Here is a 113,136-nt window from a genome sequence, read left to right as displayed (position 1 = left end):
GCCGTAATGGCCGGTTATCACACTGCTGAAATCAAGTGCCATACAGTTACCTCATCGTACGGTATTACGCGGTGCGGTCGCCCGGTCGCATAGTGGAAAGACCGCCCGGCACCTGCAGCGTCGGGGTAATTTCGATGTTGCCAATGTTGACGGCGACCGGAGCCGATAACGCAAAGGCTACGCAGTCGGCAATATCTTTAGCCTGCGGCAGTTCGAAGCCATCGATAAAGCGGCGACGCGCATCATCGTGATCGCCTGAAACGTTGCCGAAAATATCAGTGGCAACGCGGCCTGGGCAGATTTCGGTGACGCGCACTCGTTTGCCATAGCAGTCCACGCGCAGCTGGCGCGACAGGGCGTGCACCCCGGCTTTGGTGGCGTGATATACCGAGTTGCCGTTGAAGTTGTAGATGGCGGCGATCGAGGTGATGTTGAACACGTGGCCACGATCACGCGCCATCATGCCCGGCACCAGCAAACGGCACAGGTGCAGCACGGCACGCAGATTGACATCCACTTGCGTCTCCACCACGTTTTCGTCAGCTTCGAGGATGGAACCGGGATGTGAGACACCCGCGTTGTTGACCAGAATGTCGATCTCCAGGTCTTTGCACAGCGCAGTCAGTGCATTCACGTCACTGACATCGACCGCATGCGGGATGCAGCCCGTGCGGTCAGCCAGCGCGGCCAACTGCTCTTTGCGACGCGCCACCGCGTGCACGGTGATCCCTTCTTTGCACAGGCGCTCAACAATCGCTTCGCCCATGCCAGCCGATGCGCCGGTCACCAGCGCGGTTTTATAATCTGAAAATGGCATTTGTGTTTCCTCGTCTCGCCAGGTGTGTACCCGGCGTAATGGGTCTTATTTGACTTTATGCAGTTATGCCGCAAGGGCATAAGACATAAAAACTGTGAGGCGATAAGAGCCCCTTATAACCGGATTGCTAATTAATTATCCATCTGAATAGTCAGGAGTTCTTCGTCGTATTCAACCGCTGAGTATGCCTTAACACGCAGTTGCTGTACGCGACCTTTGATGGGACTAAGCACCGGTACATACAGCGGGCCGACCTGCACCAGCGCCAGCAGATCCCGAGGTGCGACCTGCTGGCCGGGCTGAACAAAATCCTGTTGGCTGTGCGGATGACGGCGCAGCAGCGTACCGGGCAGCGGCGCGCCGATAACCTGTGTGATGGGCGGGGTTTCCTCCGTCGGCATGACGGGTAAAGCGGGCGCAGGCGCAAACGTCAGACGAACCGACCACTGTTTGCCCTCTAACGCCAGGCTATTGAGGCCAGAACGTTGCATCTTGCGCGCCAACGCGCGCAGCGTCGGCAGCGGTATCGCGGTTTTTTCCATGGGATTCCCGTCAAAGCGAAGCACGCCCGCCGGAGCGGGCAACAGACCAGATTAATCTAGCGCGTTCGTTAGACGGGCAGTAAGAGGGTTTCGCTTTGCGGTGATAAGCGGGTCTTATCCCACCAGAGTCAGTGGGTGGTTCTCCACGTTGCGGCGCGACATCAGCGACAGCAAAATGGATTTCACCGCTTCGGCAGGCTGGGAAAGTGGCAGATGATCCGACATGCAGAATGACAGCGAGGCCTGCACATCTGGCTCGATGATCTTCGCCATCCAGGTATCCCCGTTTTTCAGCATCGCGCGTGCAGCGGATTCCGGCATGATGGTGGTGCCCAGACCGGCACTCAATGCCGCGTTCAGAGTGGTTTGTGATTCGATCTCGCACTTCACGCGGTACTGCAGATTGTTCTGCACGAAGGCGTCATCCAGCACTTTGCGCATGATGTTGTAGATGCGTGGCAGGAACAGATCATATTGCGCGACCTGTGACAGCGGGATTTCTTTGACCGGTTTGGCCAGGCTGAACGGGCAAACGAAGCACAGATCTTCTTTCATCAGTGGCATGAAGCGCAGGCCATGGATGGTGCGATGATCGTAAATCACCGCCATATCCATACGTCCGTTCATGATCAGCTCGCTCAGGGTGGTGCCAAAGTTCTCGTTAAAATAGAGCACAATGCCAGGATGCTGCTGCTGCACTTCCATCATCAGCGGGAGCGCCAGGTTTTGCGCCGCTGTGCCCGGTGCCAGCCCGACGGAAACGCTGCCACTCAGCGCAGCGCCGACCAGATCAATCGCACTTTGCGCCTGTTCGCACTGGCGCAAAATGGACTGTGCATGGGAATAGAGTGTTTTCCCGGCTTCGGTAGGTGTGACACCGCGTTTGGTGCGAATCAACAGCTGTTGATTCACTTCACCTTCCAGCGTAGCCAGCTGTTGGCTCAACGCGGGTTGGGCAATATGCAGGATATCGGCAGCTTGCGTCAGGCTTCCGACGTCAACAATTTTAACAAAGTACTTCAGGCGACGAAGATTCATGGACACTTCCCTCAAACAGAACGCATATCCTCATCAAGCAAAGTTGATGCCAGGATAAGCTTTCGTTATTGAACTCAGACAGGAGGGTACGGCCACCGGGCCTCCTGAGGCTGGTGCTGAGCTAGTGAGCCGCCGGCATGGCGGGTGTTGAAAATTGCAGCGCTGCACCGAATGAGTGCAGTTGACCCATCAGCATTGCCAATGACGGGCAAGGAAAATCGTGGGTTCGGGATATAACTCGGGAAAGAAAGTAACACTTTATTAACATTCAGTCAGGCGCGCGGGCGTGACCTGTCACGCAATTCTGAGTCAATCTGCCGCCTTTATGGCAGAAGTGTGCAGTCGGTCCAGTCATCGCTTTGTGTTATATCACCACAACAAAGCACTATTATCCGTGGCTTCGGCCCTAATCCTATGCTCAGGGAAAACTGACATCCCCCGAACCCAGGATTGACCATGCCCGAGATAGCCGATCGTTTAAAGAATGTGACCGTTTCCGCCTCCGTTGCCATGACCCAAAAAGCGCGCGACCTCGCTGCGCAGGGCGTTGATGTGGTGGCACTTTCTACCGGCGAACCTGACTTCCCTACACCGGAACATGCGATTGACGCCGCGTATGCCGCTGCACGCGCGGGCGACACGCGCTACCCACCTACCGACGGTACGCCTGCACTGCGCAAAGCTATCCAGCTGAAATTCAAACGGGATAACCAGCTGGAGTATGACGTCAGCCAGATTCTGACGGCCGGTGGTGCGAAGCAGATCATCTTTAACGCCATCATGGCGACCATCAATCCGGGCGATGAAGTGGTGATCCCAACGCCATCGTGGATTAGCTATGCCGATATCGTGAAATTTGCCGGTGGCGTTCCGGTGCCGCTGCCGTGTGCGCAGGAGAATGGCTTCAAACCGCTGCCAGCGGATCTGGATGCGGCGATCACTGACAAGACCAAATGGCTGCTGCTGAACTATCCGAGCAACCCAACCGGTTCGGTGGCCAGCAAAGCCGAGCTGCAGGCGCTGGGTGACGTGCTATTGCGCCATCCGCAGGTGTGGATCATGACGGATGATATCTATGAACATCTGATCTATGACGACGTGCGTTTTTATACCCTCGCGCAGGTTGAACCGCGCCTGTATGACCGTGTGCTGACGGTGAACGGTGTGTCGAAAGCCTATTCAATGACAGGCTGGCGTCTGGGCTTTTGCGGTGGCCCTGTGCCATTAATTAAAGCCATGAGCAATGTGAACACGCAGAACAGCGGCGGCGTCTGTACCTTGACGCAGGCGGCAGCGGTGGCGGTGCTGGAAGGCCCGCAGGATCTATTGCAAGAGCGAGCACGCATTTACCGTGAACGCCGTGATTACGTGCTGGAGCGTCTGACCTCGATTGATGGCCTGCGCTGCCATAAGCCAGAGGGCGCGTTCTATCTGTTTGTGAACATTGAAGGGTTGATCGGCAAGACCAGCGCCGGTGGCCGTTTCATCAGCAACGATGCCGATTTTGTGCTGGCGCTGATTGAAGAGCAGCACGTGGTGACGGTGCAGGGTGCTGCGTATGGCATGAGCCCGTACTTCCGCTTGTCCTACGCCACCAGCATGGAGCGTTTGCAGACGGGCTGCGATCGTATCGCGGCATTCTGCGCTGGTTGTCGTTAAACGGAAGGCGCAAAAAAATGGCTGCCGATGGGCAGCCATTTTTATTTGGGTGATTTAAAGAGGTTACTGAGCAAGCACCTCGGCCGCCGGCGCTACCTGATGGCCGCTGGCTTCAATTTCACTGCGTACAATGGTGGCGAGAGCCAGTGATCCCGGCGTGTCGCTGTGCACCAGGATTGACCGGGCACGCACGGCAATCACTTCCCCTTCGAAGGTGGTGACGGTGCCATGCTGCAGGAACTGACGCACGCGGGCACGCAGCGCCGCTTCTTCTTTGATGACTGAACCAGCAATGCCGCGCGGGACTAAACGGCCCTGCGCATCGTAGGCGCGGTCGGCGAGGAACAGCGTCAGGGTTTTCAGGCCCGCTGCCTGTGCTGCTCGCTCAATGATGGTATCGGGTTGTGCGAACACGATCAGATCCGCATTGATACGGGCGACGAGCGTCATGACCTGCTGCGCTAATACCTCGTCGCGATTGACGATGTTGCCCATCGCAGCGTGGAAGCTAAAGTGCGACACCTTCGTGCCTTCTGCCTGAGCAATCGCTGTCAGCGCGCCGAGTTGATAAGCGACCTGCTGGCATATCTCTTCGGCACTGAACGGCAGCTCGCGACGACCAAAGCCCTGTCGATCGGGCAAGCCTGGATGCGCACCAATGCCGACACCATTCTCTTTCGCCAGCCGCACCATTCGGGTCATGATCGCCGGATCGCCGGCGTGGAATCCGCAGGCGATATTGGCTGAGGAGACCACTTTCATCAGCGCGGCGTCATCGCACAGTTGATAAACGCCGAAGCCTTCGCCCATATCGGAGTTCAGATCAATCTTCATAATTGGTTTCCTTAGGAAAATTATGCGGTTAACGCTTTACGCAGCGGTGGGCAGCTCACACGTAAACGGCTTAGCCAGCCTGCGACCTGTTGCTCGATGGCGATGGCCTCACGCGTATCACTCTGGATCAGCTGGATCGATTGGCCGGGTAATACTTGCCCTAAACGCCACAGATCCTGCTCGATCACGCCGGCGATCTTGGGATAACCGCCCGCGGTGTTGGCATCGCTGAGCTGAATGATTGGCTCGCCGCCAGGCGGCACCTGCACAATGCCGGGGATCAGCCCGTAGGAGCGCATCTCAATGGTTTGTGACGGGAAAATCGGATCGCCCGCCAGTCGATATCCGGTGCGGTTGCTTTGATTGGAGACCTGCCATGACTGTTGCCAGAAGCGACCTGCATCGGCAGCAAACAAGGGATACTCGCCGGATGGAATGGCGCGCAGCTGAATTTCCCCTGCGCTGTTGCGCGGAAAATGGGCGCGCAGGGCACTGTCGGGCGGCTCAATGCCAATACCGCAGGTGGGCAGCGGTGAAGCATGCGTTTCACCCAGTGCCAGGCGGTCGCCACGCTGCAGCGGACGGCCTTCAAGGCCTCCAAAGCCACCACGCAGTGCCGTGCTGCGCGAACCCAGCACCATGGGCACATCAACACCGCCGGCGATGCACACGTAACCACGAGCACCGCTGCGTGGATACCGCAATTCCAGCACCTGCCCGGCACGCACGCCGCAGCCCCACCAGGGCGGCAACGGTGTACCGTCTAAGGTGGCGCGGCAGTCAGCACCCGTCACGGCGATGCTGCTGTCCTGCAAAAAACGCACACGGAACGGGAACAGCTGAACTTCAATGGCGGCGGCATTCTCCTCGTTGCCCAGCAGCAGATTACCAGCGCGCAGTGCCAGCGGATCCATCACACCACTCACCGAGACGCCCATATGGCGGAAGTGGAAACGCCCCAGATCCTGAACCGTGTTCAGGGCGCCGCTCTGTTCAATTTCGATCACAGTTCAATCCTCTGCGGCAGAAAACGGATGCGGTCGCCGGGTGCCATTAACGCAGGTGATTCTGCCATTGGATCAAATACTTCCAGCTCGGCAAAACCGATGGCGTTCCAGCCGTTGGGGCCGGTCAGCGCTGAAACACCGGCCTGTGCCCCACCAATGGTGACCGTGCCTTTGAGCATACTGAGCGAGGGGACTTTCTTGCGTGGCGTGGCTAACTGCGGATCGAGCCCATGCAGGTAACCAAAGCCCGGTGCGCTGCCGAGGGCAAACACGGTGTATTCGCTTTGATGGTGACGGCGCACCACTTCGCGTGCGCTGAATCCGGTGTGACAACAAACGGCATCCAGATCGGTGGCGTGCTCGCCGCCGTAATACACCGGAATTTCAATCAGTTTGCCCTGTGGGCTAATCGCCTGCGCCTGATCCCAGGCGGCATGCAGCGAAGCTCGAACGGCGGCTTCGTCCTCGGGAATGTGTCGGAACAGCACCAGCAGATTAGTGACGCCGGGGATCAGGGCTTCAACCGCCTCATCCGCCTGCAGCAAACGCGCTAATGACCAGATGCGGCGCTGGGCGGAAAGATCAAATCCACCCGGTGCTTCCACCAGCCACGCACGGGCGCCAATGGTGGAAAGGGCGATCGCAGAGGAACAAGCCAGCGCGGGTGCGCTGGCGGGCTGGATATCAGAGTGCGACATCACGGGCATGATTATTCCAGTGGTTCAAATTTCAGGCTGGAGAGCGGTTGTACGCGCTCTTCACGCACCATTTTGTATTCAGTTTTCGGCCCAATCCAGGTATCCCAGATTTTGTCGATGGTGCCTTCATCGTCCATCGCTTTCAGACCACTGTTGACGCTGGCCAGCAGTGCCGGCTCATCTTTCTTCATGCCAATACCAATCGGTTCCAGCGCCATCGGCTCTTTCACCATCGCCAGCTCAATACCGTCTTTTTTCGCCTGGGCGATGGTTTTGATACCGGTCATGGTGTTGGTCACGAAGCCCACAGATTTGTTCTGCTCCAGTGCCAGGAAAGCGGATGCCGTATCCTGGAAGGTCACCGCTTTGCCGCCTTTGATGTGGATCGACTGCTCAGACGTGGTGCCCTTGGTGGCGCTGATGCGTTTGCCTTTGAAGAAGTCCAGCGACTTATCCGCCAGAGGCGCCTTCACCACCAGCATCTCTTTAGCCACGTAGTAGGGATCGCTGAACTGGATCTGGTTACCGCGCGTTTTGGTGTAGGCGAGGTTAGCGATCAACACATCGGCGCGGCCAGTGGCGATCACTGCAATACGGGCTTCAACAGAGGTGGGAACCAGCGTGAGTTTGACGTTCATCTGTTTCGCCAGTGCGGTGCACAGATCAATATCCATGCCCACCAGCTGACGCGTCTTGGGATCCGGTGAAGAGAAGGGCGGCACGTCAGAATAGACTGCGCACTTAAGCTCACCGCTGGATTTGATATTCGCCATCATGTCTGCCTGCGCCGCCGAAACAGCCAGCAACGGCAGCAGTGCCAACCCAATGGTGGTAAGTCTTTTCATGGTCATGTGCATTCCCTCAATGGTGGATACTGCCTCGGAGCGCAAAATCTCGCTTTTCTGGACTATATCGGCTTTGTTTTGCGGCGAAAAAGAGGGAAAGCGTGTTATGCAATAGGGAAATGATATGACCTCTGTCGATAAGTTATTTCTATTCAGGCAGAGCGAAAAAGTGTTATCCAGCGCACATTTTTCTCCCTAGTGTGAAGCGCGTTGTCCTCTCGGCAATCCTGCCGATTGCGCGTGGTAGAGAGAGAAGAGTGAGAGCATGAATCCCCGATTAGGCGTGTTATTGAAGATCTTCGCTGCACTGTGCGCCACGCTGATGCTGGCCTGCGTCAAAGGTCTGAACGGTGCCGTCCCCACCGGTGAAGTGATTTTTTTCCGCAGCTTTATTGCGCTATTTCCCCTGTTAATCTGGCTGAAAGTGCAGGGTAACGTACTGGAGAATCTCAAGACGCGTAATCTGTTTGGCCATTTCATTCGCGGTTTCTCCGGCACTGGCGGCATGTATTTTAACTATCTGGCGCTGGTGTATATCTCGCTGGCTGATGCCACGGCACTGAGTTATGCCGCACCGTTGTTTACTGTGATGATGGCAGCGATGCTGCTCAAAGAACGCGTTCGCGTCTCGCGCTGGGTCGCCGTCGTGGTGGGATTGTCGGGCATCCTGATTATGCTCTCCTCCAGCCTTGCGGCCAGTGGGGGTGTTCTGGCAGGCAGTGCCAGCAGTGCCACGGCCAGCCTTGGTGTTGCCTTTGCATTGATCGCCGCACTCTGTACGGCAACCTCGAATGTGCAGATCCGTTTTCTGAATGGCATCGAAAAACCCGGCGCGATCGTGTTCTATTTCTCGGTGATGACAACGTTGATCGGTCTGGCAACGGCATTTTTCGGTTGGGTAAAACCCACCGGCTTGCAGTTGCTGCTGCTGGTGGGCTGCGGTTTGTTTGGCGGCCTGGCACAGATTCTGGTGACACTCAGCCTGCGCTATGCCGATGCCTCGTTGCTGGCACCGTTTGATTACACCACGCTGGTGTGGTCGATGCTGATTGGCTATCTGTTCCTTAACAGCCTGCCGGGTTCGACCACGATATTTGGCGCGTCGATTGTGGCGCTCGCCGGGATCTTTGCAGTGTGGCGGGAAAACCGGCAGCGTAAGTTGGCGATGGTGAGCAGTACACCGTGATGCGGTATGCTATCCGCTGCGCGGTGTGCCAAAACCAGGTCGCCATAGATGGCGACCTGGATAACACCGTGCTTATGCACTTACCGATAAACATCATCGATAATTTCTACCTGCTTGTTTTGCAGCGCTTCTGCCAGCCAACCGCGTTCCAGTGAACCGGTTTTCGCCAGCTCGAAGTTATGCTCATCAACGATTAAGTAAGCTTGCGCCGCTTCAAGAATTCGCGCGGCATCCTGGCGTGGTATCACAATCACGCCATCGGCATCGCCCAATACGATATCACCCGGTGAAACGTGGATTTTACCGCAGGCAATCGGCACGTTGATTTCGCCTGGACCATCTTTAAAAGGGCCGCCTGGCGTGTGCCCGGCGGCATAAATAGGGAAATCCATGCGTGATAAGCCCTCAATATCACGCACCGGACCATCCAGCACGATGCCTTCCATACCGCGCTGTCTGGCATAAGTAGCCATCACTTCGCCCATCAACGATTGGCTACGATCGCCCTCATTCGACAAGATGATCACATCGTTGGGGCCAGCCATATCCAATGCTTTGTGCAGCATCAGGTTATCACCAGAGCGCGCTTTCACCGTCACCGCCAGGCCACACATGATGGGGGCTTTGGGCGCCGTTTTCAGGCTGATCTCTGCCGATAGCGCCGGCAAGCGACTCATGCAGTCGGCCACTACCGCTGCGGGTAAACGTCGGAACGCTTCCAGTAACGGCTCGGCATCGGAGGGGCGGCGTAGATAAATACGATTTCCTGCGGTCATTTTATTTCTCCTGTCAGGATTTGCTGGGATTTATAGGGGTAAGAGAAGGATTGGCGCGTTCTTCACGGGTAAATGCACCGGAAAGTGGCGTGCCATCAACGGTGTCGTAATGACGTATGGCATGTGGTTTCAACCAACGCTGAACGCGTGAAGGCATATCAAACCCAATCAGCAACATCACCACGAATGTCAGACCAAAGGAGAGCCCGCCCAGTGCACCGCCAAGCGATGCGTGTTGGGCAATCAGTGCACCAAGAACCGGCGCCAATGCGCCTCCCAGTGAACCGATGTTGTAGATAAAGCTGAGATTGGCGGCACGCTGCTCGGTATCAAAATAGCCGCTGATCATTTTCGCCAGCAGGCCACCCACACCCTGGCTAAACAGCTGCTGCAGGAAGATCAGCAGGCATAGCAGCCAGATGTTTGAGCCGTTGAGCATAAATACTGGGATGATCAGCACCTGGGCGACCAGCAGGCTGAGTACATAGGTTTTACGCGTGCCGATGCGATCGGCCGCAATCCCCGCCACGCAGCACCCGAGGCCCATACCGAAGCGGCTGAAGGAAAACACCAGTGCCACCACTTCCGGTGAGTAATGCAGGTCGGTTTTCAAATAGGTTGGTAAAAGAGCGTGAATCGGCCAGCCATACAAAAATACGCAGACGATGGTGACGGTGAGCATCAAGCTGGTTGGCCAGCGATCCCCCCCGCTTTGCACCAGAAAACGGATAAATATGCCGGCGGTGATCAACGCTAATGCTGCGATGACAAGTCCTGAGCTTTGATGATCGAAACAGAGGTAAAGTGCCGCCGCCGCGAGCAATCCCAGCAAGATATTGAGTATGTTGCTTTTACGGTTGGGGCCACGAAAAAGGGTATCTACCATGGTGATGGTGGGTGTGGTCGCCCTGGCTTTTGCCGCTGCCCACTCTTCAGCTTCCGGGATGGCGCGGCGTAGCCACAAAGCAAAAAACACCGGGATGATGCCGAGATAAAAGAGAGCACGCCAGCCCCACAGCGGCACGATCCAGCTGTAGGCTAACACCGACAAGATCGCGCCTGCCGAAAATCCCGAGTTAAGGAATGCACTGGCTTTATTGCGCATATCTTTTGGCCAGGTTTCGATGGCATAAGCCGAACTAGTGCCATATTCTCCCGCCATGCCAATACCGACTAAAATACGTGCAACAAACATCCATGTGTAATTCGGTGCAATACCGCAGGCAAAGGTGCCACCAGCAAATAATATAATACTGGTGATCATGGCACTTTTACGCCCGTATTTATCGCCCATGGCACCGAGCGCTAAACCGCCGAACCAACGCAGGATAAAGGCTGCCGAAATTAATGCAGCAGCCTCTGCGGTGCTGACCTGAAATTCCGCCATTATTTCGGTAAGCACTAATGTGATAATGACGAAGTCAAATCCGTCCAGCATATAGCCCATCCAGGCCGCCCAAAAGGCTTTCCATTGCTGGCGATTAAGCCGCTTATACCAGGGCAAAGCCATTGTCTCTTCAGCCATGACAAACTCCGGGTGTAATTAACAGAGTAGGGGAATCCAGACCGTAAATTACAGTCTGTGATTAGAGGTTATTGTTCTGTTTGAGCAAGAATACGGGAATTTATCGTGTTACGGAGTTTGTGTTACGGCTAACGAAGTGAGGATCACGAAATATTATCTGGCTGACTTTTAACTTGCTGATAATTAATTTTATTGGGTTTTGTTATGGTGGCATATATTAATAATATGGACTGGGGAGTTGCTTTTAAATTTCCGCCGATTTTTAACTCCGGCGGAAAAATCAATTAGGGTTTCAAATCACCGTGCCAATAAGATGCCGTCACGCCGCCATCCATCAGAAAATCACTGCCGCTGATATAGCCGCCTTCTGGTCCCATTATGAGGGCCGCCAGCGCTGCAACTTCGTCGGCGGTGCCGCCGCGACCGACGGGTGATTTTGCCAGCATATTGCGATAGCCCACGCCGCGTGGGCCATTCAGCTCATCATTCGCTAAGGGTGTAAAGATGATGCCGGGGCTGATGCTGTTCACGCGGGCACCACGCTGGCCCCACTTCGGCGCTTCTGCCATTACACGCAGTGCATTGCCGCGCTTGGCATATTGATAGGCCAACAGAGGATCGGTGAAAGCGGTGTTTTGCAAAAATGGCAGGTTGAGCAAATCCTCTGTTGGCGTGATGGCTAACGCTTCGTTTTGTTCAACCGTAAGCGCAGGCAGCCGATGCCCGGATTGCGAGGCAATCACGATTCCGCAACCGCCTGACGCCATGTGCGGACCGAACTCTTCCAGCACCACAGCCGTGCCGTAAAGGTCGACCTGTAAAATGGTGGCAGGGCTGGCTTGGGAGGGCGATACACCTGCCGAGTGAATCACACCTTTGATAGCACCCAGCGCAGTGGCCTGCTGCACCAGATGTTGAATCGATTGGCGCGAACTGACATCGACCTGGCTGGTTTCTACCGTAAAGCCTGCATCACGTAAGGTTTGTGCGGCAGCCGCGCAGTTTTCGGGGTTCAGATCCGCCAGCAGTACGGTTTTACCCTGACTCACTCGACGCGCAATCGCCTGACCAATCGCACCTGCACCGATAACCACCATAATCTCTTTCATTATGTCTCCCGCCATGAGGAATGACTGATGCGGCAAGCATAGCGGGGAAGGCCACTGATGACTGTAGGGGCAATTGGCATGAGCTTATGAATGCTGCTCATGGGTTCTAAGCTATAGGGGCGGTACCTATGACTAACTGCACTTTGCAGGCTGTTTGCAGTTTTATTCGCGATGTATCTCAGTTCATCATTATTTCAAACTCACTTAAGCGTTCTGGTATTGAAAACGGATATGTTTCAAATATAACTTCTGGTTTATACCGACGAATAGGAGGTCAATACCGTATGCCTAAACTTGAAGAACTCATTGCACAGCGATCTCATGAGTCACAGAAGAAAATTGAGGTTAAAGTTGCGGGAATAACTATTGGTGTTCAGTTGCGTCACTTACGTGAAGAACTGGGGCGTCCGCAAGTACAGCTAGCTGAGAAAATGGGCGTTTCACCGTCAGCCATAGCGGCAATGGAAGCCCGAGGCGATGAGATAAAACTCTCCAGCCTGAAAAAGTATGTTGAGGCATTAGGCGGGAAGCTGAGCTTGAACGTTAAACTACCAACGGGCGATGGGCTCACTTTTCTGCTTTAAGCAATGTGGCCATTTGAGCTGAGCGGCGAGAGGTAAGTGATTCAAATATTCTGCGAAATGTCCTCTATTTGGGACTTAACGCGCTGTTTGATGGATTAAGTCCTCAGGATGGGACATAACATTTTGTGTCAGTCTGGAGTGTTAGTGAGCAATGACTGAAACGACAAACGCAGAAAAGCAAAAACCCAGCCATAAGCTGGGTTTTCAGAATGTTGGTGCCCGGACGCGGAATCGAACCACGGACACGGGGATTTTCAATCCCCTGCTCTACCGACTGAGCTATCCGGGCAACGGGGCGCATTAAACCTTAATGGCTTTCACCCGTCAACGGCTTTCGTCAAAAAAGCGTAGCAATCGTGACTGATTGCTTGCTTTTCAGGCAGAGCGTGCAAAATGTCAACGAGCCCGCTGGTGGTAAAGCGGTATTCAGGATTGCATGACCTGCATGACCTGCATGACCTGCATGACCTGCATGACCTGCATGACCTGCATGACCTGCATGACCTGCATGACCTGCATGATGCACGAGCCTAAGGGGCGTCCGTGACAGTTTAGGCCAGTGCCCCGTTCTGCCGGCACAGCGCAATACCCAGTACATCCTCTGCCAGACGACGCGCGGTAGCGACATCCTGCACGTTGCGTTTCACCAGTAATTTGCTCAGGCACCCTTCAAGAATCAGCTCCATCTGATCGGCCACCATCGTCGGGTTATCCAGCGCCAAATCCACCAGAATCTCATGGGTGAACTGCCATGAGCTGCGTTTCTGCTGCTCGGCTAACTGATGCACGGGTTGGTCAGGCTGCGGATAGAAGCTGCAGGCGGCGATAAACAGGCAGCCGGGAAAGCGTCCTTTGTTCACGTGCTCGCTTAACACGTCGTAACGCGCCAGCAATTTTTGTTGGGCAGTGAGATGTTCATTGAGCTGTATCTGGCGGCGCCAGCTGTCAATCTGCTGGCCGTGATAACGCAGGGCGTCATACAACAGGGCGTCGCGGTCGGGCCAGTAACGCTCAAGATGTTCTGGGTCTAATCCGGTTTCCCCTGCTAACTGCTGCAGGGAAGTGGTGGCGGCCAAGCCGCTCTGCTCAAGCACATTCAGCGCATGCTCAAGAATCTGTTCACGTTGCAAGTGACTCTCCTCTGGAGTGCGGGCCCGCTCGCATACGAACGGGCAGTGTCCTGGAACCAGTGTCGTTTAACGAGATAGATTGTGCAAATGCGCGCGGAAGTCAGCCGCACTCAGGAATCCGGTAACGCGTGAGTCGGGAATCTCTTTGCCTTGCGCATCAAAGAATAGAATGGTCGGCAAGCCTAATACCTGTAAATGCTGCAACAGGGCGTTATCCTGGGCGTTATTCGCGGTGACGTTGGCTTGCAGTAACTGTACCTGACTTAAATCGGCACGCACGCCTTCATCGCTGAAGGTGTACTTCTCGAACTCTTTGCACGCAACACACCAATCCGCATAGAGATCGACCATGGTGATGCGGCCCTGTGCCTGCTGTAATGCGCTATCAAGCTGTTCGCTGCTGGCAATGGTTTTGAACGGCAGATGTGCCACTGACTGCACGCTGGCGCTGTTGCCAAAAGCCCAATCCTGTAGCGGACGAGCGGCCACCAGCGCAGCAGCGAGCATGATGATTTGTAGAATGCGCCATTTGCCATTAGCACGCAGGCTGAGGCTGAACGCCCAGGCAAAGAACGCAACGCCGAGCAGGCTCCACAGTCTTAATCCCCAGACATCTCCCACTACGCGCTCCAGCAAGAAGACCGGCAGCGCCAGAATCACAAAGCCGAAGCCCTCTTTGACGCTCTGCATCCATGGGCCACTTTTTGGCAGCAGCTTGTTGCCGAACATCGTCACGGCAATCAGCGGCAGGCCCATCCCGAAGGCATAGAGCCACAGCGTGCCCGCGCCTGCCCAGAGATTGCCGCTCTGTGCGATATACAGCAGGATGGCGCTCAGCGGTGCGGTAGTGCAGGGCGAGCAGATCAATCCCGCCAATGCGCCCATCATAAATACGCCCGGCAGCGAACCACCTTGCTGGCGATTACTCCACAGCGTCAGGCGCGTTTGCAGGCCGGATGGCAGTTGCAGCGAGAACAGGCCAAACATCGACAGCGCCAGCACGATGAACAGCGCTGACAGGCCAATCAACACGTAAGGATGTTGCAGCGCCGCCTGGAAACGTAAACCTGCGGCGGCCACCACCATGCCGAGCACGGTGTAGGTCAGCGCCATGCCTTGCACATATACCATCGCCAGCGCGAACAGGCGACCAGCAGAGTACCGGCGTTGACCACCGAGAATGATGCTGGAGATCAGCGGATACATCGGCAATACGCATGGCGTGAAGGCAACGCCGATGCCAATCAGCAGCGCCCACAACGGTGAAAACGGCAGTGGCGTGCGCTGCTGTGCAGGCTGCGCGTTAACGGCGGGAGCATCGTAATTCTCGGCAACCGGGTTGAGCGGCACCGAACGGGTCTCAGGCGGATAGCAGAATCCGGCGGCGGCACAGCCCTGATAGGTCACGGTAAGCGTGGCACCTGACTCAGCCTGATGCAGAGTGATCGGCACCTGTAAATCCTGCGGGTAGATCTCGCTCTTACCGTAGAACTCATCCTCGTGCGGCTGTCCTGGCGGCAGAGCCAGTGGCGCCATCTGCGCTTTCTGCGGCGTCACATGGATTTGCTGGCGATACAGGTAGTAGCCATCTTTCACCTTCCAGCTCAGCGTCAGTTGGTTGCCCTGCTGACTGAAATCAAAGCCAAAGGCCTGATCTACCGGCACAAAGCGGCTGTTATTGTTTGGTGAGAAGATATTGGCCTGTGCTGAAAAGCAAAACAGCAGTGCGAGGCAAAAGCCCATCAGGCGAGAAAGTCGTGCAGCCATGAGGATGTAATCAGCTCCGGTGGCGAATGAGCCGCGATGATAGCACGGCCGTCTCGCCACGAGGTTTACAGGATGTAACGGCGCTACAGAATCAGGCTGCCAAACAGGAAGCCAAACGCCACCGAGAAGGCAATCGCCAACACGCCGGGAATGATAAAGGAGTGATTAAACACAAACTTGCCGATTCGGGTCGAACCGGTGTCATCCATTTCGACTGCCGCTAATAAGGTGGGGTAGGTTGGCAACACAAACAGGGCCGAAACGGCGGCAAAGGAAGCGACTGCGGCCAGCGGAGAAACACCGAGCATCAGTGCGGCCGGCATCAGTGCCTTGGTGGTCGCCGCCTGCGAATAGAGCAGGGTGGCGGCGAAGAATAGCACTAGTGCCAGCATCCACGGGTAACTCTGCAGCATTTCACCCGCAGCGGTTTGAATCTCACTCAAATGCGCTTTGACAAAGGTGTCACCGAGCCACGCCACACCCATCACGCAGATACAGGCGCTCATGCCGGATTTGAAAGTACTGGCACTGAGGATTTCACCGGTATCGACTTTGCAAGTCAAACAAATCAGTGTGGCGACGGTGAGCATAAACACCACAATGGCTTCGTTGCGCGGCAATACCGGATTGCTGATGAGCCCGACGCTGTCGCTGATCGCCGTGGCATAGAGCACTACCGCCGCAATGCCGATCAGGAATAGCCCGACCGCGCGTTTTGCGCCAGGCTTGATGTCATAAACGCGTTCACCGCGCAGCGTCACTTCGCCTTTGGCTAAGCGCGCCTGATAAACCTCATCATCCTTTAGCTCTTTACCGAGAAAACTGGTGATCACCGCGGCACAGAAGATGGCGGCCATGGTGGAGGGGATCGATACTGCCAGCAGCGCCAGATAGCTGACACCGCGCGGTTCCAGAATCGATGCGAAGAACACCACCGCAGCAGAAAGCGGTGAAGCGGTAATGGCAATTTGCGAGGCGACGACGGCGATGGACAATGGGCGCGAGGGGCGGACGCCTTGCTCTTTGGCGACTTCAGCAATCACCGGCAGCGTGGAGAAAGCGGTATGGCCGGTGCCTGCCAGCAGTGTCATCACATAGGTGACGAGTGGCGCGAGAAAAGTGACATAACGTGGATGACGGCGCAGCAGGCGTTCGGCCAGACCCACCATGTAATCGAGTCCGCCTGCAATCTGCATAGCGGCAATCGCGGCAATCACCGCCATGATAATTTCGATCACATCGAAAGGAATGGCACCGGGTTTCATGCCACAGAACAGTGTCAGCACCAGTACGCCCAATCCGCCCGCAAAACCAATTCCGATGCCGCCTAAGCGCGCACCGAGCCAGATTGCCAGCAGGACAATCAGTAATTCCACTAACACCATTCGTTCCGCTCCTGAGCCGGGGGGAAATCTCGACTCTTAAAGTTGTAGCCGCCAATAAGAAAAAAGCACGCCGTATTGTATACAGGCGTGCTTTTGGCAACTTGATCCGGAACGGATTACTGTTCGTTTTCGTCGGTGTAGCGTTTAGCTTTGTAAGTCGGATGCATCAGGTTCTGGATGGAGAAGATGTCATCCAGTTCCGCTTCGGTCAGCAGACCGCGCTCCAGCACCACTTCACGTACGCTCTTACCGGTTTCCGCACAAATCTTGCCGACGATATCGCCATTGTGGTGGCCGATATACGGGTTGAGGTAGGTGACAATACCGATGGAGTTAAACACGTAAGCTTCACATACCGCTTTGTTGGCGGTGATGCCATTCACGCATTTCTCCAGCAGGTTGAAGCAAGCGTTGGTCAGGATGCTGATCGACTCAAACAGCGCCTGGCCAATCACCGGTTCCATCACGTTCAGCTGCAGCTGACCCGCTTCTGATGCCATGGTCACGGTGATGTCATTACCGATAACTTTAAAGCACACCTGATTCACCACTTCTGGCACCACCGGGTTCACTTTGGCTGGCATGATCGATGAACCGGCCTGCAGTTCTGGCAGGTTGATTTCGTTCAGGCCAGAACGAGGGCCGGAAGAGAGCAGGCGGAGGTCGTTACAGATCTTCGACAGCTTGACCGCCAGACGTTTCAGCGCAGAGTGCACCATCACGTAGGCGCCGCAGTCGGAGGTTGCTTCGATCAGGTCTTCCGCCGGGACGACTGGCAGATTACTGACTTCCGCCAGACGCTGAACGGCGAGTTGCTGATAACCATCCGGGGTGTTGAGGCGAGTCCCGATTGCCGTGGCGCCGAGGTTCACTTCCAGCAGCAGTTCAGCAGTACGCAGAATGCTACGGGTCTCTTCGTTCAGCAGCACGTTAAACGCGTGGAACTCCTGGCCCAGCGTCATCGGTACTGCATCCTGCAACTGGGTGCGCCCCATCTTGAGGATGTTTTCGAACTCGACCGCTTTACGCTGGAAGCCTTCGCTCAGTTGGCTAATGCCGTCCAGCAGTTTCAGGATAGAAGCGTAAACCGCGATACGGAAACCGGTTGGATAAGCATCGTTGGTGGACTGACACTTATTCACGTGATCGTTGGGGTTGAGATACTGGTACTCACCTTTCTGGTGGCCCATCAGCTCCAGACCGATGTTTGCCAGTACTTCGTTGGTGTTCATGTTGACCGAGGTACCCGCGCCGCCCTGATAGACGTCAACCGGGAACTGATCCATGCATTTACCGTTATTCAGCACTTCATCACAGGCTTGAATAATGGTGTTTGCGATGTTGCGAGGGATTGTTTGCAGCTCTTTGTTGGCGAGCGCGGCTGCTTTTTTCACCATCACCATACCGCGGACAAACTCCGGTATGTCACTGATTTTATTGTTACTAATGTAGAAGTTCTCAATCGCACGCAGAGTATGAACACCGTAGTAAGCGTCTGCCGGAACTTCGCGCATGCCTAACAGGTCTTCTTCGATACGAATGTTGTTCGCCATGATTACCTTCTTATTATTTCTGCGGTGTCACTGCCGGGCGACCGGGATGGTCGGGCGGCAATCACTGTGCAGGTGAAGCAATTATATTGTCGTGGAATACCAGCGCCGACATATTATCCATCTTCAGGCTGGCGGGCACGATCATATTCTGTTGTTACAGAATTGTTTGTGCACAGATCACTTTACGGGCATTTACTGGCCCAGCGGTAATAACGATATGTGATGTAGTTCGCAATTTTAAGTCAGTCGGAAAAATTTGGCAGGATCGGTTGAAATCGCGGGTTGAGATGCCCATCTCTATCAATACGGTCTGACAGACCATCCCTTTCTGCTGCCTGGCAAGAAGCGAGGCAGCCCTACTCACAGGAGATATCGGTGCGCTGGATACCGTTCGTGATTTTTTTTGTTCTGGCCTGGATTGAGATCTCAATTTTCATTCAGGTCGCGCATGCCCTCGGCGTGCTGCTGACCATGCTGCTGGTGATCTTCACCTCCTGCATCGGGGTGTCGCTGGTGAAAAACCAGGGGATGAAGAATTTCCGCCTGATGCAGGAGAAGCTGGCGCGCAATGAAAGCCCTGCGGCGGAGATGACCAAAAGCGTTTCGCTGATCATTTCTGGATTCTTGTTGCTGCTGCCAGGCTTCTTTACTGACTTTCTCGGTTTGTTACTGCTGCTGCCACCAGTGCAGAAGCATCTGACGCTGAAATTAATGCCTCACTTGCGCGTGTGGCGCGGGCCGGGTGCAGGTCCTGACAGCGGCTTCACCATGGATGGCGAATACGAGCGTAAAGACCAGGATCAAATCGGGCACGACAAAGATCGTTAAGTTAAGAAGGGCGGCGAGAGTCGCCCTTTTTGCTGCCTTTTTCGCCATCTGTTACACAAACGAAAGTTTTTTATTTTTTTGCCCTTGAAAGCCCATTAATTGACCCTATCTCTCTCTCCACGAGGCCGGAAGCCATGCAGTCCGGTTCAACCCAAAAAACTGAATGATTGGACTTCTCAAAGGAGAGCTACCAAATGAAAATTCGTCCGTTGCACGATCGCGTTATCGTTAAGCGTAAAGAAGTTGAAGCTAAATCTGCTGGCGGTATCGTTCTGACCGCCTCTGCAGCTGGCAAATCAACTCGCGGTGAAGTTCTGGCTGTTGGCAATGGCCGCATCCTGGAAAACGGCGATGTTAAGCCGCTGGACGTGAAAGTTGGCGATCTGGTTATCTTTAGCGAAGGCTACGGTGCCAAAACTGAAAAGATCGATAACGAAGAAGTGCTGATCATCTCTGAAAGCGACATCCTGGCGGTTGTCGAAGCGTAATTACGCGTAATTCACTGAACGAAACGAATTTAAGGGATATTTGAAATGGCAGCTAAAGACGTAAAATTCGGTAATGACGCACGCGTAAAAATGCTGCGTGGCGTTAACATCCTGGCAGATGCAGTAAAAGTTACCCTGGGCCCGAAAGGCCGTAACGTGGTTCTGGATAAATCTTTTGGTGCACCGACCATCACTAAAGATGGTGTTTCTGTAGCACGTGAAATCGAACTGGAAGACAAGTTCGAGAACATGGGTGCTCAGATGGTGAAAGAAGTGGCCTCTAAAGCGAACGACGCTGCAGGCGACGGCACCACTACTGCAACCGTACTGGCACAGGCTATCGTGAACGAAGGCCTGAAAGCTGTGGCTGCGGGCATGAACCCAATGGACCTGAAGCGCGGTATCGACAAAGCAGTGATCGCTGCTGTTGAAGAGCTGAAAGCGCTGTCTGTTCCTTGCCAGGATACCAAAGCGATTGCTCAGGTGGGTACCATCTCTGCTAACTCCGACGAAACTGTTGGCGCTCTGATCGCTGACGCGATGGAGAAAGTAGGCAAAGAAGGCGTTATCACCGTTGAAGAAGGCACCGGCCTGCAAGACGAGCTGGACGTGGTTGAAGGTATGCAGTTCGACCGTGGCTACCTGTCTCCGTACTTCATCAACAAGCCAGAGACTGGCGCTATCGAACTGGATGCGCCTTTCATCCTGTTAGCCGATAAGAAAATCTCTAACATCCGTGAACTGCTGCCAGTACTGGAAGCGGTTGCGAAAGCCGGTAAACCACTGCTGATCATCGCTGAAGATGTTGAAGGCGAAGCGCTGGCAACTCTGGTGGTTAACACCATGCGCGGTATCGTGAAAGTCGCTGCTGTTAAAGCACCTGGCTTCGGCGACCGTCGTAAAGCGATGCTGCAGGATATCGCTATCCTGACCGGCGGTACCGTTATCTCTGAAGAGATCGGTCTGGACCTGGAGAAAGCCACCCTGGAAGATCTGGGTCAGGCTAAGCGCGTTGTGATCAACAAAGATACCTCTACCATCATCGATGGCGTGGGCGATCAGGGCGCAATTCAGGGCCGCGTAACGCAGATCCGTCAGCAGATCGAAGAAGCGACCTCTGATTACGACAAAGAAAAACTGCAGGAGCGCGTAGCGAAACTGGCAGGCGGCGTAGCCGTTCTGAAAGTGGGCGCAGCGACTGAAGTTGAAATGAAAGAGAAGAAAGCCCGCGTTGAAGATGCCCTGCACGCAACCCGTGCTGCGGTAGAAGAAGGCGTAGTTGCTGGTGGTGGTGTTGCACTGGTACGCGTTGCAGCGAAAATTGCTGCTTCAGGCCTGAAAGGTCAGAACGAAGACCAGAACGTCGGTATCAAAGTTGCGCTGCGCGCAATGGAAGCACCACTGCGTCAGATCGTATCTAACGCCGGTGAAGAGCCTTCTGTTGTCACCAATAACGTGAAAGCAGGCGACGGTAACTACGGTTACAACGCACAGACTGAAGAATACGGCAACATGATCGACTTCGGTATCCTGGACCCAACCAAAGTAACCCGTTCTGCTCTGCAGTACGCGTCTTCTGTTGCGGGCCTGATGATCACCACCGAAGCGATGGTGACCGACCTGCCAAAAGGCGATGCACCTGATTTAGGTGGCGCTGGCGGCATGGGTGGCATGGGCGGAATGGGCGGCATGATGTAATTTGCCCCTGACTGCTTAAGTCATTTGAAAAACCCTCGATCGGAAACGGTCGGGGGTTTTTCTTTTGGCGGCGAACAAGGTATAAGTAAGAGCGCAATACTTCGGCTTTGCGGGTTTAGGGCAATGAATGTTCAGAAAAAAAGTGCGCTTTTCTGCTACGCTGCCGCCCGATACTGATGATAATAAATGGGGATTACAATGCGGATTAACCTCTTGCTCGGACTGGCGGTAGGGACTTTACTGCTGGCGGGCTGCAGCAGCTCCAATCAACTGAGTTCCGGTGGACAGCGTGTGACTTTCGTTGACCAACAGCCTGGAAGCCAATGTCAGCTGCTGGGCAATGTCACCGGCTCACAGAGCAACTGGTTGAGCGGATCAGGCGGTGAAGGCAGTTCGCTGCGTGGCGCAGCCAACGACCTGCGTAACCGTGCGGCAGACATGGGCGGCAACGTGATTTACGGTGCAACCAGCCCAACGCAGAACCTGCTCTCTGCATTCGCACCACTCGACAGCAAAATGTCGGGTCAGGTGTATAAGTGCCCGTAATGGCATGAACGAGTTGTAAAAGAAGCCGCTGATGCGGCTTTTTTTATTCCTGGCGGAGCTGCAAATCCAACGGCGTTTTGCTTGGCTCTCCGCCAATCTCGCGCGCCAGTTTTGGCACCATATAACCGGAAACCATCGCCAGCAATTGGCGTACCAGCGCACGTGCTTCGTCATCCGAGACAAAGAAATGCGCCGCGCCTTGCACTTTATCCAGTACGTGCAGGTAATACGGCAGAATACCGGCATCGAACAACGCGTTGCTCAGGTTGGCCAGCGCTTGTGCATTATCATTGATGCCGCGCAGCAGCACGCTCTGATTGAGTAAGGTGACGCCCGCACGTTTCAGCATCTGCATGCCGTAGCGCAGCTCATCGTCAATTTCTTGCGCGTGGTTGATGTGGCTCACCATCAGCACTTGCAGCCGCGTCTCAGCCAGAATCTGACACAATCCTTCCGTGATACGAGCCGGTATCACCACGGGTAAACGGCTATGAATACGCAGACGCCTGAGATGGGGGATTTTCTCCAGTGCGCCCACCAGCCACGCCAGCTCATGGTCTTTCGCCATCAGCGGATCGCCACCCGAGAAGATAATCTCATCCAGCTCCGGATGCTCAGCGATGTAATCGATCGCGGCCTGCCAGTTACGCTTATTGCCCTGATTATCCTGATAGGGGAAATGACGACGGAAGCAGTAGCGGCAGTTGACGGCACAGCCGCCTTTCACCAGCAGCAACGCACGGTTTCTGTACTTATGCAGTAAACCGGGCACCACGCTGCTTTGTTCATCCAGCGGGTCGGTACTGTAACCTGGCGCATCGACAAACTCCTGACGGCTGGTCACCACCTGCAGCAAAAGTGGGTCGTTTGCATCGCCTGGCGTCATGCGCTGAATAAAGGCACGGGGCACACGCAGCGCAAAAAGCTTGCGCGCATCGTTGCCTGCGGCCAGATCCGCATGCTGTTCGAGAGATAAAAGTTGCAGTAATTCAGTAGGATCGGTGACAACATCAGCAAGTTGCTGCAACCAATCTTCTCTGATGGGGGGATTTAGGGTTACAATGTTTGCCATTTTTTTGGCTATTACCAGTTCAATATTTACAGAGGGCCTTTATGGCGACTTATCTTAGCAACGATTTCCGTCCCGGTCTTAAAATCATGTTCGAAGGCGAACCATACGCCATCGAAGCCAGTGAGTTCGTCAAACCGGGTAAAGGCCAGGCATTTGCACGCGTGAAAATGCGTCGTCTGCTGACCGGTTCTCGCGTTGAGAAGACCTTCAAATCTACCGACTCTGCCGAAGGCGCAGACGTTCGTGATATGACGCTGCAGTACTCTTACAACGACGGAGATTTCTTCTACTTCATGCACCCAGAGTCTTTCGAGCAGTATCAGATCGAATCTAAAGTGCTGGACGACGTGACCAAATGGCTGCAGGACAATGCGGATTGTATCGTTACCCTGTGGAACGATAAAGCTATCGCTGTTCAGCCACCGAACTTCATCGAAGCCGAAGTCATCGAAACTGACCCAGGTCTGAAGGGTGACACTGCCGGTACCGGCGGCAAGCCAGCAACCCTGTCTACTGGCGCAGTGATCAAAGTTCCACTGTTCGTGCAGATTGGCGAAGTGGTTAAAGTTGACACCCGCTCTGGCGAATACGTTTCTCGCGTAAAATAATTGCCAAATCAGGCGCATCAATCGATGCGCTTTTTTTTGAGTTCAGAATAATGAAAAAGATAGCGAAACTGGCTGTTTTTGCGTTGCTCGTCTCTTCTGCTTTAAGTGCCTGCAACACCTTTCACGGCTTTGGTGAAGACGTCTCCCATTTGGGCGGTGCTATTTCACGTGCAGCCGACAAATAAATTGCGACGACATCGCCTTTTCTCAGCGGCTTAGCCAGCAGGGCTGTATAGAAGGTCTATGCTTGAAAGGCTGTACTTTTACTGCAACCAACAAGGATATGGCTATGTTAAAGAAAAGTATTGTCGCGATTCTTTCTGTTCTGGTGCTTTCCTCTGTGTTGACCGCCTGCAATACCACCCGTGGTGTTGGCGAGGACGTTCAGGCCGGTGGCAAAGCGATTCAGCGCAGCGCACAGTAATCAAAACCGGTGCGAAACCTGGTTTCGTACCGGATTTTCTCTTATCCCACTTCTTTGTCTGAAAAGACAGCGCGAGCGTCCTCGATCCCGACGCGCCGTTGTCTGGCGTAGCCAATACGGGTAGACTTCTCCCCCTTATCTGTATACGGAGTCACCAACATGAGCGAAACGGCAAGCTGGCAGCCGAGCGCACCCATTGCCAATTTGTTGAAACGCGCCGCCATTTTGGCGGAGATTCGTCGTTTCTTTGCCGATCGCGGCGTGCTGGAGGTGGATACCCCGGCGATGAGCCAGGCGACCATCACTGACATCCATCTGGTGCCGTTCCAGACGCGTTTTGTCGGCCCCGGAGCCGCGGAAGGACGCGATCTGTGGCTGATGACCAGCCCGGAATATCACATGAAGCGCCTGCTGGCGGCGGGCAGTGGCCCGATCTATCAGATGGGACGTTGCTTCCGTAATGAAGAAGCGGGCCGTCACCATAATCCAGAGTTCACCATGCTGGAGTGGTACCGCCCTCACTACGATATGTATCGCCTGATGAACGAAGTCGACGATCTGATGCAGCAGGTGCTGGAGTGCGATAGCGCCGAATCCCTGTCGTATCAGCAGGCGTTTATTCGTCATCTGGAACTCGATCCTTTGTCGGCGGATAAAACGCAGTTGCGTGAAGCAGCGGCTAAATTGGGTGAAAGCGAACTGGCGAACCGTGAAGAAGACCGCGATACGCTACTGCAGCTGCTGTTTATGCTGGGCGTTGAGCCGAAGATTGGTAACGATAAGCCGTGCTTCGTGTATCACTTCCCGGCCAGTCAGGCGGCATTGGCGGAGATCAGCACTGAGGATCATCGCGTCGCGGAACGGTTTGAGGTGTATTACAAAGGTGTGGAGCTGGCTAACGGCTTCCGTGAGTTAACCGATAGCCGCGAGCAGCGTCAGCGCTTTGAGCAGGATAACCGCCGCCGTGCCGCCCGTGGTCTCCCGCAGCATCCGATTGATACCAACCTGCTGGATGCGCTGGCACATGGCATGCCTGCTTGCTCAGGTGTGGCGTTGGGTGTGGATCGTTTAATTATGCTGGCGTTGAAAGCCAATGCCTTGAGCGATGTGATTGCCTTCCCGGTGGATCGCAGCTGATCATTCTTGCTCGGGCAGGGTGTTTCAGACAACAACGGCGCATGTATTGCGCCGTTGTTCATTTAAGGGTTACTGCTGCGTCGTGGGAGCGGTTGGTGCTTCGGGGAATTCCTGAATGGTGACGGGCAGCATCATCTTCTGCTCATTACGCAGAACCTGCACCTGAATTACCGATCCTGGGCGAATCTCCGCCACCTGATCCATGGTTTCCTGCGCGGACAGCGCCGGTTTGCCGTTCACCTGCAATAGCACATCATTGGCCTGAATCCCGGCATGATCGGCTGGCCCACCTGGCGTGACCTCACTAACGATAATGCCCTGTGCCCGATCCAGACTGCTGCCCTGGCCGTGCAAAGGTGGCAATTCACGTCCGGTGATGCCGATATAGCCGCGAATCACCCGACCATCGCGAATCAGCTTATCCATGATCTTGGTTGCTAACGCGGTCGGAATCGCAAAGCCAATCCCTTCCGGCGTTTCGCCATCATTGCTTTTATCAAACGTCAGCGTATTGATGCCCATCAGTTCGCCTAGCGAGTTAATCAACGCGCCGCCTGAGTTGCCCTGATTGATGGAAGCATCGGTCTGCAGGAAGTTTTGACGCCCAGATGAGCTTAAGCCCACGCGCCCGGTGGCACTGATAATGCCTTGAGTGACGGTCTGGCCGAGGTTATAAGGGTTGCCAATCGCCATCACCACATCGCCGATATGGGCGATACGTTTGGCGTTGATGGGAATCACTGGCAGGTTGGTGGCGCTGATTTTCAGCACCGCCAAATCGGTCATGGCATCTGAACCGACTAAGGTGGCTTCGAAGAAGCGGCCATCCTGCAACGCAACGATGATCTGATCGGCGTTATTAATCACATGCTTGTTGGTTAGGATGTAGCCTTTCACGTTCATGATCACGCCTGAACCCAGCGTGGTGATACCGCGATTGTTGTTGCCATGGGCACTGCGGTTATAGACGTTGACCACCGCAGGCACAGCGCGGCGCACCCCCTGATTGAAGCTCACGGGGGATTCATCATCACTGTTGTCATGATCAAAGGTGACGTTGCTGCTCATACGCAGCGCAGGAATCGCAACAAGCAGTAAGCCCGCCACGATCAAGCCCATCACCACAGAACGCAAAAGTTTAGGAAACATGGTGTTATTTCAGGAAAGGTGGGATCGCTGGGCAGAATAACATGAGAAAGGCGGACAAACACCTGCTTGTCCGCCTGTTGCGAGGATTATCGCATAAGTAAGTAAATGCTCTCGTCGCCGCGCACCACGTTCAATGCCAGGATCGCGGGTTTACTTTCCAGCGCTTTACGCATTTCCGCCAGTGAGGTGACACGATCGCGGTTAACACCGACAATCACATCATCTTTCTGCAAGCCAGCCTGCTCAGCCGGCGTGCCTTTTTCGATGGCATCCACTTTTACGCCTTTATCGCCGCTCTTGGCTGCGCCATCGCTCAGAGTTGCACCTTGTAAAGCAGGTGACATCAGCTGGGCGCTGGCGGTACTTTGCGCGCTCTGCTCCAGCGTCACAGTCACCGTCACAGGCTTACCTTCACGCAGCAGACCAATTTTCACCTGCTGGCCCGGCGGGGTAGTACCCACTTTCACGCGTAGCTCAGCAAAGCTGGTGATGTCTTTATCGTTGATGGAGGTGATGATATCGCCTGCTTTGATGCCTGCTTTTTGTGCGGCGGAGTTCGGCAGCACTTCTGAGACAAAGGCGCCGCGCTGCGCATCAACGTTAAAGGCTTTGGCGATGTCAGGCGTCATTTCGGTGCCTTTGATACCCAACTGACCACGTTTCACTTCACCAGACTGAATCAGCTGCTGCGCCAGATTCATCGCCATGTTGCTTGGAATCGCGAAGCCGATACCGATGTTGCCGCCGCTGGAGGCCAGAATCGCGGTGTTGATACCAATCAACTCGCCATTTAGATTGACCAGCGCACCGCCGGAGTTACCCCGGTTAATTGCTGCATCGGTCTGGATGAAGTTTTCCAGCCCTTCAAGGTTCAATCCGCTACGCCCCAATGCCGAAATGATACCGGAGGTCGCGGTTTGGCCGAGGCCGAAGGGGTTACCGATAGCCACGGCAAAGTCGCCCACTTTCAGTGAGTCTGAGTCGGCGATTTTCACCTGCGTCAGATTTTTAGCGCCTTCGACCTGAATCAGCGCGATGTCGGTTTGCTCATCATGGCCAATCAGTTTGGCATCATATTCATTGCCATCGCTGAGCTGGACGCTGATTTTATCGGCACCGTTCACCACGTGATTGTTGGTGAGGATGTAGCCCTTCGCCGCATCAATGATCACGCCTGAACCAAGACCTTCAAACGGCTGTGGCTGGGATTGTCCCGGCGCCTGACCAAAGAAGCGCTTCAGCGGTTCAGGAATGTCCTGTGCCTGCTGACCACTGTCGGTGCCTTCAACATGCACGCTGACGACCGCGGGCAGAACTTTTTCCAGCATCGGTGCCAGGCTCGGCAGTGCCTGGCCCTGCACCTGAGCGGGCAGCGTCGCCATCGCGCCAGGCGTTGCCGCCAGACTCATCCCAATACTCAAGGCTAATGCGCTTAACAGTCGTGCTTGTTTTTTCATTGCTACAACGCTCTCGCTGCGAAAGAAGAAAGGGGGATAGAAAGTGTGACAGTAGTTTGGCGTAAGTGTTCGGAAAACAAAAAGGGCACAGCTAAGCTGTGCCCCAAAAGGATTATTTACGCGGTGTACGGTCGCTACCGCGCAGCAAACCGGATGCGCCATCAGAGTAATCACGCGGCATTTGCACCGGTGCCTGATCGTTATCCGCTTCGGCTTCCGTCAGCTGGTAGGCAAACGGATTTTTTTCGCCTGGCAGATTTGGCAGCAGGTCATTCGAACCTTTTGCCATATGCTGATACAGCTGGCGATAGTCATGTGCCATGTTGTCCAGCAATTCTGCGCTACGCGCAAAGTGGTTGGTGAGCTCTTCGCGATAATCTGCCAGCTCAGCCTTCGATTTTTCCAGCTCGTACTGCATGCTACGCTGCTCACGCAGCTTCTTGTTGCCAAAACGCATAACGACTGCGCCGACAATAATGCCAATCACTAAACCAATCAGCCCGTATTCCCAGGTCATAATGACTCCCGTGTAATTTCCGTTGCTTCGTAGGGCATTGCTTCTGTTTCCACTTCAATAGCAGCCACTATAACCAATAATCTTATGGAAGTGGAACTATCGGGCTGCATCGCTTAGTGTAGTGCGGCCTAATTTTCGCCAACCGACCCGTGAATCGGACTTTTTCAGGGATTCTGAGAGAACCATGCAAACCTCATCTCCGCTTGCCCGCTATGAGCAGGCGCTATCACAGGGCGAGTTTCGTCCGGATGATGTACAACGCGAGGCTATTACCCGCCTGGATGCGATCCAGCAAGGATTGATTGCCCGTAAGCCCGCGCCTGAACCTGCCGCTAAAGGGCTATTTGGCCGCTTATCGAAGCTGATGACCAAAGAGAAAAACAGCAGCGAAGCGCCGGTGCGGGGTCTCTATATGTGGGGCGGTGTCGGTCGCGGTAAAACCTGGGTAATGGATTTATTTTTTCAGTCTATTCCTGGCGATCGTAAACTCCGCCTGCATTTTCATCGCTTTATGCTGCGCGTCCATGAAGAACTCACGCAGTTGCAGGGGCACAGCGATCCGCTGCTGATTGTGGCAGACCGCTTTAAAGCTGAGACCGATATTCTCTGCTTCGACGAATTTTTTGTGTCAGACATTACCGATGCCATGCTGTTGGGTACGCTGATGGAAGCACTGTTCGATCGCGGCATTGCGCTGGTGGCGACCTCAAACATTCCGCCTGACGATCTGTATCGCAACGGCCTGCAGCGCCCGCGTTTCCTGCCCGCTATTGAGCAGATTAAGCGTCATTGTGATGTGATGAACGTGGATGCGGGCATTGATTATCGCCTGCGTACGTTGACCTCCGCGCATCTGTGGAATTTCCCGCTTAACGACGCCACGCATGCTGAGATGGAGCGTATGTTCCGTGCACTTTCCGGCAAACCGCGTGAAGAGGCGCCGGTGCTGGAGATTAACCATCGTCAAATGCCGACGCTGGGCGTCAACGAAGGCGTATTAGCCATTGATTTCCTGTCGCTGTGTGGCACAGGGCGCAGCCAGCACGACTATATTGAATTATCACGCCGCTTCCATAGCGTGTTGCTGTACGATGTGCCGGTGATGATTTATAAGACCGAAGATCAGGCACGCCGTTTCCTGGCGTTAGTGGATGAGTTCTACGAACGCCACGTTAAACTTGTGGTCGCGGCCGAAACCTCACTGTTTGAAATTTATCAGGGCACGCGCCTGAAGTTTGAGTATCAACGCTGCTTGTCGCGTTTGCAGGAGATGCAGAGCGAAGAGTATTTGCGTCTGCCGCATCTGCCCTGATGACGTGGGCAAAAAACGCAGGATTTCGATGCAAAAAGGTTCGATCTTTGAGTTCGACTTCTCTATAATCTTGCGACCCCACGTTACAGCATCGGTTTTCTTTCCCAAGAACTCGATGTGATCCGGTAACTCACTTGAAGGGGTGGCTTGCTGGGCAAAATGGTCGTGTGAGCCTCAATCGTTTACTTAGCGTTTGGGATTTCACCAACGTGTAACTTTTTATTTGGGTAAGCTTTTCAATGAAAACTTTTACAGCTAAACCAGAAACCGTACAGCGTGACTGGTATGTTGTTGACGCAACTGGCAAAACCTTGGGTCGCCTCGCGACTGAACTGGCGCGCCGTCTGCGTGGTAAGCACAAAGCGGAATACACTCCGCACGTTGATACCGGTGATTACATCATCGTTCTGAACGCTGAGAAAGTTGCTGTAACCGGCAACAAGCGTACTGACAAGATTTATTATCACCACACTGGCCACATCGGTGGTATCAAGCAAGCGACCTTTGCAGAGATGATCGAGCGCCGTCCTGAGCGTGTGATTGAAATCGCGGTTAAAGGCATGCTGCCGAAAGGCCCGCTGGGTCGTGCTATGTACCGTAAACTGAAAGTTTACGCAGGCAACGAGCACACTCACGCGGCGCAGCAACCGCAAGTTCTTGACATTTAATCGGGATTATAGGCAATGGCTGAAACTCAAAACTACGGCACTGGTCGCCGCAAAAGCTCTGCCGCTCGCGTCTTCATCAAGCCGGGTAGCGGTAACATCGTAATTAACCAGCGCTCACTGGAGCAATACTTCGGTCGCGAGACTGCACGCATGGTCGTGCGTCAGCCGCTGGAGCTGGTTGATATGGTTGGTAAATTTGACCTGTACATCACTGTTAAAGGTGGTGGTATTTCTGGTCAGGCTGGTGCGATCCGTCACGGTATCACACGCGCTCTGATGGAATACGACGAGTCTCTGCGTCCTGAACTGCGTAAAGCGGGCTTCGTTACCCGTGACGCACGTGAAGTTGAACGTAAGAAAGTCGGCCTGCGTAAAGCACGTCGTCGTCCGCAGTTCTCTAAGCGTTAATTGTTGCTGCTTCGGCAGACACAATTTGCTCAAAAAACCCGCTTCGGCGGGTTTTTTATTGCTGCCATTCACGATTTTTCACGCTAAAAACGCGAGCTTTACCCGCATTTTGCCCGCAATTCATCATCCCCGCCCCACAAGCTGCTTAAAATCTGGTAAACTCACTGACACTTTGCGCCCGCAAGCCGGAGCGTTGTGCGTGTTATTCCTGTCGGGACGACGGGAAAGCGCCGCTGACGTTGGCTGTGTGCGAATCTGATGAGCAGGTGAGTCGCCGCGTGGTTGGCTATTCGCAGTATCTTTTTGTGAACAAACTTGGAGGTTTTCATGGCTGTCGCTGCCAACAAACGTTCGGTAATGACGCTGTTTTCCGGTCCGACTGACATCTTTAGCCACCAGGTACGTATCGTGCTGGCAGAAAAAGGCGTCAGCGTGGAGATCGAGCAGGTTGAAACGGATAACCTGCCGCAGGATCTGATTGACCTCAACCCGTATCGCACTGTACCAACGCTGGTTGACCGTGAACTGACGTTGTATGAATCACGCATCATCATGGAATATCTGGATGAGCGTTTTCCACATCCACCGCTGATGCCTGTTTACCCGGTTGCCCGTGGTGAGAGCCGCCTGATGATGCATCGCATCGAGCAGGACTGGTACACCCTGATGCGCGCTATCGAAACTGGTAACAACGCTGAAGCTGATGCCGCGCGCAAACAACTGCGTGAAGAGCTGCTGGCAATCGCGCCACTGTTCGCACGCACGCCGTTCTTTATGAGCGAAGAGTTTAGCCTGGTAGATTGCTACCTGGCACCGCTGCTGTGGCGTCTGCCGCAGATGGGCGTAGAACTGGTTGGCGCGGGTTCTAAAGAGCTGAAAGGCTACATGACACGCGTATTTGAACGTGACTCTTTCCTCGCTTCATTAACGGAAGCAGAACGTGAAATGCGCCTGCAAGCCCGGGGCTAATGTATGGAAATGTCGCAACTAACGGCTCGTCGTCCGTATCTGCTGCGCGCGTTCTATGACTGGTTGCTCGACAACCAGTTGACGCCGCATCTGGTGGTCGACATCAATCTGCCTGGTGTGCAGGTGCCGCTGGAGTATGCGCGTGATGGCCAGATCGTTCTGAACATTGCGCCACGCGCTGTCGGTAACCTCGACCTCGCCAACGACGAAGTGAGCTTCAATGCACGCTTCGGCGGCGTACCGCGCCAGGTTTCTGTGCCAATGGCGGCTGTTCTGGCCATTTACGCACGTGAAAACGGTGCAGGTACCATGTTCGAACCGGAACCGGCTTACGAGCTGGAAACCAACGAGCAGGAAGGTCAGGAAGAGACGATGATGTCTGTGATTGATGGCGATCGTCCCGACGATGCGGCTGATAACGATCACTCGCCTGATGATGAACCGCCACCGCGTGGTGGACGTCCTTCATTGCGCGTAGTGAAGTAAATCGCATGAAATAAAAAACGGGCCAATTGGCCCGTTTTTTTATGTCTGCAATGCTTAGTAGACGTCACGCAGGTAGCGTTTATCTTTCTTCAGCTGATCGATGTAAGCTGCCGCACGTTCGCTGGAAAGGCCACCGAACTGGCGCACTACTTCATACAGCGCAGCATCGACATCTTTCGCCATGCGCGAAGCATCGCCACACACGTAGAAATACGCGCCATCCTGCAGCCAGGCGTACAGCTCAGCGCCTTTTTCCAGCATACGGTTCTGCACGTAAATCTTCTCTTCCTGATCGCGTGAGAACGCCAGGTCGAGATGCGTTAACAGACCGCTTTGCTGCCAGCCGCTCATCTCATCTTCATAGATGTAGTCGTGTTCCTGATGCTGATCACCAAAGAACAACCAGTTTTTGCCTTCAGCACCGGTTGACTGACGCTCCTGCAGGAAAGCGCGGAACGGTGCAATACCGGTGCCAGGGCCAACCATGATCAGCGGCGCATTAGTGTTCGCCGGTACGCGGAACGCTTTGTTCGGCGAGATAAAGATTGCCGGCTTCTCACCACGACGCACGCGCTCAGCCAGATAGGTTGAACACACGCCTTTACGCTCACGGCCACCACTGTGGTAACGCACGGAAGCGATAGTCAGGTGCACCTGATTTGGATGCGCTTTCGAGCTGGAAGAGATGGAGTACGCACGGTGCTGCAACGGACGCAGCATCGCCACCAGTTCTGGCACAGACAGGTGGCGCTTCAGCTCCAGCTGCAGCAGGTCCAGCGTATCTTTGCCCCACAGCCAGTTGGCCAGGGTATCTTTGTCGTCATGCTGCAACACGTGCAGCAGTTCCTGATTACTGGTGTTCTGTCCAACCCACTCAATCAGTTTGCGCGATGGCTCAGAGATTTCGAACTGATAGGTCAGCAGGTCGCCGAGATTACGATCAAAGCCAGGAACCGGCGTTTCATAGTCGGCTTTCAGCTCGCTCAACAGCAGGCTAACCAGTTCAGCATCATTCACTGGAATCACGCCCAGGGCATCACCGGCTTCATATTTCAGGCCGCTGTCGGTGAGATCGAATTCAAAGTGGCGAATATCTTTCGCTGATGATTCGCCAGACAGACGCTTGTTGGTCGCCAAAGCAGCCGCGTAAGGGTTCTGTTTATTGCTACCTGGAATGACTGGTGCTTCTGGCGCGCTCTCTAATACCGTGCCGCTGCTGCCCGCACTGGCGGCAAACTGTGGCATTGCATCGCCAATCCATGCACTCGACGGCTCTTCGAAGTCGATGTCGCAGTCGATGCGGTCAAAGACGCGTTTAGCACCCAGTTGTTCCAGGCGCATATCGAAGAATTTACCAGCCTGGCAGAAGCCATCGTAGCCGGTATCGCCAATCGCCAGGATGGCAAAGTGCATCTGCTCAAGACGCGGCGCGGTGCTGGCAGAGAGTGCCTGCCAGAACAGCTGGGCGTTGTCCGGCATTTCGCCTTCGCCATAGGTTGAGGTGACAATCAACACGTGGCGCATGGTGGCGAACACGTCCAAATCCACTTCGCCCAATGCCTGAACCACCGGCACCAGGCCTTTGGCTCGAGCGGCTTTCGCGGCAGTTTGTGCCAGCGCTTCCGCATTGCCGGTTTGTGAACCGAACAGAATGTGCAACTGCGTGTTGGTGGCGCCACCGGCCGCAGGTGCCGTCTGCTTATCTTCTAATACCAACAGACGCGAGTGGAGACCGGCGAGAAAACCCGCCAGCCAGTATTTCTGTTCGCCGTTAAACGGCGCATCTTCAGGAATGTAAGGAATCTTCATGGATATCTGTACTCAAACCCGTCTCGTGATGTTCAGTCAATATACACACATTCATTGGTGCTGCTATCAGGAAAGTTTCCCGACAGCAGCGGCGATTTCTGGCAGCGCAGCGCGTGCAAACAGCTCTTCAAAATCAGGCAGATGACCCAGCACATCGCGGTTACGCGCATCCTGATAAATGATCCACCCGTAGGTTGCCAGGCTGTCCATGGAGCGAATGTTACGTTGCGTCAGCGCCGCTTTGTAATCGGACATACGTTTGGCCGCAATCAGACTCGCCAGTTCGTCATCGCTGTAGCTCTCAATCGCTGAGCGCGCATGGCGTTGCAGTTTGCTCACCAGCGCAAAATCTTCGGTCATCAGCAGGTTACGAACCGCTTTCTCGACCGCCGCATCTTCCACTGGCGTGCCTTTCGGCAGTTTGCCCAGCGCCAACTGCTGCGCGAAGCTCAGTACGGTGTAGTTGTTAAGCAATACGAACATCTCTGCCGTATCGGTCGCACCGTAAGCCGGTACTGCGCCATCCGCAATGGTTTTGCCTGTACGCCATGCCGCTTTGAACTTGGCAACCTGATGCGCAGCCAGTGACGTTGACAGCTCTTCCAGCAGATCCTTGCGCGATTTCGCTTTCAGGATCTCGCCGCCGTCTTGATACAGCAGCAGCGAACGCGGCATCACATAGACAAAGTGGTGGCACTCGGTTTCCCAATTTTCCAGCAGCCAGGCTGCACGAGGAGATTGCGTCGCGTCCAGATGCCAGTTAAGCATGGTCAGTACCGCTTGCTTGTGAACCTGCGCCAGTTCGTCTTCGTCAGCGATGGAACCGAACAGTACGGAGTCACCTGCCGCGTGTCCCGCTAATGCGCCGTACGGATCGTACTGGTAAGCAAAGCCACCGCTCATGCCGTTACCGAAGCCTTTACCAAAGGTGCCGAGGTTCAAAATCGCACCGTTGGTCATGTATTCGCAGCAGAAATCACCGACGCCTTCGACGACTGCGGTTGCACCAGAGTTACGTACCGCAAAACGGTCGCCCGCCTGGCCTTGTACGAACAAGCGGCCACCGGTCGCGCCGAACAGCGCGAAGTTACCGATCAGCACGTTGCCATCGCTGTCTTGCGCGCCGCCGCCTGGAGACATCACCACCAGCTCGCCACCGCACTGACCTTTACCCACGCCGTCATTACAGGTGCCGTAGTGCTTCATTTGCATACCATCGTTGCAGAAGGCACCAAATGACTGGCCGGCAGATCCGCTGGTGTGGATGTTCACGGTGCGCGGTGCCAGGTAGTGACGGCCACGATCGTCTTTGAACACCGCTGGCAGTGCAGCACGTTGTTCAGCAGACAGTTCATGATTCAGCATGCGCTCGATGTCGATGGCCAACTGGCCGCCAACACTCTTGTTACGGTTATTCAGGGTGATGCCTGCGCCGAGCGCGATATCGCGGCTCGCCTGGCCAATCAGCTGAGTTTTCAACTCTTCAACCCAGCCATCATCCAGCTCAAAATCTTTTTCCAGATAGACCGGCTTAGCGATCTTCTGCTCTGGCACCACGGTCAACATGGCACGCAGATCCAGTTTGCCCACTTCCAGCGGATGATCCATCAGGTGCAGCAGGTCAGAACGACCGCGCGCTTCGCGCAGTGAACGCAAGCCGAGGCGGGCGAGGAACTCACGCACTTCCTGCGCCACGTTAACGAAGTACTGCGCCAGCTGACGCGGATCGCCATCAAAAGCTTCGGCGTTGGTGGTTAAACCGGCCGGGCATTTGACGTTACAGTTTTTCGCCATCACGCATTTCAGCATCATCAGCGCGGTGGTGCCGAACTCGAAGCTATCGCCGCCGAGCAGGGCCGATTTGATCACATCGCTACCGGTTTGTTGTGCTCCGGAGCAACGCAATTGAACTTTGTCACGCAGGCCATTCGCGCACAGCGCCTGATGCACTTCTGCGATACCGATTTCAGCGACGCGGCCGGTATATTTCAGGCTGGTGACCGAGGCCGCACCGGTACCACCGGTATTACCTGCCACGTTAATCACGTCTGCGCCCGCTTTCGCCACGCCGACCGCGATGGTGCCGATACCTTCTGAAGACACCAGTTTGACGATGACGCGCACGCGCGCCGCTTTACAGTCGTGGATCAGCTGCGCCAAATCTTCGATGGAATAGGTGTCGTGGTGCGGCGGTGGTGAAACCAGCTCAACACCTGGCGTACCGCCACGCGCTGCAGCGATCTCCACGGTGACTTTCGGTGCTGGCAGCTGGCCGCCTTCACCCGGCTTCGCGCCCTGACCGATTTTGATCTCAAGCTCTTCCAGCATTGGGTCGGCCAGATAAGCCGCCCAGACGCCGAAACGACCTGACGCCAATTGCTTAATGCGTGACGCGCGGATGGTGCCGTGACGGGAATAGTGCTCGCCACCTTCACCACAGTTACTCATGCCGCCGACCATGTTGGTGCCGTGCGCCACGGCTTCGTGCGCAGGCGCGACCAATGCACCGTGGCTCATCGCGCCTGAGGCGAAGGTACGGGTGATTTCGTGTGCCGGTTGGATCTCTGCCAGCGGCAGCGAAGGCAGCGCGGTAAAGATCAGTGACAGGTAATCTGCCGCTTTACCGTAAGCGGTGATGTGCAATACACCGTCGGCTACGCTGCTGCTTTCGATGTCATCGTTGAAACGCGTTTTCAGGGCACGTGCCAGCGCTTCCAGACGTTCATTTTCTGGCTTCAATCCTGCGATAGAATCAATCAGGCGCAGTTCGAACTGATTCAGGCTGCCGTCCACTGCTTCACACTTCAGTCCACGCGTGGCAAAACCATTGTTGACCAGTGAGTAGCGACCCAGTTTGCGACCAAACTCCGCTTCGCTGTCGACATGGGTCAAATCGCACGGCAGCGCGAGGATGTCACGTAGTGCTGCTGGACGACGTTTGCGTTCCGCATGCATCAAGCTGGAGAATTGACGGTAATCCGGCGTGATCGCCAGTGAGTCAATCACCTCGTTCGGGATGCGCTCGAAGCTGCTGTCTTTGAAGGCCTCAGCTTTGATGTTGAAGGCATTATCCAGTTTGGCCAGCGTCATCAGGCGGATGAAGTTATCTTCTTCACGCGCTTTGTCAGCGAAGCGAATCGGCTGTTCCGTCATATCAATAAAGGTACGTACGGCGATGGTGCCGTAAGAGTGACCTGCGCCTTCCGCACGCTCTTTGAACAAGCCGAGCAGTGGCACTTCCGCCTCGCCCTGAATTTTCAGCGAGCTCTGATGCCAGTCTGCTGCCATCTGAGCGATAGCCGGGAAGCCTGCGCCGCCCACTGGGGTTTTGATATTCGGGAAGTACTTCTTCAATACCGGATCATCGGTATTCAGGAAGTTAGGTTCAAAGAACTCACCACAGCTGTAGCTCTCAACGGTACAGAGACCCACTTTACCCATGGTTTTCATCAAGGCTTTTTCGGCTGCTTTGGCATAGCGTTTGAAGGCTTTGTTACCTTCTTCACCTTCGCCATATTTCTCTTCAGCACGCATCTGCACGCCGAGCGGATAAACCGCGGACGCACCAAAGCCTAAAGTGGCTGCGATGTGGTGAGAGGAGATACTCTGTCCGCTTTCTACCACCAGAGAAACATCCAGACGCAGACCTTCCTGCACCAGACGCTGGTTAATGGCAGAAACCATCAGCAGCATTGGAATCGCCGCGTGAGTCGAAGAGATGTGGCGGTCAGTGATGACTGCGATGCCGCCTTGCTGGCGTGCGAAATCTACGACCTGCTGTGCCAGGTTATCGATGGCGTTTTCCAGCGCATTGGCGTTGGCCGCACGGCTGACGATATCTTTGCCCACGACTGGCTCATACAGCATTTCAAAGCGTGCATAAGGTGCGACGGTTTGCTCGCGCAGACGCAGCATGTCGAGGTGCGTCAGGATCGGCGTAGGCACGATAACCTGCTGACCTTTGCTACGGCCGAGATGCGGTTTCGCACCCAGCGCCACGCGCAGCGTCATACCGTCCGCTTCACGGATGGAGTCCAGTGGCGGGTTGGTAACCTGAGCAAAACGTTGTGAGAAGTAGTGCGCCATGCCGCCTTCGTGGTCGGACAGGCCATTGATGGCGTTGCCGTAACCCATCGCCGAGATCTTCTCAGCGCCGGTTTGCAGCATCGGGTCCATCATGAATTTGAAGCTTTCCTGGTTGTAGTAGTAAGCCACGAAACGTTGATAGGTTTGCAGATCACCACGATAACGCAGCGGAGAACCTAACTGTTCCGCCTGAATTTCAGGCAGATCGTGCAGGTCTACGCGTGCTGCGCTCAACAGTGAAAGGTAATCTTTCTCTGCGGCCAGTTTTTCCAGCGCTTCCACCGTGGTGTAAGAGCGTTTTTCTTTGTGATCGTAATAAAGCATGCCGCCTGCTTCGATGCGACCGCGGCGCAGTACGCTTTCCGGTGGGAAGGCGATCTGGCCGGCTTCTGACATCGCACCGATGTACTCAGCGGTTTCGACTGAACGCAATGGACGCAGGCCGAGGCGGTCAAGGCGCGCCCCGATCACTTCGCCATTACCGAAGATCAGTGCAGCCGGGCCATCATTCTTCTCTTCATAAAGGGAGAAGTACTCCAGCATCGCGCGCACTTCATTCGACAGCGAGGTATCGTTCTCCCATGCTGGCGGCATCATCGACACTACGGCATTAATCAGGTCGAGATTATCTTCCATCAAACGGCTATGGATGCTCTGGTCAAGACGCGAGCTATCGGACTGACCTTTTGGACGCACAATTTTCTTACCGCGCGCCAGCATCAGGGCAGCTTCTGCAATGCGGTTTTTACGGTCGGTGTTCAGCTCACCGTTGTGCGCCATCAGGCGGAACGGCTGCGCCATGGTGGTGTGCGGATCGGTGTTGGTCGAGAAGCGGGTATGGAAGAACAGCCCGCGCACCTGATGATCGGCATCGGTCAAATCTTTGAAGTACGGAATCACTTCATTGGAGTTCAGGCGTGCTTTAAACACCTGGGTGCGTGAAGAGAGCGACAGCGGATAGAGGCCGCCGAATTCGCTTTCAGTAAAGGCACGCGCTTCGATGTCCAGCAGCGCACGATAGATGTGGCGCTCGAACTCGAGTTGCTCTGTGACTTCCTGCGGTGCCGCAAAGATCCACTGCACAATCGGCAGCTGGAATTGCAGAGCGGCAGGGCGCGTCACGCTGCCGTCCAGCGGCATATCGCGCTTCATCAGCACAGGGAAGTTATGGGCAGCGAGGGTTTCTTCCACCAGACGCTCTGCGTTCGCACGCAGCTCGGCATCTTTCGGCACGAAGAAGTTACCGACGCCAAAGCGACCCGCTTCCAGCGGTTGGCCGGTGACTTTGCGGAAGAAGTTCAAAGAAAGGTCGACGTTGACACCTGCGCCATCGCCCACGCCCTCAGCAGACATCCCGCCACGGTGCGGTACCGTGCACAGTGCGCTATGCGCCATCTGCAGGATCTCATGGGTCTGCTCGCCGTCCTTACGGGTAATAAACCCGACACCACAGCTATCGCTTCCTGCTGATGGATCATACAAACCATATGGATGAGGTTTTTGAGTGGACATTGAGGGTCTCCTTAAACTGCTTTTGACATTACCTGCATTATTTCAAGCACAGAGCACTGCTGCGTGCTGTATCAAATTCGTTTTCGCCGCTTAAACGCGGACGTCGCAATACCGAGCAAAGGCTCTCAAGAGATTATGTTGTCGTCCTTGATGAGCTGCTCTTACTTCCGGTCTCTTACGGGAGATAACTTGCATCCAGAGGGAATTTCTTGCTGCATAGATATGCCGAGACACAGTCCCGACTGGAAAGCATCCAGCGGAATTCCAACTTATCGGGAAAGCGAACTCAGGTCAAATAGCCAGCTTTGATGCGGGTAATAGCCTTTTTAACGATTTAACTTAATGATTATGAACAATTTATTACGTAAATAAGTGTCAATCTGACGATTCTGATTCCCCTATGAAGTGTGAGCCGTCTCACTGTGAGGTGCGCCTCATATATATAAACAATGCTGAATAACTGCATGGCATCAGCATAAAATTCTGTTGGGGCGGTTTGACGCACAGGATGTATCTGTTTTTCTTATGGCGTCATATTTGAATCAAAATAGGTCTGTCATTAGTAAAATTAATCAGGGTGGGTGTGAGTAAAACAGCGCTAAAGTTGAATGAATATGCAATAACAAGACGCAACCATCAGATGGAATGGCTGCCGGGGGGCTGAATAGCACGGGATGTAACAAAAGGGTCGCAAAAGCGCGGCCCTCCAGATTATTCAGTTGGCAGATTTAGTCAAGCAATTTACGCATAACGACGCGAACATCGGCGAAATGGCGCTGCGATGCACCATAATGAGGCAAAATCAGCAGGCAATGACACGCTGAGTCGGCGCAGTGCCGAGATAATTACGCTATCATGAGCCAGATTTCGTTCAGGGAGCTCGTGATGAAACAGATTCGTCTTTTAGCGCAGTACTACGTTGATTTGATGGTCAAGCTGGGGCTGGTGCGTTTCTCGCTGCTGCTAGCCTCGGCATTGGTGGTGCTGGCGATGGTGGTGCAGATGGCGGTCACCATGGTGCTGCGTGGTCATGTCGAAAGCATCGACGTGGTGCGATCGGTGTTCTTTGGTCTGTTGATTACGCCCTGGGCCGTTTATTTTCTTTCGGTGGTGGTGGATCAGTTGGAAGAGTCGCGCCAGCGCCTGACGAAGTTGGTCGACAAGCTGGAAGAGATGCGCACGCGCGATCTGGAACTCAATCAGCAAATGAAAGAGACCATCGCTCAGCTGAATCAGGAAATTAACGACCGTATTAAAGCGGAGCAGGCGCGCGAGCAGGTGATGGATAAACTGCGCGAAGAGATGGCGCGTCGCGAACAGGCGCAGATCGAGCTGGAGCAGCAATCTTCTTTCTTACGTTCCTTCCTCGATGCCTCGCCGGATTTAGTGTTCTACCGCAATATCGACAAGCAGTTCTCCGGCTGTAACCGCGCGATGGAGTTACTGACCGGCATGAGCGAGAAGCAGCTGATTGGCCTGACGCCACGCGATATCTACGATGAAGATGCCGCCACCAAGGTGCTGGAGACCGATGAGAAGGTATTCCGCCATAATGTCTCCCTGACGTACGAACAGTGGCTGCAATACCCCGACGGGCGCAAAGCCTGCTTCGAAATCCGTAAAGTGCCGTATTACGACCGCGTGGGTAAACGCAGTGGCCTGATGGGCTTTGGTCGCGATATTACCGAGCGTAAGCGCTATCAGGACGCGCTGGAGAACGCCAGCCGTGAGAAGACCACCTTTATTTCTACTATCAGCCACGAGCTGCGTACGCCGCTGAATGGCATTGTCGGCCTGAGCCGCATTTTGCTGGATACCGATCTTAACCAGGAACAGCTGAAGTACCTTAAAACCATTCATGTCTCGGCCATCACCCTTGGCAACATCTTTAATGACGTGATTGAAGTGGACAAAATCGAGCGCCGCAAAGTGCAGCTGGATAATCAGCCGCTCGACTTCACCGGCTTCCTTGCCGATCTGGAAAACCTCTCCGGGTTACTGGCGCAACCAAAAGGGCTGAAGTTCGTGATGGCCCCAGAGCTACCGCTGCCGCATATCATCTCTGCTGACGGCACGCGCCTGCGTCAGATTTTGTGGAACCTGATCGGTAACGCGGTGAAATTCACCCAGCAGGGCGAAATTGTGGTGCGCGTTGCCTATCGCCAGGACGAAACATTGCGCTTTGAAGTGCAGGATTCTGGCATGGGGATTCCGCAGGAAGAGCAGGACAAGATCTTCGCGATGTATTACCAGGTGAAAGATCAGCACGGCGGCAAACCGGCTACCGGTACCGGTATTGGCCTGGCAGTTTCACGCCGCCTGGCACAGGCGATGGGCGGTGACATCAGCGTGAGCAGCGCGCCGGGGCAGGGCTCATGCTTTGTGGTTGAGATTAAAGCACCACGTGTGGCCGATGAAGTGGAAGACGAAGATCTCGACGACAGCATGCCGCTGCCGGCGCTGCACGTCTTGCTGGTCGAAGATATTGAACTCAACGTTATTGTTGCCAGTTCGGTTCTGGAGAAGCTCGGCTGCAGCGTGGAAGTGGCGATGACCGGCACTGAAGCACTGGCAATGTTCGATCCGCAGGAATTTGATCTGGTGCTGCTGGATATCCAATTGCCGGATATGACCGGACTGGATGTGTCGCGCGCCATTCATCAGCGCCATGCGGGCGTGGCACTACCGCCGCTGGTGGCACTGACCGCCAACGTGCTGAAGGATAAGAAAGAGTATCTCGATGCCGGTATGGATGATGTGCTGAGCAAGCCGCTGGCGGTGCCGGCACTAACCGCGATGATCAAAAAGTTCTGGGATTACCAGGGTGAACCGGTAGAGGAGGTTCAGGCCTCCTCAGACGAACACTCGCGCATGCTGCTCGATGTAGAGATGCTGGAACAGTATATCGAATTGGTCGGCCCAGGATTGATTACACAAAGCCTGACGATGTTTGAGCAGATGATGCCGGGCTATCTCGACGTACTGGATTCCAACATGATGGCGCGTGATCAAAAGGGTATCGCGGAAGAGGGGCATAAAATTAAAGGTGCGGCGGGCTCGGTGGGGCTGCTGCATCTGCAGAAACTGTCGAAACAGATCCAGTCGCCGGAATTGCCAGCATGGTGGGACAACGTGCAAGAGTGGATCGACGAACTAAAACATGAGTGGCGGCATGATGTTGATGTGTTGCGCGAGTGGGTAGCAGAGCGGGAAAAATCTTCGGATGCCAGAAAAAAATGACCCCAGTCGAAACTGGGGTGCGCGAATACTGCGCCAACACCAGGGAAATGGGTACTGCTGCTATCGTTAGAAGTCGAATAGATCAGCAACAGTTTGGTATTGGTTAACGCTTCGAAATCACCTTAACAAATTCGCCAACGCTTGTGACAAGATTCATTAAATTGTGTGATGTTGAGCAGCGATTAAATACAGAAAACATTAATTTGCTGACACAGTCAAGTAAGGAATTAATTTCTTTGCCGTATTGCACTATTTTTGACCAAATGTTCTGCTTTTTGCCTGAATTTCCTTCAGCAATCAGCAGGAAAAGCCTGACAGCAGCATTGAAATTCCTAATCAGCCGAAAAATCGGATTTAAGTGAGCTTAACGTACTGATATTAGTTAACAAATAAGGTGGTTGTGGTGGGTTATCCAAAACGTTTTGGAAACCCTCTGCAGAAAGTTCCAGTTTAAGGTTTAGCGGTGTAATGTAAACCAAACGGAAGGCTAAATCCTTTACCAGCGTCGGGGTTAATCATGGCGATGTTGACGCGATTTCAGCCGTGTTTTTCGGAATGGTCTCGCTTATCAGTGAGCTTATTCAAATGCTTTGAAAGTTTATTGTTAAGTATTGTGAAAGTTTGAATGTGATCTTCATCACTTCTCATGAAGTATCCGTTTGTAAGGGTTTTGCTGGCTTTTTCACCATGGAACCGATTCCCTCATGATGGAAGTGCTTGATGTGATTGGCTCTAATAAAGGAACGATGATGACGCAGGTTATAGCTTTACCTCTAACTGTCACGCGATAAGCGATAAAGTTTTGTCCAGGATTGCAGGTAATTAAAATTGTGACCTGAGTGATTGATTAATGCAGGGAACAGGTAAGAGAAAATTGCATGAGTAAGAGTAAAGGGAAAATGGTGCGACGCATTAAAGTGCTGATCGCTAAAGTGCTGCTGACATGGCTGGGAGTTTGGCTGGCCGGGATTGTGATATTTGCGTTTTTACCGGTACCGTTTTCTGCGGTGATGGTGGAGCGTCAGCTGGGTGCCTGGTTCAGCGGCCGGTTCGATTACGTGGCGCACTCCGATTGGGTAAGCATGGATGAGATTTCTCCGTGGATGGCGCTGGCCGTCATTGCCTCTGAGGATCAAAAATTTCCTGAGCACTGGGGTTTTGATGTCGATGCGATTCAAAAAGTGCTGGATAACGATGGCTCTGAACAGATGCGTGGCGCTTCTACGCTGTCGCAGCAGACCGCAAAAAATCTGTTCTTGTGGGATGGTCGCAGCTGGGTACGCAAAGGGCTGGAAGCGGGTTTAACCGTGGGGATCGAAACGGTGTGGACGAAGCGTCGTATCCTGACGGTGTATTTGAATATTGCGGAGTTTGGTAACGGTGTGTTTGGTGTAGAAGAAGCCTCACAGCGATACTTCCACAAGCCGGCCAGTCGGCTGACAATTTCAGAAGCGGCATTGCTGGCGGCGGTATTGCCAAACCCTATTCGCTTCCGTGCAGATGCGCCTTCCGGGTATGTACGGATGCGCCAGCAGTGGATAATGCGCCAGATGCGTCAGCTAGGCGGCGAAGGCTTCCTCGCACGCTATAAACTGCACTAACGGCACTTAGTCTTCGTCAAAGCCGGCTTCAAACAACTCAATCACCGCCGCTAGCGCCTGCACTTCCTGTGGGCCGCTGGCTTCAATCTCAATATGACCGCCTTTCGCGGAGTCGAGCATCAGCAGCGCAATCACGCTGCTGGCTTCGGCTTCTGTACCGGCTTCATTACGCAGCAGCACCTCTGCGTCAAAACTCTGCACCAACTCGAACAGCTTCATCGCCGGGCGCGCATGCATGCCCAGCTTATTACGAATCTCAACGACTTGCTTCACGGTCATGATTTGCGTTTTTCCAGGGTGCGATGACGAGACTGCACATTTTTGCCGCGTGAGCGGAAGTAATCTGCCAGCTGTTCGGCGATATAAACCGAGCGGTGTTTACCACCGGTACAACCAATCGCGACGGTCAGATAGCTACGATTATTGGTTTCCAGCATCGGCAGCCACAGTTCCAGATAGCTGCGCGTCTGATAAATGAAGTTATGCACTTCGGTGTGACGATCGAGGAATGCGGCAACAGGACGATCAAGCCCGGTCATCGGACGCAGCTTAGGATCCCAGTGCGGGTTTGGCAGGAAACGCACATCGAAGACGTAATCGGCATCAATCGGGATGCCGTGTTTGAAGCCGAAAGACTCAAATACCATCGTCAGTTCACGCTCGCGTTTGCCCAACAGGCGCGTGCGCAGCATTTCAGCTAACTCATGAACAGACATTTCGGACGTATCGATGATCAGGTCAGCCCGCGAACGCAAAGGCTCAAGCAGATCGCTCTCTTCATCAATCGCGCTTTCCAGTGACAGGTTCTTGCTGGAGAGCGGATGCAGACGGCGCGTATCACTGTAACGGCGAATCAGCGTGTTGCGATCGGCATCCAGAAACAGTAACTGCGGCGAAAACGAATCGGGCAAATTATTAAGCGCCGTTTCAAACACTTCTGGCGATTCAGGCATATTGCGCACATCAATGCTGACGGCCGCCGAGATATTGCGTTCCGTTAAGGTGTTCGCCAATTCAGGCAAGAGCACCACGGGCAGGTTATCGACACAGTAAAAACCCATGTCTTCCAGGGCACGCAGTGCAACCGATTTTCCTGAGCCTGACCGACCGCTAACGATCATCAGCACCATCACATTTCTCCCGTTTTAAACCGGCGAACACGCCGGTAAATGTGTCTGTCGCTTAAGAGTGTTCTTCCTGAGCTTCTGTGATAATGGCATAGAGCTCTTCATCACTCTGTGCCGCGCGCAAACGGCGGCAGACGGTTTTGTCCGCCAGGCGTTTAGCGACCAGCGACAGCGTATGCAAATGGGTTTTGCACTGGTCTGCGGGCACCAGCAGAGCAAACAGCAGGTCAACCGGTTGGTTGTCCACGGCATCAAAGGCGATCGGCTGGTCGAGGCTGATAAACACGCCGACGGCGCGCAGCGTGTCCTCCTCCAGCTTGCCATGAGGAATGGCAATACCGTTGCCAATGCCAGTACTGCCCATACGTTCACGGGTCAGGATGGCTTCAAAAAGTGTCTGGTGCGGCAGATTGAGCTGCTTCGCTGCCAGCTCGCTGATAATTTCCAGCGCGCGTTTTTTACTCTGGCAGTGTACGCCGCTACGGGTACAGTCCAGTGAGAGGACCGAGCTCAATTCCAGTGTTAGATCGTTGTTCATCATCGTTTCACTTGCGAGTTCACATAGCCGCAAGGTTAACGCCATTCATACTACGATGGCGAGTCTCCCGTTGGCGCTTGCGCAGATGACAAAACGGGGCGGTTTACCCGCCCCATTTGCGCTCTGAGTGCCGAACCGGTCAGCACTCTGCAAGCATGAAGGTTAGTGTTTTTTCAGTTTGTCTTTGTGTTTGGTCAGCTGACGGGAAAGCTTGTCAATTAATCCGTCGATGGCCGCGTACATGTCTTCCGCTTCCCCTGTGGCGTGCAGCTCTCCGCCGTTGACGTGCAGTGTTGCCTCTGCAATCTGCGTCACCTTCTCCACTTTCAGAACAATATAAACCTGATTGATACGATCAAAGTAGTGTTCCAGTTTGGCAAACTTGCTATTTACAAATTCGCGCAGCGGTTCAGTGATTTCAACATTAAGTCCGGTCAGGTTTAGTTGCATAGGTCTTCCTTCTTCGTTCGGTCAAACCAGCTGCTTGCGCTGGTTTGATGGCGGTATCGATAAAGACTCGCGATATTTAGCAACCGTACGTCGCGCCACCATGATGCCCTGATCGGATAACATGGAGGTGAGTTTGCTGTCGCTCAAGGGTTTTGCGGGGTTTTCCGCGGAGATCAATTTCTTCACCAGGGCACGGATCGCCGTGGAAGAGGCTTCACCACCGCCTTCGGTATTCACATGGCTGGAGAAAAAATATTTTAATTCAAAGATGCCACGCGGGCTGTGAAGATACTTTTGCGTGGTCACGCGGGAAATGGTGGATTCATGCATGTCCACGGCCTGAGCGATATCCGCCAGTACCATCGGCCGCATGTACTCCTCGCCCTGTTCGAAGAACGCCTGCTGCTGCTCGACAATACAACGCGTCACTTTGAGCAGTGTGTCGTTGCGGCTCTCGAGGCTTTTAATCAGCCATTTGGCTTCCTGCAAGTTACTGCGAATGAATTGGCTGTCGCTGTCATTACGCGCGGAACCGCCCATTGCGGCATATTGTTGATTGATTTTCAGGCGAGGCAAGCTGTCTGAATTCAGTTCAACGGTCCAGCGCTTACTGGTTTGACGTACCAGCACATCAGGAATCACATACTCAGGTTCACTGGTATTGATCGATTGGCCAGGGCGGGGATCGAGTGACTGAATCAGCAGCATCGCTTCTTTCAGCACGTCTTCCTTTAGGCGAGTGACACGCATCAGGCTACGGAAATCGTGGTTGGCCAGCAGATCCAGATGTTCACTGACGATCAAACGCGCTTCCGTCAGCATTGGTGCATCAGCGGCGTATTGTGAAAGCTGCACCAGCAGGCAATCACGCAAGTCACGTGCGCCGACACCTACGGGATCAAAGCGCTGAACACGCTTCAGCACCGCTTCCACCTCTTCCAGCGTCAACTCTTCATCACCGATGCTGTCGCAGATATCCTGCACGGAGACGGTGAGATATCCCGTGTCGTCAATGGCATCGACAATCGAAGTGGCGATCGCGCGGTCGGTATCGGTGAAAGGGGTGAGTTCCACTTGCCACATCAGGTAATCCTGCAGCGACTGCGTGGTTTCGCCCTGATAGACCGGCAGTTCATCATCCTGGTAATCAGTACCGGTGCCTGAAGGCGTGCCCGCGGTGTAGATTTCATCCCAGGTGGCGTCCAGCGGAAGCTCTTCCGGCATATCTTTTTGTTCGAGTGCTTCTCGTGTATCTAAAGAGTCACTTTCCTGTTGTTCACGTGCGTCGATTTCTTCGTGCAGATCGGTTTGTTCAAGCAGCGGATTGCTTTCCAGCGCCAGTTGCAGTTCTTGCTGGAGTTCAAGCGTAGAGAGTTGCAGCAGACGAATGGCCTGCTGCAACTGTGGGGTCATCGCCAGCTGTTGGCTGAGCCTGAGTTGCAAACCTTGCTTCATAATTCTGCTTGAATTTCCTAAGCAAATGTCGTGGATAACGACACCTTATCAGAGTCTGAACTCTTCGCCCAAATAAACCCGCTTAACCTGCTCATCTGCAAGAATTTCCTCAGGCGTACCATGCGCGATCAGATGTCCCTGGCTCACGATGTAAGCACGTTCGCATACCGCAAGCGTTTCGCGCACGTTGTGATCGGTGATCAGCACGCCAAGACCGCTGTCGCGCAGGTGTTCGATGATCTTTTTGATATCGATCACTGAGATCGGGTCAACACCGGCAAAAGGTTCATCCAGCAGGATAAATTTGGGGTTAGCTGCCAGAGCGCGGGCGATTTCAACACGACGGCGCTCACCACCGGATAGTGCCTGGCCCATGCTGTCACGCAGATGCTCAATGTGGAACTCTTCCATCAACTCATTGGCACGATCCTGACGCTGCTCTTCCGTCAAATCATCGCGGATTTGCAACACCGCCATCAGATTGTCGAACACGCTCAGGCGGCGGAAGATCGACGCTTCCTGCGGCAGATAGCCAATTCCACGGCGCGCTCGCGCGTGCAGCGGCAGAATACTGATGTCTTCATCATCAATCACGATGCGGCCTGCATCGCGCGGCACAATCCCGACAACCATGTAAAACGTGGTGGTCTTGCCGGCACCGTTTGGACCCAGCAGGCCGACAATCTCGCCAGATTTTACCTGCAGGCTGACATCTTCCACCACGCGGCGGCCTTTATAGGCTTTCGCCAGGTTTTCAGCGACTAATGTGGCCATAGCGATCAGTTACTCTTTTTAGGGCTCGTGGACGAGCCGTTTTTGTCCTGCAACTGCGACGGCACCAGCACGGTGGTGACGCGCTTGCTTTCGCCCTGGCTAAACGCCTGCATTTTCTGCTCTTTCACCAGGTAAGTGATGCGATCGCCTTTGATGTTGCTGTCCAGCTGCTGAATGAAGGCATTGCCTGTCAGTTCAACGAAATCGTTCGCCAGTTCGTAATGCAGTTTCGAGGCGTGGCCCTGCACGGGTTTGCCGTTATCCTGCATCTGATAGAAAGTGGCGGGAGCGCCGTAGGCATCGACGATGGTTTTTTTGCTGTCGCCACCCGGACGTGTGACCACCACTTTGTCAGCGGTGATTTTGATTGAACCCTGAGTCACGATGACATTACCGGTAAAGGTCGCCACGTTGCCTTGCAGATCCAACGCCTGATTCACCGAGTCAATGTTTACGGGTTTGTCAGAATCTCCCGTAAGCGCCAGTGCGGGCAGGCTGGTCGCCAGTAAGGTGCTCACCAGCAACAACTTAAGGCTGTTTTTTTTCATTTTGGATTTCATAAGAAGTTTTGACCTTTTCAAGAAGCTGGGCATTTTTGGTTCGTAAATTGCCGCGCATCTTCATGCCAGTGGAATTAAAACTGCGGCCAAATAGGGTGACCTGATCGTCAGATGTCACATCCTGGGTGACCAGATTAACCTGAGCAGTATCGGTAATAATGCGCTCAAGTTGAGAGTCCTGAGTCAGGGTATTCACTTCAACGTGACCATAAAGATACAGCATACGATCTTTGGTCAGCTTTGCCTTATCGGCGCGTATTGTCCAGGTGGGCACTTTGTTTTCATCATACGTGGTCGCAACCGGATTATCGAACCAGCTCACCTCATCTGCCGCAAAGTAAGTCACTTTATCCGAGATCAACTTGTACGCCAGCGCGCCCGTGGGGTTGTACACCACAGAATGGGATTTTTCGCTGGTGTAGGTTGGTTCCTGGGAATTGGTCGCCACCGGCGTTTTGTTGTCATCCTGGTTGGTGAGATTCCAGCCGATCAGCACTACTGCGATCAAGGCCAGAATCAGCGTTATCCAACGCCTGCTCTTACTCATACTGATTGCCCTTTGGCATCCTCAAATTTGTTCTGCGCCATTAAAATCAGATCGCAGAGTTCACGCACCGCACCACGACCACCGGCAATACGAGTCACATAGTGCGCGCGCGGCAGTAATACCGGATGCGCATCGGCAACGGCCACACTCAAGCCTGCTTGCGCCATGACCGGCCAATCGATCAGATCGTCGCCAATATAAGCAACTTGCTCGGCAGATAATGACAGTTTATCCAGGAGTTCACGCCACGCCAAAAGCTTATCTGATTGTCCCTGGTAAAGATGCGTAATACCGAGCGTCTGGCAACGATCTTCCAGCAGCTTGGCTTTACGGCCGGTAATGATAGCCACTTCGATATCAGAGGTGAGTAGGCAGCGAATGCCATAACCATCGCGGACGTTAAAGGCTTTCAGTTCTTCGCCATTGTTGCCCATGTAAATCACGCCGTCAGACATCACACCGTCGACGTCGCAAATTAGCAGGCGAATCTGTGCCGCCCGCGCCATTACATCGGCGCTGACCGGGCCATAGCAGGTATCGATCATTGAGGTTTCAACACTCATTATTAGTTCCTGTTCAAACTACGCCAGCGCGCAGCATGTCATGCATATGTACCACACCGAGCAGACGATCGTCATCGGCGACCAGCACCGCAGTGATGTTTTTGTTTTGCATCAGATTCAGTGCGTCGACGGCCAGCATGTTTGGGCGCACGCGAATTCCGCCGCGCGTCATCACATCCTGAATGCTGGCTGACTGGAAATCGATACCCATATCGAAGATGCGGCGCAAGTCACCATCGGTGAAGATGCCTTCGATTTTCATCAGGTCGTCAACAATCACCGTCAAGCCGAGGTTTTTGCGCGTAATTTCCAGCAGCGCATCACGCAGCGACGCATCGCGACTGACGTGCGGGATCTCATCACCACTGTGCATAATATCGCTGACGTGCAGCAACAGCTTGCGACCCAGTGCGCCACCGGGATGCGAGAGTGCGAAGTCTTCCTGGGTAAAGCCGCGCGCTTCCAGCAGGGCGACAGCCAGCGCATCGCCCATTACCAGCGTGGCGGTGGTGCTGGAAGTCGGAGCCAGACCGAGCGGGCACGCTTCCTGCGGCACCTTCACACATATATGCACGTCAGCGGCACGCCCCATGGCACTCTCCGGACGGCTGGTGAGGCAAATTAACGGCACTTTCTGTCGCTTAAGAACCGGCACCAACGCCAGGATTTCGTTCGATTCGCCGCTATTAGAGATGGCGATCACCACGTCGTTAGGCGTCACCATACCCAGGTCACCATGGCTGGCTTCGCCGGGATGGACAAAGAATGAAGAAGTCCCGGTACTGGCGAACGTCGCCGCCATTTTTGCCCCAATATGACCGGATTTTCCCATGCCCATCACAACCACTTTTCCACGGCAGGCAATGATCATTTCGCAGGCGCGGCTAAAGTCGGCATTAATATACTGATCGAGCTGCTCCAGCCCTTCGCGTTCGATGCGCAGTACCGCTTTACCTGCCTGTTGATAATCAAAATCCGGTTGCTGATGTGACATGGTCAGTCCGTCCTTAATAACTTGTGATGAGCGAAGGGCTGAGCCACAGCCACAGAACCCACGCGATAAATCCCGTTAACAAAAGAGTGCCGGCTACGCGGCCAATCCGGCGTTTGCGTAACAAACAAAGTAGGGCGAACAGCACGCTGACACCCAGCATCACCCAGTAATCTCGTGCGAAAGCGTGTGCATCAATGCTGCCGGGGTGCACCAGCGCGGGCAGGCCCAGCACAATGGCCAGGTTAAAGATATTAGCGCCAATCAGGTTACCGATAGCGATATCGTCTTCACCTTTCAATGCTCCCGCCACTACGGTAGCCAGTTCTGGCAAGCTGGTGCCGACGGCAATTAACGTCAGGCCCATCACCAGTTCGCTAACACCAAAATAGTCGGCAAACACGGTGGCGTTATCGATCACCATTCGCGTCGACATCGGCAGAATAATCAGCGCCACCGCCAGCCACAAAAAGGCCACGGTGTTACCTGTTTCATCGCGTGGTAGTTCAGCCAATTGTTCGCGCGTTAACGTGTCGTTGTTATCCCGCTCCGCACGACGGGCGATGCGGATGACGATCAGCAGGTAGCCGAGGGCAATCAGCAGCAGCGCGATGCCATCAAGTCGACTAAGGTGATTATCAAACAGCATGATGCCGCTCAGCAGTGAGACCAGCAGCATCAGGGGGAGTTCGCGCCGAATCAGATTGGAGTGTACCGTTAATGGGTGCAATAGTGCGGCACCGCCAAGAATAAGCAGAATATTGGTGATGTTTGAGCCAAGCGCGGTGCCGACGGCTAAATCCATTTGCCCATGCTGTGCGGCAGAGAAAGAAACGATTAGTTCGGGTAACGATGTGCCTATGCTGACCACTGTCATGCCGATGATCAGCGGAGGAATGCCGAAGGATCGACACAGGATCGCGGCACTGAAAACCAGACGGTCAGCACCGTAAACCAGTAAAATCAATCCGATAAACAGCAGGGCAGTGGCTACGAACATGAAAAATCCTTGATGGATAGGTGTGTCGGCGAACCTTGTCCGACAGGTAAAAACATTGCGCGCGCGGAAACAGGCGCTGATTTTGACTGTCTGAGAGGCAAAAGTAAATTTTAAGGCCGTTTTCGCCACACCTGACGGGTAAGTTTCTGTAAAACTATCGTGCATTATGGTCTACCAGGCTACCATCCACGACTTTGATTACGCCCGATCCGCATAAAGAGGTAACGATGATCCAGCAAAAAACGAATCTGGTTGAGGTTCGTGGCGTCAGCTTCACTCGCGGAGATCGCGTCATCTTTGATGACATTTCGCTCACCGTGCCAGCGGGTAAAGTGACCGCTATTATGGGGCCATCCGGGATTGGGAAAACCACGCTGTTGCGCCTGATTGGTGGGCAGTTGCAGCCGGATAAAGGTGAAATCTGGTTTCATGACCAGAATATCCCGGCGCTTTCTCGCACTAAATTGTATGAAGTGCGAAAAAAAATGAGCATGTTGTTCCAGTCGGGTGCACTTTTTACCGATCTCAACGTCTTTGATAACGTCGCCTGGCCGCTGCGTGAGCACACGCAATTACCGCCGGAATTACTGCACAGCACGGTGATGATGAAGCTGGAAGCGGTGGGTCTGCGCGGTGCAGCCAAACTGATGCCGGCAGAACTTTCTGGCGGCATGGCGCGCCGTGCGGCGCTGGCGCGCGCTATTGCGCTGGAGCCAGATCTGATCATGTTCGATGAGCCGTTTGTCGGCCAGGATCCGATTACCATGGGCGTGCTGGTGAAATTGATCGACGAACTGAATCACTCGTTAGGCGTGACCTGTATTGTGGTTTCACACGATGTGCCAGAGGTCTTGAGCATTGCTGACCATGCCTATATTGTTGCCGGTCAAAAGATTATTGCTCAGGGCAGTGCGCCGGAGTTGCGGGAAAATCCCGATCCGCGCGTGCGCCAGTTTATTGAGGGTCATGCGGACGGCCCGGTGCCGTTCCGCTTCGCTGCCGGGGATTACCTCAGCGATCTGACTCGTGCAGGGAGAACGTAAACTGATGTTGCTAAAGGCGCTGGCGTCACTTGGACGTCAGGGAATTAATACCTGTGCGGCGTTTGGCCGTGCAGGCTTGATGCTGTTTCATGCGCTGGTGGGTAAACCCGCGTTCCGCCGACACGCCCCCCTGTTGATAAAACAGCTGTACAGCGTGGGCGTGCTGTCGCTGCTGATCATTGTGGTTTCTGGCTTGTTCATCGGTATGGTGCTCGGCCTGCAGGGTTATCTGGTGTTGACCACCTATAGCGCTGAAACCAGTCTTGGTATGTTGGTGGCATTATCGCTGTTGCGTGAACTGGGGCCAGTGGTCACTGCACTGTTGTTTGCAGGACGCGCAGGTTCAGCGCTGACGGCAGAAATTGGTCTGATGAAAGCCACTGAACAGCTTTCCAGCATGGAAATGATGGCGGTCGATCCGTTGCGTCGCGTGGTGTCGCCGCGCTTCTGGGCGGGCTTTATCAGCATGCCGCTGCTCACGTTGATATTTACTGCAGTGGGCATTGCTGGCGGTGCGTTGGTGGGCGTGAGCTGGAAAGGCATTGACCCGGGCTTCTTCTGGTCAGCCATGCAAAATGCCGTGGATTTCCGCACCGATGTCATCAATTGCATGATTAAAAGCGCAGTCTTTGCCGTGACGGTAACCTGGATTGCGCTGTTCAATGGCTATGATGCCATCCCGACCTCGGAAGGGATTAGTCGGGCGACAACGCGTACCGTAGTGCATGCTTCACTGGCGGTACTCGGTTTGGACTTTGTGCTGACAGCACTGATGTTTGGGAATTGATGCAATGCAAAGCAAGAAAAACGAAATCTGGGTAGGCGTCTTTATGCTGGCAGCGCTGTTGGCGCTGTTATTCCTCAGCCTGCGCGTGGCCGATCTCAAGTCACTCGGCACCGAACCGACATGGAAGCTGTATGCCACCTTCGATAATATCGGCGGCCTGAAAGTCAGCTCACCGGTAAAAATTGGTGGTGTGGTGATTGGTCGTGTCACGGATATTTCGCTGGATGATAAAACGCTTTCGCCGCGTGTCACCATGGACATCAGCGATCAGTACACCGACAAAATTCCGGACACCAGCTCGCTGGCGATCCGCACGCAAGGCTTGCTCGGTGAGCAGTTTCTCGCGCTAAATTTAGGCTTCGACGATCCAGAGTTAGGATCATCAATGCTAAAGGATGGCGGTACGCTGCGTGACACCAAATCGGCGATGGTGCTGGAAGATTTGATCGGCCAGTTCCTCTACAAGAGCGGCGACAATAAAAACGATAATCAAAAGCAGGGTGGGGAGAGTGCGCCCGCCCCTGCGGCACCAGCTACAACGGAATAGAGAGGTAAAACACGATGTTTAAGCGTTTCCTGATGATAGCCATGCTGGCGATTGTACCTTTGGCCGCTAACGCCGCGGATCAAAGCGACCCCTATAAACAAATGAACGAAGCGGCGGCAAAAACCTTTACCCGCCTGAAAAACGAGCAACCAAAAATTAAGCAGGATCCGAATTATCTGCGCGAAGTCGTGCGTCAGGAACTGCTGCCGTATGTGCAGATTAAATATGCCGGCGCACTGGTGCTGGGCCGCTATTATCGTGAGGCCACTCCGGCACAGCGTGACGCTTACTTTAGCGCGTTTGGTGATTATCTGGCGCAGGCCTATGGTCAGGCGCTGGCGCTCTACCACGGTCAGACTTATCAGATTCAGCAGCCGCAGCCGATTGGTGACTCGAATATTGTTGCGATTCGCGTAACCATTGTTGATCCAAATGGCCGCCCGCCAGTGCGCCTCGATTTCCAGTGGCGTAAGAACAGCCAGACCGGCAACTGGCAGGCCTATGACATGGTGGCTGAAGGCATCAGTATGATCACCACCAAACAAAATGAGTGGAGCGACTTGCTGCGTACGAAAGGCATTGATGGTCTGACCGCGCAGTTGAAAACGTACGCAGCACAGCCTATCACTCTGGATAAATAGTAAGAATGAGCGAACCGTTACGCTGGCAGCGCAATGCCAGCACGCTATCTTTAAGCGGCATGCTGGATCGAGACACATTGCTGGCATTGTGGCATGAGCGGGAAACCGCGATGTTGGATGTTGCCACCATTGATGTCGGGGCGCTGGATCGCGTGGATTCAGCGGGTCTGGCATTGTTGGTTCATCTGCGTGAGATTGCGCGGGCACAAGGTAGCACGCCGGTTTTCACCGGTATCAACGACAAACTTCAGTCATTAATTACGCTGTATAACCTGCAGCAGATTATTGTTTCTGCGGAAAAAATCGCCTGATTAAGTGTTGATCGATAAAAGCCCCTGATTTTTTCAGGGGCTTTTGCGTATTTAAGAGTCAGACGCTTTCCTCTAAGATATCCGCCTTATTATTATTAAGTGAAGCAAAGAGCGATGGAAAATAGTGAAGTTCAGGCCGTGCTGATGCAGGCGTTACCCTTAGATGAAGTACATGTTCTCAGCAACGACGGCAGCCATTTTCAGGTGATCGCTGTCGGTGAGATGTTTGGTGAGCTGAGCCGTGTGAAAAAACAGCAGGCTGTGTATGCGCCGCTGATGGAATACATCGCGGATAACCGTATTCATGCGGTTTCCATCAAAACTTATACCCCAACCGAGTGGGCGCGCGACCGTAAACTCAACGGTTTCTAAGCGCCTCACAGGTTGTTTTGTTGATAGATAATTGAGAGCCGTTAATGGACAAATTTCGTGTGCAAGGCCCCACCCGTTTAAGTGGTGAAGTGACCATTTCCGGAGCGAAAAATGCTGCGCTGCCAATTCTGTTTGCTGCGCTGCTGGCAGAAGAGCCGGTAGAGATTCAGAACGTGCCGAAGCTGCGTGATATCGATACCACCATGAAGTTGCTGAATTTGCTGGGCGCGCGCGTTGAGCGTAATGGTTCGGTTCACGTTGATGCTCGCGAAGTTAACGTCTTCAGCGCGCCTTATGATCTGGTGAAAACCATGCGTGCTTCGATTTGGGCGCTGGGTCCACTGGTGGCGCGTTTTGGTCAGGGTCAGGTTTCATTGCCAGGCGGCTGCGCCATTGGTGCGCGTCCGGTTGATCTGCACATCACCGGCCTTGAGCAGTTGGGTGCGGAAATTAAACTGGAAGAAGGTTACGTTAAAGCTTCCGTTAATGGCCGTCTGAAAGGCGCGCACATCGTTATGGACAAAGTCAGCGTTGGCGCGACCGTGACCATCATGAGTGCCGCAACGCTTGCTACCGGCACCACCATTATTGAAAACGCCGCGCGTGAGCCGGAAATTGTCGACACGGCAAACTTCCTCAACACGCTGGGCGCAAAAATCAGCGGTGCAGGTACAGATAAAATCACCATCGAAGGCGTTGAACGTCTGGGTGGCGGTGTGTATCGCGTCCTGCCGGACCGTATCGAAACCGGCACCTTCCTGGTCGCTGCTGCGATTTCTCGCGGTAAAGTGGTGTGCCATAAGGCTCAGCCGGATACGCTGGATGCGGTGTTGGCGAAACTGCGTGATGCGGGTGCCGAGATTGAAACCGGTGAAGACTGGATCAGCCTCGACATGCACGGCAAACGCCCTAAAGCCGTGAATATCCGCACTGCGCCACACCCGGGATTCCCAACCGACATGCAGGCACAGTTCACTTTGTTGAACATGGTGGCGGAAGGAACGGGCGTGATCACCGAAACCATCTTTGAAAACCGTTTCATGCACATTCCTGAGCTGATTCGTATGGGCGGGCATGCCGAGATCGAAAGTAACACCGCGATTTGCCACGGTGTTGAGACGCTCTCAGGTGCGCAAGTGATGGCGACCGACCTGCGTGCTTCAGCGAGTCTGGTGTTGGCCGGTTGCATCGCGGAAGGCACCACCATTGTGGATCGTATTTATCATATCGACCGTGGCTACGAGCACATCGAAGATAAACTGAAGGCCATGGGTGCGAATATCGAGCGCGTCAGCGGCGAATAACGCAGACATAACGCTCAATGGAAACCAGTCACGGCAGCGTGGCTGGTTTTTTTTATGTCAAAGATCTGAGATCTCCTGACGATCCTTCGGCGATCGAATGCGCTTTTTGCGATCCAGTAAACGCGCGGTGACAGGATCATAATAGCGAGTTGGCCAGATCTCGGCGGGATGAACGCCGATCGCGTTGGCGATCAACCACTCTCCTTTGGGCCAGGGGCGGGAAAGTGCATTTGATAATGTGGACGAATTCAGCCCCGAATTGCGTGATAACTCAGCCATTGATGTGCCTTTTTTACGCAGTGCTGCAATCACATCTGCGGGATGCCAATCCTGTTTCCTTGCTTTCATAACGTCCTGCTCCTTGTCCATGTTATTGCGTTATCTCTGTCGCAACGTGCGTATCCAATACAGAGATAATAGGAAAAAACAAAAACTTTATAGCAAATAGTTTCCATAAGCTTCCAGTAATTGTTTTGGCGTCGCGTGAAACTGAGCTCTCTTTCGCAAAAGCGCTGCAAGGAATGTAATTGGCAGTCAGGAGAAGGGCAGGGAAGTGAAGCAGGAGAGAAAACGGGTGATGCAGAAGAGTAAACGGGGCTTGATCGCCCCGTTATCGCAATCAGAACTCGCGTTGTACAGACATGTGCGCCAGCGCTTCGAGCGCGCTGCGCCATGGTGATTCGGGTATTTCCTGCAAGGCAGCAATGGCTTTATCCGCCTCTTCTTCGGCGCGTTTGCGCGTCCATTCCAGCGAGCCGGTTTGCTGCATGGCGTCCAGCACCGGTTCCAGCAGATGGCGACCGTTACCTTCTTCAATCGCTTTGCGGATCATCTGAGCTTGCTCTGGCGTGCCGTTATGCATGGCATGCAACAACGGCAGCGTCGGCTTGCCTTCACTGAGATCGTCACCGGTATTCTTACCCAGCGTTTCGCCATCCGCACTGTAATCCAGCAAATCATCAATTAACTGGAAAGCGGTGCCCAGATAGCGACCATAATCCTGCATCGCCTTTTCCTGCGCCGGGGTGGCTTCAGCCAGAATCGCAGAGGCTTGGGAGGCCGCTTCAAACAGGCGCGCGGTTTTGCTGTAGATGACGCGCATGTAGCTTTCTTCAGTGATATCGGGATCGTTGCAGTTCATCAGCTGCAGCACTTCACCTTCCGCAATCACGTTCACCGCTTCCGACATCAGCGCGAGGATCTTTAAGGATCCCATACTGGTCATCATCTGAAACGCGCGAGTGTAGATAAAATCGCCCACCAGCACACTGGCAGCATTACCGAACGCGGCATTGGCAGTGGCTTTGCCACGGCGCATATCGGATTCATCCACCACATCATCGTGCAGCAGTGTCGCCGTATGGATAAATTCGATCAGCGCCGCATTGGTGACATGTAGCGATCCTTGATAATTGAGTGCGCGTGCAGACAGCACCGCGATCATTGGCCGGATACGTTTGCCCCCGCCGCTGATGATGTAATAACCCAACTGATTGATCAGTGAGACCTCTGAATTCAGCTGGTCGAGGATGGTCTGGTTGACGGCCGCCATGTCCTGCGCGGTTAATTCATTAATCTGTTCTAAGTTCATTCGTCTGTTCAGCTTTGACTCGTATTTTGCATGGTAAGCGCTTTTACCCAGCGTGAGTTCAGGTAATCTGTTACTGATTGTACTTGAAAAATCGGGCTGAGAAACGTTTGCATTCGTCCTGCGCTTTTTTTCTGCAAGAGAGTGCAAAGTGCACTTGTCTTCTGCTGGAGATTTGCGTAGAATTCGCGCCCTATTGTGAATATTTATCGCGCCGCCTGATGAATAGAAAGGCATGCGCAGAAGCGGAGTTTTATATGTACGCGGTTTTCCAAAGTGGTGGTAAACAACACCGAGTAAGCGAAGGTCAGACCGTTCGCTTGGAAAAGCTGGACATCGCAACCGGCGAAACCATTGAGTTCGACCAGGTTCTGATGATTGCAAATGGCGAAGACGTGCAAATCGGCGCGCCACTGGTATCAGGCGGTGTGATCAAGGCAGAAGTTGTTGCTCACGGTCGTGGCGAGAAAGTTAAGATTGTTAAGTTTCGTCGTCGTAAACACTACCGTAAGCAAGCTGGTCACCGTCAGTGGTTCACTGATGTGAAAATCACTGTGATCGGCGCGTAAGAGGAGATCTGACAAATGGCACATAAAAAGGCTGGTGGCTCGACTCGTAACGGTCGCGACTCCAATGCAAAACGTCTGGGTGTTAAGCGTTTCGGTGGTGAATCTGTTCTGGCAGGTAGCATCATCGTTCGTCAGCGTGGCACCAAATTCCACGCAGGTACCAACGTAGGTTGTGGTCGTGACCATACCCTGTTTGCTACCGCAGACGGCAAAGTACAATTCGAAGTTAAAGGTCCTAACAACCGTAAGTACATCAGCATCGTTGCTGAGTAAGGTTGCTGTGACGCAGACGGTCAACGTCTGAACACACGAATTGAAGGCCCCGCAGCTTTGCGGGGCTTTTTACATTCTGCCGCAGGTTGCGGGCTCCCCTCTGACCAAAATGCGCAGTTTGCTGTACAATTTATGTACACCTGGCTTTGCCAATCCTGTATTATCCGCCGCCGGTCAGCGCAGAAGACCCTGGCGGACCCGTTTGCTGTGCTTTAGTCGCCGCGAACGATAGCGTGACGGAGAAATAAAATGAAGTTTGTAGATGAAGCGACGATCCTTGCGGTCGCAGGCGATGGCGGTAATGGTTGCGTTAGCTTCCGCCGCGAAAAATATATTCCACGTGGCGGCCCGGATGGTGGCGACGGCGGCGACGGCGGCGACGTTTATCTGATCGCTGACGAAAACCTGAATACCTTGATCGATTATCGCTTCGAGAAATCTTTCCGTGCTGAGCGTGGCCAGAATGGTCAAAGCCGTGATTGCACCGGCAAGCGCGGTAAAGACATCGTAGTAAAAGTCCCGGTCGGTACGCGTGTGATTGACCAGGGCACTGGCGAGACGCTCGGTGATATGACGCGCCATGAGCAGAAACTGATGGTGTCCAAAGGCGGTTGGCACGGCCTGGGCAACACTCGTTTTAAATCTTCGGTTAACCGTTCTCCACGTCAGAAGACCATGGGTACGCCGGGTGAGAAACGCGACCTGCAGCTGGAGCTGATGCTGCTGGCTGATGTCGGTATGCTCGGCTTACCGAATGCCGGTAAATCGACCTTTATTCGTTCCGTGTCTGCGGCTAAACCAAAAGTGGCGGATTATCCGTTTACCACCCTGGTACCAAGCCTTGGCGTGGTGCGCATGGACAACGAAAAGAGCTTTGTCGTCGCGGATATCCCAGGTCTGATTGAAGGCGCAGCGGATGGTGCCGGTTTGGGGATTCGCTTCCTGAAGCACCTTGAGCGTTGCCGCGTGCTGTTGCACCTGATCGACCTTGCGCCGATCGATGAATCCGATCCGGTAGAGAACGCCCGCATCATACTGGGTGAGCTGGAAAAATACAGCGAAAAGCTGTTCCAGAAGCCACGCTGGTTGGTGTTTAACAAATGTGACTTACTGAGCCGTGAAGAAGCAGAAAGCCGCGCTAAAGCGGTTGTGGAAGCATTGGGCTGGGAAGAGAAGCACTACCTGATTTCTGCGGCAAGCCATGATGGCGTGAAAGACCTTTGCTGGGACGTGATGAGCTTTATTATCGCGAACCCTAAAGAGGCTGAAGAAGAAGCGAAAGAGCCGGAGAAAGTGGCCTTTATGTGGGATGACTACCACCGCGAAGCTTTGGAAACCGCGCAGGAAGTGGAAGAAGACGACGATTGGGATGACGACTGGGATGAAGAAGACGACGAAGGCGTCGAGATCATTTACCAGCGTTAATCGCAAAAGAGAAAGCGGCCAATTGGCCGCTTTTTTTATGGCTGCTGATTGCCCATTTTCACTTCCTGGTGAAAGGGCATTATGTTCAGCAATCGGGCTTGATCACTCCTCCCGCTGTAACACGGGGAGGGGGCAGTTGCTGGAAATTACCCCAGCACCGCTACGGTCAATCGTGATGTGCAACACAGCTGGTTGCGTCCATTGCGAATCTCGATCTCCCAGCTCTGGTTGCGTGCGCCAAGATGCAGAGGCCGGCAGATGCCGCGCACTTCGCCGCTGCTTACTGCGCGATGATGGCTCGCGCTCACCTCAATACCGACGACGCTTTTTCCTTCTTCCACGCTCAGATAGCCGGCAATCGATCCCATCGATTCCGCCAGCACCACCGACGCGCCGCCGTGCAGCAGGCCAAAGGGCTGCTGCGTGCGCGCATCCACCGGCATGGTCGCCTCAAGGTAATCGTCGCCGATCACCGTGAACACGATGCCGACGTGCGACACCAGCGAGTTGTCACCGAGGGAATTTAAGGTTGCAAGATCAACCGATCGTTTCCAGATTGCCATGTCAGGATCCCAGCGTTGCGCCACCGTCGACCACAATATCCTGCAGCACCACGTGGCTGGCAAGATCCGAGGCGAGGAACAGGACGTTGTTCACGATCTCTTGCGGTTTAGCGATCTTACGCAGTGGGATCCCCAACTTGTACTGATCCGGGAAGCCGTTGATCATCTCCTGCTCCGCTTCCGGTGTATGCCATAAGCTGCGTTGCATATCGGTATCGGTTGAGCCTGGTGAGACGATGTTGCAGCGCACGCCCAGCGGCGCCATTTCCAGGCCGACGGTCAGACATAGGCTGCGCAGTGCGGCTTTGGAAGCACCATAAGCAGACATGCCGAGACGTGGCGCGTGTGCCGCGTTAGAAGCGATAGTCACAATCGCGCCAGCACGCTGCTGGCGGAATACCGGCAGCGTTTGCTGGAACATATTGAATGCGCCACCGGCGTTCACTGCCAGACACGCCTGCCAGTCTTCAAACGAGAGTGCTTCAGTGCTGCCGACGCGCAAAATCCCGGCGCCGTTGACCAGCACATCCAGACGCGGCTGCTCTGTCAGCAGACGCTGACACACTGCTTTTACTTCCGCTGCGTTGGCAACATCCAGAACCTGAGTGGCAAACGGGTAGTCGGCCTGATCAAAACGCAGATCGAAGCCGATCACCTGTGCGCCGGCCTGATGGAATGCCAGTGCTGTGTGATAACCAATGCCTTTACCTGCGCCGGTTACCCAGACGATTTTTCCGCTAAAGTCGAAAGAAGCACTCATTTGGCAGGCGTCCGTGACAGCAGTGCCCACCAGCCATCAATGCTAGGATTTTTTGCCAGGCTAACGAAATCGATATCGTTGTGCACCTGACGCCAGCGTGCGGCCAGGGCCATTACGCGCACGGAATCCAAACCGTAGTCGATTAGGTTTTCATCATCTTCCGGCACATCATCATCTTCCAGCAGCGGCAGAATCAGCGCACGCAGATCGTCTTTGCTCAGCGGCAGCGGCATCAGATCGGCGGTCATCACTACTTTGCCGCTGCGGCCAGCAGTGTAGGTCAGTGCCATCATGTGCTCTTCACGGCTGAAGTCGGCCAGCGCATCCGCCACCATAAACGGCTGGATATTACGCATAAAAGCGTCAGTGGCGGTGGTCAGGCAGCCGATATGAGCATAAACGCCGGTGATAATCAGCTGATCGCGGCCCATCTCTTGCAGGATCGATTCCAGCGGTGAGCGGACAAAGGCGCTGTAACGCCATTTGGTTAACACCTGATCGTCCTGATCCGGCGCCAGTGCATCTACGATCTTCTGTTGATCCGGATGCTTATTCAGGCCCGGTCCCCACATGTCGTTGAGCAGTGCGCGATCGGCATCGCTCTGCTCGTTAGGCTGTGCGGTGTAAAACACCGGAATGCCCTGTGCTTTGCAGTAGGCGCGCAGGCGGGCAATGTTCTCCACAACCTGATCAATCAGCGGACTGTTCTCGCCCCAGAAATTCAGGAAATAAGCCTGCATATCATGGATCAGCAGGGCAGCACGCTGTGGCTCTACGGTCCATTTGACCTTGTTGGTCGGCAGTTCAGTGGCGGCAGGCAGCGCGTAAGAATTCAGTTTTGGAATAGCCATTACAATCTCCGGAACAGGTTCAGGCTTGCGTTTGTTGGTCAGCAAGCTGTTGGCGTAAACGTTTTTTGTCCACCTTGCCAACCGGGGTCAGCGGCAGGGCGTCTACGCAGGTAATACGATCGGGTAATTTAAACTCGGCAACACCGAGATCGCGCAGATGGCGACGCAGAGCCACCGCTTTGATCGGCTGGCTGGCGACAATAAAGGCGCAGCTCTTCTCACCCATCAGTTCGTCATTCATCGACACCAGCGCGGCATGAATCACATCCGGGTGGCGTTGCAACAGGTTCTCGATCTCTTCTGCGGCGATCTTCTCGCCGCCACGGTTGATCTGATCCTTCTCGCGGCCCTGCACGGTGATGTAACCCTGCGGGTTGATCTCAATCAGATCGCCGGAGCAGTAGAAGCCGTTGGCATCAAAGCTGGCAGCATTGTGTTCCGGGCTTTTGTAGTAGCCACGGAAGGTGTAAGGGCCGCGTGTCATGAGGCGACCCACCGTGCCGTGCGGCAGCGCATTGCCGTGTTCATCTGCCACCCAGACTTCGTCATCGTCAGAAATCGGTCGGCCTTGTGTGGTCAGAACGATTTTCTCGTCATCACCGAAGCGGGTGTAGTTCACCAGACCTTCGGCCATGCCAAACACCTGCTGCAGCTGGCAGCCAATTTCGCTCTGGATGCGTGCAGCCAGCGTTTCGCCTAGCTTAGCGCCACCGACCTGAATACGCAGCAGTGAAGCCAGTTGCTTGTTGCTGCCCCATTCCTGAATCGCTTGCAGCCACAGGCTCACCGCGGGCGGCACCAGACCGGTATCGGTAACCTGATGCTTCTCGATCAGCGGGAAGCAGAGCGTAGCGCTGGGATCGGCAGCGAGAATCACCTGGCCACCGGCATAAAACACGCCGAGTGAACCCGGTGAGCTCATGGCGAAGTTATGCGGTGCGGGCAGGGCGATCAGATAACGCGTGTCAGCAGTGACTTCACAGATCTCATCGCTGGCGCGAATACTGTAGTAGTAATCGTTGTGCGTGCGCGGAATCAGCTTTGGCGTCCCGGTGCTGCCACCAGAGAGCTGGAAAAACGCCACTTCATCAGCGGCGGTCGGCGTGGGCTGATAATCGCCTGACGCTTCCGCCATCAGGGCTTCGAGGGTGTTTTCTTTATCACCGTCATTGCGCAGGATGATCTGCTGTAGTGACGGTTGAGCGGCACAGAGGGCGCCGATAAAGGTGTCATCGGCAAACAGCGCGTGATGGCGATCTGCAATCAGCAGCTTAGGCTCAATCTGCACGGCATAGGCGGTCAGCTCCGTGCGCTGATGGCTATACAGCGCGAAGACGGACGCCACGCCCAGTTTAAACAGCGCGAACACCGTAACGTAAAACTCCGCCACGTTGCCAAGCTGTACTAGCGCGGTATCGCCCTGTTGCAGGCCACGGCGCTGCAAGGCCGCCGCGAGATTGTCGGTTAACCGATCCAACTCGCGATAGCTGATGTGGCGATCGCCGTCGATGACTGCAATCGCCTCATTCTCTTTATGGCGCGCCAGGATATCGGTCATTGGCACATCGAGCCAATAGCCTTTTTCACGGTAGCGCGCGGCCAAATCTTCTGGCCAACGTGTGTAGGGAATGCTCATGTTCTTTCCTTTATTGCAGTCCAAAAGCGCGCAACATGGTATCCAGCTTCACGCCGGTTTCGCGCCATTCTGATTCAGGTTGGGAGTCGGCCACAATGCCTGCACCCGCAAACAGTCGCACGCGTGAGCCTTGTACGGTGCCGCAACGAATCGTCACCACCCATTCGCCGTTGCCTTCACTGTCACACCAGCCAACAATACCGCCAAATAATTGACGATCAAAAGGCTCTAACTGCTGAATCAGCTGCTGAGCACGCTGGTGCGGGAAGCCACTTAATGCCGGGGTAGGATGCAGCAGGCAAGCCAGCGACAAGGCGTTCTCGCGATCATCCTGTACTTCACCATCGATTTGCGTCGCGAGGTGCCATAAGGTCGCCGTGGTGATCAACGAGGGTACGGTCGGTACCGACAGCAGGCGACTGCGCGGTTGCAGTGTTTCGCGCATCGCATCCGTGACCAGCTGGTGTTCATGACGATCTTTGCTGGAATCCATCAGCGTATTGCCCGCCGCCTGGTCCTGCTGGCTGTCGTGGTGATCACGACGCGCTGAGCCCGCCAGGGGGCATGAACTAAAGTCGCGCCCCTGTTTACGCAGCATCAATTCCGGGCTGGCACCCACCAGTGCGCCGCCTTGTGGCAGCGGCAGATGGAAGTGATAGCTATTCGGGTTCTGCGCAATCACGCGTTGCATCAGCGCGGCAGTATCTACAGGCTGCTCGGTGACGATGTCCATCAGGCGCGACAGCACCACTTTATCGAGGTCACCACGCTGCGTAGCCGCCACTGCATCGGCCACCATTTGGGTAAAGACGTCGTGATCCGGCACAGCCATGCGACGACGTACCTGCGGCAGTTCGCTTGAAGCTGCGGGCAGCGCATTTTGTAGATCGGCACGATGAAAAGTTTGATAAGTTTCAGGGATAAACAGGGCCGCAGGCTGACTAACGTCGAAGGGAATCGCACCGACCAGGATCGGATTCTCAATGCCTTGTTGTTTTGCCGCCGCGAAATGTTGACGCAGTTGAAGTTGAAAATCACCCTGCAACGATGCAGCGTCTGCCACAGAGGTGGTTATCGTGGTATAGCAGCCCTGAGTCGCGAGGCTACGCCACGGCGAGGTAAAGAGGAAACCACGGCATAACGCAGAAAAATCCTCTAATAAGGCATTTTCAAACATGGATGATTCCACCATAATTTTCACCTATAAATGATAAGATTATTAAGAATGATTATCATTTTTATTATGGGGCAGTAACCTACGTCGATTGAATAAGAGAGTCAATCCATTCGCGGGATTTCCCGCATGATTAGGCGTAATCGGAAGGTGACGCCAGGCCGTGCAATAAGCTAAAAGGTGGACCAGAACTTATGAATAAATGCGGTTTATTGGGTCTGACAGCCCTGTTGTTTATTTTCCAGACTTTCACAGGGCTCGCACAGGCAGAACAGGGTTGGCCGCGCACGGTACAAGGGGCAAATGGTTCAATTACCTTAAACAAAGCCCCGCAGCGCATTGTCTCGACCAGCGTAACCTTAACCGGATCGCTGCTGGCGATTGATGCACCGGTTGTGGCATCGGGCGCGACAGCACCGAACAGTCGCCTGGCCGACGATCAAGGGTTCTTCCGTCAGTGGGGCGATGTCGCAAAACAGCGTCAGCTTAAACGTCTTTATATTGGCGAGCCGAGTGCAGAAGCGGTGGCGGCAGAAGCGCCGGATTTGATTTTGGTGAGCGCCACGGGGAATGACTCAGCTATCAAACTGGCCAGCCAGCTTTCCGCCATTGCGCCAACGCTGGTGGTCAATTACGACGACAAAAGCTGGCAGGATGTAGTGACGTTGCTCGGCCAGGCAACCGGCCACGAAGCGCAGGCGGCACAGCGTGTGAAAGCTTTTGACGATCGTGAAGCGGCGTTGAAGAAAGCCATCACTCTGCCGCCGCAGCCGGTTTCAGCGATGGTGTGGAACGGTGATGGGCGTGCCGTCAACGTGTGGACCACGGAGTCAGCGCAGGGAAAATTGCTGGAGCAGCTTGGCTTTACGCTCGCCACGCCGCCTGCCAGCGTGCAGCAGGGCCACAGCATGGGACAGCGTAAGGACATTATTCAGCTGTCGGGTGAGAACGTTGCGAGCGGTTTAACCGGTAAAACCTTCCTGCTGTTTGCGGCTGACGATAAAACTACGCACTCGGTGATCGGCAATCCGTTCCTCGCGCAAAACGCGGCGGTCAAGGATAAGCAGGTGTTCCCGCTTGGCGTTGATTCGTTCCGTCTGGATTACTACAGCGCCAGCAATCTGCTGGCGCGTCTGGAAAAGCTGTTCGTTAAATCATGATGCCTGCTCCGCCAGCTCAGGGGCTGGCGGCGCATAACGACGTAAACGGCCCATCACGCACCACATCACCATGCCCAACAGCGCTGCCGCAAAACCAAACGCGGCGGCGGCCTGTGGCGGCAATAACCACGATCCCATGGCACCAATCATCGCCGCACCAATCGCATCCCCGGTGACATTTTGCGCGGTCCACAAGCCGTTGATGCGGCCTAGCAGATGGTCAGGCGTCAGCAGTTGAATCATCGCGTACTGCACGAGACTGTTAATGGCGCTGAAATAGCCAAATGCCACCAGACACAGCAGCGCCAGCGGCAGGTTGGGCATCAGACTGAATAATCCCAGCGCGATAAAGGCGGCCACCGCACTGCCCAGCACCAGCTGTCCCGGTCGGGCTGCATGCTTCAGTTTACCGCTGGTAAACGCACCTATTGCGGCACCGAGCGGCACAGCTGCGTAAAGCATACCAAGCTGGTTAGCACTCACTGACCAATGTGGTGCGAGAGCGGGATAGAGCACGCGAATCGCGCTGGCTAAAGTGACCAGCGCGCCTATCAGTGCCACCATACCGACAATCGGGCTGGCAAACAGGAACTGCACTCCGGCGGCCAGCGACTTCAGCGGATGTTCACGCGGCTGAGGCGGTGGCGGCAGTTGCGGTAATTTCAGCAGCGTCAGCACGGTAATCAGCGTGCCAAACGCGGTTAGACCGTAGTTCCACACCACGCTACCGTGCGCAATCACCAGTCCTGCGATGGCCGGCGAGAGGATGGAACCAAAGCGCACCGTCAGCATGGTGATCGCCCCAGCCTGCATAATGTTTTCGCGACCGACCAGCGCTGGCGTTGCGGCAAGCAGCGCGGTGACGCCAATCGCGCCAAAGAAGCCATCCCAGAATCCCAGCAGATACACCGCGATGAGCGAGGGATGTGGCAGCGCGGCATTGATTGCCAGCGCAATAAAGCCCAATCCACAGGTCGAGCGGGCAATCAGAATCAGTTTTTTGCGTTCGTAGCGATCGGCTAGCACGCCGCCGGTCAGCAGACCGATAAACATACCTGATGCGGCAAGGGTGACCGCCAATCCCACCAGCAGCGGGGATTGTGTCATCTGCTGAATCTGCACCGGCACCGCCACGGCCAGCATACCGAGCGCGACAATCGAGATGAAACGGGCAATAAATACCGCGCGGAACGCCGCATGGGTTTTCAGCAGTGAGAGATCGATAAAGTGGGAAGATTTGTTCATTTGTTCGCCTTTTTGCACCAATTTTCCTCATCGTCCGCGAGGCGAGTCATGGTAACATAGGCAAACGCGAGTAATAACGATAACCATTATCAAATTGCGTTGCGCATGCGACGACGTTGAACAGTGAAGGTTTAGAACGATGCGCCAGATCCGTGCATTAGCAGGCTCAGGGATTCTGCTCTTGCTCCTCATCGCGCTCAGCTTAATGCTGGGGGCAAAATCGATACCCTTTCCCGATGTTTATCATTCTCTTACCTCAAGCTGTAATAGCGCTGAGTGCGTGATTGTGCGTGATGCACGCCTGCCGCGCACCCTGGCCGGATTGCTTGCCGGTGTGGCCCTTGGGTTAGCGGGCGCGCTGATGCAGAGCCTGACGCGCAATCCACTGGCCGATCCGGGTATTCTCGGCGTCAATGCGGGCGCCGGGTTTGCGGTGGTGATCGGCATCGCTTTGTTTGGTGCGGATTCTCCCCTCGACTGGCTCGGTTTCGCGTTTGCCGGTGCACTGCTGGCGTCATTACTGGTGGCGATGACGGGCGCGATTGGCGGCGGGCGAGTCAATCCGGTGCGCCTGACGTTAGCCGGCGTGGCGCTGGGCGCGGTGCTGGATGGGCTGACTTCCGGCCTGTCGCTGCTCAATCCCGATATCTATGACCACCTGCGTTTCTGGCACAGTGGCTCGCTGGATATCCGCAATTTCACCGTGTTGCGCACGTTGTTCCCTGCCGTGCTGATCGGTAGCGTCGTTGCACTCTATTTGTCGCAGGCGTTGAACAGTTTGAGCATGGGCGGCGATATGGCGACCGCGCTGGGCACGCGGGTGGCGCGCACGCAACTGCTGGGTTTAGTGGCGATTGCGTTGCTGTGTGGTGCGGCAACGGCTGCGGTAGGCCCCATCGCTTTTATCGGGCTGATGACGCCGCATTTTGCACGCTGGATGGTCGGCAACGATCACCGCTGGATGCTGCCCGCCACGGCGATCATTACCCCGATTTTGCTGCTGGCGGCGGATATTCTCGGGCGTCTGCTGGTGGCGGGTGAGCTGCGCGTCTCCATCGTCACGGCGATGTTAGGTGCGCCGGTGCTGATTGTGCTGGTGCGCCGTAAACTCGGGCGAGGTGCGCTATGACGCGTCGGGTTGCATTACATACGACATGGCTGTTGATCGGCTGCGCGCTGCTGGCGTATCTGGCGATGACGCGAGGGGCATTGCCGATTGGGGCTGAGCAATTCTGGCAGGTGCTGGCCGGGCAGGGTGCCAGCAATGTCAAACTCATCGTTTTAGAGTGGCGGTTGCCACGCGTGCTGATGGCGCTGCTGATTGGCGCGGCGCTGGGCGTCAGCGGCGCGATTTTCCAGTCACTGCTGCGCAACCCGCTCGGCAGCCCGGATATTCTTGGTTTCAACACCGGTGCCTATAGCGGCGTGCTGGTGGCACTGGTGCTGTTCAATCAGGGCATCGCTGCTATGACGGGGGCAGCGTTGGTCGGCGGTATCGGCACCGCAGCGCTGGTGTATCTGTTTGCCTGGCGTAACGGCGTCGAAACCTTCCGCCTGATTATTGTCGGCATCAGCGTGCGCGCCTTGCTGATGGCGCTGAATGCCTGGCTGATTATCAGTGCTTCGCTGGAATCCGCGCTCAGCGCCGGATTGTGGAGTGCCGGATCGCTTAACGGTATCACCTGGGCGAAAACGCCACCGGTGATTGGCGTATTGCTGCTGTCGCTGTTGCTGATGGCGTTGCTGACCCGCCGCATGCGTTTGCTGGAGATGGGCGATGATACCGCCAGTGCGCTCGGCGTGCCGGTGGAGCGCAGTCGGCTGCTGCTGATGCTGATTGGTGTGGTGTTGACGGCGGCATCTACCGCTCTGGTGGGGCCGATCTCCTTTGTGGCGTTGCTGGCACCGCAGATCGCGCGTCGACTCGGCGGCGGCGAGAAAGGTGCGCTGTTACTGGCGGCGCTGTGTGGCGCGCTGTTATTGATTGCGGCTGATTTTGCCGCGCAACATCTGTTCCTGCCTTATCAATTACCGGTTGGCGTGATTACCGTCAGCCTCGGTGGACTTTATCTGATTGCGTTACTGGTGCGGGAGGCGCGACGCCAATGATCGATATCCCTTCACGGCTGTATGGCGAAGGCCTGACGCTCGGCTACGACAAGAAAGTGGTGGCAGAAAACCTGTCGGTGGCCATCCCCGAAGGGGAGCTGACGGTGATTATCGGCCCAAACGCCTGCGGTAAATCCACTTTGCTGCGTACCCTGAGTCGTCTTAATACTCCGCTGAAAGGCGAGGTGTATCTGGATGGTGAAGCGATTGCGCGTTACCCGACCAAAGAGGTGGCGCGTCGACTTGGACTGCTGCCGCAGAGTTCCAACGCACCAGCGGGCATCAGCGTCACCGAGCTGGTGGCGCGTGGGCGTTATCCGCATCAAGCGCTGTTTGGACGTTGGCGCAGCGAAGATGAAGAGGCGGTGCAAAGCGCGATGCGGGCAACCGGCGTGGCGGATTTGGCACAGCAACCGGTGGATACCTTATCCGGCGGACAGCGTCAGCGCGTATGGATTGCCATGGTGCTGGCGCAACAAACCCCGCTGTTGTTGCTGGATGAGCCGACCACCTGGCTGGATATCACCCATCAGATTGAACTGCTGGAACTGATGCAGGAGTTGAATCAGCAGCATGGCCGCACGCTGGTGGTGGTGCTGCACGATCTCAACCACGCGTGCCGTTATGCCACCCATCTGATCGCTATGCGCCACGGCAAGATTGTTGCTGAAGGTAAGCCCGCAGAGATCGTGACGCCCGAATTGATAGAACAGGTGTACGGTTTACGCTGCGTGATTGTGGAAGATCCGGTGGCGCATACGCCAATGATCGTGCCGCTGGGGCGGGGAAGGTAATCAGGGCGGCATAAATGCCGCCCCTACAATGCAGGTACGCATCAATGCGTACCTGGTGCTGCTTAGCCTAATATCCGCTGCAACAACGGTCCTATCTGCTCAAACATCTGCGGAGAAATAATCTCCACGTGCGCACAATCCATCGGCCATACCTCTAATTCACCGACATACGGTGCCCAGGCGCGACGCGCATCCTGACCGGGTTGCTGCGTCTGCTCAGCAAGGAACAGCGTGGCGCGACCGTTGAAACGGGCACTGCGCGCGGTGGCCAACAGACGCACCGAACTGGCGTAGTTGGCTTCGATGGTATCGAACATCGCGCGCATCTCTTCGCCCGCCTGGTGGCGCTGGGCGGCGATAAACTGTTCACGCTCGCGATTCACCTCTTCCAGCACCGCCGGATCCAGCACATTCTCACCGCGCTTCTCATCCCAGTTCTGCGTTTCCGGCGGCCAGGTATCAAGCAGGCCGAGGAAGGCCACCTCTTCACCTGCTGCTTCCAGCCGCGCCGCAATGCCTTGCGCCAGCGTGCCGCCCAGCGAATAGCCGAGGAAGAAGTACGGTCCGTGTGGCTGCACTTCACGTAACGTTTGCAGATGCGCATCACATACTTCGTCGAGATGCGCGCTTTGATTCAGTGGGCTCTGGGTATCGGGCGACTGAATCCCCACCAGTGACCAGCGCTGATCGAGATAGCGCTGCAGAATGCTGAACTGCCAGGCAAAACCCGACGCCGGATGGAAGCAGAACAGCGTGGGGCCGTTGCCCTGACGCAGCGGCAGTACGGCTTCAAAACCTGCCTGCTGATGCGATTGTGTATCGCTCAATAACCGGGCGAGTTTTTCCACCGTTGAAGCCACCATAATCTGCCCCACCGAAACCGGCTGTTGCAGTTCGCGGCGCAGCTGGGCAGCTAAGCGCATCGCCAGCAACGAGTGGCCACCGAGCGCGAAGAAATCATCCTGGGCGCTGATGGTGTCGCGTGCTAAAAGCTGGCAGAAGGCTTGCGCCAACTGCGTTTCCAGACCGGGTTGCGGTTCGCGACCCACGCTATCAGCTGCGTTTTGCGGCAGCGGTAAGGCTTTACGATCCAATTTACCGTTGCTGCTCAACGGGAAGGCATCCAGTTGCACAATCGCCACCGGCACCATGTGCGCAGGCAGGCGTTGCGCCAACGCATCACGCAGTGCGTCACCATCGACGGCGTGCTCTGCGATGACGTAACCCACCAGCTGACGCGCATCACCACCCTGTGCGGCGGCACCGCCGAGTACCACAGCATGTGTTACCGCCTGCTCAATGCCAGGCTGTGCGCTCATCACATGATCGATTTCGTTAAGTTCGATACGCTGGCCACGGATCTTCAGCTGATCGTCGCTGCGTCCAAGGTATTCCACTGCGCCGTTATCCAGCCAGCGCGCCACGTCTCCGGTCACATACATGCGCTCGCCTGCGGCAAAAGGATCAGCGATAAAGCGGCTGGCGGTCAGATCCGGGCGGCCGAGATAGCCGTGCGCCAGCTGTACGCCGGTTAAATAGAGATCGCCCGCCACGCCCGGCGGTACTGGCTGCATACGCGCATCAAGAATGCGTAATCCGGTATTCCACACCGGGAAACCAATCGGCACGCTGGCCCCATCTACCGCTGCCAGGGCCTCGCCAAACGCCGGATACCAGCTGACATCGACTGCCGCTTCGGTTGGGCCATACAGGTTGTGCAGCGGCACCCGCGTCAGTTTCTCCCACTCACGCGACAGATCGGTCGGCAGCGCTTCACCACTACAGAAGACATTGCGCAGGCTGTTACAACAGGCAATCGACTGTTCATTGTCCAGCGCCGCGACAAAGGCCGCCAGCATAGAAGGGACGAAATGCGTGGTGGTCACTTTGTAACGCGCAAACAGTTGCTGAAGTGCTTCCGGATCGCGGTGCGCTTCTGGCGGTGCCATCACCAGTTGCGCGCCCACCAGCAGCGGCCAGAAGAATTCCCACACGGACACATCGAAGCTGCTCGGGGTTTTCTGCAATACCACATCGTCGGCTTGCAGCGGATAGCGATCCTGCATCCACAACAGGCGGTTAACGATCGCCTCATGACCGACCAATACGCCTTTCGGACGCCCGGTAGATCCTGATGTGTAGATGATGTAAGCGCCATCCTGCGGTGTTGGCGCGCTGGCGGGTTGTGGCGCGTCTGGCGCGGTGTAAAGCGCATCAAAATGCAGCTGCTTTACAGGGTCGATAGCACTGAAACGGTCACTGAGTGCCGCTGAGGTGATCAACGTTTTGGGTGCGGCATCTTCCAGCATCAGCTGTAAACGTTCGTCGGGATAACCGGTGTCCAGCGGCAGATAGGCCGCGCCGAGCGACACGATCGCTTGCAATGCCAGTGACAGCTGCACCGAGCGTGGCAATGCCACTGCGACGATATCACCGCGCTGTACGCCTGCTGTACTGAGATCGGCTGCCAGGGCATACAGCTGCTGCTGCATTTCGCGGTAGCTGAGTTGATGCGTGGCATCAGCCAGCGCGGGGGCGTAAGGCGTGCGCTCAACCTGCTGCGACAGCAACGACGCCAGCGTTTCAACCGGCACGGGATGTGCAGTCTGATTGATACCCGCGATCTGCGCATGTTCTGCCGTGGTCAGCAGATCCAGTTCACCCAACGCACGCTGCGGTTGCTCTGCGAGTTGATTTAGCAGCAGGGCAAAACGGCTGGCATGGCGCATCAGCGTGGATTCGCTATAGCGCTCGGCATTCGCCAGCAACTCCAGCGTCAACTCACCCTGTTCACTGATGTAAATTGCGATTTCCAGATCGCGCACCGGGCCAGATGCCAGCTGATGTGTAATGCCATCAACACCGGCAAAATCCAATTGATAATCAAACATCTTCAGATTGATTACCGGGCCGTACAGCGGATCCCCATCCCCGAGTCGGCCAAGATCGCGCTGTACCTGTTCCGCGTCATAACGCTGGTGGCGGCGCATTTTCTTTACTTCACCTGCCAGCTGGGCAGCAAGCGCGCTCAGCGGCTGGGTGGGATCATAATGCACGGCCATCGGTAACACGTTGATCACCGGACCGGTGGCGCACAGCGCGGCAGATCCGATGCGGCGCATAAAGATAAATCCGGCGGCGAAATCGTTCTGTCCACTGAGTCGCGCAAGCCACAAGGCGACCAGCGCAAAGGCCAGATCGGCGGCGCTGGATTGAGGATGCTGGCTGACCAGCGTCTGGAAAGTGTGGTGGTCGAGCGTCACGCTGTGGCGCAGCAGATCGGTCGAAGCACTTTGTCCGGCCAGCGGCAGCGGTGACAGCGAAGCGGGCGAGGGCAGTGCCGTGCCTTTTTCGCGCCAGAATTCGCGATCGCGGGTGAACGAAGAGGATTCCTGGTAGCGCTGGTACTCTTCGACCACTTCGCTAAACGGGATAAAGGGCGTCGGCTCGGCATCCTGCTGCTGCACGGCTGCCGTGTAGAGATTGGCGATGCGGCGAGTAATGGCGGTAAAGCTGAAGCCATCCACCACCAAATGGTGATAGCGCTGATACCAAAACCAATGCTGATCGCCAATGCGATACAGCGTGTGATGCCATAATGGGGCACCGCTCAGTACGCGCAAATCCCCGTTCATGTCTTCACGCATTAACGCGCGAGCTTTGGCCGCTGCATCTGCCTCATCGCGCAAATCCACGATTTCAGGCGTGCTAAACGCCTGCGGTTGCAGCCACTGCAGCGCTTCACCCTCGACTTCGGCAAAAGCCATATTCAGCGTATCGGCTTCCTGCATGCCGGCCACGATCGCCTGCGCCAGCAGGTCAGTGTCGATGGCGCCTGACAATTCGACAAAGTGCGCCACCGCATAAGCATTGTGGTGCTGGGTCAGTTGGTCGGCAATCCAGATGCCGGGCTGAGCTGCCACTAAGGGCAAGGTATGTTGTTCTGTCATGGTTTTGTTCATCAGAGATTCAGACATCTGTGCTCCGGTTTGCGTCCTGCGTGATGAAGTTAAGTCGGATTGCGCCACAGGGCTTGCAGACCGTCGAGCAGACCACCGCGCCAGCATAACGCGTCATGGCCGCCCTCCACCGGCAGGTAATTTACCTGATAGCCGGCAGCGGTAAGTTTTTGTTCTAATTGTTGATTGGCTTGCAGAATCAGGCCTTCACGTTTACCTGCTTCCAGCCAGAAACGCAGCGGCTGCTTCGGTGCCAAACCGCTATCCAGCGCCTGTAACAGCCAGCCGTATGGATTGCCGCGTTCGGGCCACCAGAATGATCCGGAAAGGCTCAGCGCATTGCCAAACGTCTCCGGGAAATGCAGAGCGGCAAACACCGATGCCAGTCCGCCAAAACTTTGCCCGGCCACCAGCGTGCTGGCTGCCTGCTGGCGATAAGGTGCACATTGCGCCACCTGCGGCAGTAACTCCTGCTGCACGGCTTGCCAGAACTGCGGGTTACAGGGCAGTTCACGACTGCGGTGCTCACGATCGATGATGTCGATAAACAGATAAACGGCGGGCGGGAGTGTTCCGGCGTCAGTGAGTTGTTGCAACGGCCCGGCAATCGGCATTTGATTCGCCCAAAACTGTCCATCCAGCAGAATGGCCAGTGGACGTTGCGCGTTATTGGACTCGCCAGTGGCATAAATCCACACTTTGCGACTATTGCCTAACAGCTCGCTATCCCATTGATATTGCTGCAAAGCGATGTCAGCTGCACTGCCATCATCAATGGATTGCCAGATTTGCTGGTCAGGTGCCTGCGGAAGATGCAGTGGCGAGACACCCATACCTCGCCCACCGGCCCAGCCGCGCAGCGTATTCAATGGATCGGCCTTCGCCGTGGGGAATTTGTCACGCCACCAGTTACGCAATGCGTACATGTCCGCTTCGCCGCTAAAGTCGGTTGCCTGCTCATCGGGCATCAGGCAGTAGCTGCCACGCCAGTTGGACGGCAGCGCGGTTTGCCAGTACCAAACATTGGTACCTGTTACGCGCACCAGTGATTGGGGTGGACGCTTCTGGTGGTGATCGGTGACGCCAGTAATGTTGATCCACACACGTTGAATCGTTGAAGTTTTTTCACTGCCTTGTGGATCGCGCCAGAAGAAGGTCACCAGGCAGGTGCCATCCTGCTGAGGGTCAATTCGCGGGATACCCTGAGATTGTTGCTCCTGCCACCAGGCTTCGCTACCGGTTACATCATTTCGCCAGGTCATAGGGGCTGCCAGTCACTGTGTAGGGAAAGATTTACATAAGATTAATAATTAATACTATTGATAACTATTTGCATTTGCAATAGGGTGTTTCCGCTCAAAAGAGCACGCTCGTTCCGCCTGACTCTTTCCTTCCTGGAAGGTTACGCAACGGATGGCACTGCCAGGTCTGGAACTGGGCGCGATAAGGACAGGGATATTCTCACCGGCTCGCCAGTTAAGAATCCAACGGCATTTTTACTGGCCATCCAGGAATGAAAAACAATGACGCGTTACTCACGATTATCATTAGCTATTTTGATTGAACTGGGGCTCAGCGCCTCACTGCTCTCCGGCAGCGCCTGGGCAGCAGACACTTCCAGCAAGACGACCAGCAGCCAATCCACTACCGACGCCGAATCAATGAATGGCGGCACGTTAATGGTGACCGCACAGCAGCAGAACCTGCAGGCACCCGGCGTTTCAACCATCACCGCAGATGAAATTAAAAAGCATCCCCCTGCGCGTGATGTGTCGGAAATCATTCGTACCATGCCAGGCGTCAACCTGACCGGTAACTCCACCAGCGGCCAGCGCGGTAACAATCGTCAGATTGATATTCGCGGCATGGGGCCAGAAAACACCCTGATCATGGTGGATGGTATGCCGATCACCAGCCGCAACTCAGTACGTCTGGGCTGGCGTGGCGAGCGTGATACGCGCGGTGATACCAACTGGGTGCCGCCAGAAATGATCGATCGCATTGATGTGATTCGTGGCCCGGCCGCGGTGCGTTACGGTAACGGCGCAGCAGGCGGCGTAGTGAACATCATCACTAAGAAATACACCGATCAGCAGTGGCATGGTTCGTGGAACACCTACCTCAATGCGCCGGAACACAAATCGGAAGGTTCCACCAAACGCACTAACTTCAGCCTTGAAGGGCCGCTGGGCGATGACTTCAACTTCCGCTTGTACGGTGGATTAGCCAAAACCCAGGCCGATGCCTATGACATTAACGAAGGCCATGCGGCAGCGCGTACCGGTACTTATGCGGGCAGCTATCCTTCGGGTCGTGAAGGTTCGGTGAATAAAGATATCAATGCCTTGCTGAGCTGGACGTTTGCCCCGATGCAAACCCTGGAACTGCAGGCCGGTTATAGCCGTCAGGGCAACCTGTACGCAGGCGATACTCAGAATACCAACACCAGCGCGCTGGTGAAGAGCCTGTACGGCGATGAAACTAATCGTCTATATCGTCAAAACATCTCGCTGAAATGGACGGGCGCCTGGGATAACGGTGTGAGCACCAATACCTACGCGCGTTACGAGAAAACCCGTAACAGCCGTATCAACGAAGGTCTGGCAGGTGGTACGGAAGGTATCTTCTCCAATGATGGTTTTAATACCATTCAGTTAGACGATATTTTGCTGCACAGCGAAGTCAGCATTCCGTTTGAGTGGCTGATTAATCAGACGGCAACGCTGGGTACCGAATGGAACCAGCAGAGCATGAAGGATCCGTCTTCAACCACCCAGGCTGCGAGTTACGGTTCCGTGCCTGGCGTATCGAATACCGGTCGTAGCCCGTATTCACAGGCGGAAATCTTCTCACTGTTCGCTGAAGACAACATGGAGCTGACCGACAGCACCATGCTGACGCCAAGCCTGCGTTTCGATCATCACTCGATTGTGGGCAATAACTGGAGCCCATCGCTGAACCTGTCGCAAGGTTTGGGTGATGACTTCACGCTGAAGATGGGCGCTGGCCTCGCTTACAAAGCCCCAAGCCTGTATCAGACCAACCCGAACTACCTGCTGTACAGCAACGGTCAGGGCTGTGCTGCCAGCACCGGCGCTTGTTATCTGCAGGGTAATCCAGACCTGAAAGCCGAGAACAGTTTCAACAAAGAGATTGGACTGGAGTGGAAACACGAAGGTTATCAGGCGGGTCTGACCTGGTTCCGTAACGATTACCGTAACAAGATTGAAGCGGGTTACGCAGCGGTCGGTAAAGCCTCAAATGGCACCACGGATATCTATAAGTGGGAAAACGTACCGAAGGCGGTGGTGGAAGGGCTTGAAGGTACGGTGAATGTGCCGTTCTCGGATAGCGTGAGCTGGAACAACAACTTCACCTACATGCTGCAGAGTAAGAACAAGGAAACCGGCGATCGTCTGTCGATCATCCCGGAATACACCCTGAACTCAACGCTGAGCTGGCAGGCAACGCAGGATCTGTCGCTGCAGACCACGCTGACCTGGTACGGCACGCAAACACCGAAAAAGTATGACTACAAAGGTCAGCCTGTGACGGGAAGCGCGGCCGATAAAGTCAGTCCTTACTCCATCATTGGCCTGAGCGGGACTTATGATGTGAATAAGTACGCCAGCGTCACTTTGGGTATCGACAACCTGTTTGATAAGCGTCACTTCCGCGAAGGTAATGCGCAAACCACCGGTAACGCCACCACGGGCGCCTATCTCTACGGTGCGGGTGCCAATACCTACAACGAATCAGGCCGTACTTACTACATGAGCCTCAATACCCACTTCTAAAGCAGTTGATGCGGTAAATAGCAGCGGGCAATCAGCCCGCTGCTGTCTTCACGGTTAACCAATTCCAGCCTGCCACGGTGCATCTGCACAATGCGCAGCACAATATTCAGACCCAATCCGCTGCCACCGTAACGCTGATCGCGACGACGGAAGGCTTGCGTCAGTTCTTCTGCCGCATCGGCCTCAATGCCTGGCCCCTGATCCCACACTTCGATGATGACCTGCTGTTTGTCCTGCTGCATTCTCACCTTCACTTCACTGCCTTCCGGGCTGTAACGAGAGGCATTTTCCAGCAGATTACGCAGCATCAGGCGCAGCAACACGGCTTCACCCTGTTGCGGAATATCTTTGCCGTGCGGCCAGTGCAGTGTTTGCTGGCGCTGCTCATACAGTTCGGCCATTTCTGGCTGCAGCGGCTGCATGATGTCCTGTTGCCACAGCAACTGCTGATAATGGCCTCCTGCCAACGCCTGACCGGCTCGCGACAGCATCAATAGCTGCTCAACGGTGTGCATCAGCTGATCAATACGCTCGATCAGCATCTCACTTTGCGGCACCTGCTGCTGGTGCAATAACTCGAGATGCAGGCGTAAACCTGCCAGTGGCGTGCGCAACTCATGCGCAGCATCGGCGGTGAAGAGGCGTTCCTGCTGTAGCGTGTGATCGAGCCGCGAAAATAGCTGATTGATGGAGGAGGTTACGGCAACGATTTCATCCATCTCGGAATAAACCGGCAGCGGGGTGAGATTATCGGCAGAACGATGCGCCAGGCTGTCCTGCAGGGAACGCAATGGACGAATGATCCAGTTGATCGCCCAGAATGACAGCAGCAGCGTTAAGGCGATCATCACCAGTGAAGGCAACAGCAATGAAGCTATCGCTTCGCGGATCTCATTCTCGACGCGGTCGTTACGCGCCTGAGCCGAGAGGGTTTCATTCACCAGGAAACTGATTTGCTCCCGGCTTTCATGCCACAGCCAGATGGCGCTCATCACCTGACAGGTGAGGAGAATCAGCGCCAGCATGATCAGTAACCGCTGACGCATGCTATTCATTCGCGCACTTCCAGACGGTAGCCCACGCCACGCACGGTTTTAATGCGATCTTTCCCGAGCTTGCGGCGCAGATTGTGGATATGAACTTCTAAGGTGTTAGATCCGGGATCGTCATTCCAGCTGTAAAGATCCTGCTGCAGGGTTTCCCGGTGCACATTCTGTCCGACACGCATCAACAGGCGCGTCAGCAGCGCGAACTCTTTCGGGGTGATCTCCAGCGGACGCTCTTCCAGCAGCACTTGCTGCGAGCTAAGGTTGAGCGTGAGATCGCCTTGTTGCAGCAGATTGTCGCTGTGGCCCTGAAAGCGGCGAATCAAGGCACGGACACGCGCCTGCAGTTCCACCAGCGCGAAGGGTTTAACCAGATAATCGTCGGCACCGGCGTCCAGGCCATCCACACGATCCTCCAGCGCATCACGCGCCGTCAGGATCAACACTGGCACATTGATGCCGTCGCGGCGCCACTGGCGCAGCAGCGTGGCACCATCGCGATCCGGTAAACCAAGATCCAGTACGATCAGGCTGTACTGCCCGCTACGTAAGAAAGCATTGCTCTCTGCAGCGGTACTGGCGCAGTCAACGGCATAACCTTGCGCGCTCAGGGCCTGAGCCAGGCCCGATTGCAACAGCGCGTCATCTTCAACGATCAGCAATTTCATTAGTTGTTTTTGTTGATATCCGAGTAGAGGCGGCTTTCAAAGCGTACCAGAGGAATACGCCGCGTTTTCTGATCTTCAGGCGGCACCGCATAACCAGAAAGATACTGCACAAAGGCGACACGTGCACCGCTGGAAGTGGTAATAAATCCAGCCAGATTATAGACGCCCTGCAGTGAGCCGGTTTTCGCCGATACTTTGCCATCCAGTCCGGCTTCATGCAGACCGCCGCGATACTGCAATGTGCCGTCATAACCGGCCAGCGGCAGCATCGAAATATAATTCAGCGTTGAGTCATTTTTTGCGATGAATTGCAGCACCTGCATCATGGTATCCGGCGCGATCAAATCATGGCGCGACAAGCCTGAACCATCGACCTGAATGCTGTTACCCAGGTCAACGCCGGCTTTTTCACGCAGTACACGACGCACGGCATCGGAACCGGCGCGGAAGGTGCCAGGAACGTTGAAATAGTGATGGCCGATGGTGCGGAACACGGTATCTGCAATCATGTTGTCGGATTTCTTCAGCATGGTATGCAGCAGATTGTGCAGCGGCGCGGATTGCGTTGAGGCCAACACGGTGCCCGGCGGGGTAACCTGCGTCTGACGCACTAAATGGCCGCTGTAATCGATATCCGCGGCACGTAACTCTGCCTTGAGGATTTCGCCCGCCCATGCGGCACCGTCCTGCACAGCAAACGCCAGCGGCAACGGTTCAGCGCGTTGGCGCATGCACCCGGTCAGCGTGTAGCGGTTCAGCTCGCCTGGTACCACATCCAGTTCACAGTATTGTCCATCACCACTGTTACGGCCAATGGTTCGCACCTGGCTGAACATATGTGCCGGATAATAGGACGCAATGCGCACAAAGGCGTTTTCGCCCGGCGTGTTAGCGCTGTACAGCGACACTGAGAAGCAGTTTTTATCAACAATCGCTGCGCCTGGTGGGGCACTGAAGCACTGCGTCAGATCGTTCCATGGCCAGCCGGGTGCCATATCGTGGCTGGCGAACACCGACGTGTCGATCACCAGATTGCCTTTGATATGTGTGATGCCCTGCTTTTTCAGCGCTGCCACCATGTTGCGCAAATCCTGACGGCTGAGCGTTGGATCGCCACCAAAGCGCGCCACTAAATCACCATTGAGCGTGCCATCGCTGACCGCGCCTTTGGTTTCCATCGTGGTCTGAAAACGGAAGTCCGGACCCAGTTCCAGCAGGGCCGCTAGTGCGGTAATCACCTTCATGGTACTGGCCGGCAATGCCATCTGTTTGCCGTGATAGTCGATTATCGGGGTTGATGCGCCCACTTTTTGCACCATCAGCGCCAGGTTTGCGCCGTCTGGCAAATACTGCATGTATTCTTCAACGGGGGCTGCTTGTGCCTGCAGCATAAACGCACAGGTTAATCCGGTAACAAGTCGTGAAAATCGCATAATCTCGCGGTAACTGACGGGTGAAGGCGTCAATACTACGTCCCGAGGCGGTGCAAAGTAAACGATGACCCACAGGGAACTCTGGGGTAAAATACGTATCAAAATGCAAAACCGAACCTGACCCGGAAAGCTTTCCGGGTCAGGCTTCTTTTGCTTGTGAAAAGAGGTAACGCGCCGCAGAAGCTGTTTTCTGCTGTCACCGGTCAGGATGACGCCGTTAACCAGGATAGATGACGAGGAGCCAAAATGAATCAGATTCCGATGACGTTGAAAGGCGCTGAGAGCCTGCGTGAAGAGCTGAACGAGCTGAAAACCGTGAAGCGTCCGCGCATCATCGCCTCAATCGCCGAAGCTCGCGAGCACGGCGATCTGAAAGAGAATGCCGAATACCATGCAGCCCGCGAAGAGCAGGGTTTTTGTGAAGGGCGTATTCAGGAGATTGAAGCCAAACTCTCCAACGCTCAGGTGATTGATATCACCTCAATGCCAAAAACCGGACGCGTGATTTTTGGTTCTACCGTAACCATTTTGAATGTGGATACGGACGAAGAATTCACTTACCGCATCGTGGGTGATGATGAAGCTGACTTCAAAAAAAATCTGATTTCAGTGAATTCGCCGATGGCGCGCGGACTGGTCGGGAAATCGGCTGACGATGTGGCCATCGTGAAAACCCCCGGTGGTGATGTCGAATATGAAGTGTTAAAGGTGGAATACCTTTAAGATATTGCTACGCTTTGAAATGTGTAGCCGCACTTTGTAAAGAAAGGAAAAAGGCCGCATAGCGGCCTTTTATCCCATGCAGGAGCATGGCACTTTCTCTGCCCGTCATGGCAGCCTTGATGGCTGATTAACGTGGCAGAGTAATTTTGCGCTCTTTTGCAGGGCGATACAGCACCAGCGTGTTGCCGATGACCTGTACGTTACAAGCTTTTGTTTCACGTACGATAGCGTCAACGATCAGCTGCTTGGTTTCACGATCTTCAGAGGCAATTTTCACCTTGATCAATTCGTGATGCGCGAGCGCCAGTTCGATTTCGGCGAGCACGCCTTCGGTCAAGCCATTACCGCCCAGCATGACAACGGGCTTAAGTGGATGGGCAAGGCCTTTCAGGTGCTGTTTTTGTTTGGTACTCAGATTCATCGTATTTTTTACTTACTCAGGGATTGAAAACGGTTCATTCTACCGCCATCTCGGGTATATCGCCAAATCAACGCGACCCATTGCGTAATGATTTATCGCTACGATGAAGATTTAATTGGAAAAATTATGACGGGTAAAAAGCGTTCAGCCAGTTCCAGTCGCTGGTTACAGGAACACTTTAGCGATAAATATGTGCTGCAGGCACAGAAAAAGGGGTTGCGTTCGCGCGCCTGGTTTAAACTGGATGAAATTCAGCAGGGTGACAAGCTTTTCAAACCCGGCATGACAGTGGTAGATCTGGGTGCTGCGCCCGGTGGTTGGTCGCAATATGCGGTACAACAGATTGGATCGAATGGTCGTATTGTTGCCTGTGATTTACTCCCGATGGACCCGATTGTCGGTGTCGATTTTTTACAGGGCGACTTTCGTGAAGAGGCGGTGCTGAACGCATTGCTGGAGCGTGTGGGTGACAAAAAAGTTCAAGTTGTGATGTCTGATATGGCACCAAACATGAGCGGTACACCTGAGGTTGATATTCCGCGATCAATGTATTTGGTAGAGTTGGCGCTGGAGATGTGTCGGGATATTCTGGCACCTGGCGGCAGTTTTGTAGTGAAAGTGTTTCAGGGAGATGGCTTCGAGGAATACCTGCGGGAAATTCGCTCCCTATTTACGAAAGTGAAAATTCGTAAGCCAGACGCTTCTCGTTTACGTTCACGTGAAGTGTATATTGTGGCGACAGGGCGCAAACTATAGCCCTCGGTGCTGGAATCAAAGCAAGGCGAACTGCATTTACTCTGATGTGTAATTCTGAGTTTCAGTGAAAAGCAGCAAAATCATCAGCGTCGCGATTCCAGGTCTGAAGGATATATAGTACCCTACGCTGTCTGTTAACACCGTTGTAATATGAGGTTAATCCCTTGAGTGACATGGCGAAAAACCTGATTCTCTGGTTAGTCATCGCGGTCGTGCTGATGTCTGTCTTCCAGAGCTTTGGGCCCAGCGAGTCGAATGGCCGTAGGGTTGATTACTCAACCTTCCTGTCAGAAGTGAACCAGGATCAGGTCCGCGAGGCACGTATTAACGGGCGTGAGATTAACGTTGTCAAAAAAGACAGTAATAAATATACCACTTACATTCCTGTCAACGACCCTAAGCTGCTTGATAACCTCTTGACCAAAAACGTCAAAGTGGTTGGCGAACCACCAGAAGAACCAAGCCTGCTGGCTTCTATCTTCATCTCCTGGTTCCCAATGCTGCTGTTGATTGGCGTTTGGATCTTCTTTATGCGTCAGATGCAAGGCGGCGGTGGCAAAGGCGCGATGTCCTTTGGCAAAAGTAAAGCCCGCATGCTGACCGAAGACCAGATCAAGACCACGTTTGCGGATGTCGCGGGTTGCGATGAAGCGAAAGAAGAAGTGGCTGAACTGGTTGAATATCTGCGCGAGCCGAGCCGCTTCCAGAAACTGGGTGGTAAGATCCCGAAAGGCGTCCTGATGGTCGGCCCTCCGGGTACCGGTAAAACCTTGCTGGCGAAAGCGATTGCCGGTGAAGCGAAAGTCCCGTTCTTTACTATCTCCGGTTCTGACTTCGTAGAAATGTTCGTGGGTGTGGGCGCATCTCGTGTGCGTGACATGTTTGAACAGGCGAAGAAAGCCGCACCGTGCATCATCTTTATCGATGAAATCGATGCCGTAGGCCGTCAACGTGGCGCCGGTTTAGGCGGTGGTCACGATGAACGTGAGCAGACGCTGAACCAGATGCTGGTTGAGATGGATGGCTTCGAAGGTAATGAAGGCATCATCGTTATCGCCGCGACCAACCGTCCAGACGTACTTGACCCCGCGCTGCTGCGTCCAGGTCGTTTCGACCGCCAGGTTGTGGTGGGTCTGCCAGACGTTCGCGGTCGTGAACAGATTCTGAAAGTGCATATGCGTCGTGTGCCATTGGCCACTGATATTGACGCGGCAATCATCGCACGTGGTACACCGGGCTTCTCAGGTGCTGACCTCGCTAACCTTGTCAACGAAGCGGCACTGTTCGCTGCACGTGGCAACAAGCGCGTGGTATCAATGGTTGAATTCGAGAAAGCGAAAGACAAAATCATGATGGGTGCAGAACGTCGCTCCATGGTGATGACGGAAGCGCAGAAAGAATCCACGGCTTATCACGAAGCGGGCCATGCGATTATTGGTCGTCTGGTGCCGGAACACGATCCGGTGCACAAAGTGACGATTATTCCTCGCGGACGTGCGCTCGGTGTGACCTTCTTCCTGCCTGAAGGCGACGCGATTAGCGCCAGCCGTCAGAAACTGGAAAGCCAAATCTCGACGCTGTATGGCGGTCGTCTGGCAGAAGAGATCATCTACGGTGCTGAACGTGTTTCTACCGGTGCGTCTAACGACATCAAAGTGGCCACTAACCTGGCGCGCAACATGGTGACGCAGTGGGGCTTTAACGAGAAGTTAGGTCCGTTACTGTACGCTGAAGAAGAAGGCGAAGTGTTCCTTGGTCGCTCTGTGGCGAAGGCGAAACACATGTCTGATGAAACAGCACGCATCATTGACCAGGAAGTTAAACACCTGATCGACAGCAACTACCAGCGTGCTCGCGTTCTGCTGGGTGAGAACATGGACATCCTTCACGCGATGAAAGACGCGCTGATGAAGTATGAAACCATTGATGCACCGCAGATTGATGACCTGATGGCTCGCCGTGAAGTTCGCCCACCTGCAGGTTGGGATGATTCCGGCAACAGTAGCTCATCTGACAACAATGGCACGCCAAAGGCGCCACGTCCGGTTGATGAACCGCGTACGCCGAACCCTGGCAACACCATGTCAGAACAGCTCGACAAATAAGAGGCCTCAAACCTCAGCAAAAACCCCGGCCGGTCCGGGGTTTTTTACATTCAGTGATACTGCGATTCCCAAGGAGATTCCCGCCATGAAGTTGTACGCCCGTGATTCCCATCTCGATCTGTCGTTTCCCCATGTGATGGGTATTTTAAATGTCACGCCGGACTCCTTCTCTGATGGTGGAACTCATAACACGCTGGTGGAGGCACTGACCCACACCAATGAAATGGTGAATGCGGGTGCAACCATCATCGATGTGGGCGGAGAATCAACGCGGCCGGGTGCCGCTGAAGTCAGTGTGGATGAAGAGTTATCTCGCGTGATTCCGGTGGTGGAAGCCATCGCCCAGCGTTTTGAAGTGTGGATTTCCGTGGATACCTCAAAGCCAGAGGTGATCCGTGAATCGGCGCGAGTGGGTGCTCACATCATTAATGACATTCGCTCACTATCAGAACCGGGTGCGTTGGCAGCAGCAGCAGAAACCGGCTTGCCGGTGTGCCTGATGCACATGCAGGGCGAGCCCCGCACCATGCAACAAGCACCTGAATATCAGAATATCGTGAGCGAAGTGGACGCTTACTTCCTCGCGCAGATTGCACGCTGCGAAGCGGCGGGCATCAAAAAAGATAATCTGCTGCTCGACCCTGGCTTCGGTTTCGGTAAGAATCTCAACCACAATTATCAGCTGCTGGCCGAACTCAGCCATTTCCACCATTTTGGCTTGCCGCTACTGGTCGGAATGTCGCGTAAATCGATGATTGGCCAGTTGTTAAATGTCGGTCCGACGCAGCGGCTGACCGGCAGCCTGAGCTGTGCGGTGATTGCCGCTATGCAAGGGGCACAAATTATTCGCGTGCATGATGTGAAAGAGACTGTCGAAGCGATGCGTATTGTCGAAGCGACACGGAGAGCAAAAGGATAAAGCATGAGTAATCGTAAATATTTCGGTACAGATGGTATTCGTGGCAAGGTCGGTGAAGCACCGATTACCCCTGATTTTGTCCTGAAGCTGGGTTTTGCTGCGGGTAAAGTCCTGGCGCGTTCGGGATCACGTAAAGTATTGATTGGTAAAGATACGCGTATTTCTGGCTACATGCTGGAATCGGCACTGGAAGCCGGTCTGGCTGCGGCCGGTTTATCGGCGGCCTTTACCGGGCCTATGCCAACCCCTGCTATTGCCTATCTGACGCGTACCTTCCGCGCAGAAGCCGGTATCGTTATCTCTGCATCGCACAACCCCTTCGACGATAACGGCATCAAATTCTTCTCTGCAGAAGGCACTAAATTGCCGGATGAAGTAGAAGAGGCAATCGAGCTTGAGTTAGAGAAGCCGCTGACCTGCGTTGAGTCCGCTGAGTTGGGGCGCGCCAGCCGCATCGTTGATGCTGCCGGTCGTTATATCGAGTTCTGTAAAGGCACATTCCCGAGCGAGTTAAGCCTTAACGGCCTGAAAATCGTGGTGGATTGCGCCAACGGTGCGACCTATCACATTGCGCCTAATGTGCTGCGTGAACTGGGTGCCAAAGTGATTGCGATTGGTGTACAGCCCGATGGCATGAACATCAACAAAGAGTGCGGCGCAACCGATCTCCGCATGCTGCAGCAGCGCGTGCTGGATGAGAAGGCGGACTTAGGCCTTGCTTATGATGGCGATGGCGACCGCATCATGATGGTGGATCATCTGGGCATGAAGGTTGATGGTGACCAGATCCTCTACATCATTGCACGTGAAGCCTTGCGTCAGGGGCAATTGCGCGGCGGCGTGGTGGGTACTCTGATGAGTAACATGGGGCTGGAACTGGCGTTGAAACAGCTCGGCATTCCTTTCACACGTGCCAAAGTGGGTGACCGCTACGTGCTGGAAAAAATGCAGGAGAAGGGCTGGCGCATGGGCGCCGAAAACTCCGGGCATGTCATTCTGCTGGACAAAATCAGTACCGGTGACGGTATCGTGGCAAGTTTGCAAGTGCTCACTGCTATCGTGCGTAATCACATGAGTCTGCATGATTTATGCAGTGGCATGAAAATGCTGCCACAGATTCTGGTTAATGTGCGCTTCACTGGTAGTCACGATCCACTGGAATCCGACAGCGTCAAAGCCGTCAGCGCTGAAGTGGAAAAAACCTTGGCAGGGCGGGGCCGTGTGCTCTTACGTAAATCCGGTACTGAACCGCTGATTCGCGTGATGGTTGAAGGTGAGGACGAAGCGTTAGTCTCCGAGTTGGCACACAAAATTGCCGATGCGGTAAAAGCGGTTTAAGCCCGTTTACAGGCGGTGAGATCTCGACTTTCCGCCTGTTAAATCACCACCCTGGCGCTTTTTTCCGCAATCAATAAAGTTCGTGAAAATTGCGCTTGCAGAGGTATGCCCCATTGGTTAGTATTCACACCCGCTTCTGATGGGTGATGACGATACTCCCCGTCAATATTGGTGAAGCTTTAACTGTGCGGATAACGCGCAAGGAAACAGGTTGATTATGTACGAAGCTCTGTTAGTTGTTTTCCTTATTGTTGCGATTGGCCTCGTGGGTCTGATCATGCTTCAGCAAGGCAAAGGCGCTGATATGGGAGCCTCATTCGGTGCAGGCGCCTCTGGTACACTGTTCGGTTCAAACGGGTCTGGTAACTTCATGACGCGTATGACTGCCGTACTGGCGACCCTGTTCTTCATTATCAGCTTGATCCTTGGCAATCTGAACACGAATAAGTCTTCTAAAGGAAGCGAGTGGGAAAACCTCACTGCGCCAGCTCAGTCTGAACAGCAGACTCAGCCAGCTAAACCGGCAACTCCGGGCAATGATATCCCGCAGTAACATCGTCAATGCTTTAGCGACAATGTAGCGTCGCAGTCAGTGCAGTACCGAGGTGGTGAAATTGGTAGACACGCTACCTTGAGGTGGTAGTGCTCGAAAGGGCTTACGGGTTCAAGTCCCGTCCTCGGTACCAAATCTCAGTAAAACTTGCTTTTTAAGCAAGGTCGGCGTATTATTCGCCACGTTTTCGGACGCGGGGTGGAGCAGCCTGGTAGCTCGTCGGGCTCATAACCCGAAGGTCGTCGGTTCAAATCCGGCCCCCGCAACCACTTTCCCTTAGAGTTCTTTTTCAAATATACTGTATGCATCGACGGACGCATCCTCAGTGTTTTTTGAAAAAAATTCTTTTGGATTGTGCTCCGAAGCCGCTATGCGGCGTACAGGGTCCAGTCACAAAAAGCCCCGAATTTTCGGGGTTTTTTGTTATCAGGAATCGCAATACTGGGCTATAGGCCCTTTTTTTATGTCTTGGGGGTGGGCTTGTCCACATTAGAGCAAAAATTGACTGATTTGATCACCGCTCCGGTAGAAGCGCTTGGCTACGAATTGGTCGGTATCGAATTCGTTCGCGGTCGCACATCGACTTTGCGCATCTATATTGATAGTGAGAATGGTATCAATGTTGATGATTGTGCCGATGTTAGCCACCAGGTCAGCGCAGTAATGGATGTGGAAGATCCCATTACGGTGGCTTACAACCTTGAAGTCTCCTCGCCAGGTCTCGAGCGTCCTCTTTTCACCGCTGAACACTATGCACGTTTTGCCGGTGATGAGGTAAGCCTGACACTGCGCATGGCCGTACAGAACCGCCGTAAATGGCAGGGGATCATCAAGTCCGTGGAAGGTGAGATGATCACGGTAACCGTTGAGGGTAACGATGAGGTGTTCGCGCTGAGTAATATTCAGAAAGCGAACCTGGTCCCCCACTTTTAAAAGTCCGGATTGAGGCTAACCAGGATGAACAAAGAGATCTTAGCTGTAGTAGAAGCCGTTTCTAACGAAAAAGCCCTGCCACGTGAGAAAATCTTCGAAGCGCTGGAGAGCGCTTTGGCCACTGCGACTAAAAAGAAGTATGAGCAGGAAATCGAAGTGCGCGTCAGCATTGACCGTCGCAGCGGTGATTTCGATACTTTCCGTCGCTGGGTGATTGTGGACGAAGTGACACAGCCAACTCGTGAGATCACGCTGGATGCGGCCCGCTTTGAAGATGAAGCGTTCAATCTGGGCGAATACGTTGAAGACCAGATTGAATCTGTCACCTTCGACCGTATCACCACCCAAACCGCCAAGCAGGTTATCGTACAGAAAGTACGTGAAGCTGAGCGCGCGATGGTGGTTGATCAGTTCCGTCAACACGAAGGTGAAATCATCACCGGCGTGGTGAAGAAAGTAAACCGCGACAGTATTTCACTGGATCTCGGCAGCAATGCTGAAGCCGTGATTGGTCGTGAAGATATGCTGCCACGTGAAAACTTCCGCCCAGGCGATCGTATTCGCGGTGTGCTGTATGCCGTACGTCCAGAAGCGCGCGGTGCTCAGCTGTTTGTCACCCGTTCTAAACCAGAAATGCTGATCGAACTGTTCCGCATTGAGGTGCCAGAAATCGGTGAAGAAGTTATCGAGATCAAAGCGGCAGCGCGCGATCCGGGTTCACGTGCCAAAATTGCCGTGAAGACCAACGATAAACGTATCGATCCGGTGGGTGCTTGTGTCGGTATGCGCGGTGCGCGTGTGCAGGCGGTTTCAAGCGAACTGGGTGGTGAGCGTATCGATATCGTGCTGTGGGACGATAACCCAGCGCAATTCGTTATTAACGCCATGGCGCCAGCCGATGTGGCGTCAATCGTGGTCGATGAAGATAATCACACCATGGATATCGCTGTTGAAGCCGGCAATCTGGCTCAGGCGATCGGCCGTAACGGCCAAAACGTGCGTCTGGCTTCTCAACTCAGTGGTTGGGAACTGAACGTGATGACCGTCGATGATCTGCAGGCTAAGCATCAGGCTGAAGCCCACGCAGCGATCGATATGTTCACCAAACATCTCGAAATCGATGAAGAGTTCGCCACCGTTCTGGTGGAAGAGGGCTTCTCTTCGCTGGAAGAATTGGCTTACGTGCCAATCAACGAGCTGCTGGAAATCGACGGCCTCGACGAAGAGACCATTGAAGCCCTGCGTGAACGAGCAAAAAATGCGTTAACCACCCTGGCATTAGCGAAAGAAGAGAGCCTTGGTAATCAGGAGCCCGCTGAGGATCTTCTGAATCTTGAGGGCTTGGATCGTGCGCTGGCGTATCGCCTGGCGTCAAAAGGCGTTTGCACGCTGGAAGATCTCGCTGAGCAAGGTGTTGACGATCTGACAGATATTGAAGGGCTGGATGATGAGAAGGCCGGTGCGCTGATTATGGCTGCACGTAATATCTGCTGGTTCGGCGATGACGCGTAATAACAGGAAGGAACAGCATGACAGATGTAACCGTAAAATCGCTGGCCGCCGAAATTCAGACTCCGGTCGATCGCCTGGTACAGCAATTTGCTGACGCAGGGATCCGCAAGTCTGAAAACGATGCGGTGTCCCAGCAAGAGAAAGAGACCTTACTGTCCCACCTGAATCGTGAGCACGGTCAGACCGGTTCAAGTAAACTGACTTTGCAGCGCAAAACGCGCAGCACCTTGAATATTCCCGTCACCGGGGGTAAAAGTAAGTCGGTGCAAATCGAAGTCCGCAAAAAGCGCACATACGTGAAAGGTGATGCAGAGTCTGAGCAAGCTCAGGCAGAAGCTGAAGCCGAGGCGCAGCGTGAAGCGGAAGAGCAGGCGCGTCGCGAGGCGGAAGAACAAGCCCGTCGCGAAGCTGAACAAAAAGCGCAACGTGAAGCCGAAGATAAAGCCAAGCGCGAAGCCGCTGACAAGGCTAAGCGTGAAGCAGCGGAAAATGACAAAGTGACAAATCAACCTACCGACGAAGTAACCAAGGCTGCGCAGTCTGATAAAGCCCGTCGTGAAGCCGAAGCGGCTGAACTGAAACGCAAATCAGAAGAAGAAGCACGCCGTAAGCTGGAAGAAGATGCCCGCCGCGTGGCAGAAGAATCCAAACGCCTGGCTGAAGAGAAAGCCGTTGAATGGGCTAAACCTGAAGAAGAAGATAAAGGCGACTACCATGTCACCACTTCGACTCATGCCCGTCAGGCCGAAGACGAGAACGATCGTCAAGTTGAGGCAGGACGTGCTCGTGCACGTACTACCAAAGCTGCTCGCCCGGTGAAGAAAGGCAACAAGCATTCTGAAGCCAAAACCGACCGTGAAGAAGCGCGTGCGCAAGTTCGTGGCGGTAAAGGTGGCAAACATCGTAAGCCAAGCACTCTTCAGCAGGGCTTCAACAAGCCTGTTCAGGCTGTAAACCGCGATGTTGTCATCGGTGAAACCATCACCGTGGCTGAACTGGCCAATAAAATGGCGATCAAAGGTTCTTTGGTCATCAAAGCGATGATGAAGATGGGCGCGATGGCGACCATCAACCAGGTTATCGACCAGGAAACTGCTCAGATGGTCGCGGAAGAGATGGGTCACAAAGTGATCCTGCGCCGCGAGAATGAGCTGGAAGAAGCGGTAATGGACGATCGTGATACTGATGCTGCGCAGGAAGCTCGCGCGCCAGTCGTCACCATCATGGGTCACGTTGACCACGGTAAAACCTCTCTGCTGGATTACATCCGCTCAACCAAAGTCGCTTCAGGCGAGGCTGGTGGTATTACTCAGCATATCGGTGCTTACCACGTTGAAACTGACAACGGTATGATCACCTTCCTCGATACCCCGGGCCACGCCGCGTTTACCGCAATGCGTGCACGTGGTGCCCAGGCAACGGATATCGTTATCCTGGTTGTTGCTGCAGATGATGGCGTGATGCCTCAGACCATCGAAGCTATCCAGCATGCGAAAGCAGCCGGTGTGCCAGTGGTTGTTGCGGTCAACAAAGTTGATAAGCCTGATGCTGACCCAGATCGCGTTAAGAACGAACTGACCCAGTACGGAATTCTTCCGGAAGAGTGGGGCGGTGAGAACATGTTCGTTAACGTTTCTGCGAAAGCGGGAACGGGCATCGACGACCTGTTGAATGCGATTCTGCTGCAAGCAGAAGTACTTGAACTCTCTGCTATCCGTGAAGGTATGGCGAGCGGCGTGGTTATCGAATCCTTCCTTGATAAAGGTCGTGGTCCGGTTGCTACCGTGCTGGTACGTGAAGGTACGCTGAATAAAGGCGACATCGTGCTGTGCGGCTTCGAGTATGGCCGTGTTCGTGCAATGCGTGACGAACTGGGTCGTGAAGTACTGGAAGCGGGTCCATCCATTCCAGTGGAAATCCTCGGTCTGTCTGGTGTGCCAGCAGCGGGTGATGAAGCGACTGTAGTTCGTGATGAGAAGAAAGCACGTGAAGTTGCACTGTATCGTCAGGGTAAGTTCCGCGAAGTGAAGCTGGCGCGTCAGCAGAAGTCGAAGTTGGAGAACATGTTCGCCAACATGACCGAAGGCGAAGTGTCCGAGCTGAATATCGTACTGAAATCCGACGTACAGGGTTCTGTGGAAGCGATCTCCGATTCTCTGCTGAAACTCTCTACCGACGAAGTGAAGGTGAGAATTATCGGTTCGGGTGTGGGCGGTATCACTGAGACCGACGCCACCCTGGCAGCAGCGTCTAACGCGATTATTCTTGGCTTCAACGTTCGTGCTGATGCTTCTGCCCGCCGCGTGATTGACGCTGAAAGTGTTGACCTGCGTTACTACTCCGTCATCTATAATCTGATCGACGAAGTGAAAGCGGCAATGAGCGGCATGCTGGCACCGGAATTCAAACAGCAGATCATTGGTCTGGCCGAAGTGCGTGACGTGTTCAAGTCACCGAAATTTGGCGCCATTGCCGGCTGTATGGTTACCGAAGGCAACATCAAACGTCACAACCCGATTCGCGTACTGCGCGACAACGTGGTGATTTACGAAGGCGAGCTGGAATCTCTGCGTCGCTTTAAAGACGATGTCAACGAAGTGCGTAACGGCATGGAGTGTGGTATCGGCGTGAAGAACTACAATGATGTTCGCGTTGGCGATATGATCGAAGTCTTCGAAATCATTGAAATTAAACGCACCATCGATTGATCATCACTTGATGTGTTGCAATTTGGGAGGCCTCTGGCCTCCCGAATTATTTGGGAGAAAGAAAAATGGCAAAAGAATTTGGCCGCCCACAGCGCGTATCTCAGGAACTGCAGAAAGAAATCGCAATTATCCTGCAGCGCGAAATCAAAGATCCACGTCTGGGTATGATGGTGACTGTTTCCGGTGTTGAAGTGTCCCGTGACCTGGCGTATGCCAAAGTCTTCGTGACTTTTCTAAACGACAAAGACGAAGAAGCGGTAAAAAATGGCCTGAAAGCGCTGAAAGAAGCGTCTGGCTATATCCGCATTCTGGTAGGCAAAGCGATGCGTCTGCGCATTGTGCCAGAGCTGACCTTCTTCTATGACAACTCGCTGGTCGAAGGTATGCGTATGTCGAACCTGGTCAGCAATGTGATTAAAAGCGATGTCGAGCGTCGTGGCGATAGCCCGGCTGAAGATGACAAGGAGGACTAATGAGTCGTCCTCGTCGTCGCGGTCGCGACGTCCACGGTGTGTTTTTGCTGGATAAGCATGAAGGCGCATCCTCGAACGATGTGCTGCAGAAAGTGAAGCGTCTGTTTCATGCTAACAAAGCGGGTCACACCGGTGCGCTTGATCCCCTGGCAACTGGCATGCTGCCAATCTGCCTCGGTGAAGCGACGAAGTTCTCGCAGTTCCTGCTCGATTCCGATAAACGCTATCGCGTTATTGCACGTCTTGGCGAGCGCACCGACACATCGGATGCCGATGGCAACATCGTCGAAACGCGGCCAGTGACGTTCGACCAGGCTGCACTGGATGCGGCGCTGGAAAGCTTCCGTGGTGACACCTTCCAGGTGCCCACCATGTTTTCTGCGCTGAAGTACCAGGGTCGCAAGCTGTATGAATACGCGCGTGAAGGCATTACCGTGCCGCGTGAAGCGCGTCCTATTACCGTGTTCGAACTGCAGTTCATTCGCTGGGAAGGTGATGAGCTGGAGCTGGAAATTCACGTTTCTAAAGGCACCTATATTCGCACCATCATCGATGACCTCGGTGAGAAGCTAGGCTGTGGCGCACATGTGATTATGCTACGTCGTTTGCAGGTGGCGAAGTATCCCATTGAACGCATGATCACCTTTGAGCAGTTGCAGGCGATGGCGGCTGAAGCGAACGCAGCAGAAACGCCAGACTACAGTGCACTTGATGCGCTGCTGCTGCCAATGGATAGTCCAGCGGAAGAGTTCCCCATTGTGAATTTACTGCCCTCTGTCGCTGCTTATTTCAAGCAGGGGATGCCAGTGCAGGCGGCGAATGCACCTGAACAGGGATTGGTGCGTGTCACCGAAGGTGATGAACACAAATTTATCGGTATGGCAGAAATCGCGGAAGATGGGCGCGTTGCGCCGCGTCGTCTGGTGGTCGAGTTTCCTGCCTAATCAACACATTCACTTTTGAGCTAACGGCGCATTTGCGTTGCTATCAGGCGAAGAGTAGAATAGCGCGGCTTTTAAAGCGGGCTGCTGAATTAGAGATCGGCACCCATACATTCATTTTTTTATCTGGAGTTTATTATGTCTCTAAGCGTAGAAGCTAAAGCAGAGATCGTTGCTAAATACGGTCGTGGTACCAACGACAGCGGTTCAACTGAAGTTCAGGTTGCTCTGCTGACTGCTCAGATTAACCACTTGCAGGGTCACTTCTCTGAGCACAAAAAAGATCACCACAGCCGTCGCGGTCTGCTGCGCATGGTATCTCAGCGTCGTAAGCTGCTGGACTACCTGAAGCGTAAAGATGTTGCTCGCTACACCAGCCTGATCGAAAGCCTGGGTCTGCGTCGCTAAGTCTGAAGAATCTGATCAACGATGTAGCACATGCACTATGCAGAAAAGCGCATCTGACGATCAGATTTGTGCGAGTTTCGCGAAAAGGGGGCCTTTATGGCCCCTTTTTTCGAGCAATCCGCAGCATTCCGTACCAAACTCATGTATTGTTGCTGAGAGTGATCTTTACTTGCAGCGTTTCGCGCGGCTAATGAGAGGCTTTACCGCATGGGCGGTTGAAGATTGTCATTAGTCGCGAGGATGCAACTAAAGATCGGTAAACCCCGGCGAGCCCAAAAGCGCTCTGCCCCTCGAATTTAAGGACTTAAATTTTGCTGAACCCGATCGTACGCAAATTCCAATATGGTCAGCATACCGTCACGCTGGAAACCGGCATGATGGCGCGCCAGGCTACTGCAGCAGTAATGGCTAGCATGGACGACACCGCGGTATTCGTCACCGTTGTTGGCCAGAAAAAAACCAAACCAAATCAAGATTTCTTCCCGCTGACGGTTAACTATCAGGAGCGTACTTACGCTGCTGGTCGTATCCCGGGTAGCTTCTTCCGTCGTGAAGGCCGTCCAAGCGAAGGCGAAACCCTGATTTCTCGTCTGATTGACCGTCCAGTGCGTCCGCTGTTCCCGGAAGGTTTCATCAACGAAGTACAGGTTATCGCCACTGTTGTTTCTGTTAACCCACAGGTTAACCCAGACATCGTTGCGATGATCGGCGCATCTGCAGCCCTTGCGCTGTCAGGCCTGCCATTCAACGGTCCAATCGGTGCTGCTCGCGTTGGTTACATCAATGACCAGTACGTGCTGAACCCAACGTCTGATGAGCTGAAAACCTCTCGTCTGGACCTGGTTGTAGCCGGTACTCAGAACGCGGTTCTGATGGTTGAATCAGAAGCAGAAGTACTGACCGAAGACCAGATGCTGGGCGCGGTGGTATTCGGCCACGATCAGCAGCAGATTGTTATTGAAAACATCAACTCACTGGTTGCTGAAGCGGGCAAACCACGCTGGGATTGGCAGCCAGAGCCAGCAAACGATGCATTGATTGCACGTGTTGCTGCACTGGCAGAAGCCGGTATCGCTGATTCTTACCGCATCACTGATAAGCAAGAGCGTTACACTCAGGTTGGCGTAGTTAAAGATGCCACCATCGCTGCACTGCAGGCTGAAGATGAATCATTAGATGCTGGCGAAATCGCTGACATCGTTCACGATCTCGAGAAGAGCGTCGTGCGTAGCCGTATCATCCGTGGCGAGCCACGTATTGATGGTCGCGAAAAAGACATGATCCGTGGTCTGGATGTGCGTACTGGCGTGCTGCCACGTACTCACGGTTCTTCTCTGTTCACCCGTGGTGAAACGCAGGCACTGGTTACTGCAACACTGGGTACCGCACGTGACGCGCAGAACCTGGATGAGCTGATGGGCGAGCGTACTGACAGCTTCCTGTTCCACTACAACTTCCCTCCATACTCAGTGGGCGAGACCGGCATGGTTGGCTCACCTAAGCGTCGTGAGATTGGTCATGGTCGTCTGGCGAAGCGCGGTGTGCTGGCAGTGATGCCTAAGCAGGAAGATTTCCCATACACCATTCGTGTGGTGTCAGAAATCACCGAATCAAACGGTTCTTCTTCTATGGCTTCTGTCTGTGGTGCTTCTCTGGCACTGATGGACGCAGGCGTTCCGATCAAAGCAGCCGTAGCCGGTATTGCGATGGGTCTGGTTAAAGAAGACGAGAACTTTGTGGTTCTGTCTGACATCCTGGGCGATGAAGATCACCTCGGCGATATGGACTTCAAAGTGGCCGGTAGCCGCGACGGTATCACTGCACTGCAGATGGATATCAAAATTGAAGGTATCACCCGTGAGATCATGCAGGTTGCACTGAATCAGGCTAAGGGCGCGCGTCTGCACATCCTGAGCGTGATGGAGCAGGCTATCAGCACCCCACGTCAGGAAATCTCTGAGTTCGCACCACGTATCTATACCATCAAGATCAGCTCGGACAAGATCAAAGATGTTATCGGTAAAGGCGGTTCTGTTATCCGTGCGCTGACTGAAGAGACCGGCACCACCATCGAAATCGAAGATGATGGCACCGTGAAGATCGCAGCAACCGACGGCAACAAAGCGAAAGAAGCGATTCGTCGTATCGAAGAGATCACCGCTGAAATCGAAGTGGGCCGTATCTACTCAGGTAAAGTAACGCGTATCGTTGATTTCGGTGCCTTCGTGGCAATCGGCGGCGGTAAAGAAGGTCTGGTTCATATTTCTCAGATCGCTGATAAGCGCGTAGAGAAAGTGACCGACTATCTGCAGATGGGTCAGGAAGTTCCAGTGAAAGTCATGGAAGTGGACCGTCAGGGCCGCGTACGCCTGAGCATCAAAGAAGCGACAGAGCAGAAACCAGCGGAAGAAACCCCTGCTGCAACGAATGCATCTGACGCCGAGTAAGCGTTTACTGATTGGCCTCTCCCTGCAAGTTGGGGAGAGGTGTTTGGATCATCGCGAGGGCGGGAATCCTTGTGCACAGCAGGCGGATGACAGGATGGTTATCCCAATGTTTGTATTCGGGAGTGGGAAATGAAGCCTTTTTTGCGCTGGTGTTTTGTTGCGACAGCTATCACGCTGGCAGGATGCAGCAACTCCAATTGGCGTAAGAACGAAGTTCTGGCAGTACCTTTGCAGCCCACACTGCAGCAAGAGGTGATCCTGGCGCGAATGGAACAAATTCTTGCCAGTCGTGCCCTGACCGATGATGAACGCGCACAGCTATTATATGAGCGCGGAGTGTTGTATGATAGTTTGGGTCTGAGGGCATTAGCGCGGAACGATTTTTCGCAAGCGCTGTCTATAAGACCAGATATGCCTGAGGTGTTTAACTACCTCGGTATATATTTAACGCAGGCAGGCAATTTTGATGCTGCCTATGAAGCGTTTGATTCTGTACTTGAGCTTGATCCAACTTACAACTATGCGCATTTAAACCGTGGTATCGCCCTCTATTACGGCGGTCGATACAAGTTAGCGCAAGATGATCTGCTGGCGTTTTATCAAGACGATCCTAACGATCCTTTCCGCAGCCTTTGGCTCTATCTCGTTGAAAGCGATATGGACGCCGACAAGGCCAAAGTCACGCTGAGACAGCGACATGACAAAGCGGTCCGGGACCAATGGGGATGGAATATTGTCGAGTTCTACCTTGGCGACATCAGTGAAAAAACGCTGATGGAACGTCTCAAGGCGGACGCAACGGATAACACCTCGCTCGCTGAACATCTCAGTGAAACCAACTTCTATTTAGGTAAGTACTACCTAAGTCTGGGGGAGAAGGACGACGCGAAAGCGTTGTTCAAACTGGCGGTGGCCAACAACGTTAACAACTTTGTTGAGCACCGATACGCATTGTTGGAACTGGCGCAACTCGGCCAGACACAAGACGATTTATCAGAATCTGACCAGCAATAGCTGACGAACTTTTATTGCCTGAATACTTGTAAAGTCATCATCTTCAAGGTGAGGGCTTTTCTGTTCGTCAAAACTTCTAATTTGAGCCGGTTCACACTTTTTGATGAAAATGACTGAAAGTTTTCACGACGAGTTATGTAGACTGGCCGCCGCAATCTAAGAGGCACGTGTACTACATGACTGATATTCAAACCACTTTTTCCGAACTTGGCCTGAACGCCGACATCCTTGAATCACTGAACGGCATGGGCTACGTGAAGCCATCCCCAATCCAGGCTGAGTGTATTCCTCACCTGCTGGCGGGCCGTGACGTGTTAGGTATGGCGCAGACCGGTAGTGGTAAAACTGCAGCGTTCTCTCTGCCGCTGCTGCACAACATTGATCCAACCGTTAAAGCACCGCAAATCCTGGTGCTGGCTCCAACCCGCGAACTGGCTGTTCAGGTTGCTGAAGCCATGACTGAATTCTCTAAACACATGCGTGGCGTGAACGTGGTTGCCCTGTACGGCGGCCAGCGTTATGACGTACAGCTGCGCGCTCTGCGTCAGGGACCACAGGTTGTTGTGGGTACGCCTGGCCGTTTGCTCGACCACCTGAAACGCGGCACGTTAGATCTGTCTAACCTGCGCGGCCTGGTGCTGGACGAAGCTGATGAAATGCTGCGTATGGGCTTCATCGAAGACGTTGAAACCATCATGGCGCAGATCCCAGACGGTCATCAGACCGCGCTGTTCTCAGCTACCATGCCAGAAGCGATTCGTCGTATTACTAAACGCTTCATGAAAGATCCTCAGGAAGTGCGCATTCAGTCAAGCATGACTACGCGTCCTGATATCTCTCAGTCTTACTGGACCGCTTACGGCCGTAAAACTGACGCACTGGTGCGTTTCCTGGAAGCAGAAGACTTTGATGCCGCTATCATCTTCGTGCGTACCAAAAATGCAACGCTGGAAGTGGCTGAAGCGCTTGAGCGCAGCGGTTACAACAGCGCAGCACTGAATGGTGACATGAACCAGGCACTGCGTGAGCAGACGCTGGAGCGCCTGAAAGATGGTCGTCTTGATATTCTGATCGCCACCGACGTTGCCGCACGTGGTCTGGACGTTGAGCGTATCAGCCTGGTTGTTAACTATGACATCCCAATGGATGCTGAGTCTTACGTTCACCGTATCGGCCGTACCGGTCGTGCAGGTCGTGCTGGCCGCGCACTGCTGTTCGTTGAGAACCGTGAGCGTCGTCTGCTGCGTAACATCGAACGCACCATGAAGCTGACCATTCCAGAAGTTGAGCTGCCTAATGCAGAACTGCTGGGTGAGCGTCGTCTGGCTAAGTTCGCCGCGAAAGTACAGCAGCAGCTGGAAAGCAGCGATCTGGACATGTACCGCGCACTGCTGAGCAAAATGCAGCCGGGCGAAGATCTGGATATCGAAACTCTGGCCGCAGCACTGCTGAAAATGGCACAGGGCGAACGTCCACTGATTCTGCCACCAGAAGCACCGCGTCCAGCACGTCGTGAATTCCGCGACCGTGATGATCGTCGTGATTCACGCGATTCACGTGGTCCGCGCGAAAACCGTGCAGACCGTGGTGACCGTGCTGATCGTGGCGAAAGCCGTGATGGCGCTCCACGTCGTGAACGTCGTGACGTTGGCGAAATGCAGCTGTACCGCATTGAAGTGGGCCGTGATGATGGTGTTGAAGTTCGTCACATCGTTGGCGCGATCGCTAACGAAGGCGACATCAGCAGCCGTTACATTGGTAACATCAAGCTGTTTGGTACTCACTCAACTATCGAGCTGCCTAAAGGTATGCCGGGCGAAGTTCTGCAGCACTTCACTCGCACGCGCATCCTGAACAAGCCGATGAACATGCAGTTGATGGGTGATGCACCGGCACACGAGCGTTCAGAGCGTCGTCCTGCTAGCCGTGATGGCGAGCGTCGTGGCAATGGCGCACCGCGTGGCGAAGGCGCACCGCGTCGTTTCTCTGAGCGCCGTGAAGGTGGTCGTGATGCAGGTCGTGAAGGCGGACGCTTCAGCCGTGAAGGCGGTCGTGGCCCACGTCCAGAAGGTGCTTCTGCACCACGTCGTCGTGACGCATAAGCGATAAACGCTGAAAAATAAAAAGGGACGCCGCGGCGTCCCTTTTTTTATATTCGTAAATTAAACGTTACACCCCACCTGCAATCAATACCCTTTCACCGCTCACATACGCTGAATCTTCAGAGGCCAGGAACAATGCCACCTGCGCCACATCCTCCGGCAGACCAAATCGTCCCAACGGCGTAGCCGCGATCAACTTCGCTTTAACATCCGGATTCATCTTCTTTGCCGCCAGTAAACCTTCCGTCAGGATGATTCCTGGTGCCAGCGCATTGACGCGGATATTACGCGGCCCGAGTTCACGTGCGAGGCCCTGCGTTAAGGTATCAATCGCACCTTTAGTCGCCGCCCATAACACCGAACCCGGTGTACTGCGTTGGCTGTTAAGTGCACTCAGATTAATGATGGTGCCACCGCGAACGGGGAAATGTTTCGCCGCCTGCTGGCAGACCAGTAAAGTGCCCAGCACATTCACATTGAGCTGCTGCTGCATCTCACTGAGGCTGAGTTCGGCGAAATCGCCGTGATGGAAAATACCGGCATTGTTGACCACGATATCGGGTGCGCCAAACTGCTCGATGCTGCGTGCGAATAAACGCTGCACATCGGCCTCGCGGGAGATATCGGCCTGTACGGCAATGGCATCGCTGCCTAGCTCGCAGATATCTGTCACGACATCTGCAGCGCCCGCTTCATCCTGGCGGTAATTAACAATGACGCGAGCGCCGGCCGCCGCGAAAGTCATAGCAATGGCGGCGCCAATGCCTTTCGAGGCGCCCGTCACCAGCGCAATTTTGCCTTCAAGTGCTTTCATTGTGTCTCTCCACCTGAGAATTCGGGGAAGGGTAAGCATGCGCTGTCCATACAATTGGGCGGTAGCGCAATCCTGCAAGCTTTTTGCACAATCCTGCAAATGTGCAGGTTAAGGACTAGGCGCAGCGGAAGTGAAAGGCGAGAATGCTGACACAGTGATTTCTCGTCGCGGAGTGCGTAACGCATGATTCATCAGGAACAGTGGCAGCAACTGGTGGCGATGATTGCCCGCCATGCTCCAGAAGATGGCCGCCACTTGAGCGCCATCGATTTTCTCTCATTTGGCCGCAGCGCCAAACCAACCAGTTTGTCGCACGTAGCGACCTGGGCCAGCTTTGCGTTGGTAGCGCAGGGCCAGAAAGCGTTGCGTATGGGCGATGACGTGATGCATTACGGAGCAGGCGATCTGCTGCTGGTGACGCTGGATATGCCAGTACAATCCTGCGTGGTGCTGGCCACACCGGAGAAGCCCAACCTTGGCGTCGGGATCACCATTAACGAAACGCGTCTGATGCGCTATCTCGAACATTTCCCGCTTCAGCACATTGGCGCGACAGTGGCGAACGAACGCGGCATTACCGTGCATAAAGTGGCGCCGCCGTTAGTTGATGCGGTTATCCGCCTGATTGAACTGCTGGATCAACCTCAGGATATTCCAGCGCTGGCACCGTTAATTGAGCAAGAGATTTTCTATCGATTACTCACCGGGCCAGAAGGCCCGCGGATTCTCAATATGGCGTTGACCGAGCGACCGGGTAACAAAGTGGCCCGCGCGGCACGCTGGCTACGCGAAAACTTTCATCAACCGCTCAAGATGGATCAGCTGGCCAGCAGCGTGGGCATGAGTATTTCGTCGCTACATCATCACTTCAAATCGGTGACGGCGATGACGCCGATGCAGTATCAAAAGCAGCTGCGTCTCAACGAAGCGCGGCGTTTGATGCTGATTGAGAAGTTAGATGCCGGAACGGCGGGGTATCGCGTGGGGTATCAAAGTGCTTCGCAGTTTAGCCGCGAATACAGCCGTTTCTACGGGCAATCTCCAGCACGGGATGTGCGCATGGTGGCAGTGGGGCCAGAAGGATTGACCCCACAACAGTAGATATTACAGTGAGCGCGCGGCTTCCATCGCCAGTGCGAACGAACGCAGACGAGCCTGCGAATCGAAAATCTGGCCATTGACCATGATTTCATCAGCCTGGGTTTCGCGGATCAGCGCGGCTAACCCCTGGCGCACTTTGTCGCTATCGCCGACAATCGACATGCTCAGCGCCTGCTGCACACCATATTGCTCTGATGGCGACCACAGGTTATCCATGTTCTCAACGGGGGCTGGCAGCGGGCCCGGTTTGCCACGGCGCAGGTTAATAAACTGCTGCTGCATTGAGGTAAACAGGAAGCGCGCATCGCGTTCGCTATCCGCTGCTACCACGTTGACGCACACCATCGCATAGGGTTTCGCCAGACGCGCAGAAGGCTTGAATTTCTCACGATAGAGATGCAGTGCCTGGAACAACAGGTCCGGTGCAAAGTGGGAAGCAAAAGCGAACGGCAGGCCGAGCTGTGCGGCCAGTTGTGCACTATAGAGGCTGGAACCCAATAACCAGACAGGAATTTTCAAACCGAGGCCCGGCACGGGCTGCACTGGCGGATGTTCACCGTCTTCTGCATCAAACCAACGAATTAGTTCTGCCACATCTTCCGGGAAACTATCCGCCTGGGCGCTGGAGAGATGACGGCGCAGCGCTAACATGGTGCGCTGGTCAGAACCTGGGGCGCGGCCCAGCCCTAAATCAATACGGCCAGGATACAGCGATTCGAGCGTACCAAACTGTTCGGCGATCACCAGCGGTGCATGGTTGGGCAGCATAATGCCGCCGGATCCAAGGCGCAGGGTTTCGGTATTGGCGGCCAGATAACCAATTAACACGGACGTTGCCGCACTGGCAATACCGGTCATGTTGTGGTGCTCAGCGAGCCAGTAACGATGGAAACCAAGGGCTTCAGATTGACGCGCCAGCGCCAGCGAATTGTGGAAAGCTTCGCGCGCAGCAGAACCTTGCGGGATAGGCGCAAGATCCAGTACAGACAGGCGAACCGTTTTTTTCTCAGACATGGGCACTCCAAATAAGGATGGCGCAGGTGTTATCAGACCTGCGCCAGTGAGTATTACTCATCATTACCCATATTAAAACTGCTATTAACAGCAGGAATATAGCCGGAATGTGCCTTTACCGTCCGCCCTCAAGTACCATACCGGCCAATCGACGCCAGTAACCGTTGCAATCACTGCCGCGCGCCATCATCAGCGGGGCTTCACCGGCTTCGTTCGCGCGGAAGCGATCGACCTCTGCCAGCGTGGTCTCATCCTGTGGCGAGAGGCGTACGATATCGATCCAGTTATGCATCCCGGGCAAATCATTTCCAAGGTTGTAGCAGTAACCGCTCATGGTCTGGATGCCATTTAACACAAACACCTGCTGGCCCTCCTGTGACAGTACGCGGCGTCCGGTGGGATAGTTGATGCAGCAGGTCTGGCAATCATCTTTGGCGCGATTTTCGGAACGTGCGGTAAAGCAACGCGCCGACAGCGCCAGCGGCAGATGGCCATAGCCCAATACTTCTACTTCAAACTTATTGCGCAGGCCTGCCGCATCACACTGCTGCAACAGCTGAATCAGCCAGTCACGCGACATCTCCACAGGTATGCACCAGCGCGTCATGCCCTCTTTCAGCAACAGCTGTAGCGTCTGTGCGTTATAGACATTGAGTGTCGGACCGGCGACAAACGGCAGCTTACGCTCCGCCGCCATGTTGACGGTGCCGATATCGTTAGCTTCCAGCAAAAACTCGCCGTTCTCCACATAGCGCCGCAGCTCTTTCACTTCTGAAGGCGACTGCAACAGCGCAAGGGTGCTGAGCACCACCTGCTTACCGTGCTGCGCCAGCGTATGTCCCATTTCCATCCATTGTGCAAAAGTGGTAGCACGACGTTTACTGCATACCGCTTCGCCAAGATAGATGATGTCAGCAGAGCTGTCGGCTGCCTGCTGATAAAAACTGGCCAGCGTGTCCGTTGGCCAGTACCACAGCACCGGCCCAATGGCGTATTTCATAGCTTCTCCTTACTGCCAGTCACGGTGATAGGCACCGAGCGTGGTCTGGCTGCCTTCCGAAAGCTCACCGAGTGCGCGCATCCAGGGTTCCTGCACCGCAAACTGCTCAGGCGACGCCATACAGCGGTCGATCGCCTGGCGCCACACTTTTGCCACCTGTGCCACATAAGCTGGGCTACGCTGGCGACCTTCAATTTTCACCGAGGCGATATTGGCGCGCAGTAATTCCGGTAACAGCGACAAGGTGTTGAGGCTGGTAGGCTCTTCCAGCACGTGATAGCGCTGGTTGTCTACTTCATAGCGCCCTTTGCACAGCGTGGGGTAGCCAGCGCTTTCATCGGCGCCGTAACGATCGATCAACACTTCATTGAGGCGCGATTCCATCCCTTGCGGCGTTTGCTGCCAGCGCACGAATTTTGCCGGTGAGCAGGCTCCCGCACTGTTCGGTGATTCACCCGTCAGCCATGAAGAGAGATAGCAGCGACCCTCCGCCATAATGCACAAGCTACCAAAGGCAAAAACTTCGAGTGGTACCGGTGTTTCACGTGACAGTTGCTTAACCTGATGCATCGACAGCACACGCGGCAACACCACGCGGCTGAGATCGAAATGGCGATGATAAAAGTGGATGGCCTGCAGATTGGTGGCCGAAGCCTGCACCGAAAGGTGACGTTCTACCTGCGGATAACGCTGCGCGGCATATTCCAGCGTGGCGATATCGGCGAGAATCAGTGCATCAGCGCCGTTTTGCGCCGCTAAATCAATGGCGGTTTGCCAGCGATTGATGCCATCAGGATGGGCAAAAGTGTTGATCGCCACGTGCAGCTTGCGGCGATGCTGATGCAGAAAGCGCGCTGCCTCCGCCAGCTTCTTGTCAGTAAAATTGAGGCCAGCAAAGTGGCGGGCATTGGTGTCATCCTTTAAGCCGACATACACCGCGTCAGCGCCATGCTCCACCGCCGATTTCAGCGCAGGTAAATTCCCCGCTGGACACAGCAGTTCCATACTTTTTCCTCCCCGAATTCTGAAGCGGTAAAGTGTAGGGAAGGTGTCGTGCGTAAATGTTGATTTAAGGCAGTGAAAGCGTCACTCAGGATACAGAGTGAAGAATATTTAATCAGTTGTTCAGCGATTTCATTGATCTCAGTGGAGGCGAGGGGGCATGGTTGTGGCAATATAGGTAAAAATTTCTGAAGGGATTAATGAATATGCTTGCGCGCTTACGTGGCCTGATTGTGGAAAAAGGCCCAGAAATCCTCGCCTTACCTGTTTCATTTACTCCATTCCCTGTAAAAAAAGTGGTTTTGCAACAACTCTTAAACTGGCAATTTCGTCATGCTTTGTCTGAAGGTGAGTTAGACTTTCTGGAAGGGCGCTATCTGGGGATTGAGATTGCGGATGTGAATCTGCGCTGGATCACCACCTTACAGAAGGGGCGCCTGACCGTTTCGCGCGACGCTGAGGCTGATGTCTGGTTTCGTGGCGAAGCTAACGACCTGTTGCTGGTGGCAGCACGCAAAGCAGACCCCGATATGTTGTTCTTTCAACGCCGTTTGGTGATCGAGGGCGACACGGAGCTGGGTTTGGAGGTGAAGAATCTAATGGATGCTATTGAACTGGATGCCATGCCCACGCCTTTGCGTACGGGGTTACAGCAGCTGGCTGCCTTTGTTGAGGCAGGAATGAAACAGGACGCGGAGGCCGCTGAGGCGCGCGTGGGGATCTCATGTTGATTCGTACTGAAATTGGTGTGGATGCGGCGGGCATCGACACCCTGTTAAAGCGCAGTTTTGCTACCGCCGCAGAAGCAGAATTGGTGCAGCAGTTGCGTGAAGATGGCTTACTCACGCTCGGCGTGGTGGCCACAGATGATGAGGGGCAGGTGCTGGGTTATGCCGCCTTCAGTCCAGTGACCTTGCAAGGTGAAGATCGCAACTGGGTGGCGCTGGCGCCGCTGGCGGTGGATGAGTCGGTGCGCAAGCAAGGCATTGCCAAAAAACTGGTGTACGAAGGCCTGGATTCATTGAATGAGTTCAGCTACAGCGCGGTGGTGGTGCTGGGCGATCCCGAGTTTTACAACCCACTGGGCTTTGAGCCGGCGGCACGTCACGGCTTGCACTGCCGCTGGTTAGGCAGCGAAGCGGCGTTTCAGGTGTACAAGTTAGCGGACGATGCGTTTACGGGCGCAGAAGGGTTGATCGCTTTCTCCGAGCCTTTTAATCGCTTCGACTAAACCACGCATTCAGGCATGAAGGCTGCTGTGCAACCAGCAGCAGCTTTTGCGTGCGGCTGAGCTGCTTCACCTGATACTCCAGACGCGAAGCGGCCGCGCGGTCGCCTGCATCGCAGTTAAACACCAGCGTCAGCGGACCTTTGCCGCGCAATGCGCGCGCACCTTTGCCACACTGATGCTGCAGCAGGCGGCGATGAACATCCGTGGTGATACCGGTATAAAGCATGCCGGCGGCGGTTTGCAGCATATAGAGCTGCCAGCCCTGTTGCATAAATGACTTTTCCTGTTCGATGGCTGTTGGGCAGTGTAGCGCGCTTAGGTTAGCCTCGCTATCTGCCGCATGGAGTTGCATTGTGTCTGACCAGTCTCATCTTATTCGCTATCTCAAAAAACAACGTGCCCTGTCATTATGTGCCAGCAACGGCGACGATTTGTGGTGCGCCAACTGCTTTTACGTCTTTGATGAAAACCGTATGGCGTTTTGGTTGATGACCGAACCCGATACGCGACACGGCACGTTAATGCAGGCCAATTCGCGCGTTGCGGGCACGATCAACGGCCAGCCAAAAACGGTGCTGTTAATCAAAGGCGTGCAGTATTTTGGCCGTATCCAGCAACTTAGTGGAGAGCGTGAAGCGCAGGCGCGTCATGCCTACCAGAAACGTTATCCGATTGCCCGCAAAGTGCAGGCTCCTTTATGGGAGATTATGTTGGATGAGCTGAAGATGACCGACAACGCGCTGGGCTTCGGCAAAAAAATCATTTGGCAGCGTGATAAGACCGGCGAAAGTTAATTTTCCGCTCCCGATCAAACTTACGTTAACTTTGCATAGCAGATTCCAATAACCTGAATAACACTATGGATTAACCGCCGCGCCTCCCAGTGCGGCATACGTTATTCTGTAGGATACGGATTCTGTTATGACCCAACTCGCATCTTCTGCACCCGCGACACGCTTCGCATGGTGGAAACCCTTGTTGTTCCTCGCCGTGGTGGTGATCGGCTTGTGGTACGTCAAATGGCAGCCCTATTACGGCAAAGCCTTCACGGCGGCTGAAACCCACTCTATTGGCAAATCCATTCTGGCAAACGCAGCGGATTCACCGTGGCGTGCTGCGCTGGACTACGCAATGATCTACTTCCTCGCAGTCTGGAAAGCCGCGGTGCTGGGTGTGATTTTGGGTTCGCTGGTACAGGTGCTTATCCCGCGCCACTGGCTGCTGCGCGTCATGGGCAATTCTCAGTTTGGTTCAACGCTGGTCGGCACCGGGTTAGGTTTGCCGGGCATGATGTGCACCTGCTGTGCAGCGCCGGTGGCGGCGGGTTTACGTCAGTCGCAGGTGTCGAGCGGGGCAGCGATGGCCTTTTGGCTGGCCAATCCACTGCTGAATCCCGCCACGTTAATTTTTATGGGGTTTGTGCTGGGTTGGCATTTCGCGGCGATTCGGCTGGTGGCGGGCTTGGCCATGGTGCTGGGGATTGCGTCGCTGGTGCAGCGCAGCGTGCCAGAACACACAGTCGTCGCACCTGTGGTGATGGCTGCCGGTAGCGAGCAGCCGTTCCTGACCCGCTGGCTACGCGTGATGTGGCGGCTGTTCTGGAACACCATCCCGCTGTATATCGTTGCCGTGCTGTTATTGGGTGCTGCACGCGTCTGGCTCTTCCCGCATGCCGATGGCGCGGTGGGCAATACGCTGTTTTGGGTGATGCTGATGGCGGTAGCGGGCTGTTTGTTTGTCATTCCCACCGCAGCGGAAATCCCCATCATACAAACCATGATGCTGGCGGGCATGGGGATCGCGCCTGCGCTGGCGCTGCTCGTGACCTTACCCGCCGTCAGTGTGCCATCGCTACTGATGCTGCATCGTGCTTTCCCGGCGCGTGCCTTGTGGATCGCGCTGGCTGGCGTGGCGCTCAGCGGCATCCTCCTCGGTACGATCGCCCTGTGGCTGGCGTAAATACCAGATCTTCTGATTGCGGCTGCCGCGCCACAGCAGCCGCACATCTTTCTCAGCTTCCACAAACCGGCCATCGATTAGCACATCAATTTCAGCCACCACTTCACGCTGCGCTGCGCTGAGTTCTGCCATCTCATAACCGGTCCACAACCAGATATCCTTGTCCGGGCATTCGCGTCGCACCCGTTTCACCAGACGACGGATGTGCGGCACATTGTGTGGATGCAACGGATCGCCGCCGCTCAGCGACAACCCCTGGCGCGGAATGCGCTGATCGTTGAGATCGGCGATCAGCTGTTCTTCCATCTCCAGCGTAAAAGGCACGCCGGAATCGAGCCGCCAGGTACTCTGGTTGTAGCAGCCGCGACACTGATGTTCGCACCCGGCAACAAACAGCGTACAGCGCGTGCCTGGCCCGTTGACGATATCGACGGCGTAATAGCGATGAATACGCATCATCCTAACTGTCCGGTATCCAGATGTTTAACGCGACGCTGCACTTCTTCCTGCTTACCGGCATTGAACGGTCGCGCATCGGGGCTACCCAGATAACCACAGACGCGGCGCGTGACGGAGACGCGAGCCGGATCGTGGTTAGCGCAGCTCGGGCAGGTAAAGCCTTTACTGGTGCAACTGAATTCGCCGGTGAAGCCGCATTCATAGCACTCATCAATGGGCGTGTTGGTGCCGTAATAGGGCACGCGGTGATAGCTGTAATCCCACACATCCTCCAGCGCCTTGAGGTTGTGCTGAATATTGGGGTATTCGCCGTAACAGATGAAGCCACCATTGGCGATGGCCGGATAGGGCGCTTCAAAGTCGATCTTGTCGTAGGGATTCACTTTCTTTTCGACGTCGAGATGGAAGCTGTTGGTGTAGTAGCCTTTATCGGTGACGCCTGGCACAACGCCAAACTCGGCGGCATCGAGACGGCAGAAGCGATCGCAGAGGTTCTCGCTCGGTGTGCTGTAAAGGCTAAAACCGTAGCCGGTCTCATCTTTCCAGGCATCCACGGCAGCGCGCAGACGCTGCACAATCGCCACGCCTTTTTCCCGCAGGTGCTGCGCGTCATACGGATGGACTTCACTGCCGCTCAGCGCATTCAACGTTTCATGCAGGCCGATATAACCGAGCGAAATCGAGGCGCGGCCATGGCGGAAAATCGCACCCACTTCGTCATCGGCATTCAGGCGAACGCCACACGCGCCTTCCATGTAGAGAATCGGTGCCACGCGCGCCTTAGTTTTCTCCAGTCGGGCAATGCGCGTCATCAATGCACGCTTAGCCAGTTCAAGCCGCTCATCCAGTAGCTGCCAGAAGTGGGCTTCATTGCCGTTGGCTTCCAGTGCAATGCGCGGCAGGTTCAGGCTGATGACACCAATGTTGTTGCGTCCTTCATGAACCTGCTTACCGTTTTCCTCATACACGCCGAGGAAGCTGCGGCAGCCCATCGGCGTTTTGAACGAGCCGGTGACTTCCACCACTTTGTCGTAATTGAGGATATCGGGATACATGCGCTTACTGGCACACTCCAGCGCCAGCTGCTTGATATCGTAGTTAAAATCGCCGGGACGACGATTCACGCCCTCGCGGATGGCGAACACCAGTTTCGGGAACACCGCGGTTTTGTGATTTTTTCCCAGTCCGGCAATACGATTACGCAGAATCGACTGCTGAATCAGGCGCGCGGCCCAGTCGATGCCAAGACCAAAGCCAAAGGTGACAAACGGCGTCTGGCCGTTGGCGGTGTGCAGCGTATTGACCTCATATTCCAGAGACTGGAATGCGTCGTAGCACTCTTTCTCGGTGCGCACGCGTGCGTAGGCTTCCGCATCCGCAATCTGCCACTGTTGAGCTACCGCGCGATGTTTCTCCAGACTGAGATTCACAAACGGGGCCAGCACTTCATCAATGCGATTAATGGTGGTGCCGCCGTAAATATGGCTGGCGACCTGAGCAATGATTTGCGCCGTCACGGCCGTCGCGGTGGCAATGGATTTCGGCGGCTCGATTTCGGCATTGCCCATCTTAAAGCCATTGTTCAACATGCCCTGAAGATCGATCAACATGCAGTTAAACATCGGGAAAAATGGCGAATAGTCGAGATCGTGATAATGGATCTCACCGCGCTCATGCGCCAGTACCACATCACGCGGCAGCAGCTGCTGTTGGGCATAATGTTTGGCAACGATACCCGCCAGCAAGTCGCGCTGGGTGGGGATGACTTTACTGTCTTTATTGGCGTTTTCGTTGAGCAGCGCGGCATTGGTCTGTTCAACCAGGCCACGAATCGCGTGATGCAGTTTGCCACGCTGTTCACGGGCTAAATCACGCTCATGGCGATATTCGATATACGCGCGTGCCAGTTGTGGCCAGCGCCCAGCCATCAGCGTCTCTTCCACCGCACATTGAATATCGCGGATATCCACTTCAACTCGATTGGCCAACTGACGGCTGACGCGTGTCGCGACTTGCGCGCACCAAAGTGCATCATCAATCTGTGCCGCCCGCGCCGCCGCCTGCACCGCCAGCTCAATACGCTGCGCTTCAAACGGCACTCTGCAGCCGTCACGCTTAATTACCACCGTCGCCATTTCTTCTCCATGAAACTATATATGGGTATTTGTGGAGAGTGTAATCGCTACATGTGGTGTTTTGGCTGAAATTAATCGCGCTGTTTTTGACCTGCCGCAAAGAAGACATAACGAAGTTTGAAAGCCGCACAATGGTTAAGCGGACTAAACTTCAAAAGTTTTAACCCGCCCAAACTTCGACCTCGTATAACTTGATTTGCGATGCGAAGCAGGTTTAATGGGTTTTTTGCCTATTTTTGGCCCGTCATTATTCACAAGGATGCCTTACATGCCTCTGCAAAGAACGCTGCTCGCCTGTTGTTTATCCCTGACTTTCTCTTCTATTGCCGCACCGATTAACGATCTACCCTTAATGCCCTGGCCACAAAAAGTGGTGCAGCCTGCCAGCGGCGGCGCATTAACGCTGACACCGCAATTCACGCTGCATATTACGGGCGATCATCTGGAGGGAGCCGAAGCGCGCTGGCGCGCCCGCATTTCACGTCAAACCGGTTGGCCGCTGCTGCCCGCCAGCGCACCGAGCGATCAGGCCACGATT

The 113,136-nt window shown here is 54.5% G+C and carries 108 protein-coding genes, 3 tRNA genes and 1 pseudogene (2 of these 112 running past the window's edge); 58 read left to right on the top strand and 54 right to left on the bottom strand.

Annotation, left to right across the window (positions count from 1 at the left end):
- From LBW88_RS11415 to nac, 4 genes are all read right to left on the bottom strand, one after another.
- Nucleotides 1-42 carry the beginning of an amino acid ABC transporter permease gene (locus LBW88_RS11415; protein WP_224932270.1) on the bottom strand. The gene continues 654 nt to the left of window position 1, outside the view, so 42 of the gene's 696 nt are visible here — the first part of the coding sequence; it begins with the start codon at nt 40-42; its stop codon lies off the left edge, out of view.
- A 22-nt stretch (nt 43-64) separates the two neighbouring features.
- A complete protein-coding gene (locus LBW88_RS11410) occupies nt 65-817 on the bottom strand; it encodes an SDR family oxidoreductase (RefSeq protein WP_224932271.1) in 753 nt (250 codons plus the stop codon).
- Nucleotides 818-948: 131 nt separating this feature from the next.
- Nucleotides 949-1,359: an acetyl-CoA carboxylase biotin carboxyl carrier protein gene (locus LBW88_RS11405; RefSeq protein ID WP_224932272.1), complete on the bottom strand. Its 411-nt coding sequence runs from the start codon at nt 1,357-1,359 to the stop codon at nt 949-951.
- Between the two features lie 114 nt (nt 1,360-1,473).
- Complete coding sequence (nac, locus tag LBW88_RS11400; protein WP_034826712.1) at nt 1,474-2,397, bottom strand: nitrogen assimilation transcriptional regulator NAC; 924 nt, start codon at nt 2,395-2,397, stop codon at nt 1,474-1,476.
- A gap of 456 nt (nt 2,398-2,853) precedes the next feature.
- Here nac and LBW88_RS11395 point away from each other — a divergent pair, with 456 nt between their 5' ends.
- Nucleotides 2,854-4,056: a pyridoxal phosphate-dependent aminotransferase gene (locus LBW88_RS11395; RefSeq protein ID WP_224932274.1), complete on the top strand. Its 1,203-nt coding sequence runs from the start codon at nt 2,854-2,856 to the stop codon at nt 4,054-4,056.
- Nucleotides 4,057-4,119: 63 nt separating this feature from the next.
- Here the strand turns inward: LBW88_RS11395 and LBW88_RS11390 are convergent, their stop codons facing one another.
- Genes LBW88_RS11390 through LBW88_RS11375 form a run of 4 tightly spaced genes read right to left on the bottom strand, consistent with a single transcriptional unit; the run spans nt 4,120 to nt 7,446 of the window.
- Nucleotides 4,120-4,890, bottom strand: coding sequence for a 5-oxoprolinase subunit PxpA (locus LBW88_RS11390; protein ID WP_224932275.1), 771 nt, complete (start codon nt 4,888-4,890; stop codon nt 4,120-4,122).
- A gap of 20 nt (nt 4,891-4,910) precedes the next feature.
- On the bottom strand, nt 4,911-5,897 hold the full coding sequence (locus tag LBW88_RS11385) for a biotin-dependent carboxyltransferase family protein (protein WP_224932276.1): 987 nt from the start codon (nt 5,895-5,897) through the stop codon (nt 4,911-4,913).
- Nucleotides 5,894-6,595, bottom strand: a complete 702-nt coding sequence (gene pxpB, locus LBW88_RS11380) for a 5-oxoprolinase subunit PxpB (RefSeq protein ID WP_414004080.1) — start codon at nt 6,593-6,595, stop codon at nt 5,894-5,896. The genes LBW88_RS11385 and pxpB overlap by 4 nt, the downstream gene beginning before the upstream one ends.
- 11 nt (nt 6,596-6,606) lie before the next feature.
- Nucleotides 6,607-7,446, bottom strand: coding sequence for a transporter substrate-binding domain-containing protein (locus LBW88_RS11375; protein WP_224932278.1), 840 nt, complete (start codon nt 7,444-7,446; stop codon nt 6,607-6,609).
- 259 nt (nt 7,447-7,705) lie between these two features.
- On the opposite strand from LBW88_RS11375, the gene LBW88_RS11370 reads away from it, so the two are divergent.
- Nucleotides 7,706-8,626 (top strand): DMT family transporter, encoded by a 921-nt coding sequence (locus LBW88_RS11370; RefSeq protein ID WP_224932279.1) that lies wholly within the window; start codon nt 7,706-7,708, stop codon nt 8,624-8,626.
- Between the two features lie 80 nt (nt 8,627-8,706).
- Here LBW88_RS11370 and LBW88_RS11365 read toward each other — a convergent pair whose 3' ends face one another.
- The 3 genes from LBW88_RS11365 to LBW88_RS11355 all read right to left on the bottom strand — a co-directional run bounded on the left by LBW88_RS11365 (nt 8,707) and on the right by LBW88_RS11355 (nt 12,036).
- Nucleotides 8,707-9,402, bottom strand: coding sequence for an RraA family protein (locus LBW88_RS11365; protein ID WP_034826696.1), 696 nt, complete (start codon nt 9,400-9,402; stop codon nt 8,707-8,709).
- A gap of 13 nt (nt 9,403-9,415) precedes the next feature.
- Entirely contained in the window at nt 9,416-10,927 is a 1,512-nt protein-coding gene (locus LBW88_RS11360; RefSeq protein ID WP_224932280.1) for a sialate:H+ symport family MFS transporter, read from the bottom strand.
- Between the two features lie 284 nt (nt 10,928-11,211).
- Nucleotides 11,212-12,036: an SDR family oxidoreductase gene (locus tag LBW88_RS11355; protein WP_224932281.1), complete on the bottom strand. Its 825-nt coding sequence runs from the start codon at nt 12,034-12,036 to the stop codon at nt 11,212-11,214.
- A gap of 284 nt (nt 12,037-12,320) precedes the next feature.
- Between LBW88_RS11355 and LBW88_RS11350 the strand changes: the two genes are divergently transcribed.
- Nucleotides 12,321-12,620: a helix-turn-helix domain-containing protein gene (locus LBW88_RS11350; protein WP_224932548.1), complete on the top strand. Its 300-nt coding sequence runs from the start codon at nt 12,321-12,323 to the stop codon at nt 12,618-12,620.
- Nucleotides 12,621-12,833: 213 nt separating this feature from the next.
- On the opposite strand, the gene LBW88_RS11345 is transcribed toward LBW88_RS11350, so the two are convergent.
- Nucleotides 12,834-12,909 (bottom strand) — tRNA-Phe (locus LBW88_RS11345).
- Nucleotides 12,910-13,013: 104 nt separating this feature from the next.
- Here LBW88_RS11345 and LBW88_RS11340 point away from each other — a divergent pair.
- On the top strand, nt 13,014-13,154 hold the full coding sequence (locus LBW88_RS11340) for a hypothetical protein (protein ID WP_224932282.1): 141 nt from the start codon (nt 13,014-13,016) through the stop codon (nt 13,152-13,154).
- Between the two features lie 17 nt (nt 13,155-13,171).
- Here LBW88_RS11340 and dicD read toward each other — a convergent pair whose 3' ends face one another.
- The 4 genes from dicD to aspA form a co-directional block, all read right to left on the bottom strand.
- Nucleotides 13,172-13,750, bottom strand: coding sequence for a division control transcriptional repressor DicD (gene dicD, locus LBW88_RS11335; protein WP_224932283.1), 579 nt, complete (start codon nt 13,748-13,750; stop codon nt 13,172-13,174).
- 66 nt (nt 13,751-13,816) lie between these two features.
- A complete protein-coding gene (locus LBW88_RS11330) occupies nt 13,817-15,517 on the bottom strand; it encodes a protein-disulfide reductase DsbD (RefSeq protein ID WP_224932284.1) in 1,701 nt (566 codons plus the stop codon).
- A gap of 83 nt (nt 15,518-15,600) precedes the next feature.
- Nucleotides 15,601-16,902: an anaerobic C4-dicarboxylate transporter gene (locus LBW88_RS11325; protein WP_224932285.1), complete on the bottom strand. Its 1,302-nt coding sequence runs from the start codon at nt 16,900-16,902 to the stop codon at nt 15,601-15,603.
- A 116-nt stretch (nt 16,903-17,018) separates the two neighbouring features.
- Nucleotides 17,019-18,455 carry an aspartate ammonia-lyase gene (gene aspA, locus LBW88_RS11320; protein WP_224932286.1) on the bottom strand — a complete coding sequence of 479 codons (1,437 nt, stop codon included), beginning with the start codon at nt 18,453-18,455 and terminating at the stop codon, nt 17,019-17,021.
- A 375-nt stretch (nt 18,456-18,830) separates the two neighbouring features.
- Here aspA and LBW88_RS11315 point away from each other — a divergent pair, with 375 nt between their 5' ends.
- The 4 genes from LBW88_RS11315 to LBW88_RS11300 all read left to right on the top strand — a co-directional run bounded on the left by LBW88_RS11315 (nt 18,831) and on the right by LBW88_RS11300 (nt 22,015).
- The gene (locus tag LBW88_RS11315) at nt 18,831-19,283 is read left to right on the top strand and encodes an FxsA family protein (protein ID WP_224932287.1); all 453 of its coding nucleotides are present in this window, start codon (nt 18,831-18,833) and stop codon (nt 19,281-19,283) included.
- Nucleotides 19,284-19,477: 194 nt separating this feature from the next.
- Complete coding sequence (locus LBW88_RS11310; RefSeq protein ID WP_224932288.1) at nt 19,478-19,771, top strand: co-chaperone GroES; 294 nt, start codon at nt 19,478-19,480, stop codon at nt 19,769-19,771.
- Between the two features lie 45 nt (nt 19,772-19,816).
- Nucleotides 19,817-21,469, top strand: coding sequence for a chaperonin GroEL (gene groL / locus LBW88_RS11305; protein WP_224932289.1), 1,653 nt, complete (start codon nt 19,817-19,819; stop codon nt 21,467-21,469).
- Nucleotides 21,470-21,667: 198 nt separating this feature from the next.
- Nucleotides 21,668-22,015, top strand: coding sequence for a DUF4156 domain-containing protein (locus LBW88_RS11300; protein WP_224932290.1), 348 nt, complete (start codon nt 21,668-21,670; stop codon nt 22,013-22,015).
- Between the two features lie 43 nt (nt 22,016-22,058).
- On the opposite strand, the gene epmB is transcribed toward LBW88_RS11300, so the two are convergent.
- Nucleotides 22,059-23,087: an EF-P beta-lysylation protein EpmB gene (gene epmB, locus LBW88_RS11295; protein WP_224932291.1), complete on the bottom strand. Its 1,029-nt coding sequence runs from the start codon at nt 23,085-23,087 to the stop codon at nt 22,059-22,061.
- 41 nt (nt 23,088-23,128) lie between these two features.
- Between epmB and efp the strand changes: the two genes are divergently transcribed.
- The 4 genes from efp (at nt 23,129) to epmA (ending at nt 25,256) form a co-directional block, all read left to right on the top strand.
- Complete coding sequence (gene efp, locus LBW88_RS11290) at nt 23,129-23,695, top strand: elongation factor P (RefSeq protein ID WP_008104410.1); 567 nt, start codon at nt 23,129-23,131, stop codon at nt 23,693-23,695.
- A gap of 50 nt (nt 23,696-23,745) precedes the next feature.
- Nucleotides 23,746-23,880: an entericidin A/B family lipoprotein gene (locus tag LBW88_RS11285; protein ID WP_084934331.1), complete on the top strand. Its 135-nt coding sequence runs from the start codon at nt 23,746-23,748 to the stop codon at nt 23,878-23,880.
- Between the two features lie 104 nt (nt 23,881-23,984).
- Complete coding sequence (locus LBW88_RS11280; protein WP_038649531.1) at nt 23,985-24,119, top strand: entericidin A/B family lipoprotein; 135 nt, start codon at nt 23,985-23,987, stop codon at nt 24,117-24,119.
- A 159-nt stretch (nt 24,120-24,278) separates the two neighbouring features.
- A complete protein-coding gene (epmA, locus tag LBW88_RS11275) occupies nt 24,279-25,256 on the top strand; it encodes an elongation factor P--(R)-beta-lysine ligase (protein ID WP_224932292.1) in 978 nt (325 codons plus the stop codon).
- Between the two features lie 69 nt (nt 25,257-25,325).
- Here the strand turns inward: epmA and degS are convergent, their stop codons facing one another.
- The 3 genes from degS to zapG all read right to left on the bottom strand — a co-directional run bounded on the left by degS (nt 25,326) and on the right by zapG (nt 28,379).
- A complete protein-coding gene (degS, locus tag LBW88_RS11270) occupies nt 25,326-26,405 on the bottom strand; it encodes an outer membrane-stress sensor serine endopeptidase DegS (RefSeq protein WP_224932293.1) in 1,080 nt (359 codons plus the stop codon).
- Nucleotides 26,406-26,491: 86 nt separating this feature from the next.
- The gene (gene degQ, locus LBW88_RS11265) at nt 26,492-27,862 is read right to left on the bottom strand and encodes a serine endoprotease DegQ (protein WP_224932294.1); all 1,371 of its coding nucleotides are present in this window, start codon (nt 27,860-27,862) and stop codon (nt 26,492-26,494) included.
- Nucleotides 27,863-27,974: 112 nt separating this feature from the next.
- Nucleotides 27,975-28,379 (bottom strand): Z-ring associated protein ZapG, encoded by a 405-nt coding sequence (zapG, locus tag LBW88_RS11260; protein ID WP_034826655.1) that lies wholly within the window; start codon nt 28,377-28,379, stop codon nt 27,975-27,977.
- A 184-nt stretch (nt 28,380-28,563) separates the two neighbouring features.
- Between zapG and zapE the strand changes: the two genes are divergently transcribed.
- From zapE to sspB, 5 genes are all read left to right on the top strand, one after another.
- Nucleotides 28,564-29,691 carry a cell division protein ZapE gene (gene zapE, locus LBW88_RS11255; protein WP_224932295.1) on the top strand — a complete coding sequence of 376 codons (1,128 nt, stop codon included), beginning with the start codon at nt 28,564-28,566 and terminating at the stop codon, nt 29,689-29,691.
- 239 nt (nt 29,692-29,930) lie between these two features.
- Nucleotides 29,931-30,359 carry a 50S ribosomal protein L13 gene (rplM, locus tag LBW88_RS11250; RefSeq protein ID WP_034826650.1) on the top strand — a complete coding sequence of 143 codons (429 nt, stop codon included), beginning with the start codon at nt 29,931-29,933 and terminating at the stop codon, nt 30,357-30,359.
- Nucleotides 30,360-30,374: 15 nt separating this feature from the next.
- On the top strand, nt 30,375-30,767 hold the full coding sequence (gene rpsI / locus LBW88_RS11245) for a 30S ribosomal protein S9 (RefSeq protein WP_034826648.1): 393 nt from the start codon (nt 30,375-30,377) through the stop codon (nt 30,765-30,767).
- 327 nt (nt 30,768-31,094) lie between these two features.
- Nucleotides 31,095-31,736, top strand: coding sequence for a stringent starvation protein SspA (sspA, locus tag LBW88_RS11240; RefSeq protein WP_084934324.1), 642 nt, complete (start codon nt 31,095-31,097; stop codon nt 31,734-31,736).
- Nucleotides 31,737-31,739: 3 nt separating this feature from the next.
- Nucleotides 31,740-32,222 carry a ClpXP protease specificity-enhancing factor gene (gene sspB / locus LBW88_RS11235; RefSeq protein WP_100704396.1) on the top strand — a complete coding sequence of 161 codons (483 nt, stop codon included), beginning with the start codon at nt 31,740-31,742 and terminating at the stop codon, nt 32,220-32,222.
- A gap of 54 nt (nt 32,223-32,276) precedes the next feature.
- On the opposite strand, the gene LBW88_RS11230 is transcribed toward sspB, so the two are convergent.
- A complete protein-coding gene (locus tag LBW88_RS11230; protein WP_224932296.1) occupies nt 32,277-34,031 on the bottom strand; it encodes a sulfite reductase subunit alpha in 1,755 nt (584 codons plus the stop codon).
- Between the two features lie 66 nt (nt 34,032-34,097).
- Nucleotides 34,098-39,629 carry a glutamate synthase-related protein gene (locus LBW88_RS11225; RefSeq protein ID WP_224932297.1) on the bottom strand — a complete coding sequence of 1,844 codons (5,532 nt, stop codon included), beginning with the start codon at nt 39,627-39,629 and terminating at the stop codon, nt 34,098-34,100.
- An 885-nt stretch (nt 39,630-40,514) separates the two neighbouring features.
- Between LBW88_RS11225 and arcB the strand changes: the two genes are divergently transcribed.
- Together arcB and mtgA are read left to right on the top strand one after the other, a co-directional pair.
- Nucleotides 40,515-42,869 (top strand): aerobic respiration two-component sensor histidine kinase ArcB, encoded by a 2,355-nt coding sequence (gene arcB / locus LBW88_RS11220; protein WP_224932298.1) that lies wholly within the window; start codon nt 40,515-40,517, stop codon nt 42,867-42,869.
- An 878-nt stretch (nt 42,870-43,747) separates the two neighbouring features.
- Nucleotides 43,748-44,470, top strand: a complete 723-nt coding sequence (gene mtgA, locus LBW88_RS11215) for a monofunctional biosynthetic peptidoglycan transglycosylase (RefSeq protein ID WP_224932299.1) — start codon at nt 43,748-43,750, stop codon at nt 44,468-44,470.
- Nucleotides 44,471-44,476: 6 nt separating this feature from the next.
- On the opposite strand, the gene npr is transcribed toward mtgA, so the two are convergent.
- The 11 genes from npr to LBW88_RS11160 all read right to left on the bottom strand — a co-directional run bounded on the left by npr (nt 44,477) and on the right by LBW88_RS11160 (nt 52,475).
- A complete protein-coding gene (npr, locus tag LBW88_RS11210; RefSeq protein ID WP_200576271.1) occupies nt 44,477-44,749 on the bottom strand; it encodes a PTS phosphocarrier protein NPr in 273 nt (90 codons plus the stop codon).
- The gene (gene rapZ / locus LBW88_RS11205; RefSeq protein ID WP_034826630.1) at nt 44,746-45,600 is read right to left on the bottom strand and encodes an RNase adapter RapZ; all 855 of its coding nucleotides are present in this window, start codon (nt 45,598-45,600) and stop codon (nt 44,746-44,748) included. Before rapZ ends, npr begins: the two co-directional genes overlap by 4 nt.
- Before the next feature lie 52 nt (nt 45,601-45,652).
- Nucleotides 45,653-46,135: a PTS IIA-like nitrogen regulatory protein PtsN gene (gene ptsN / locus LBW88_RS11200; protein ID WP_176505766.1), complete on the bottom strand. Its 483-nt coding sequence runs from the start codon at nt 46,133-46,135 to the stop codon at nt 45,653-45,655.
- Nucleotides 46,136-46,297: 162 nt separating this feature from the next.
- Nucleotides 46,298-46,585 (bottom strand): ribosome hibernation promoting factor, encoded by a 288-nt coding sequence (gene hpf / locus LBW88_RS11195; RefSeq protein ID WP_034826627.1) that lies wholly within the window; start codon nt 46,583-46,585, stop codon nt 46,298-46,300.
- Nucleotides 46,586-46,606: 21 nt separating this feature from the next.
- Complete coding sequence (rpoN, locus tag LBW88_RS11190; RefSeq protein ID WP_224932300.1) at nt 46,607-48,040, bottom strand: RNA polymerase factor sigma-54; 1,434 nt, start codon at nt 48,038-48,040, stop codon at nt 46,607-46,609.
- Between the two features lie 48 nt (nt 48,041-48,088).
- A complete protein-coding gene (gene lptB / locus LBW88_RS11185) occupies nt 48,089-48,814 on the bottom strand; it encodes an LPS export ABC transporter ATP-binding protein (RefSeq protein ID WP_100704403.1) in 726 nt (241 codons plus the stop codon).
- A gap of 5 nt (nt 48,815-48,819) precedes the next feature.
- Complete coding sequence (gene lptA, locus LBW88_RS11180; protein ID WP_224932301.1) at nt 48,820-49,374, bottom strand: lipopolysaccharide ABC transporter substrate-binding protein LptA; 555 nt, start codon at nt 49,372-49,374, stop codon at nt 48,820-48,822.
- The gene (gene lptC / locus LBW88_RS11175; protein ID WP_224932302.1) at nt 49,343-49,921 is read right to left on the bottom strand and encodes an LPS export ABC transporter periplasmic protein LptC; all 579 of its coding nucleotides are present in this window, start codon (nt 49,919-49,921) and stop codon (nt 49,343-49,345) included. The genes lptA and lptC overlap by 32 nt, the downstream gene beginning before the upstream one ends.
- A complete protein-coding gene (gene kdsC, locus LBW88_RS11170) occupies nt 49,918-50,484 on the bottom strand; it encodes a 3-deoxy-manno-octulosonate-8-phosphatase KdsC (RefSeq protein WP_224932303.1) in 567 nt (188 codons plus the stop codon). Before kdsC ends, lptC begins: the two co-directional genes overlap by 4 nt.
- Nucleotides 50,485-50,497: 13 nt before the next feature.
- Nucleotides 50,498-51,478, bottom strand: coding sequence for an arabinose-5-phosphate isomerase KdsD (gene kdsD / locus LBW88_RS11165; protein WP_224932304.1), 981 nt, complete (start codon nt 51,476-51,478; stop codon nt 50,498-50,500).
- Nucleotides 51,479-51,491: 13 nt separating this feature from the next.
- On the bottom strand, nt 51,492-52,475 hold the full coding sequence (locus LBW88_RS11160; RefSeq protein ID WP_224932305.1) for a calcium/sodium antiporter: 984 nt from the start codon (nt 52,473-52,475) through the stop codon (nt 51,492-51,494).
- A gap of 227 nt (nt 52,476-52,702) precedes the next feature.
- Here LBW88_RS11160 and mlaF point away from each other — a divergent pair, with 227 nt between their 5' ends.
- The 7 genes from mlaF (at nt 52,703) to murA (ending at nt 57,480) form a co-directional block, all read left to right on the top strand.
- Nucleotides 52,703-53,518, top strand: coding sequence for a phospholipid ABC transporter ATP-binding protein MlaF (gene mlaF / locus LBW88_RS11155; RefSeq protein ID WP_224932306.1), 816 nt, complete (start codon nt 52,703-52,705; stop codon nt 53,516-53,518).
- Nucleotides 53,519-53,522: 4 nt separating this feature from the next.
- Nucleotides 53,523-54,305 carry a lipid asymmetry maintenance ABC transporter permease subunit MlaE gene (gene mlaE, locus LBW88_RS11150; RefSeq protein ID WP_224932307.1) on the top strand — a complete coding sequence of 261 codons (783 nt, stop codon included), beginning with the start codon at nt 53,523-53,525 and terminating at the stop codon, nt 54,303-54,305.
- 4 nt (nt 54,306-54,309) lie between these two features.
- Nucleotides 54,310-54,852 carry an outer membrane lipid asymmetry maintenance protein MlaD gene (gene mlaD, locus LBW88_RS11145; RefSeq protein WP_224932308.1) on the top strand — a complete coding sequence of 181 codons (543 nt, stop codon included), beginning with the start codon at nt 54,310-54,312 and terminating at the stop codon, nt 54,850-54,852.
- 14 nt (nt 54,853-54,866) lie between these two features.
- On the top strand, nt 54,867-55,493 hold the full coding sequence (gene mlaC / locus LBW88_RS11140; protein WP_224932309.1) for a phospholipid-binding protein MlaC: 627 nt from the start codon (nt 54,867-54,869) through the stop codon (nt 55,491-55,493).
- A gap of 5 nt (nt 55,494-55,498) precedes the next feature.
- Entirely contained in the window at nt 55,499-55,804 is a 306-nt protein-coding gene (gene mlaB / locus LBW88_RS11135) for a lipid asymmetry maintenance protein MlaB (protein WP_224932310.1), read from the top strand.
- A 114-nt stretch (nt 55,805-55,918) separates the two neighbouring features.
- Complete coding sequence (gene ibaG, locus LBW88_RS11130; protein ID WP_034826599.1) at nt 55,919-56,176, top strand: BolA family iron metabolism protein IbaG; 258 nt, start codon at nt 55,919-55,921, stop codon at nt 56,174-56,176.
- Between the two features lie 44 nt (nt 56,177-56,220).
- Nucleotides 56,221-57,480 (top strand): UDP-N-acetylglucosamine 1-carboxyvinyltransferase, encoded by a 1,260-nt coding sequence (gene murA, locus LBW88_RS11125; RefSeq protein ID WP_200576303.1) that lies wholly within the window; start codon nt 56,221-56,223, stop codon nt 57,478-57,480.
- A gap of 57 nt (nt 57,481-57,537) precedes the next feature.
- On the opposite strand, the gene LBW88_RS11120 is transcribed toward murA, so the two are convergent.
- Both LBW88_RS11120 and ispB read right to left on the bottom strand, forming a co-directional pair.
- Nucleotides 57,538-57,828, bottom strand: coding sequence for a helix-turn-helix domain-containing protein (locus tag LBW88_RS11120; RefSeq protein ID WP_224932311.1), 291 nt, complete (start codon nt 57,826-57,828; stop codon nt 57,538-57,540).
- A 271-nt stretch (nt 57,829-58,099) separates the two neighbouring features.
- The gene (gene ispB / locus LBW88_RS11115) at nt 58,100-59,071 is read right to left on the bottom strand and encodes an octaprenyl diphosphate synthase (protein WP_224932312.1); all 972 of its coding nucleotides are present in this window, start codon (nt 59,069-59,071) and stop codon (nt 58,100-58,102) included.
- A 254-nt stretch (nt 59,072-59,325) separates the two neighbouring features.
- On the opposite strand from ispB, the gene rplU reads away from it, so the two are divergent.
- The 3 genes from rplU to cgtA all read left to right on the top strand — a co-directional run bounded on the left by rplU (nt 59,326) and on the right by cgtA (nt 61,335).
- The gene (rplU, locus tag LBW88_RS11110) at nt 59,326-59,637 is read left to right on the top strand and encodes a 50S ribosomal protein L21 (RefSeq protein WP_034826596.1); all 312 of its coding nucleotides are present in this window, start codon (nt 59,326-59,328) and stop codon (nt 59,635-59,637) included.
- Nucleotides 59,638-59,652: 15 nt separating this feature from the next.
- The gene (gene rpmA / locus LBW88_RS11105) at nt 59,653-59,910 is read left to right on the top strand and encodes a 50S ribosomal protein L27 (RefSeq protein ID WP_003851093.1); all 258 of its coding nucleotides are present in this window, start codon (nt 59,653-59,655) and stop codon (nt 59,908-59,910) included.
- 249 nt (nt 59,911-60,159) lie between these two features.
- On the top strand, nt 60,160-61,335 hold the full coding sequence (cgtA, locus tag LBW88_RS11100) for an Obg family GTPase CgtA (protein ID WP_224932313.1): 1,176 nt from the start codon (nt 60,160-60,162) through the stop codon (nt 61,333-61,335).
- 146 nt (nt 61,336-61,481) lie between these two features.
- On the opposite strand, the gene LBW88_RS11095 is transcribed toward cgtA, so the two are convergent.
- Genes LBW88_RS11095 through LBW88_RS11075 form a run of 5 tightly spaced genes read right to left on the bottom strand, consistent with a single transcriptional unit; the run spans nt 61,482 to nt 66,337 of the window.
- A complete protein-coding gene (locus LBW88_RS11095; RefSeq protein ID WP_224932314.1) occupies nt 61,482-61,898 on the bottom strand; it encodes a hotdog fold thioesterase in 417 nt (138 codons plus the stop codon).
- Nucleotide 61,899: 1 nt separating this feature from the next.
- Nucleotides 61,900-62,658, bottom strand: a complete 759-nt coding sequence (dhbA, locus tag LBW88_RS11090) for a 2,3-dihydro-2,3-dihydroxybenzoate dehydrogenase (RefSeq protein WP_224932315.1) — start codon at nt 62,656-62,658, stop codon at nt 61,900-61,902.
- Nucleotides 62,655-63,509 (bottom strand): isochorismatase family protein, encoded by an 855-nt coding sequence (locus LBW88_RS11085; RefSeq protein ID WP_034826585.1) that lies wholly within the window; start codon nt 63,507-63,509, stop codon nt 62,655-62,657. Before LBW88_RS11085 ends, dhbA begins: the two co-directional genes overlap by 4 nt.
- 19 nt (nt 63,510-63,528) lie before the next feature.
- Nucleotides 63,529-65,145: a (2,3-dihydroxybenzoyl)adenylate synthase gene (locus tag LBW88_RS11080; RefSeq protein ID WP_224932316.1), complete on the bottom strand. Its 1,617-nt coding sequence runs from the start codon at nt 65,143-65,145 to the stop codon at nt 63,529-63,531.
- Nucleotides 65,146-65,155: 10 nt separating this feature from the next.
- Nucleotides 65,156-66,337 carry an isochorismate synthase gene (locus tag LBW88_RS11075; RefSeq protein WP_224932317.1) on the bottom strand — a complete coding sequence of 394 codons (1,182 nt, stop codon included), beginning with the start codon at nt 66,335-66,337 and terminating at the stop codon, nt 65,156-65,158.
- A gap of 176 nt (nt 66,338-66,513) precedes the next feature.
- Here LBW88_RS11075 and fepB point away from each other — a divergent pair, with 176 nt between their 5' ends.
- Nucleotides 66,514-67,479, top strand: a complete 966-nt coding sequence (gene fepB, locus LBW88_RS11070; protein ID WP_224932318.1) for a Fe2+-enterobactin ABC transporter substrate-binding protein — start codon at nt 66,514-66,516, stop codon at nt 67,477-67,479.
- Here the strand turns inward: fepB and entS are convergent.
- A complete protein-coding gene (gene entS, locus LBW88_RS11065) occupies nt 67,474-68,724 on the bottom strand; it encodes an enterobactin transporter EntS (RefSeq protein ID WP_224932319.1) in 1,251 nt (416 codons plus the stop codon). The genes fepB and entS overlap by 6 nt on opposite strands.
- A gap of 139 nt (nt 68,725-68,863) precedes the next feature.
- Between entS and fepD the strand changes: the two genes are divergently transcribed.
- Genes fepD through LBW88_RS11050 form a run of 3 tightly spaced genes read left to right on the top strand, consistent with a single transcriptional unit; the run spans nt 68,864 to nt 71,627 of the window.
- Nucleotides 68,864-69,853: a Fe(3+)-siderophore ABC transporter permease gene (gene fepD / locus LBW88_RS11060; protein WP_224932320.1), complete on the top strand. Its 990-nt coding sequence runs from the start codon at nt 68,864-68,866 to the stop codon at nt 69,851-69,853.
- Nucleotides 69,850-70,833: an iron-enterobactin ABC transporter permease gene (fepG, locus tag LBW88_RS11055; protein WP_224932321.1), complete on the top strand. Its 984-nt coding sequence runs from the start codon at nt 69,850-69,852 to the stop codon at nt 70,831-70,833. Before fepD ends, fepG begins: the two co-directional genes overlap by 4 nt.
- On the top strand, nt 70,830-71,627 hold the full coding sequence (locus LBW88_RS11050) for an ATP-binding cassette domain-containing protein (RefSeq protein ID WP_224932322.1): 798 nt from the start codon (nt 70,830-70,832) through the stop codon (nt 71,625-71,627). Before fepG ends, LBW88_RS11050 begins: the two co-directional genes overlap by 4 nt.
- A 62-nt stretch (nt 71,628-71,689) precedes the next feature.
- Here the strand turns inward: LBW88_RS11050 and LBW88_RS11045 are convergent, their stop codons facing one another.
- On the bottom strand, nt 71,690-75,604 hold the full coding sequence (locus tag LBW88_RS11045) for an enterobactin synthase subunit F (protein WP_224932323.1): 3,915 nt from the start codon (nt 75,602-75,604) through the stop codon (nt 71,690-71,692).
- A gap of 32 nt (nt 75,605-75,636) precedes the next feature.
- Nucleotides 75,637-76,848 carry an enterochelin esterase gene (gene fes, locus LBW88_RS11040; protein ID WP_224932324.1) on the bottom strand — a complete coding sequence of 404 codons (1,212 nt, stop codon included), beginning with the start codon at nt 76,846-76,848 and terminating at the stop codon, nt 75,637-75,639.
- Nucleotides 76,849-77,109: 261 nt separating this feature from the next.
- Between fes and LBW88_RS11035 the strand changes: the two genes are divergently transcribed.
- Nucleotides 77,110-79,383 carry a TonB-dependent siderophore receptor gene (locus LBW88_RS11035; RefSeq protein WP_224932325.1) on the top strand — a complete coding sequence of 758 codons (2,274 nt, stop codon included), beginning with the start codon at nt 77,110-77,112 and terminating at the stop codon, nt 79,381-79,383.
- Here LBW88_RS11035 and pmrB read toward each other — a convergent pair.
- Genes pmrB through dacB form a run of 3 tightly spaced genes read right to left on the bottom strand, consistent with a single transcriptional unit; the run spans nt 79,380 to nt 82,530 of the window.
- Entirely contained in the window at nt 79,380-80,438 is a 1,059-nt protein-coding gene (gene pmrB, locus LBW88_RS11030) for a two-component system sensor histidine kinase PmrB (protein ID WP_224932326.1), read from the bottom strand. The genes LBW88_RS11035 and pmrB overlap by 4 nt on opposite strands.
- Complete coding sequence (gene pmrA, locus LBW88_RS11025) at nt 80,435-81,097, bottom strand: two-component system response regulator PmrA (protein ID WP_034826547.1); 663 nt, start codon at nt 81,095-81,097, stop codon at nt 80,435-80,437. Before pmrA ends, pmrB begins: the two co-directional genes overlap by 4 nt.
- Complete coding sequence (gene dacB / locus LBW88_RS11020; protein ID WP_224932549.1) at nt 81,097-82,530, bottom strand: serine-type D-Ala-D-Ala carboxypeptidase; 1,434 nt, start codon at nt 82,528-82,530, stop codon at nt 81,097-81,099. Before dacB ends, pmrA begins: the two co-directional genes overlap by 1 nt.
- A gap of 246 nt (nt 82,531-82,776) precedes the next feature.
- On the opposite strand from dacB, the gene greA reads away from it, so the two are divergent.
- Nucleotides 82,777-83,253, top strand: coding sequence for a transcription elongation factor GreA (gene greA / locus LBW88_RS11015; RefSeq protein WP_224932327.1), 477 nt, complete (start codon nt 82,777-82,779; stop codon nt 83,251-83,253).
- Between the two features lie 127 nt (nt 83,254-83,380).
- Here the strand turns inward: greA and yhbY are convergent, their stop codons facing one another.
- The gene (yhbY, locus tag LBW88_RS11010; protein WP_224932328.1) at nt 83,381-83,674 is read right to left on the bottom strand and encodes a ribosome assembly RNA-binding protein YhbY; all 294 of its coding nucleotides are present in this window, start codon (nt 83,672-83,674) and stop codon (nt 83,381-83,383) included.
- 126 nt (nt 83,675-83,800) lie between these two features.
- On the opposite strand from yhbY, the gene rlmE reads away from it, so the two are divergent.
- The 17 genes from rlmE (at nt 83,801) to LBW88_RS10925 (ending at nt 101,883) form a co-directional block, all read left to right on the top strand.
- Complete coding sequence (rlmE, locus tag LBW88_RS11005; RefSeq protein WP_224932329.1) at nt 83,801-84,430, top strand: 23S rRNA (uridine(2552)-2'-O)-methyltransferase RlmE; 630 nt, start codon at nt 83,801-83,803, stop codon at nt 84,428-84,430.
- A 173-nt stretch (nt 84,431-84,603) separates the two neighbouring features.
- Nucleotides 84,604-86,535 carry an ATP-dependent zinc metalloprotease FtsH gene (gene ftsH / locus LBW88_RS11000; protein WP_224932330.1) on the top strand — a complete coding sequence of 644 codons (1,932 nt, stop codon included), beginning with the start codon at nt 84,604-84,606 and terminating at the stop codon, nt 86,533-86,535.
- 85 nt (nt 86,536-86,620) lie between these two features.
- Nucleotides 86,621-87,454, top strand: coding sequence for a dihydropteroate synthase (gene folP, locus LBW88_RS10995; RefSeq protein ID WP_224932331.1), 834 nt, complete (start codon nt 86,621-86,623; stop codon nt 87,452-87,454).
- 3 nt (nt 87,455-87,457) lie between these two features.
- Complete coding sequence (glmM, locus tag LBW88_RS10990; protein ID WP_224932332.1) at nt 87,458-88,792, top strand: phosphoglucosamine mutase; 1,335 nt, start codon at nt 87,458-87,460, stop codon at nt 88,790-88,792.
- Nucleotides 88,793-89,009: 217 nt separating this feature from the next.
- Nucleotides 89,010-89,345: a preprotein translocase subunit SecG gene (secG, locus tag LBW88_RS10985; RefSeq protein WP_034826531.1), complete on the top strand. Its 336-nt coding sequence runs from the start codon at nt 89,010-89,012 to the stop codon at nt 89,343-89,345.
- Between the two features lie 46 nt (nt 89,346-89,391).
- A tRNA-Leu gene (locus LBW88_RS10980) sits at nt 89,392-89,478 on the top strand.
- Between the two features lie 59 nt (nt 89,479-89,537).
- Nucleotides 89,538-89,614 (top strand) — tRNA-Met (locus LBW88_RS10975).
- Between the two features lie 211 nt (nt 89,615-89,825).
- Nucleotides 89,826-90,278 (top strand): ribosome maturation factor RimP, encoded by a 453-nt coding sequence (rimP, locus tag LBW88_RS10970; RefSeq protein WP_034826528.1) that lies wholly within the window; start codon nt 89,826-89,828, stop codon nt 90,276-90,278.
- Nucleotides 90,279-90,302: 24 nt separating this feature from the next.
- Nucleotides 90,303-91,790: a transcription termination factor NusA gene (gene nusA, locus LBW88_RS10965; RefSeq protein WP_084934277.1), complete on the top strand. Its 1,488-nt coding sequence runs from the start codon at nt 90,303-90,305 to the stop codon at nt 91,788-91,790.
- A gap of 17 nt (nt 91,791-91,807) precedes the next feature.
- On the top strand, nt 91,808-94,498 hold the full coding sequence (infB, locus tag LBW88_RS10960; RefSeq protein ID WP_224932333.1) for a translation initiation factor IF-2: 2,691 nt from the start codon (nt 91,808-91,810) through the stop codon (nt 94,496-94,498).
- Between the two features lie 65 nt (nt 94,499-94,563).
- Nucleotides 94,564-94,971: a 30S ribosome-binding factor RbfA gene (gene rbfA / locus LBW88_RS10955; protein WP_100704437.1), complete on the top strand. Its 408-nt coding sequence runs from the start codon at nt 94,564-94,566 to the stop codon at nt 94,969-94,971.
- Nucleotides 94,971-95,915, top strand: coding sequence for a tRNA pseudouridine(55) synthase TruB (gene truB, locus LBW88_RS10950; RefSeq protein ID WP_224932334.1), 945 nt, complete (start codon nt 94,971-94,973; stop codon nt 95,913-95,915). The genes rbfA and truB overlap by 1 nt, the downstream gene beginning before the upstream one ends.
- Nucleotides 95,916-96,050: 135 nt before the next feature.
- Complete coding sequence (gene rpsO / locus LBW88_RS10945; protein ID WP_025903869.1) at nt 96,051-96,320, top strand: 30S ribosomal protein S15; 270 nt, start codon at nt 96,051-96,053, stop codon at nt 96,318-96,320.
- A 311-nt stretch (nt 96,321-96,631) separates the two neighbouring features.
- Nucleotides 96,632-98,767 carry a polyribonucleotide nucleotidyltransferase gene (gene pnp / locus LBW88_RS10940; RefSeq protein ID WP_224932335.1) on the top strand — a complete coding sequence of 712 codons (2,136 nt, stop codon included), beginning with the start codon at nt 96,632-96,634 and terminating at the stop codon, nt 98,765-98,767.
- 129 nt (nt 98,768-98,896) lie between these two features.
- Nucleotides 98,897-99,781 carry a lipoprotein NlpI gene (gene nlpI, locus LBW88_RS10935; protein ID WP_008104288.1) on the top strand — a complete coding sequence of 295 codons (885 nt, stop codon included), beginning with the start codon at nt 98,897-98,899 and terminating at the stop codon, nt 99,779-99,781.
- A 103-nt stretch (nt 99,782-99,884) separates the two neighbouring features.
- Nucleotides 99,885-99,941, top strand: coding sequence for a protein YrbN (yrbN, locus tag LBW88_RS26615; protein WP_098053093.1), 57 nt, complete (start codon nt 99,885-99,887; stop codon nt 99,939-99,941).
- A 16-nt stretch (nt 99,942-99,957) separates the two neighbouring features.
- Complete coding sequence (locus LBW88_RS10925) at nt 99,958-101,883, top strand: DEAD/DEAH family ATP-dependent RNA helicase (protein ID WP_224932336.1); 1,926 nt, start codon at nt 99,958-99,960, stop codon at nt 101,881-101,883.
- A gap of 67 nt (nt 101,884-101,950) precedes the next feature.
- On the opposite strand, the gene LBW88_RS10920 is transcribed toward LBW88_RS10925, so the two are convergent.
- Nucleotides 101,951-102,697, bottom strand: a complete 747-nt coding sequence (locus LBW88_RS10920; RefSeq protein ID WP_224932337.1) for an SDR family NAD(P)-dependent oxidoreductase — start codon at nt 102,695-102,697, stop codon at nt 101,951-101,953.
- Between the two features lie 183 nt (nt 102,698-102,880).
- Here LBW88_RS10920 and LBW88_RS10915 point away from each other — a divergent pair, with 183 nt between their 5' ends.
- On the top strand, nt 102,881-103,798 hold the full coding sequence (locus tag LBW88_RS10915; RefSeq protein ID WP_224932338.1) for an AraC family transcriptional regulator: 918 nt from the start codon (nt 102,881-102,883) through the stop codon (nt 103,796-103,798).
- A 3-nt stretch (nt 103,799-103,801) separates the two neighbouring features.
- Here LBW88_RS10915 and LBW88_RS10910 read toward each other — a convergent pair whose 3' ends face one another.
- The 3 genes from LBW88_RS10910 to ubiU form a co-directional block, all read right to left on the bottom strand.
- Nucleotides 103,802-104,812 carry a luciferase-like monooxygenase gene (locus LBW88_RS10910; protein ID WP_224932339.1) on the bottom strand — a complete coding sequence of 337 codons (1,011 nt, stop codon included), beginning with the start codon at nt 104,810-104,812 and terminating at the stop codon, nt 103,802-103,804.
- A gap of 115 nt (nt 104,813-104,927) precedes the next feature.
- A complete protein-coding gene (locus LBW88_RS10905) occupies nt 104,928-105,812 on the bottom strand; it encodes a U32 family peptidase (protein WP_224932340.1) in 885 nt (294 codons plus the stop codon).
- Between the two features lie 9 nt (nt 105,813-105,821).
- A complete protein-coding gene (gene ubiU / locus LBW88_RS10900) occupies nt 105,822-106,817 on the bottom strand; it encodes a ubiquinone anaerobic biosynthesis protein UbiU (RefSeq protein ID WP_224932341.1) in 996 nt (331 codons plus the stop codon).
- Between the two features lie 203 nt (nt 106,818-107,020).
- Here ubiU and ubiT point away from each other — a divergent pair, with 203 nt between their 5' ends.
- Together ubiT and LBW88_RS10890 are read left to right on the top strand one after the other, a co-directional pair.
- Nucleotides 107,021-107,545: a ubiquinone anaerobic biosynthesis accessory factor UbiT gene (gene ubiT, locus LBW88_RS10895; RefSeq protein ID WP_224932550.1), complete on the top strand. Its 525-nt coding sequence runs from the start codon at nt 107,021-107,023 to the stop codon at nt 107,543-107,545.
- Nucleotides 107,539-108,045 carry a GNAT family N-acetyltransferase gene (locus tag LBW88_RS10890; RefSeq protein WP_224932342.1) on the top strand — a complete coding sequence of 169 codons (507 nt, stop codon included), beginning with the start codon at nt 107,539-107,541 and terminating at the stop codon, nt 108,043-108,045. Before ubiT ends, LBW88_RS10890 begins: the two co-directional genes overlap by 7 nt.
- Here LBW88_RS10890 and LBW88_RS10885 read toward each other — a convergent pair.
- Nucleotides 108,029-108,316, bottom strand: a complete 288-nt coding sequence (locus LBW88_RS10885) for a GIY-YIG nuclease family protein (RefSeq protein ID WP_224932343.1) — start codon at nt 108,314-108,316, stop codon at nt 108,029-108,031. The genes LBW88_RS10890 and LBW88_RS10885 overlap by 17 nt on opposite strands.
- Nucleotides 108,317-108,398: 82 nt before the next feature.
- On the opposite strand from LBW88_RS10885, the gene LBW88_RS10880 reads away from it, so the two are divergent.
- The gene (locus LBW88_RS10880) at nt 108,399-108,839 is read left to right on the top strand and encodes a YhbP family protein (protein WP_224932344.1); all 441 of its coding nucleotides are present in this window, start codon (nt 108,399-108,401) and stop codon (nt 108,837-108,839) included.
- 127 nt (nt 108,840-108,966) lie between these two features.
- Nucleotides 108,967-110,004, top strand: coding sequence for a permease (locus LBW88_RS10875; protein WP_224932345.1), 1,038 nt, complete (start codon nt 108,967-108,969; stop codon nt 110,002-110,004).
- Here LBW88_RS10875 and nrdG read toward each other — a convergent pair.
- Both nrdG and nrdD read right to left on the bottom strand, forming a co-directional pair.
- Nucleotides 109,999-110,463 (bottom strand): annotated as a pseudogene (gene nrdG / locus LBW88_RS10870) (anaerobic ribonucleoside-triphosphate reductase-activating protein); the annotation flags it as partial. The gene LBW88_RS10875 and the pseudogene nrdG sit on opposite strands and share 6 nt — an antisense overlap.
- Nucleotides 110,460-112,598, bottom strand: a complete 2,139-nt coding sequence (gene nrdD / locus LBW88_RS10865; RefSeq protein ID WP_224932347.1) for an anaerobic ribonucleoside-triphosphate reductase — start codon at nt 112,596-112,598, stop codon at nt 110,460-110,462. The pseudogene nrdG and the gene nrdD, both read right to left, overlap by 4 nt.
- A gap of 268 nt (nt 112,599-112,866) precedes the next feature.
- On the opposite strand from nrdD, the gene LBW88_RS10860 reads away from it, so the two are divergent.
- Nucleotides 112,867-113,136, top strand: the 5' portion of a protein-coding gene (locus LBW88_RS10860) for a beta-N-acetylhexosaminidase (protein ID WP_224932348.1). 2,115 nt of this gene lie beyond the right edge of the window; the window shows 270 of its 2,385 coding nt (coding positions 1-270); the start codon lies at nt 112,867-112,869; its stop codon lies beyond the right edge, outside the window.

It is taken from the genome of Pantoea sp. alder81 (assembly GCF_020179835.1).
GTDB lineage: Bacteria > Pseudomonadota > Gammaproteobacteria > Enterobacterales > Enterobacteriaceae > Pantoea.
This window is presented reverse-complemented; position numbering and strand designations above follow the sequence as displayed.

Excerpts from the sequence above, each read along its gene's own strand:
- LBW88_RS11410 (WP_224932271.1), bottom strand. The coding sequence starts at position 817 with ATGCCATTTTCAGATTATAAAACCGCGCTGGTGACCGGCGCATCGGCT.
- LBW88_RS11405 (WP_224932272.1), bottom strand. The coding sequence starts at position 1,359 with ATGGAAAAAACCGCGATACCGCTGCCGACGCTGCGCGCGTTGGCGCGC.
- nac (WP_034826712.1), bottom strand. The coding sequence starts at position 2,397 with ATGAATCTTCGTCGCCTGAAGTACTTTGTTAAAATTGTTGACGTCGGA.
- LBW88_RS11395 (WP_224932274.1), top strand. The coding sequence starts at position 2,854 with ATGCCCGAGATAGCCGATCGTTTAAAGAATGTGACCGTTTCCGCCTCC.
- LBW88_RS11390 (WP_224932275.1), bottom strand. The coding sequence starts at position 4,890 with ATGAAGATTGATCTGAACTCCGATATGGGCGAAGGCTTCGGCGTTTAT.
- pxpB (WP_414004080.1), bottom strand. The coding sequence starts at position 6,595 with ATGTCGCACTCTGATATCCAGCCCGCCAGCGCACCCGCGCTGGCTTGT.
- LBW88_RS11375 (WP_224932278.1), bottom strand. The coding sequence starts at position 7,446 with ATGACCATGAAAAGACTTACCACCATTGGGTTGGCACTGCTGCCGTTG.
- LBW88_RS11370 (WP_224932279.1), top strand. The coding sequence starts at position 7,706 with ATGAATCCCCGATTAGGCGTGTTATTGAAGATCTTCGCTGCACTGTGC.
- LBW88_RS11365 (WP_034826696.1), bottom strand. The coding sequence starts at position 9,402 with ATGACCGCAGGAAATCGTATTTATCTACGCCGCCCCTCCGATGCCGAG.
- LBW88_RS11360 (WP_224932280.1), bottom strand. The coding sequence starts at position 10,927 with ATGGCTGAAGAGACAATGGCTTTGCCCTGGTATAAGCGGCTTAATCGC.
- LBW88_RS11355 (WP_224932281.1), bottom strand. The coding sequence starts at position 12,036 with ATGAAAGAGATTATGGTGGTTATCGGTGCAGGTGCGATTGGTCAGGCG.
- LBW88_RS11350 (WP_224932548.1), top strand. The coding sequence starts at position 12,321 with ATGCCTAAACTTGAAGAACTCATTGCACAGCGATCTCATGAGTCACAG.
- LBW88_RS11340 (WP_224932282.1), top strand. The coding sequence starts at position 13,014 with ATGTCAACGAGCCCGCTGGTGGTAAAGCGGTATTCAGGATTGCATGAC.
- LBW88_RS11330 (WP_224932284.1), bottom strand. The coding sequence starts at position 15,517 with ATGGCTGCACGACTTTCTCGCCTGATGGGCTTTTGCCTCGCACTGCTG.
- LBW88_RS11325 (WP_224932285.1), bottom strand. The coding sequence starts at position 16,902 with ATGGTGTTAGTGGAATTACTGATTGTCCTGCTGGCAATCTGGCTCGGT.
- aspA (WP_224932286.1), bottom strand. The coding sequence starts at position 18,455 with ATGGCGAACAACATTCGTATCGAAGAAGACCTGTTAGGCATGCGCGAA.
- LBW88_RS11310 (WP_224932288.1), top strand. The coding sequence starts at position 19,478 with ATGAAAATTCGTCCGTTGCACGATCGCGTTATCGTTAAGCGTAAAGAA.
- groL (WP_224932289.1), top strand. The coding sequence starts at position 19,817 with ATGGCAGCTAAAGACGTAAAATTCGGTAATGACGCACGCGTAAAAATG.
- LBW88_RS11300 (WP_224932290.1), top strand. The coding sequence starts at position 21,668 with ATGCGGATTAACCTCTTGCTCGGACTGGCGGTAGGGACTTTACTGCTG.
- epmB (WP_224932291.1), bottom strand. The coding sequence starts at position 23,087 with ATGGCAAACATTGTAACCCTAAATCCCCCCATCAGAGAAGATTGGTTG.
- efp (WP_008104410.1), top strand. The coding sequence starts at position 23,129 with ATGGCGACTTATCTTAGCAACGATTTCCGTCCCGGTCTTAAAATCATG.
- LBW88_RS11285 (WP_084934331.1), top strand. The coding sequence starts at position 23,746 with ATGAAAAAGATAGCGAAACTGGCTGTTTTTGCGTTGCTCGTCTCTTCT.
- LBW88_RS11280 (WP_038649531.1), top strand. The coding sequence starts at position 23,985 with ATGTTAAAGAAAAGTATTGTCGCGATTCTTTCTGTTCTGGTGCTTTCC.
- epmA (WP_224932292.1), top strand. The coding sequence starts at position 24,279 with ATGAGCGAAACGGCAAGCTGGCAGCCGAGCGCACCCATTGCCAATTTG.
- degS (WP_224932293.1), bottom strand. The coding sequence starts at position 26,405 with ATGTTTCCTAAACTTTTGCGTTCTGTGGTGATGGGCTTGATCGTGGCG.
- degQ (WP_224932294.1), bottom strand. The coding sequence starts at position 27,862 with ATGAAAAAACAAGCACGACTGTTAAGCGCATTAGCCTTGAGTATTGGG.
- zapG (WP_034826655.1), bottom strand. The coding sequence starts at position 28,379 with ATGACCTGGGAATACGGGCTGATTGGTTTAGTGATTGGCATTATTGTC.
- zapE (WP_224932295.1), top strand. The coding sequence starts at position 28,564 with ATGCAAACCTCATCTCCGCTTGCCCGCTATGAGCAGGCGCTATCACAG.
- rplM (WP_034826650.1), top strand. The coding sequence starts at position 29,931 with ATGAAAACTTTTACAGCTAAACCAGAAACCGTACAGCGTGACTGGTAT.
- rpsI (WP_034826648.1), top strand. The coding sequence starts at position 30,375 with ATGGCTGAAACTCAAAACTACGGCACTGGTCGCCGCAAAAGCTCTGCC.
- sspA (WP_084934324.1), top strand. The coding sequence starts at position 31,095 with ATGGCTGTCGCTGCCAACAAACGTTCGGTAATGACGCTGTTTTCCGGT.
- sspB (WP_100704396.1), top strand. The coding sequence starts at position 31,740 with ATGGAAATGTCGCAACTAACGGCTCGTCGTCCGTATCTGCTGCGCGCG.
- LBW88_RS11230 (WP_224932296.1), bottom strand. The coding sequence starts at position 34,031 with ATGAAGATTCCTTACATTCCTGAAGATGCGCCGTTTAACGGCGAACAG.
- LBW88_RS11225 (WP_224932297.1), bottom strand. The coding sequence starts at position 39,629 with ATGTCCACTCAAAAACCTCATCCATATGGTTTGTATGATCCATCAGCA.
- arcB (WP_224932298.1), top strand. The coding sequence starts at position 40,515 with ATGAAACAGATTCGTCTTTTAGCGCAGTACTACGTTGATTTGATGGTC.
- mtgA (WP_224932299.1), top strand. The coding sequence starts at position 43,748 with ATGAGTAAGAGTAAAGGGAAAATGGTGCGACGCATTAAAGTGCTGATC.
- npr (WP_200576271.1), bottom strand. The coding sequence starts at position 44,749 with ATGACCGTGAAGCAAGTCGTTGAGATTCGTAATAAGCTGGGCATGCAT.
- rapZ (WP_034826630.1), bottom strand. The coding sequence starts at position 45,600 with ATGGTGCTGATGATCGTTAGCGGTCGGTCAGGCTCAGGAAAATCGGTT.
- ptsN (WP_176505766.1), bottom strand. The coding sequence starts at position 46,135 with ATGAACAACGATCTAACACTGGAATTGAGCTCGGTCCTCTCACTGGAC.
- hpf (WP_034826627.1), bottom strand. The coding sequence starts at position 46,585 with ATGCAACTAAACCTGACCGGACTTAATGTTGAAATCACTGAACCGCTG.
- rpoN (WP_224932300.1), bottom strand. The coding sequence starts at position 48,040 with ATGAAGCAAGGTTTGCAACTCAGGCTCAGCCAACAGCTGGCGATGACC.
- lptB (WP_100704403.1), bottom strand. The coding sequence starts at position 48,814 with ATGGCCACATTAGTCGCTGAAAACCTGGCGAAAGCCTATAAAGGCCGC.
- lptA (WP_224932301.1), bottom strand. The coding sequence starts at position 49,374 with ATGAAATCCAAAATGAAAAAAAACAGCCTTAAGTTGTTGCTGGTGAGC.
- lptC (WP_224932302.1), bottom strand. The coding sequence starts at position 49,921 with ATGAGTAAGAGCAGGCGTTGGATAACGCTGATTCTGGCCTTGATCGCA.
- kdsC (WP_224932303.1), bottom strand. The coding sequence starts at position 50,484 with ATGAGTGTTGAAACCTCAATGATCGATACCTGCTATGGCCCGGTCAGC.
- kdsD (WP_224932304.1), bottom strand. The coding sequence starts at position 51,478 with ATGTCACATCAGCAACCGGATTTTGATTATCAACAGGCAGGTAAAGCG.
- LBW88_RS11160 (WP_224932305.1), bottom strand. The coding sequence starts at position 52,475 with ATGTTCGTAGCCACTGCCCTGCTGTTTATCGGATTGATTTTACTGGTT.
- mlaF (WP_224932306.1), top strand. The coding sequence starts at position 52,703 with ATGATCCAGCAAAAAACGAATCTGGTTGAGGTTCGTGGCGTCAGCTTC.
- mlaE (WP_224932307.1), top strand. The coding sequence starts at position 53,523 with ATGTTGCTAAAGGCGCTGGCGTCACTTGGACGTCAGGGAATTAATACC.
- mlaD (WP_224932308.1), top strand. The coding sequence starts at position 54,310 with ATGCAAAGCAAGAAAAACGAAATCTGGGTAGGCGTCTTTATGCTGGCA.
- mlaC (WP_224932309.1), top strand. The coding sequence starts at position 54,867 with ATGTTTAAGCGTTTCCTGATGATAGCCATGCTGGCGATTGTACCTTTG.
- mlaB (WP_224932310.1), top strand. The coding sequence starts at position 55,499 with ATGAGCGAACCGTTACGCTGGCAGCGCAATGCCAGCACGCTATCTTTA.
- ibaG (WP_034826599.1), top strand. The coding sequence starts at position 55,919 with ATGGAAAATAGTGAAGTTCAGGCCGTGCTGATGCAGGCGTTACCCTTA.
- murA (WP_200576303.1), top strand. The coding sequence starts at position 56,221 with ATGGACAAATTTCGTGTGCAAGGCCCCACCCGTTTAAGTGGTGAAGTG.
- LBW88_RS11120 (WP_224932311.1), bottom strand. The coding sequence starts at position 57,828 with ATGAAAGCAAGGAAACAGGATTGGCATCCCGCAGATGTGATTGCAGCA.
- ispB (WP_224932312.1), bottom strand. The coding sequence starts at position 59,071 with ATGAACTTAGAACAGATTAATGAATTAACCGCGCAGGACATGGCGGCC.
- rplU (WP_034826596.1), top strand. The coding sequence starts at position 59,326 with ATGTACGCGGTTTTCCAAAGTGGTGGTAAACAACACCGAGTAAGCGAA.
- rpmA (WP_003851093.1), top strand. The coding sequence starts at position 59,653 with ATGGCACATAAAAAGGCTGGTGGCTCGACTCGTAACGGTCGCGACTCC.
- cgtA (WP_224932313.1), top strand. The coding sequence starts at position 60,160 with ATGAAGTTTGTAGATGAAGCGACGATCCTTGCGGTCGCAGGCGATGGC.
- LBW88_RS11095 (WP_224932314.1), bottom strand. The coding sequence starts at position 61,898 with ATGGCAATCTGGAAACGATCGGTTGATCTTGCAACCTTAAATTCCCTC.
- dhbA (WP_224932315.1), bottom strand. The coding sequence starts at position 62,658 with ATGAGTGCTTCTTTCGACTTTAGCGGAAAAATCGTCTGGGTAACCGGC.
- LBW88_RS11085 (WP_034826585.1), bottom strand. The coding sequence starts at position 63,509 with ATGGCTATTCCAAAACTGAATTCTTACGCGCTGCCTGCCGCCACTGAA.
- LBW88_RS11080 (WP_224932316.1), bottom strand. The coding sequence starts at position 65,145 with ATGAGCATTCCCTACACACGTTGGCCAGAAGATTTGGCCGCGCGCTAC.
- LBW88_RS11075 (WP_224932317.1), bottom strand. The coding sequence starts at position 66,337 with ATGGTGGAATCATCCATGTTTGAAAATGCCTTATTAGAGGATTTTTCT.
- fepB (WP_224932318.1), top strand. The coding sequence starts at position 66,514 with ATGAATAAATGCGGTTTATTGGGTCTGACAGCCCTGTTGTTTATTTTC.
- entS (WP_224932319.1), bottom strand. The coding sequence starts at position 68,724 with ATGAACAAATCTTCCCACTTTATCGATCTCTCACTGCTGAAAACCCAT.
- fepD (WP_224932320.1), top strand. The coding sequence starts at position 68,864 with ATGCGCCAGATCCGTGCATTAGCAGGCTCAGGGATTCTGCTCTTGCTC.
- fepG (WP_224932321.1), top strand. The coding sequence starts at position 69,850 with ATGACGCGTCGGGTTGCATTACATACGACATGGCTGTTGATCGGCTGC.
- LBW88_RS11050 (WP_224932322.1), top strand. The coding sequence starts at position 70,830 with ATGATCGATATCCCTTCACGGCTGTATGGCGAAGGCCTGACGCTCGGC.
- LBW88_RS11045 (WP_224932323.1), bottom strand. The coding sequence starts at position 75,604 with ATGTCTGAATCTCTGATGAACAAAACCATGACAGAACAACATACCTTG.
- fes (WP_224932324.1), bottom strand. The coding sequence starts at position 76,848 with ATGACCTGGCGAAATGATGTAACCGGTAGCGAAGCCTGGTGGCAGGAG.
- LBW88_RS11035 (WP_224932325.1), top strand. The coding sequence starts at position 77,110 with ATGACGCGTTACTCACGATTATCATTAGCTATTTTGATTGAACTGGGG.
- pmrB (WP_224932326.1), bottom strand. The coding sequence starts at position 80,438 with ATGAATAGCATGCGTCAGCGGTTACTGATCATGCTGGCGCTGATTCTC.
- pmrA (WP_034826547.1), bottom strand. The coding sequence starts at position 81,097 with ATGAAATTGCTGATCGTTGAAGATGACGCGCTGTTGCAATCGGGCCTG.
- dacB (WP_224932549.1), bottom strand. The coding sequence starts at position 82,530 with ATGCGATTTTCACGACTTGTTACCGGATTAACCTGTGCGTTTATGCTG.
- greA (WP_224932327.1), top strand. The coding sequence starts at position 82,777 with ATGAATCAGATTCCGATGACGTTGAAAGGCGCTGAGAGCCTGCGTGAA.
- yhbY (WP_224932328.1), bottom strand. The coding sequence starts at position 83,674 with ATGAATCTGAGTACCAAACAAAAACAGCACCTGAAAGGCCTTGCCCAT.
- rlmE (WP_224932329.1), top strand. The coding sequence starts at position 83,801 with ATGACGGGTAAAAAGCGTTCAGCCAGTTCCAGTCGCTGGTTACAGGAA.
- ftsH (WP_224932330.1), top strand. The coding sequence starts at position 84,604 with ATGGCGAAAAACCTGATTCTCTGGTTAGTCATCGCGGTCGTGCTGATG.
- folP (WP_224932331.1), top strand. The coding sequence starts at position 86,621 with ATGAAGTTGTACGCCCGTGATTCCCATCTCGATCTGTCGTTTCCCCAT.
- glmM (WP_224932332.1), top strand. The coding sequence starts at position 87,458 with ATGAGTAATCGTAAATATTTCGGTACAGATGGTATTCGTGGCAAGGTC.
- secG (WP_034826531.1), top strand. The coding sequence starts at position 89,010 with ATGTACGAAGCTCTGTTAGTTGTTTTCCTTATTGTTGCGATTGGCCTC.
- nusA (WP_084934277.1), top strand. The coding sequence starts at position 90,303 with ATGAACAAAGAGATCTTAGCTGTAGTAGAAGCCGTTTCTAACGAAAAA.
- infB (WP_224932333.1), top strand. The coding sequence starts at position 91,808 with ATGACAGATGTAACCGTAAAATCGCTGGCCGCCGAAATTCAGACTCCG.
- rbfA (WP_100704437.1), top strand. The coding sequence starts at position 94,564 with ATGGCAAAAGAATTTGGCCGCCCACAGCGCGTATCTCAGGAACTGCAG.
- truB (WP_224932334.1), top strand. The coding sequence starts at position 94,971 with ATGAGTCGTCCTCGTCGTCGCGGTCGCGACGTCCACGGTGTGTTTTTG.
- rpsO (WP_025903869.1), top strand. The coding sequence starts at position 96,051 with ATGTCTCTAAGCGTAGAAGCTAAAGCAGAGATCGTTGCTAAATACGGT.
- nlpI (WP_008104288.1), top strand. The coding sequence starts at position 98,897 with ATGAAGCCTTTTTTGCGCTGGTGTTTTGTTGCGACAGCTATCACGCTG.
- LBW88_RS10925 (WP_224932336.1), top strand. The coding sequence starts at position 99,958 with ATGACTGATATTCAAACCACTTTTTCCGAACTTGGCCTGAACGCCGAC.
- LBW88_RS10920 (WP_224932337.1), bottom strand. The coding sequence starts at position 102,697 with ATGAAAGCACTTGAAGGCAAAATTGCGCTGGTGACGGGCGCCTCGAAA.
- LBW88_RS10915 (WP_224932338.1), top strand. The coding sequence starts at position 102,881 with ATGATTCATCAGGAACAGTGGCAGCAACTGGTGGCGATGATTGCCCGC.
- LBW88_RS10910 (WP_224932339.1), bottom strand. The coding sequence starts at position 104,812 with ATGTCTGAGAAAAAAACGGTTCGCCTGTCTGTACTGGATCTTGCGCCT.
- LBW88_RS10905 (WP_224932340.1), bottom strand. The coding sequence starts at position 105,812 with ATGAAATACGCCATTGGGCCGGTGCTGTGGTACTGGCCAACGGACACG.
- ubiU (WP_224932341.1), bottom strand. The coding sequence starts at position 106,817 with ATGGAACTGCTGTGTCCAGCGGGGAATTTACCTGCGCTGAAATCGGCG.
- ubiT (WP_224932550.1), top strand. The coding sequence starts at position 107,021 with ATGCTTGCGCGCTTACGTGGCCTGATTGTGGAAAAAGGCCCAGAAATC.
- LBW88_RS10890 (WP_224932342.1), top strand. The coding sequence starts at position 107,539 with ATGTTGATTCGTACTGAAATTGGTGTGGATGCGGCGGGCATCGACACC.
- LBW88_RS10885 (WP_224932343.1), bottom strand. The coding sequence starts at position 108,316 with ATGCAACAGGGCTGGCAGCTCTATATGCTGCAAACCGCCGCCGGCATG.
- LBW88_RS10875 (WP_224932345.1), top strand. The coding sequence starts at position 108,967 with ATGACCCAACTCGCATCTTCTGCACCCGCGACACGCTTCGCATGGTGG.
- nrdD (WP_224932347.1), bottom strand. The coding sequence starts at position 112,598 with ATGGCGACGGTGGTAATTAAGCGTGACGGCTGCAGAGTGCCGTTTGAA.